Below are 115,343 nucleotides of genomic sequence, written 5' to 3'. Positions count from 1 at the left end.
TTCCTATGTGGAACTATTTTATTTATCGTGCTTGGAACAATGATCGGATTACTTGCATCTTCTGTACCACAAACATCATTAATTGGAATGCCTATTTTAATGACGATGTATTTAGCTGTACAATTTGAGTCACTAGTTGAAAATAAAACAATTAAGACGATGATTGAATATCTTCCAACATCTCATATTGTAAAAGCAATTAACAGCTTAGTAGGTGGGGCAGGGTTTAGTAGTATTGGTGGGCATGTATTAAATATTACAGTTTGGCTTATCATTTCGCTTATTGCATGTTTGATCGTATATAAAAAGAAACAAATGGACTAAAAACTGAGCTGAAACGCTCGGTTTTTTCCTTTTTCTATCATTTCCTCGGAAATTTTGCAATTCCTATACATATTTTTACAGATTTTGTCGAAAAGTAATTAGTTATAGGTTGTATAGGATGAGTGAATATTGTTCAAAATGATTGCTGAGGTGATGATGGAATGCGAGGAAGAAATAGTAAAAAGTCGCAAAAAGTAGTACATTTATTTCAAAAAAGATGGGTGTTTCCGGCACTATATATTGCTTGTGCAGCGGTAATCTTAATGGTTGCGCTATGGTTCCAGGGAGCTAATCCAAAGAAAGCTCCGAACCAAGATCAAGCAACACCGTATACACAAACGGAAGATCCGGCAGTACCAGTAACAAAATCTTCAGAAGTAGTGAAAATGCCAGCTGCAGTAAATGCAGAAGTAGTAGTACAGAAGAAATTCTATGAAGATGCAGCATCAGAGGCGGAACAAGAAAAAGCACTTGTCTTTTATAACAACACATATTCCCCGAATAAAGGAATTGACATTGCTGCGAAAAACGGAAAAGAATTTGATGTTACAGCTGCTTTAAGTGGTACAGTAACGAAAGCTGAAAAAGATTCACTTCTTGGTTATGTTGTAACAGTAGATAGTGGAAATGGTGTAGCAGCATCTTATCAAAGCTTAGGCAGTGTGAAAGTAGAAAAAGGTGCAAGAGTCGCGCAAGGTGAAGTGTTAGGAAAATCAGGTCTAAATGCAATGAATAAAGATGCAGGTTCTTACGTTCACTTTGAAGTACGTAAAGACAATGTGGCTGTGAACCCTGAGCGTTATTTAAATAAATCAGTAGCAGAAATTAAAGCTGATGCAGGTGCTGCAAAGGCGACAAATGCTTCTGGTAAAAAAGCTGATGACAAATCTCAAAAAGAAGAAAAGTCGACAAGCACGAAACCAGAAGATAAGTCTCAAAAAGAAGAGAAACCAACAAGCGGCTCGACTAGTGATAAAGAGACGAACGGCAAACAAGATGAGAAATCTCAAAAAGAAGAGAAATCGACAAGCGGTTCGACTAGTGATAAAGAGACGAACGGCAAACAAGATGAGAAATCTCAAAAAGAAGAAAAATCAACAAATGGTTCTACAGAATCATCTAACAGTTCTTCTTCACAAGAATAATAAAGTAAAAAAATCAGTTCTCATTAGGAGAGCTGATTTTTTTATCCCGCATTAACGGGCAGTAAGACGCCCACCTCAAAATTCAGTTGGAGCAAAGAAGTTAGGTGGGAGATCAACTGCCCGTAAACGCCCGATTGGTGAAGGCTAATAATCAGTGGGGGATGAACAAAACCCCCTCTGATTAAAGTTTCACTTTATTTTCATATAAAAATAATCAATTTCGAGAAAAAAATTGCAATAACAAGGAAAAATGACGATATTCTCGAATATATATTACAAAAGGGAGGGGATACTGTGTCATTTTTATCTGTTCTGTCGATTGCTATCATTTTATTGTTTGTTTTATTCGCTTTATATTATTATATTGCCGGTAAGAAAGAAGTCCCCCACCATCAGTTGTTAGAAGAAGAATATGAAAGAGAAGAGTGACACCTTTTATAAAGAGGTGTCACTTTTTTTCGCCATAATTGTCATCGTTAACGTATTTCTCACAAAAAAACGTAATTTTTCTTAACTTAGTCCGCAAAAATAGTGAACATGTAGCATATATCAGTAGTGCGGGCAATACAATGGTATAAACCAATGCAAAGAGAGTGTTTGAGGTGAGAAATCGTGAATCATTTCATTATAAATCCAAGAATGTTTAACGCTTACAAACAGCACTCACATTTACTTCATAGTCGTATGCAGCGAGTCTCATTTCACACTTCTCACATCCAATTTAGGGAGGCGAGTGGTGTGCACGATTACATCAAAGAGAGAACTATCAAGATTGGCAAGTATATCGTGGAGACAAGAAAGACAGTGCGTGTAATCGCAAAGGAATTTGGGGTATCAAAGAGTACAGTCCATAAAGATTTAACAGAACGTTTGCCAGAAATTAATCCAGAGCTCGCAAATGAAGTGAAAGAAATTCTTGATTATCATAAGTCTATTCGTCATTTAAGAGGTGGAGAAGCAACAAAGCAAAAGTACCGAAAAGAAGATACAGAAAACCCTGTGCGCCAATAAATCTAAAATAGCAAACATTCCTTGCGAATTCGGTAATATTTTTCAGAAGAATTCTTTTTGCGAATATTACGTTTCTGTTAAATTTATGATAAAATCAGAAATTAGGTGTAAAAGAATTCGGGTGTAACCTGATTTTGAATATCGAGGAGGAAATGACGGGAATGTTTGCGCGAGATATCGGAATTGACCTAGGTACGGCTAACGTATTAATTCATGTTAAAGGTAAGGGTATTGTATTAAATGAGCCATCTGTTGTGGCAATTGATCGTAATAGTGGAAAAGTATTAGCAGTAGGTGAAGAAGCAAGAAGTATGGTGGGACGTACACCTGGTAATATTGTAGCAATTCGTCCGCTTAAAGATGGTGTAATCGCAGATTTCGAAATTACAGAAGCAATGTTAAAGTATTTCATTAACAAATTGGACGTGAAGAGCTTCTTTTCAAAACCTCGCATTTTAATTTGCTGTCCAACAAATATCACATCTGTAGAACAAAAAGCAATTCGTGAGGCTGCTGAACGTTCAGGTGGTAAAACAGTATTTTTAGAAGAAGAACCAAAAGTAGCCGCAGTTGGTGCTGGTATGGAAATCTTCCAGCCAAGCGGAAACATGGTTGTTGATATTGGTGGAGGTACAACAGATATTGCCGTACTTTCTATGGGTGATATTGTTACCTCTTCCTCTATCAAAATGGCTGGCGATAAGTTTGATATGGAAATCTTAAACTACGTTAAACGTAAGTATAAGCTATTAATTGGAGAACGTACTTCAGAAAATATTAAAATTAAAGTTGGTACAGTATTCCCAGGTGCACGTAGTGAAGAGCTTGAAATTCGCGGACGTGACATGGTAACAGGTTTACCACGTACAATTACAGTATGCTCTGAAGAGATTACAGAAGCACTAAAAGAAGACGCAGCTATCATTGTACAAGCTGCAAAAGGCGTACTAGAGCGCACACCACCAGAACTATCTGCGGACATTATCGACCGCGGTGTTATTCTAACAGGCGGAGGAGCTTTATTACACGGTATCGACATGCTTCTAGCAGAAGAATTAAAGGTACCAGTATTAATCGCTGAAAACCCAATGCAATGTGTTGCTATTGGTACAGGTATTATGTTAGAGAATATCGATAAGTTACCACGTCGTGCATTGAAATAAAGTGAAAAAGAGCTAAGGGAAAACCTTAGTTCTTTTTTTTTATTTTTTTAATTCTAATTTTTTACGAAAACGGAAGAATAATAGAGGAAAATAAAGAAATGAGGTGATATATCCGTATATACAGTTAAATTTAATGTTTTCTTATTTGAAAACGTATGTAATATAATGATTCGGAATACGACATTAAGGCAAAAAATGTTCAAATACATATTGCCTTTCCCTAATTTGGGCATACACTCTTTTCTACCTCCGTGTCAGTTGCTGGGAAGTGCAACTATTTTAATGGAATAGAGTGTGTGCATTTTTTTATAATAGAGAGTAAAGTGTTACTTTATAATGACAAATAATAAACAAAATGGGATAATAACAATATGTCCAAGTGGTAAGACCAATATTACAAAAGGGGCGATTGTTACATGCTAAATATAGAACAAATTAAAGAAATCATTCCACACCGTTATCCATTTTTACTTGTTGATAAAATATTAGAAGTGGATGAGGGAAAAAGAGCGGTTGGAATTAAAAATGTATCTGCAAACGAGGAGTTCTTTAATGGACACTTCCCAGATTATGCAGTTATGCCTGGTGTACTTATTGTAGAAGCATTAGCACAAGTTGGGGCAGTTGCTGTATTAAAGAAAGAAGAAAACCGCGGGAGACTTGCTTTCTTCGCAGGCATCGACAACTGCCGCTTCAAAAAACAAGTACGCCCAGGTGATCAACTTCGTTTAGAAGTAGAAATGACACGCGTACGTGGACCAATCGGAAAAGGAAAAGCAATCGCAACAGTGGATGGTGAAGTTGCATGCGAAGCTGAAATTACATTTGCAATTGGTGATAAGAAAGAATAGATAGTAATTAAAAAAATCCTTCTGTAATATGCAGAAGGATTTTTTTAATTACTATATTTTTTGTTTGAAATATTAAAATGCAGAGTAATCAGAATTTTAATTGTAAATGAATGGGAGTTTGTATATAATGACGCTATAAATATCTTGGAATCAAGATGAATGATAGCGCGATAAAGATAGAGATGCCGTTGTCACATTATGGAGGTTATAAGATAGGACAAAGGTTATTATGATTCGTTATGATGAACTGTAGAGGAAAGTAATGGGGAAATTTAACGGTAGAAGTAAATGAAAAATAGGCGTAGCATATCGAGCATAAAAGAGAAAAAGGGAAAAGGTCGCATTTTGAAAAAGGAGACTAGAACATGTTCGGAAGAAAGAAAAGAAAACCATTACGACAATTAATTACACATAAAGAGCCTAAATCACGTATTACAGAACAATACCGTAACATTCGTACGAACATTGAATTTACATCTGTAGATAACCATATTCGTTCTATTATTGTCACTTCAGCAGATCCAGGAGACGGGAAAACAACGACTATTTCTAATCTAGCAGTTGTTTTCGGTCAACAAGGGAAAAAAGTATTGTTAATTGGGGCGGACTTACGTAAGCCGACATTACAAAACTTATTTGCGGTTCACAATCCAAATGGTTTAACAAATTTATTATCAGGACAGGCTTCGTTTATGCAATGTATTCAAAAAACAGATATAGATAATGTATATGTCATGCCAGCAGGCCCAATTCCGCCAAACCCTGCAGAACTACTAGGATACCGTAAAATGGACGAAATGCTTTTAGAGGCATATAAGATGTTCGACGTCATTCTAATCGATACGCCTCCTGTGCTGGCGGTTACAGACGCGCAAATACTTGCAAACAAATGCGATGGAGTTGTATTAGTAGCTCGTAGTGAAAAAACAGAAAAAGATAAACTGATAAAGGCGAAACAAATATTAGATAAAGCATCTGGAAAACTACTTGGCGTCGTTTTAAATGATAAAAAAGAAGAACAAGAACGATATGGATATTATTAGAAAATAATGTGTAAAATAGTAATTCTTAAAGCTGGTAAGTGTTGTTACCAGCTTTTTTGAATTATTTTAAAATTATATATTGAATTATATAAAAAAAATGATATAATGGGAATTTTGTAAAATTAATGGAATGTGTTGTCATATTTAAGATTATTTTGTAAGATTATATATGTTTTCAAATAACAAAAGAACATAGATATGACTAAAATAAAAAAATGTAAGATTATATGTTATAATTTTTCTTATGTGCAAATTTTAGAAAGTTGGAGGGACTTATGGAAGAAACAATTAGTTTAAAAGAGTTATTTTATATTTTAAAAAAACGTTTAGCAATGATCCTCGTAATCGCCTTTGGTGCAGCTATTGTAATTGCTGTCATTAGCTTCTTCTTCATGACACCAATCTACCAATCTTCAACGCAAATTCTTGTTAACCAGAAAAAGCAAGAGGGTGCAATGATTCAAGCTGGTGAAATTCAAACAAATATTCAATTAACGAACACATATAAGGTCATTATTAAAAGTCCAGTAGTCTTAGACCAAGTGAATGAAAAATTACATTTAAATATGACTGCACAAGCTTTAACAGAAAAGATTAATGTTGCAAACGAAAAAGACTCACAGGTCATTTCTGTTACAGCGGAGGATAAAGATCCGAAGTTAGCTCGTGATATTGCAAATGCAACAGCGGATGTATTTAAAGGTGAAGTTGCAAAAATTATGAATGTTGATAACGTAACTGTATTGTCAAAAGCAGAAGTTGCGGAAAATCAATCTCCAATTAAACCACGCCCGATGTTAAATGTCGCAATTGCTTTCGTTGTTGGATTAATGGCTGCAGTTGGTCTTGCATTCTTACTAGAATACTTAGATAACACAGTGAAAAAAGAAGAAGATGTAGAAAACTTACTTGGCTTACCGGTGTTAGGTATTGTAGCACGTATGGATGAAGAAACAGCAAACGTGAAATCACATGCTTCATCATCAAGAAAAGTGAGGGGACAGACAATTGGCTCTTAATAGTTTATTTAAAAAGAAACAAAATCATCGTCAACGTCGTCAATTAATTGCTCATCAACAACCGAAATCACCAATTTCAGAACAATATCGTAATATTCGAACGAATATCGAATTTGCATCTGTTGATACGAATTTACATTCGTTAATGGTAACGTCTGCTAACCCGAGTGAAGGGAAAACGACAACGACAGCGAATATGGCAGTTGTTTTCGCTCAACAAGGGAAGAAAGTATTATTAATTGATGCAGATATGCGTAAACCAGCGATGCATCAAATGTTCCAAGTTGATAATATTTTCGGATTAACGAATGTATTAACACATAGTGAACGGTTAGAGAAGTGTGTACAAACGACATTAGTTGATAATTTACAATTTTTAGCGTGTGGTCCAATCCCACCAAATCCGGCGGAATTGTTAGGTTCAAAATCGATGAAAGAACTTCTTGGGCAAGCATACAGCATGTACGACTTAGTTATTTTTGATATGCCGCCTATTTTAGCTGTTACCGACGCACAGATTATGGCGAATGTATGTGATGCTTCTATTCTTGTTGTTCGTAGTGAATCGACAGAGAAGGAAACTGCGGTAAAAGCAAAAGGATTGTTAGAATCGGCTAAAGGTAAACTGTTAGGCGTTGTCCTGAACGACCGTGAACGTGAACAAGGCTTATATTATTACTACGGTGCAAACTAATTAAAAAGTGAGATATGGCAAGGACATATCTCCTTTTTTCCTTTGAATATGAGATAACTCATATTCAAAGGAAAAAAGATTTTTATATGAGAGAGGGAGGATGAAACAAATGATTGATTTACATTGTCACATTTTACCTGGCATCGATGATGGTGCACAAACAGTAACAGATAGTCTGGCCATGGCACAAAAGGCTGTCCAAGAAGGAATACATACAATCGTCGCAACACCACACCATCAAAACGGGAAATATAAAAATGAACGTACTTCAATTATTCATCAAGTAAAACAACTAAATGATGAACTACAACAAAATGAAATTCCACTCAAAATTTTACCAGGACAAGAGGTCAGGTTATATGGTGATTTATTAGAAGACTATGAGGCTGGTAAAATCGTTACTTTAAATGAAACAAATAAATACATATTTATTGAATTTCCGTCTAATCACGTACCTCGTTATGCAGAACAACTATTATATGAAATACGTGTTAAAGGAATGATTCCAATTATTGTTCATCCGGAACGCAATGCCGAGTTAATCGAGCGGCCAGATAAGTTATACAATCTTGTAAGTAAAGGTGCATTAACACAAGTAACGGCAGGAAGTTTACTAGGAAAGTTCGGCAAAAAGATAAAAAAATTCTCACTACAACTCGTTGAACATAATTTAACGCATATGATCGCATCAGATGCACATAACACAACATCAAGAGGGTTTCATTTAGCAGAAAGCTATGAATTAATCGGAAAAGAATTCGGAATGAACGTTATGAGTGATTTAAAAGAAAATCCATATTTATTAATTAGCGGAAAAGCAATTTATAAAGAAGATCCAGAACTAATTCGTCGTAAAAAATTGTTCGGTATTTTCTAAATAAGGAATTGGTGATGTCTCCTAACCGTTATCAACGGGGGCACTCGGTCGTGCTGTGGGTAGAAATTTTTATTTCTTGCCTACCTTAGACGCTTGTCGTCGGGAGTATGATGTGAGGATTGGTTAGATGCCTATAATTTTATTTATGCCAGAAACTCTACCTATGGAGTTATAAAAATGACTCTATAGGTAGGGTTTTTGTTATTGTTACATATAGATAAAACGATATTTTTTGGGGGGACAAGATTTGAAAAAAGTAAGAAAAGCAATTATCCCAGCCGCTGGTCTTGGGACGAGGTTTTTACCAGCAACGAAGGCAATGCCGAAAGAAATGTTACCAATTGTCGATAAACCGACAATTCAATACATAGTTGAAGAAGCGATAGAATCAGGAATTGAAGACATTATTATTGTTACTGGAAAAGGAAAGCGTGCGATTGAAGATCATTTTGATCATTCTTTTGAGTTAGAACAAAACTTACTTGAAAAAGGAAAGCATGAAGTTCTTGAAAAAGTACAAGCTTCTTCAAAAATTAACATTCATTACATAAGACAAAAAGAACCAAAAGGTTTAGGGCATGCAGTATGGTGCGCACGTAAATTTGTTGGAAATGAGCCATTCGCGGTATTACTTGGCGATGATATTGTACAGGCTGAAATACCATGTTTACGACAGCTAATGAACGAGTGCGAGGCAACACATTCATCTGTCATTGGTGTACAAACGGTACCAGAAAATGAAACACATCGTTACGGAATTATTGATCCAATCACGCAAAATGGTCGTCAATATCAAGTACGTCAGTTTGTAGAAAAACCAGTACAAGGAACAGCACCATCCAACTTAGCAATTATGGGTCGTTACGTATTAACGCCAGAAATCTTTATGTTTCTTGAAAATCAACAAACAGGTGCTGGTGGGGAAATTCAGTTAACGGATGCAATACAACGATTAAATGAAATCCAACGAGTGTTTGCTTATGACTTTGAAGGAACTCGTTATGATGTTGGGGAGAAGTTTGGGTTTATTAAGACTACAATTGAGATGGCACTTCAACATGAAGAGCTGAAAGGTGAATTAATGAAGTATATGCATGAACTTGTAAAGAAAGAAAATGTATATGTATAAGGATGAAGCTAAAATTCATAGATACTAAAAAATTAGATACTATGTTGAGGATGGAAAAAATATGTAATTTAAGTGTGGAAATCAAATGTATAGGGAGAGAAAAAATTGAATAAAAATTCTTTAAGTGAGGAATCTTTAGTAGAGGATTTAGAACAGCCAAGTAGCTATTATCTTTTATGTAAAAGAGTGGTGGATGTTTTTGGAGCAATTATGGGCTTAATTGTATTTTCACCAATTTTTCTTATTATACCTTTTGCTTATATGCGAGGTGAGGCAAGAGGACCGGTCTTTTTTAAACAAATGCGAATTGGAAAGAATGGTAATAAGTTTTACATTAGAAAATTTCGCTCAATGGTAGTTGATGCAGAAAGTAAATTAAAAGCTAATGAAGTCTTATATAAAAAATATACTGAAAATAACTATAAGTTGGAGCCACATGAAGACCCAAGAATTACAAAAATAGGAAGGTTTTTAAGGGAAACTAGTTTAGACGAGCTACCTCAGTTAATAAATGTTTTAAAAGGGGAGATGAGTCTAGTAGGACCTAGGCCGGTTGTTGAGGAAGAACTTCGTGAATATGGAAATAAAGCACCGCATCTATTAGCGGTAAAACCAGGGGTTACTGGGTATTGGCAGGTTAGTGGCCGGAGCGGTGTAGGTTATCCAGAGAGAGTGGATTTGGAATTACACTATGTATATAATCAATCAATAGTTTTTGATTTTAGTATTATTTTGAAAACAATATATTTAGTCCTTTCTCGTAAAGGGGCATATTAAATATACAATCAAAAAGTATATGACTATTCATATATAGAAAATGAGGGCATAATATTGATTTCTAATTTGATTAATATAATTTTGATTGTCCTATTTATTTGCATAGGAATGTTGTTGTTTAAAAAAGATAAAAAACACTTTATTTTTTATCTTTTTATCTTTTTTATGCAATTATGGACGTTGGTATCTAATGCTTATATAGAAACTGGCATATATATAACAGAACAAGACAGATATAGTTATAGTAATAACTCTACTAAAATGTTGTTTTTATATAACGTAATATTCTTTTTGGGGATATATTTTGTTAATAAAGTAAGGTGGAATAATACAAGTTTTGTACATGGTAAAGAACTTGAACGTAATGGTGAAGTAGGTAATCTGAGCAAGCGTATATTATTATTACTGCTAACATGCATGATTGTGATTTCGTGTTCATTAGCGATAAATTCTTTGTTGACTAAATTTACATACGGAGACGCAATTAATAAGTTTAATTTTTGGGAGCATTCTATATTTCCGTTTCTATTAGTATTTCATAAACAGATGTATTTAATTGCTATAATTAGTGGAATAATTTTTACGGTATTTAAAAATAAAAAAAATTAGGCTTTTATCTGTAGTAAATGTTGTGGCACTAGTGATTAATTTAATAGTTCAGGGGCACAAGTTCACGACTATTGCTATTTTGATGATTAGTTTTTATATTCCTATTTATGTTAGAGGAGATACAATAAATAGGGTAAAAGTTTCTAAAAAATTAATAATGCAGCTTTTTATTCCTTTAATGGGACTAGCTTTATTTATCTTGCTTTCTATTAATGAGTATTCAAAAGATTTGGGATCAGCAAGAGCAGCGTGGGATCAGATTGTTTATAGGAGCTTGGGATTGCAAGGACATGTTTGGTGGGGGATTTATGACTTAACTACCTCATCATTATTTACAATAGATTATTATCAAAACTTTATCCAAGAGATTACCGAAATTGTTAATCCGACAGCTGAACATTTAACAGCTGGAATGAGGGAGCTAATGATAACTTTATCTCCTAGCCGCGCATATAGATTCATACAAGATAGTGTGAACTTTACTATGGGTTATCCAGCAATTATAATATACAGTTTTGGATTATATTTAGGAATGATTATTCAATTTGTTTTTGGTTGTGTTTACGGGAAATTAATAAAGAATTTCGAAAAAACCATACAGCAGAATTCAATACTGTTGAATATTATTCCTATTGCTATATATTCAAAGATATTCTTTAGTTCGTTTGATAGTTTTATCATGGGAAATATGTATGAATTTTTCAGTTTGAAAAATTTGATGCTAATAATAATTTTAATGATGTATAGAATTATTGTCAGAGTTATCAGGGTTTAAAGTTAGAAGAGTGAGGTAGAATTAATAGAAAGGATTCATATCTAATGAATAAAGAAGCTATTTTTATTTGTCAAACACCTTTGCACGTTTTATGTGCTTCAATAATAGCTAATAAAAAAAAGAAATGTATACAAGTAAAAAAATCATAATTACGGACCATAAAATCCATAACGGTGTGAAAGAAGCTATAGAATATTTTAAGTGGGATTCTGTAGAGTATTGTATAATTTCTAAAAATAAAACCAGTAAGCTAATACATGTTTTCTCTAGAGCAATAGCAAGCAAGTTTAAAAAGAAAAAGAAGAATTTGGATGTATATTGCGGGAATTTTTGGTCTGTTTATACTAAGTGTATGATGCTAAATTATAAAACTGAAAATTTATTTACATTTGATGATGGTATTTATAATTTGTTTCTGGAGTCCTCTTTGGATGAGCATATTACTAAGGAAAATTCTGTGATTAAAATAGTCGATAAACTTATGAATCTAGAGATTAGTTCATCTAAATTATTTTCTAAAATACAAAAACATTACAGTATATTTAATAAGGATTATTCTAAAGTTTATAAAGAGACTGATATTGTAGAAACTGATTTCCGGGAATTAGGTTTAAATTGTAATGCGGAGTTCAGGGATGAAATTTGGCTTTTGACTCAACCGTTTAACGAAGAAAACTTGATGACATATAAGCAAGAGTTGGATATATATAAATATATTATTGATGCAAATAAGTATTTGGGAAAGGAAATTAAGGTGAAATTACATCCAAGGAGTAATCCTGAAATTGTTAAAGATTTAAAATTAGATATTGTTGATTCAGCGGAACCTTTAGAGTTGTTATTATTAAAAAAACGTCCTAAGGTATTAATTGGGGTGAATTCAACAGCCTTAATTACTAGCAAATTGCTAGATGAAGAGATCTTATCCAAATCCTATTTTGTGGGGAGAAATGATAACCATAAGGTTCAATATTTTGAGAGTTATGATGTGGAGTGTTTTAATATAGATTTAAATTTGGAAGAAGGTTCATCTATATTTAACAAATAGTTGAGAAAAGGTATGTTTTATGAATAAGATATTAAGAGATTCGATGACAATGTTACTATCAACTTTGTTTACAGCAGGAGTTACTTTTGTAACAGATATTATTTCAAGAAATATATTAGGACCACAACAATATGGCCTTTGGTTAACGATTTCCATGGTTCTAGTTTATGGAACTATAATCCAATTTGGGGTTCTTAATGGTATGAACAGGGAAATTCCTAGACTATTAGGGAAGAATCAAATAGAAGAAGCCGAGCATATACGACAAGTGGTAAAAGGATGGATGTGTATTCCTTTTATTGTTAGTCTTTTATTAGTAATTTTTATTTTATGCCTTGATATTTCAGCCAATATGAAGGCTATACTGGGAACAATTTTTCTTTTGATACCTGTGCAGCAATTACTGGGTTATTATAGAATGATATTTCTGACAATAGATGATTTTAAAAAGATATCTCGAGTACAGATTATTACTACACCAGTACAAGCGATTTTTGGATGTATAATGGCATATTTTTTCGGGATATATGGACTGATAGCAGGTATATATATAGCTACTATTTTAGGGATGTATCTATTTAAGAGCAGCATAAAGAGGAAAATTTCGACTAAATGGGATTGGAATTTAATAAAATCGTTACTTAAATTTGGTGTGCCAATTATGTTAATTGGATTTTCATGGACCCTATTTACTACAGTAGATAGGATAATGATCTCAATGTTCTATGATAGTAAGGCTTTAGGTTATTATGGAATAGCATTGATGATGTTTCAAGTTCTTATGATGGCACCTCAGGTATTTTCGCAAGTTATGTATCCTAAAATAAGTTTTCTATATGGAAAAGAAGGACCTAGTGAAAAACTTGTAAATATGATAAATTTATTGCCATTAGTAATAGCAATATTTATCCCGTATATATTATGTATCATATATTATGGACTACCTTATTTTGTTGATATTGTCATGCCTCAATATATTCAGGGTGTTGAAGCTGCCCAAGCCCTTATATTTGGAGTGTATTTTATTAGTTTAGTAGGTACCTATGCGAACTTTTTAAATAGTTCTAATAACCATTGGAAATATCTTAAAATAATTATCACATCTATTTTTATAAATATAATAATGAATTATATTTTCATAAAATATGGTGGGGATATAACTTCAATTTCTATTGCTACTTCCATATCGAATTTTTGTTATTTGTTATTTCTTTCTTACAGCACTAATTCTATATTAGGGGTACCATTTAAGCTGTTCATAAGGAAATTTAGTGTATTAATATTACCATTTATCTTTTTACTTTTATGGATTAACATCTCTAAAACAATAGATGGTTATATAGTTACTAAAGTTTTTCTATTCATTATAGTATATAGTTTACCTATTAGTTACGTTGTTTTTAAGAGTAATATTTTAAAAAAATTAAATTTCAAATTTAAGAAAAGAATTAAGGATGGTAAAACAGAAAAATGAGCGGAGGCCTAATGCGGATGAATAAGCAGAAAGTTGTAGCTATTATACCAGCTCGAGGAGGATCAAAGGGAATTCCAAGGAAAAATATAAGATTATTAAACGGAAAACCTTTAATTTCATATGCTATTGAGGTGGCGAAAAAATCCAGTTTAATTGATAAAGTAGTTGTATCTACTGATGATGCTGAAATCAGTAATATTGCAAGGCAATATGGAGCGGAAGTACTGATGAGACCGGATAATATTTCTAATGATGAGGTTCCGCTTGATCCGGTAATTCATTATACCGTAGAAAAGTTGGAAGAGGATTTAGAGGAAAATTATGATATCGTGGTTACTATTCAACCAACTTCGCCACTATTAAGTTTAGTTACTCTTGAGAATGTAATACAAAAGATTATAAAGGAAAATTATGATACGGTGTTAACAGGTTTAGATGATAGACATTTATCCTGGAGATTAGAGGAAGATAAATTTATACCTAATTTTAAAGAACGTAAAAATAGGCAATATTTACCCGGTGAGTTTAGGGAGAGTGGAGCGGTATTTGCAACTAAAAGAAAGTATATAACGCCCACTAATAGAATGGGAGAAACTATCACCATTTATGTTGTAGGATCAGAAGAAAGTATAGATATAGACTCATATACTGACTGGTGGGTAGCTGAAAAGTTATTAAAACGAAAAAAAGTGGTAATTAGGGTAGATGGATATCGTGACATTGGGCTAGGGCATATTTATAGGACTCTTACTTTAGCTCATAATATATTTGATCATGAAGTAATCTTTTTAATGGATAAACAGTATAGTTTAGGAATCAATTTGATCGAGAAGCAAAACTTTAAGGTAGAACTTTTTGAACAAGAACCTCTAACTAAGATTAGAGAAATTTCACCAGATATTATAATTAATGATATCCTAGATACAAGCGCAGATTATATGTTAGAATTAAAAAATATGGGAATAAGGATTTATAATTTTGAGGATTTAGGGCTTGGCGCAGAGTATGCGGATGGGGTCTTTAATGCCTTATATCCTGGTAATGTCCCAGTTAAGTATTTTTATACAGGGGAAAATTATTATTGTGCGAGACCAGATTTTATTAACTCACCAACTAAAGCTATTAAAGAAAATGTGAACAAAGTATTAATTACCTTTGGAGGAACAGATCCCAATAATTTAACAAAAAAAACTTTGGATGCCATAGTCAATATGTCATCTGAATTTGAAATAACTATTGTATTGGGCCCGGGATATAAATACAAGGATGCTATCCTTAAAGATATAGACAACTATTCCAGGGTGATTAATGTGCATACCGAAATTAATAATATGGCAGAATTTATGTTAGATGCCGATGTGATTTTTTCATCAGCAGGAAGAACAATGTATGAAATTGCAATGATTGGTACTCCCGCTATAATAATTTCACAGAATTATAGAGAGTTGACACATTTATTTGGTCATAATTATAACGGCTTTATAAATTTAGGTATTCATCATGAAGCTAAAGAAGATATTATTCAACAATCTTTAGAAAGATTAATCAAAGATCAACAACTGCGTCAAATGATGAATAATAGAATGTTACAGCATGATTTAAAAAGAGGAATCGAGAGAGTACTATCTATAATTTTTAATTAAAAAGGAAAAGGGGACTAGAAGTTATGAAACTAGTTATTAACGACAAAGAAATTTTACGTGAGGGTCAGAACGTATACCTAATTGCAGAAGCTGGAGTAAACCACGGTGGTAACTTAGAGTTAGCCAAAAAAATGATCAAGGATGCTGCAGAGGCTGGATCAGATGCAATAAAATTCCAAACATATAAGGCTGAAAAATTAGCATCTAAGAATTCACCTGCATATTGGGATAGAAGTAAGGAAAAATCTTCATCACAATACGAATTATTCAAAAAATATGATGCTTTTTGGATAGAAGAATATAAGGAACTAGCACAGTATTGTAAAGAGTGTGGTATAGACTTTATGTCAACACCATTTGATAGTGAATCAGCAGAATTTTTAAATGAATTAATGCCAGCTTTTAAAATTGCGTCTGCAGATTTAACAAATCATCCGTTTTTGAAGCAGATTGCGGGATATGGAAAACCGGTTATTTTATCTACGGGTGCCTCTACATTGGCTGAAATATGCGAAGCGGTAGAGGTAATAGAAAATGAAGGAAATAATCAAATCGCGTTATTACATTGTGTCTTATCCTACCCAACGAAAGATGTAGATGCTCATCTAAACATGATTACTCATTTAAAAGAAGTATTCCCTAATTATGTAATTGGATATTCAGATCATACTGTACCAGATGCTGCAATGATGACATTGAATACATCAGTATTTTTAGGAGCAAAGATTGTCGAAAAACATTATACGTATGATAAAAGTTTAGAAGGTAATGATCATTACCATGCTATGAATGCTGAAGATATTAAAGTATTTAAAAATAATCTAAAAGTTTATAATGATGTTTTAGGTGAAAAAACGAAAAAACCAACAGAAGCTGAAAAGCAAGCTATTAAGTATGCAAGAAGAAGTTTGGTGGCTACATGTAATATTGAAGAGGGAACTGTAATTACTAGAGAGATGCTAACATGGAAGAGACCAGGAACGGGTATTTCTCCTAAATACTTAGAAACTATTATTGGATTGAAAGCCGCAAGAAATATTAAAGAAGATGATGTAATTACTTGGGAAATGCTATAGTTTAAGCGTTTAATAATGGAAGGAAGCAGGTACAAAGGTACCTGCTTTTTTATTTAAAAAAGTTGAAAGTAGGAGAATATATAATGCCTAGAGTTGCTGTTCTTATTCCTGTATATAATGACCAGGAAGGACTAAATCGGACTTTAAAATCATTAGAAAATGAGGTTGAGGAACGAGTAGACGTTGTTGTGGTTGATGATGGAAGCTCAATTCCGATGACAACCCATTCGAGAATATCTGTTCATAATATCAAGCTAATACGGGCAGAAAAGAATGTAGGGATTGAAGCGGCCCTAAATATGGGGGTAAAATATATTCAAGATGAAGGTTATGAATTTATAGCCAGAATTGATGCAGGAGATGAAATTCTGCAGAATAGGTTTTTTAAACAAACAAACTATTTTGAAGAAAATCCTGATGTAGTACTATTAGGGTCGCATGTAAAACATGTCAATAGAGAGGGAAAAGAGGTATTCACTGAATATGTTCCAACAACTGCTAAAGAGATAGAAAAAATGATGCATATGAATAGCTGTTTTCCTCATCCTTCTGTAATGTTTAAGACATGCATTTTAAAAGACATAGGTTTGTATAGTACGGAATATCCAGCTGCAGAGGACTACGAATTTTTCTTTAGAATCTCAAAAAAATTTAGTGTTAGTAACATAGATGAAGTTTTAATAAAGAAAGAAATAAATCCAAACAGTATATCCTTAAGTAAAAGGAAAGTTCAACTAAAAAGTAGGTTGAGAATTCAGTTAAACTATTTTAACCCTCTTTTGATAAAAAGTTATATTGGTGTTTTAAAGTCATTATTGTTGCTAATAGTACCTAATAAATTAGTTATGAAAATCAAAGCTGTTAAGAATTAGTGACAATGGCTAGGAGGTGAAAATACAAGGTGAAAACTAAGATAGTTTACATATGTGAATCAATAGGTGGAGGGGTACGCAAACACTTATTAGATATTCTTTTAAATATAGATTTGAAAAAGTATGAGATATCAGTGATTTATGGTGGAGAACGAATAGATGAGGTCTTTTTATCGACTAAATCTATGTTTGAAAAAAAAGGGGTTGTTTTTTTTCAGATTCAATCTATGAAAAGAGAGTTGTCCATCAAGAATGATATTTTATGCTTAAAGGAAATTAGGGGGATTTTGAAAAAAATTAGACCTGATATAGTACATTGTCATAGCTCAAAAGCAGGGGCGGTAGGGAGAATTGCAGCAAAAACATGTAATATAAAAAAAATATTTTATACACCGCATGCATATATTTCCCAAAATCCATTTATTTCGAAAAAAAAGGGAGTTTTATTTTTATGGATTGAGAAAATTTTGGGGATTATAAGCTCTAAAAATATACATGTATCAAAAGGAGAAGAACTATTCGCACTAGAAAAAAATATTATTAATAAAGAAAAATCTACTGTTATTTACAATGGAATTGAAGTACCGGTAGAGAATTTAAAGGCGAAGAATTTAAATGATCATATAACTATAGGGACCATAGCGAGAATGGATTATCAAAAGAATCCATGGATGTTCATAAAAGTTGCAGAAAAGTTGGTTGAAAATCCAAAGTATGATATAAGATTTATTTATATTGGTGATGGTGAATATTATGAGGAAGTTTTAGCTTATGTAAAAGAGAAAGGTCTTCAGGAGAAAATTATTTTAAAAGGGTTTCACCCAAACCCCATTGAAGAATTAGTACATTTTGATATTTTCTTTTCTACATCTTTATATGAGGGTCTACCATATTCGTTAATTGAAGCACTTGCATATGGTAAGCCAATAGTAGCAAGTGATGTTATAGGAAATAATGAGTTGGTATTTAATAATTATAATGGACATTTATTTGATATTAATAATATAGAACAAGCTATTCAGGGATTTATAAAAATGTTAGAAAATCCTAGTATTAGAGAGAGTTATTCGATTAATAGTTATCAGTTATTTGAGGAATATTTCCAAATTGATTTAATGGTAAAATCACTAGAAAATTTATATAACTCTGAAAAATGATGGTATAGCTATTAAAAAATTACACAGTAAAGTTTATTTACTGTATAATAATAGATTGAATCGCTTGAAAAATTAGGCGTTAATTTAATTTAAGAGAAGGTATAAAATATGAAAAAGAAAATTATGCTTTGTATTCTTGGAATAGTTGTTGTTTTGGTTATTGGTGGGGGGATATATGCTTATAATATTTATTCGTCAGTTACAGATACTTTAAGCTCAGTACACAAACCATTGGATCGAGATAAATCAGATAAGCGTAATGAAAAAGTTGATATTTCGGATCAAAAACCTATTTCAATTTTAATGATGGGTATTGATGAAAGAGAGGCAGACCAAGGGCGTTCTGACTCATTGATGCTTTTTACATTAAATCCTCAAAAAAAATCTATGAAAATAATAAGCATTCCTCGGGATTCGTATACTGAAATTATTGGTAAAGGGAAAAAGGATAAAATTAACCACGCTTATGCGTTTGGTGGTATTAATATGGCTGTGAAAACAGTAGAAAATTTCTTGGATATTCCAATTGATCATTATATTGAAGTCAATATGGAAGGATTTAAGGATATTGTAGATGCTGTAGGTGGAATAGAAGTTAATAATGATATGGAATTTAAATATGGAGAGCATTTCAATAAAGGAGAAATCCATTTAAATGGAGATCAAGCCTTATTATATTCTAGAATGAGATATAATGATCCACGTGGTGACTTCGGCCGTCAAATGCGCCAACGTCAAGTTATCCAAGCTGTAATTAAAAAAGGTGCAAGCGTATCTTCTCTAGCAAGCTACGGTGACGTATTAAAAGCAATTGAGAAAAACGTAAAAACAAGTTTAACCCAAGATCAAATGTTTGATATGCAAAAGAACTATAAAGATTGCATACAGAACAGTGAGGAAATCCAAATCCAAGGTGATGGCCACAAAGCCGCTGATGGTATTTGGTACTACTATGTTCCAGATGCAGCAAAACAAGATTTAACGAATAAGTTAAGAGCACATCTTGAAGTAACTAAGTAATATGTAATGACCCAACTCCTTTGGAAGGAGTTGGGTTTATTTATGCGTAGATTTATATTAGTATTATATATTGTGAGATTAATAGATGAGGTGAATCGATGAATAAGAAAGCAGTACTTGTCCTATTTATTTTTGTATTGTTTATTGCTTCGGTTGTGAGCGGTAAATTATACTGGAATAAAAAAATTGCGAATGCAACAGGACAAACGAGTGAAGTAACGAAAACAAAGGATGAAGTGAAAGATAGCGGAGCGAAGAAGGAAGAGAAAAAAGAAGAGAAAAAACAAGATGCAAAGGCATCTTTTAATGAAGCATACGCGAAGAACTTACCTGATGCAGTGAAAGAGAAGTTGAAGAAAGCTGCTGCGGATAAAAAGGCAGTAAATCTTGTTATTGTTGGTGATGAAGCTTCTTCATCTGAAAAAGATGCTTGGGTAGCTAAGTTCACTACTAATTTAGAGGCTTCTTATGGTAAAGGTTTATGGAATGTGACGGTAAAGGAATATAAGGGTGAAAGTACAGAAGAGTTAATAGCGAATAAACGCGATAAAGAGATTGCGAAAGACAATCCGGATGTAATTTTATTTGAACCACCATTTATTACCGACAACGGAAAAACTGGTAATGGAAATTCTGTAGCGAGTACACAGAAGTTTGTGCAAGCACTTTCTACTAGTGCAAAAGGCGCTACAATTATGATTCAACCATCAAACCCAGTGTATGGTGCGAAGAATTATCCGAAAGCGATTGAAGCATTAAAACAATTTGCGACGCAAAATGGTTATACATATGTTGATCATTGGGGAGCATGGCCTGATGCAACAACGAAAGAAATTTTACCGTACTTACAAACAGAGTTCGGTTTCCCAAGTGCTAAAGGGCATGAAGTTTGGGCGCAATATGTAACGGATTATTTTGTAGCTAAGTAATGAAGGGTATATAAAAGGTATACGAGTAATCGTATACCTTTTATATTAGTAAAATAATTAAGAAATCGTAGTAAATATGTGGGAGGAAAACAATGAACTCAATCTTAATCTGCGGCGGAGCTGGCTATATCGGTTCTCATGCTGTTAAAAAACTAGTGGATGAAGGTTTATCGGTAGTAGTAGTAGATAACTTACAAACTGGTCATGAAGATGCAATTACGGAAGGTGCGAAGTTTTATAATGGTGACCTTCGTGATAAAGGATTTTTAAGAGATGTTTTTAAACAAGAAAATATCGAGGCGGTTATGCATTTTGCGGCTGATTCTTTAGTTGGAGTTAGTATGGAGAAGCCTCTTCAGTATTATAATAATAATGTGTATGGTGCACTTTGCTTGCTAGAATTAATGGGCGAGTTTAAAGTAGATAAGTTTATTTTCTCCTCTACTGCGGCGACTTATGGTGAGGTAGATGTAAATCTTATTACTGAGGAAACGAAGACAAATCCGACGAATACATACGGAGAGACGAAGTTAGCAATCGAAAAGATGCTTCATTGGTATAGCCAAGCTTCAAATTTACGCTATAAGATTTTCAGATACTTTAATGTGGCTGGTGCAACTCCAAGTGGTATTATTGGGGAAGATCACCGTCCAGAGACACATTTAATTCCGCTTGTTTTACAAGTGGCGTTAGGTCAACGTGAGAAGATTATGATGTTCGGTGATGATTATAATACACCAGATGGTACTTGTATCCGTGATTATATTCATGTTGAAGATTTAGTGGCAGCTCATTTCTTAGGACTTAAAGACCTACAAAATGGTGGGGAAAGTGATTTCTACAACTTAGGAAATGGTAATGGCTTTAGTGTAAAAGAAATCGTTGATGCAGTTCGTGAAGTTACGAATCATGAGATTCCCGCTGAGATAGCGCCACGTCGTGCAGGAGATCCAGCACGCTTAGTAGCTTCTTCTCAAAAGGCGAAAGAGAAGTTAGGATGGAATCCTGAGTATGTAAATGTGCAGACAATTATCGAGCATGCGTGGGATTGGCATCAGAAGAAACCTAATGGGTATGAGAAATAAGTTTAATAAATGAGAGAGGGTATCGTCGACAAAATATGTTCGACAATACCCTCTCTTTTTTTGTCTTATTTTTGCTATACTAAACTGTACTATAATACAGGATGGAAGGAGGAAAATGATGAAAATACTTGTAGTAGATGATGAATCGAGTATTCGTAATTTGATTCGGATGCAGTTAGAGATGGAAGGGTATGAAATATTGACGGCGGCTGATGGGAAAGAAGCTTTAGAGAGATGGAATGAGCAGCCGGATGTACTTATTTTAGATGTGATGCTTCCTGATACGGATGGGTATGAGTTGTTACGTTTATTCAGAGAGAAGGAGCGTGATATTCCGGTTCTTATGCTGACAGCGAAGAGTCAGATGAATGATAAGTTACTTGGTCTTCAGCTTGGAGCTGATGATTATGTGACGAAGCCTTTTAATTATGCGGAGCTTATTCTTCGGGTGAAGAATATGGCGCGGCGCGTGAAGAAGAAGGAGGTTCTTTTAAATCATGAAGTAATTCGCGCAGGTGACTTACTGATTTGTCCTAAAGAAAGAAAGCTTCATGTGAGTGGGCAGGAGATTCAGTTAACGTACCGAGAGTTTAATTTATGTCAGTTGTTTGTTTCGAATCCGCAGCGTGTATTCATGAGAGATGAGCTATTAGAGAAGGTATGGGGTTTTGAGTATATCGGAAATACGAGAGCGGTTGATATTATGGTACAAAGGCTTCGGAAGAAACTAGGGAATAGTGGGGAGTATATTAAGACAATTTATGGTGTGGGATATAAGCTTGATTGCTAAAAGGTGATGATATGTCTTTAAAACGAAATATGGTGTTTGGGATAGTTGGATTGTTGATTCCAATTCTTGTTCTTTTGTATGCGGTGGTTTATATTGCACTGGAGAAGAATGTGTATCATAATGCGGCAGATTCCTTAGAAAAGTTAAGTGTGGAAGCGCAAATTTATACGATGAATTATTTAGAGAAAGAAGCAGAAGTGGAGACGTTAGGTCCTAATTCACTTTTAATTGCTTCGTATTTAGCGAAGCGAATGGATGTCCGGGTGCAGATGATTGGGAAGAATGGAGATGTTGTTGCAGATACACAAAAAGGAGCGTTACTTCATCGGAATATGGACATTGAGAGTTCTTTGAAGGGAAAGAAATCTTATGTTTTCGAGGAGGGAGATCCAGCTCCAATTCTTTTGTTTTCAAGTCCGGTTTATTATGGAAACGATGTCATTGGAAGTATCCGTTTTATAAATGAGTTAACGGATGAGAAGGAAGTTTTAACAAATGTGAGTTGGACGTTTTTAATGACGTCGCTTTGTTTAGTAGCTGCTGGTATTTTCTTTGCGATTCGTTTGGCGAAGTCTCTTCATAAACCAATTGATCAGTTAAGGCAAATGGCATATCGGCTTGCGAATGGAGATTATGAAAGTAAGATTGAGCTGAATGAGTATGTGGAAATTGCGCAGCTTTCAGCGTCCTTTAATGCGATGGCTGATGGGATTGAGCTGCATATTAAGCAGCTGAAGGAAGAGAAAGAGAAACAGAAAGATTTCTTGGACCGCATTACGCATGAGCTGAAAACACCGCTAACAGCGATTATCGGTTATGTAGATTTAATTCCGAAGTTACAATCGAAGGAAGATGTGCAGGAGAGCCTCCGTTATGTGTCTGTAGAAAGTGAGCGTCTATTATCACTTGTAGAGGAATTACTTAAGTCTTCAAAGTACGGGAAGAGTACGTTTGAAGTGTCACCTACAGTCGTGAATATTAAAGAATTGGCAGAAGAAGCGGTTTCGATTGTGAAACTCAGGTTGCAGCAGTTTGAAATTGAAGTAATGAATGAGTTAACAGAAGTACACGTCGTTGCGGATTTTGATAAGACGAAGCAAATTTTCTTGAATGTGCTTGATAATACGATTAAATATAGTGATGCTACGCAAGTTCGTATGAATGTAATTATAAATGAGCAGGAAGCGAAAGTTTTTGTTCATGATGATGGTATTGGTATGGATGAAGGTGTGCTTGCAGAATGGAATGAGTCTCCGGAAGGTAAGGTGCTTCCTTCAAGTTACGGGAATGGCTATGGCTTATACATTTGTCAGGAGATTATGAAGAAGCAAGGCGGAAGTATGCGAATTGAGAGTAGTGAAGAAATGGGAACTACAATATGCATTACATTTTTACTTCCGAGACGGATGGAAGACATAAAAAACTTGAAAGCGGTTAAATGATACATTTATGAAACAATTATGCGGTATTTTCGAAACAACGTTTTTTTATCTTGGAGGTAGGCAGAAATGAAAAGGCTATCATTTCAAATTCTTATGTTTGTCTTTTGTATGATCGTTTCTCTTATTTTGTTTTATGTTATTGAGAAGCAAATATATAATCGAATTACAATTGTGGATGACAAACAAGCCGTTTTACAAAGAGTGAATGAATCTCTTCCTACTGAAGTGAAAGTAAGGCATGAGAAGTGGGGAGAAATTGTTGTAACGGATGAAGTTCGTTTGCATACGATTGTTTCATTCTTTGACCGAATTCGAATAGAACCGAGAGAAGCGAGGAATCAAGAACAAGTATTTACTGGAGAAGTAACGTACTTGAATGGACATAAACGTACTTTTGCAGTAGGTGACTTGTTCCAGTACGAGGCTAATGTATACGGAAAGAATGGCACGGATCCGATGATCTCAGCATTTCAAACGTATTTGTTAAGCCTGTATTATACACCAGAGCGCATTAGTAATTTCTTTGCGGAGGCAAAGGAAGTTGTAGTGAGGCAAGGGGATGTAATACGTACTATAGATCTTACGCAAATATTTGATTCTATTCGATACGCAAAGCAAATTACAGATTACGGAGAAATTCAGAAATTATTACAATCACAGAATGAGCCGATTTCTTATATTACTGCCTATAAAACAGGCAAGCGTGTAAAGAATGAGCGGGAGGATATTCTAACTATTTCTGTGTATCCATCGTACTTTGTTGTGCAATATCTCGGTGATAATAACGGGAATGTCATGTATATGAAGGGCTCCCTAGCAGAATTCCTTGTAAAGGAGAGTGTGTCATGAGAAAGATAGCCTTTTTCTTCTTTTTGCTAGTAATCGGAGGAGCGATGTCTAGTTGCTCTCGAGATACAACCTCTATTAAATATAATAAAAGTGGTCTCCCTATTTTGGATGATCGTCATCTCGTTGCGTATGTAGCAGCCCGCGAGGAAGTTGGTGAAGCTTTGCTTTCGTCATTTTGTAAACAACGCAGGTGTACATATGAATTTATTCGTCTATCGACAGAAGAACTTCTTCGGAGAGTAGAAGAGGAAGCTGGAAATCCGAAGGCGGATATTATTATTGGCGGTACAGTAGATGCGCATCAAATGATGAAGCAAAAGAACCTTTCTATTCCTGTTACGAACCAACATGCGAATCGTATTTCAAAGTCCGTTAAAGATAAAGATGGTTATTGGTACGGTTATGAAGTGGAGAAACTGGCAATTGCGATTAATAAAGAGCGGTGGAATGAAGAAATAGCGCCGCTCGGTCTTCCATATCCATCAAGGTGGCAAGATTTATTAGATCCGGTATATACGGGTAAGATTGCAATGCCTGATCCAAATGTTTCCGGCACAGCATATACTTTGTTTCAATCACTTATTGATACTTTAGGTGAAAGAGAAGCGAAAGAGTATGTTAAGAATCTTGCAAGGCAAGTTGGTGAAGTAACGGTGAATGGTTATATGCCCGCAGAACTGGTTGCGAGCGGTGAATATATGATAGGCATCAATTTTGCGGGAGATCAGAGAATGCTTCAGAAACAAGGCTTTCCTATTTTAAGTAACGAACCTGAGCAAACAGGGTTGTCCGTTAATGCGATTTCGAAACTAAAGCGTGCGCCGAGTGGTATTATTGTGGATTTATTTATTGATTATTGCTTATCAGAAGAAGCGGGTCACATTTTAGAAAAAGTTTCGTTTGGCGTACCAACGATGTTTGCGAAGAATGAGAAAGAAATAGAAGGTCAGCCGGTTAGAAGGACGAACAAAAATATATCAAATAGTGGAATAATCGAGATATGGAATAGACAGCGTCTCTCTCAAAAGTGAGAAAAGGAGACGAGAGTATATGTTTAAATGGCTTAAGCCAGCACCTGCAATTGAGAGATTACCAGCGGATATGATCGACCGTGTATATAAATTACTACGTATTCGTGTGTTAATCGGGATTTCAGTTGGATATGCTGCTTATTATTTAGTTCGTAGTAACTTTAATTTATCTACTACGTATTTAGTAGACGAGTTCGGATTTAGCACGACACAAATCGGTTTATTAGGGGCAGTAATGGCTGTTGTTTATGGACTTAGTAAATTCTTCATGGGGAATTTATCGGATAAGGCATTTGCTCAGCGATTTATTGCAGTAGGTTTATTTTTATCTGGGCTTGTTAATATTTGTTTCGGCTATGCATCTTCCTTTGGGATGATTTTAACTTTACTTGTTCTAAACGGTATTGTACAAGGTATGGGAGCACCACCTTGTAGTATTGTTATGACGAAATGGTTTTCAAAGAAAGAACGTGGTACGAAAACAGGTCTTTGGAATATTTCACATAACGTTGGTGGATTACTTGTTCCACCATTCATTGGAATTGGTGTAGGCATTTTTGGTGAAAGTCATTGGCAAGGTGGCGTATTTATTTTCCCAGCGATGATCGCTATGGTAATTTCAGTTCTAGTATGGATTAATGCGAAGGATACACCAGAATCTGAAGGTCTTCCTCCAATTGATGAGTATCGTAATGACTATGAAAATCTTGAAAAAGCAGATAATGCTAATAAGATGTCGTCAAAAGAAATTTTAATGAAATATGTAGTGAAAAATAAATTTGTTTGGTTCTTATGTATTGCCAATGCATTTGTTTACTTAATTCGCTTCGGTGTTATTAACTGGGTACCAATTTACTTAACAACAGTTAAAGGTTTTACAAAAACAGAAGCGCATGCGGCGTATTCAATATTTGAGGCAGCAGCGATTCCAAGTTCTTTAATTGTTGGATTTTTAAGCGATAAATTATTTAAAGGGAAACGTATGCCATTATGTGTTATGAGTATGGCCGGGGTTGTTGTTGGTACGGTTGTATATTGGCAAGCGACTAGCATACTTGTTGTGAGTATTGCAGTTTCTGTTATCGGTTGTTTAATTTATGTACCACAGTTTTTAATTGGTTTAAGTGCAATGGAATTAGTACCGAAATTTGCAGTAGGTACAACAGTTGGTATGTGTGGTCTGTTCGGTTATGTTGGAGGAAGCTTCGTAGCAAACGCAGCAATTGGTATTATTGTTGATCGTTCTGGCTGGGATGGTTGCTTCATATTACTGTTAGCAGGCGGTATTTTATCAACAGTATTCTTGCTAATCGTTCAAATGGGACATGAGAGAAAAGCTCCTAAAGCGGCGTAATATTTTGTTCGAAAAGCTATCCGATTTTTATATTGGATAGCTTTTATATTTTTATATGGGAAAAACAAACAGTATGTAAAATTGCAGTCTAATGTGTAAATGACTTATTTAATGAACAATGGTTTTTGCTACTTAATATAATTTTTTTAGATTCAATAAACCGAATAGATACATGGTTAGACCGAAAAATCCACCAGCGCAACTCCAAAGCACAACATCAAATAAAGAAATAGAGATTTTCTCTGAACCTAAATATGGAAGAACATAATTCATAAACACAAACATTTGAAAACCCCAAAGTACACCTGCTTTTAAGCCAGCTTTTCTTATTTTTTTCTTATGTTGCAAATACTCTTCTTTGGTTGCACATTCAGTCTCATTTAAACCTTTTTTCTTAAATTTAAAGGTTAAATAATTAGCATAAATCATATTAGATAGAAAAACAAATATAGTTCCTATAGATATTGTGTGGTTCATAGTATCAACAAGTAACATAATAAGCATTACCAACATATTTAACCACCATAAACCAATTCCAGCTACAGCTAATTCTTTATTGATTTCTTGCTTTTGATATTCGTCCCTCTCACTAATTGTTCCAACAAAACTATTATAAACTCTTTCTTTCCATTCAATTTTCATCATTTAATCTCCCTCCCAAAATAGACTGTTTAAATCTGTTTTTAGTGCTTTTGCTAATTCGATACATAAGGCTAAAGAGGGATTATATTTATTGTTTTCAATTAAGTTTATTGTCTGTCTCGCCACGTTAACGTTTTTAGCTAATTCTAGCTGTGATAGACCTTCAGATTTTCGATATTGTTTAACGTTATTCAAATATAAACCTCCCATTAATAGTTGTAGACCTCGTGCACCGAAATGTCATTTATATGTGACATTTTATAATTGAATAAATGAAATGTCAAATATATATGACAAAAATGACAATGGTACAATTAGGAAAATGATTTTAATAGTTTATTTTGGTTAGAAGTTTATTAATAAAGGATGGCTTACATTCAATATAAAGTACTTGAAAATTCAATTTAAAATTAGCTTTTTTCTTTCCTTAAATCTATCTTAAAAGACAATATGTCATATTTCTAATCATTGGAATTTTTGTTACAATATAAATGGATGTGTAAAACTTTGTAAAAAGATTGTAATAATATACAGTTGTTTTTCAGAAAGTTTTATACAATTGTGGTGTTTATTAAACTATTAATTTATAAAAGGAGCGAGAATATGTTACCAAATACGGTTCGTACTCCAAACAAGAAGAAGAAATGGATTATTATCGGAGTTATTGCACTAATTGTTATTGTTGCAGCAGTTAATATTTTTGTTATGCAAGGTAAGAAGAAAGGTACGGCTAATACAGATGCTGTAAGTTTTGAGAAAGTGACAGAGCGTAAGCTTAATAATACGAAGTTAATTTCGGGTCAGGTGAAGCCAGGGAATATTGAAAGTTTCTATGCGGATCCGACTAAAGGAAAAGTGAAAGATATTGCGGTGAAAGAAGGACAAGAGGTAGAAAAGGGAACGAAATTATTCTCTTATGATAATGAAGAAATTAATCTTCAAATGAAGCAAGCTGATCTTGATCAGAAGATGGCTGATATGCGTTACGATCAAGGGAAAAAGAAGATTGATTCATTGAAGAAAGAAATTAAGAAGGTAAAAGATAGTGGGGCTGGGAAAGAAGTGACAGACCCAATGGAAGAGCAAGTAAGTGAGTTAGAAATGGCACAAAAGACAACTGACCTTGAGAAAGAAAAAGGGAAGTTACAAAAAGAAGAGTTAAGTAAAAAACAGAAAGAACTTACGATTTATAGTAATTTTACTGGTGTTGTACAGAAGTTAGATAAGGATGCAGCGCAAAGTTCATCACAAGCGCTAGGTGGTCAAGGGAAAGCATTTTTACAAGTTGCTTCTAAAGACCCGTTCCAAGTTCAAGGGACTTTAACAGAGCTTCAAAAGTCACAAATTCAAAAAGATCAAACGTTCACTGTAACTGCGAAAGCAAATAATAAGAAGAAGTGGACAGGTAAAATTACGGAAGTAAGTGAATTCCCAACGAGTGCAGAGATGGCTCAAGCTGCTGGTGAGGGAACTCAAAATATGTCTCAATATACATATAAAGCAAGTCTTGATAGCCAAGATGGTTTATCTCCAGGTTATCACGTTTCTCTACAAGTAAATTTAGAGAATAAGACGATGATTGCTGTTCCAAGTAAGAGCATTGTAGAAAAAGGCGAAGATGCATTTGTTTTTATCGAAGACAAAGGAAAGCTTCGTAAACAAAATGTGAAAAAAGGTTCTACTGATGGAGATTGGACAGAAATTACTGAAGGCGCAACAGTGGGGCAAAAGGTGGTTAAAAATCCTTCCGACAACGTGTATGACGGAATGGAAGTGAAAGAGAAATGATTACGTTAAATAATATTGCTAAAACATATTATCAAGGAAAATTGGCAGTGCCGATTTTACATGGTATTAGTTTAACAATTCAAAGCGGTGAGTTCGTTTCTATTATGGGACCGTCTGGTTCTGGTAAATCAACGCTTATGAATATTATCGGTTGTTTAGATCGTCCAACAGAAGGTGAATATATGTTGAATGATGTGAATATCTTAACAGCAGACGAGTCAAAACTAGCTTTAATTCGTAATGAATATATCGGCTTTGTGTTCCAGCACTTTAATTTACTGCCGCGTCTTTCCGCAGTGGAAAACGTTGAACTTCCGCTCATCTACGGTGGAGTGAAGAAAGCAGAGCGTCGTCAAAGAGCTCTTGAAGCGCTTGGAAAAGTTGGATTATCAGATAGAGTAGACCATTTACCTAGTGAATTATCAGGTGGACAGAAGCAACGTGTAGCTATCGCAAGATCGATTGCAAATAATCCAACGTTCATTATGGCCGATGAGCCGACAGGTGCGCTTGATACGAAGTCTGGTGCACAAGTTATGGATATTTTCACGAAGCTAAATGCAGAAGGTACGACGATTGTTATGGTTACGCATGAAGAAGAGGTAGCAGCGTATTCTTCCCGCCGCATTGTACTGCGAGATGGGAAAATTACAGAAGATAGAAGGTGTGCAGTATGAGTTTACTAGATAGTATAAAAATTGCCCTATCTTCTATTTTAGCTCATAAACTGCGTTCAGCTCTTACGATGCTCGGTATTATTATCGGCGTTGGCTCAATTATTACTGTCGTTGCAATTGGGCAAGGCGGGGAAGCGATGCTGAAGTCGAAATTCGCAGGTTCTGGTGGTAATAACCTTATGCCAATTCAATTTAAACCAGATATTAATGATGAGTTTGCTATAGGTGGATTTCAAATACCGAAGTTAACTGAAGAGGATATTTTGGAAGTAAAACAAGTGAAAGATGTTTCACACGTTATTACGACAAATTCAACGACAGAGGTGCTTGATGTAAATGATAAAAAAGCAAATCTAAATGTTATTGGTCTTGATAATGAATATTTTGCGGTTAATAAAGTAAAGGTCGTAAAGGGACGTACTTTAAATGAATCCGATATTTCTCATGCAAATAACGTTGTGATGATTAGTACAAAAACAGAAGAGACGTTATTTAAGGACGTAAACCCAGTTGGACAAATTATTGAGATGAAGGGGCAGCCAATGCAAATTATTGGTGTGTATACATCTGATAATGAGTTTATGGGATTTGAAATGGAAGAAGCGTTAATTCCCCTTACTTTATGGCCTGTTTTATACGGAACAGATGAGATTCAAAGTATAGCAATTCAATCTAAAAATGTAGACAATTTAGAATCAGCAGGGAAACAAGCTGTTGATGTATTAAATAGTCGTAAGCCAAGTGAAATTCCAGGTAAATATGAACTGGTGAATTTAAAAGAGTTCCAAGAAAATGTTTCTAAAGTTACTGGTATTATGACGATGATCATCGGTGGTATCGCTGGTATTTCATTAGTCGTTGGTGGTATTGGTGTTATGAATATTATGCTCGTATCTGTAACGGAGCGTACGCGTGAAATTGGAGTACGTAAAGCACTTGGAGCGACGCGTAGTAAAATTTTATTACAGTTTTTAATTGAAGCAGTTATGTTAACGCTTCTAGGTGGTTTAATCGGAATTGGTCTTGGGTATGGCGGGGCATATATCGTTTCCACATTTGCGAAGTGGCCACCGCTCGTTTCATGGGAAGTTGTCGTTGGGGGCGTATTGTTCTCTATGACACTAGGTATTATCTTCGGATTAATTCCAGCGAACAAAGCTGCGAAATTAGATCCAATTGAAGCACTTCGTTATGAATAAGTTGTAGTAGAGGGAGTCTCTACTACACATTACCGTTCTAGTGGGCGGTTCGTAGCCTCTAAATGAGGATGTGAACCGCCCGTTAGAACGGGTTATATAAATAGAAGGAGGCGTTATGATGGAAGCGAATTTGAATACGCAAAAAGTTGGTGGAGAGAAGCCGTCATTATTTGGAATGATTACATCTCCAGGTTTGCAGTTTGAGAGAATGAAAACGAGTAATGCTGTATGGGGTGCGTTTTGGATACTTGTTTTATTAGGAGCAGTTATTGGTGGACTTGCTGCTTATGTAGGCTCCTTAACCCCAGAAGCTATTAAGCTTAATAAGGAGTTAGGTTTTGACGTTCCACCTGCAGTGACGTTTGGTATGGGATTTGGAATTGGTGCTTTAGGTATGGGGATAAGTTTCTTCATTAGTGCAGCGGTGTATAAAGTATTAATGATGTTTATGAGCAATGATACTTCTTATAAGAAATTATTAACAATTAGCGTATATTCAAGCATTATTTCATTACTTGGCGTATTGTTGAATACGGTTTTAGCGTTTGTTTTAGGTGGATCAGGACAAGAAATGTATACTGGATTAGGTCCTATCTTTGCTTCGAGTAGCGGAGTTGTAAAAGGTATTGCAAGCAAATTTGAAGTATTTACAATTTGGGGATTTGTTATAACGTGGTTAGGTCTTCAAATTACAGCAGGTTTAAGTAAAAAGCAGGCAACAACTATTACTATTGTCTTCTTTGTCTTAACTCTTGGGCTGGGTGCCTTACAAGGTATGTTCCAATAATAGCGGCACTTCAAGCTGCTAGAAAGAAATGCTGCGATTATAAAAAATCGCAGCATTATTTTTGTAAGGAGAGATAAATATGCTTAAGAAGTTTTTAGCGAATGTTTTGTTTATGTTAGTCGTAACGTTGTTAGCTGTAGAATATGTGCCGAATAAGAATCCATATGTATTTGTTGGGGTTACAAGCTGTATTTTAGTTACTGGTTTATATGCGATCGATAGATTTTTCAAAAACATAGCTAAAGAGTAATATAGTTTGCCAATATATAAACAAAAGGTTCCTTCTAATGTATAGGAGGAACCTTTTTTATTTTTACCCCTATTTCAAATACCCCTATTAGAATTTCAAATACTGCCTAGTGTAATTTCAAATTACGGCAGCAGTATTTGAAATTACCCACAATGAAATTTCCTTTCTCATTTTATATTGTAGAGGTACCGCGGAATACTGAAGAGGTATACCTTTTAGAAACGGGCACTGTGTGAAGCCAGCGACTTTTGCAGATACGGTTGTTTTGTATGAAGGTATGATTGTAAATCAAATAAAGAGGTTAAATATTTACCAAGATTATGAAGAGTATTATCAATGTGGTTTAATTGGTCTTTGGCATGCTTATGAAAGGTATGAGGAGGAGAAAGGTAGTTTCCCTGCTTATGCTGTCGTAACAGTACGTGGTTATATATTGGAGAGGTTGAAGAAAGAATGCGTAGTGCAAGAGCGCTATGTATGCACGGACGAGTATGAGGAACGATTTGAGTGTGAAGATGCGGGAACGAGGGCGAAGGCGAAGGAATTTATGAGTGTGTTAGATGAGAGGGAGAAGCATATCATTTCAGAGCGATTTTTTACAGGGAAAAATATGGGAGAGATAGCTTCTGAAATGGGGATGACGTACTATCAAGTGAGATGGGTATATCGACAAGCACTTGAGAAAATGAGAGATAGTGTAAGGGGATAAGAATAATAAGTAGAATGGAAGGCAAAGGAAATATTGCGTTCCATTCTATTTACATTAAGGCAGAAAATGTGGCAAGAGGTTTTTTGAGTGTAGTGAATCTTTCATGTTCATTCGGGATAATACATGTCCAGATTTGAAAAATTGTTGCTGTAACTTATGAGAACCTATTTGTATTGTTATGGTAGTTCCGTTAAAAAAATGAATGTTAGCTTTGTTAGTTTTTTTTGGAAACTCTATCTCATCTATATGGTTATAGAACAACCAAATGCAGCTTGGAGAAGAAGGAGATTCTGTTGGGAAAACGCAAATATATTCTTTGTGATTAATCGGAATTGGAACATTTTGTTTGAGCTTAAAGTTTATTTGGACTGCATGACGTCTACCTTGATAAGTAGAATGGACATGTGTTAGACAAGATTTCTTTATGAGTTGGATAGCTGTTTGGCAAGAGTACAGAGGGTTTCCGCTACTGTCGATAATTTTTGTCTGGTAATAAGGGTGTTTGCAAGGTTCGAGCATCATTGTAGAACTAGAAATAAAAATATCATTCTCATTATCCATGATTCTAAAATCCTCCCTTATAAAAATTGTTATTCTGAATATAATTATATACGAATTATATAAAGTTATTATTAATCTTTTGTTTCGTATTGTAAATTTTTACGGTTCGTTTACAATCAATAGATGATAGTCTTTCTAATTTGCATCGCTTGTACATATATATGAAAATAGAAAAGAGTAGGCGGTGATATAGCATGAAGAAAAAGTATATTATTATGGCTCTAGCTGTTGTTCTCTTAGTTTATTTAGCAAACAGTAATCCGGGTAAGGGAGAATATACGGATTGGGCAGCAAAACAATTTATGAAGCGTAATGATGTGAGTAAGAAGCTAGAAGAGGTTGAGAAAGAAAACAAAGAGGGTATACTTGGCGATCTAGCATCGGCGGGAAAGAAATTAGCAAATAAGTATGTTGAACCACAAGTTGGATTATTAATTGAGCATTATACAAAGCGAAATGATTATATTTTCTTCTCAACATATACGACAGAGTTTGATTTAGGCGGAGAGAATTATAAGTATGTTTGTGTTGGCTTTTCAAACATTTTTATTCCAATTGAAATGCCGAAGAAAAAAGACGAATCTGCAAAATAATGCAGATTCGTCTTTTTGATTTACGGAGTGATCTGAACTTCAGATACGTTTTTTTCTATGAGGCGAGCCCCTTTTTTACGAGTATTTTCACTAATTGATGAAAATACAGATGAAGCAAGAATGGTATCCATTACTTGATTTACGACTAGTTCATTTACTGGTGTGATGGGATTTTCGATAGAAAAGGCAACTATTTTTCCATCTTCTTTCACGAAAACTAACTCTAGTACCTGCATGCTTTATTCCCTCCTTTTTAATTATAGATTAGAAAGATCTGACGTGCTTACAAGTTGTACAGCGTGAAGTGATGATTGTTGTAGTGAAGCAAGAGCACGTGCTACTTCATGTACTTTTCCTAAATCTGCATTTGTTTTCACACGTTTGAATTGTTTGTTCTTAAAAACTGTTTTACCGTTTTTGTCTAATCCTCCGTTTAATACAAGGCGTAAAGTTAAATCCATTATGATTGTTTCAACTGCCATGTTTATCACCCCCTTTCACTTTATAAATAGGGTGTAAATGTCATGTTTTGGCGTGAAATTTTTTCTTTTTTTTGTTACTCTTAAAAGACTAAGAGAGGAGTTTTCGGGAGAATGAATCGTAAATGGTTATTTTGGATTCCTGTATTACTATGGATGGGGATTATTTTCTATTCTTCAGCACAGCCATATAAAAAACAGGATATGCGCTCGGATATTGAGCAATATATAAATGTTGAGTTTGTGAAAGAGCATTTTTCATGGGTATCTATCGATTATGGGGGAGGTACACCTGTTAGTATCGCAAATAAAGGTGTAGGTGGATTTGTTGAGTTTTTCCTTCGTAAAGGTGCTCATTTTATGGTGTTCTTTATGCTCGGTTCATTGACGTATTATGCTTTTCATCGATCGGGTTCTTCGAGAAAAAGGTGCTTTGCATACGCCCTCCTTTTCGTTGCGGGGTATGCAACATTTGATGAAATTCATCAATGGTTTACAGGAGACCGTACACCGATGTGGCAAGATTCATTGCTTGATACGTGCGGCGGGTTAACAGGAATTATAATAAGCAATTGGTTTTGGCATAGAAAAAGGAGCTAATCTCAGTTAGAGATTTGCTCCTTTTTCATTTATCCCGCTATTTGTGGGAATAGAAATATCCACCTTATCCCGCATTAACTGCCCGTAAAAGCCCGATTGGTGAAGGCTAATAATCAGTGGGGGATGAACAAAACCCCACTGATTAAAGTTTCACTTTATACGCCAAGTAATTCTTTTAGTTCGTCGGTTGATAGTTCGGTCATCCAACTATCGCTTGTAATGACGGCGTTGTTTAATGATTGTTTTCGTTCTAACATTTCATCAATCTTCTCTTCAAGTGTTCCCGTTGTAATAAGCTTATGAACGTGAACGAAGCGCTTTTGACCGATGCGATAAGCACGGTCTGTTGCTTGGTTTTCTACAGCTGGATTCCACCAACGGTCATAGTGAATGACATGGTTGGCGGCAGTTAAGTTTAATCCTGTTCCGCCGGCCTTTAACGATAAGATGAAGATGTCATACGTTCCGTTTTGGAACTGCTCAATCATCTTGTCACGCTCTTTCTTCGGTACGCTCCCGTTTAAGAAGAGGACGCGCTGACCGAATGTTTCTTCTAACATACTTTTTAGCATGTTCCCCATGCCAATGTACTGAGTGAAGATTAAGCAACTTTCATTTTGGTCTTTTATATTTTCGATGAGCTCCATTACCGTTTTTGTTTTCATAGAGCGCTCGACGATATTTTGTGGTTCTTCTTCTTTCAAATAAAGGGCTGGGTGATTACAAATTTGTTTTAGCTTGTTCAGCATAAGTAATATAAATCCGCGTCTTTCAATTCCGCTTAACCCTTCTACATTTTGTAATGTATCTTGAACAAGTTGTTCATATAAGGAAGCTTGTTCGCCAGTTAGTGGACAATAAGCTTTCTGTTCTTGTTTATCTGGTAAGTTTAATGCGACCGTTTGATCTTTCTTCGTACGACGCAGTAAAAACGGCGAGATAAATCGCTGAACTTGCTGGATTTTTCCTTCATCGCGGTCCTTTTCAATCGGTGTGACGAAGCGGCGCTGAAATTGTCCTAAGCTTCCGAGATACCCATGATTGATAAAGTCGAAAATAGACCAAAGCTCAGCAAGTCGGTTTTCCATCGGTGTACCGGTTAAAGCAATTTTGTGATTTGCTTGTAGGTTTCTTACTGCTTTCGACTGTTTCGTATGTGGGTTTTTTATATTTTGTGCTTCGTCTAAAATAACAGCGTCCCAGCATAACGTACTAAGTTCTTCTTCATCAAGCTGAGCTAATGCATAAGAAGTTAATATAACATCTGCTGATTGAAGAAAATCTTTAAATGACTCATCCTTAGATCGGTTACTTCCATAGTGTAACTGAACACGTAAGCTTGGTGCGAAACGCTCAAATTCTTTTTGCCAATTTCCAAGGACTGATGTTGGTGCCACAATTAATGCAGGACCTGTTTGGAGATTGTTTTCTTTAGCGTATAGTAAGTAAGTTATCGTTTGAATACTTTTTCCGAGCCCCATATCATCGGCTAATAATGCTCCAAATCCAAGCTTTCGTAAGTATAGCAACCACTCAACACCGTGTTGTTGATACGGGCGGAGTGTTGCTTGTAGCGAAGATGGTACATCTACTTTTGGAATATCTCCAATGTGCAGAAGTTTTTGGAAAAGCTCTTCGTAATATCCATCTAGCTCGATTTCAATATCGGTAAACGGACTATCGTCTTCTACAATTTCTGTTTCTGCTGTATTAGATAAATGTTGCTGCAACACATCTTTCATTTCAAGTCCATATTTATCGGCACGGTGCATTAGTTTTTTTACTTCTTCAATAAAGGCAGGATCAAGTCTCATCCATTGACCATTTAAATTGAAAAGACGTTTGTTTTGTTCAACGAGTTCGAAAAATTCGCTTTCTGATAAATCAATTCCGTCCGTTGAAATGCGCCAGTCGAAATTAACGAGCGTATTCATGCCGAAGAAAGACTGTGTTTGTGCTGTACTTTGCTTCAGCTGTACACGCAACCTCGGTTTTGTTGCTTTTAAATTTTGCCACCATGATGGTAGTAAAATTGTAATACCTGCTGCCAGTAATTCATTACTTGCTTCGGTTAAGAAGTTCCAAGCTTCCGTTTCAAAGAGTTCTTCTCGGAACTTGTCGTCCTCTTTTAGCCACGGTACGAGCTTACTGAATCCTTCTTGTGTTTCAAGGATACGTTCTTCGTAATCGTGCCATCGTTTTGGCAAGGAATCGATACTTTCATATACATATATGCGATGCGCACCACGTTTTGGTGTAACGATTGTTTCAAGCTTCCACATTTCAAGTTCTTCTTGCGGTTCTTGTAGTCTTAAGCCGACTGTAAATGGAAGATCATCTTCAATGTAACCAATTTTTCGAAGCCAATCTTCTTCATGTAGTGCTGCTTCCAATTGCCTTTTCGTAAAGTCGTAATGTTCATATAGTCTCTTTGCATCTTCCCATCCGTCATTTGAGCGAGCATCTTGCAAAATACTTTCGTTCACAGCGGCAGAGAAAAGAGATGCTAACATGTCATCTTCAATTGAGGTATTCTGAACTTTCCAAGATGGCTGCTGAGACCAATGCTTCATGTCAGGTGCGAAGCTGCCGCTGACGAAAGCGTCCCATAATTCACTTGCGTCCTTTGTAAGTGCCGTAATAGGACCGTTCATTTGCATATTTGCAAATGAATTCATCGGTTTATTTGCGATGTATTCAAATGCCTGGGCATTCGTTAACATAACGCCTTGTTTTCCCTCATACGTTGCTTCTTTTAAAAACGTTCCGTAGAAAGAAGTAGAGTGCCATGCGAATGCATTTTTTTTCCAAGTTGCTACGGATAAGAGAGTACCGCTATCATCTTCTCCCCAAAGGAACCAACCTTGACTAACGTGCTGGAGCCTAATTGTTACTTCAGTTTGTATGATCATCGATTAATTTTCCTCTCCGTAATTCCTCTTGTAGTGCACGCAGACGTGAATGTAAGTTAGCGATATGAATAATGAAAGCATCCCATTCATCGGTTCGCTTCAGTCGTTTATAAAGCATACGTAATTTCTTTAAGTAACGAACGGCACGTTTATATGATTTGCGATTTCGCTCTTCAATTGCTTCCATTGCGGCATGGTGATAAAGAGGAAGTGCTGCTTCGGGCGCTTCTTTTTCAATATCTTTCAATGGTTCTTTCAAAAGTTCGATTACTTCGAATCCATATAAGAGCTGAAGTTCCGTCCATGCATGGTATTGTTTCTTCGCAAGTACATATTGTTCATAATTTGTGAAACTATACGGTAATAGTTCTTGTAAAATCATTTCTAATCCCGCTTGTTCATTCGTATGTGTTGCATATGTCTCATACATCATCACAAATAATCGAACGATATCTTGTATGAAGACGGTATTTTCTTGTTCCGTTATCGTTTCTTTTACTTGTTTATAAGTAAAGGAAAGCCAATCTTTCCCGCGGTCCCACTCCATCGCACTTAATAACTCTTCTAACCAATAGAAGTAAAGGCTCACAACAGAAGAAGGCTGTTTTTCCAGTAATTCCATTGCCGATACATCTTCACCGTTTAAAAAGAGCAGGTGAGAAGATGCTAATGCTTTGGAAAGTGGATTGATTTTAGTATCGATTCGTTTTTTTTCTTCTTGTAGCTGCTCTTCTGTTCTTAACAGTTCACCCCATACGTGACGATAAATGAAGAATCGCTCTTGTGTATAGGCATCGGTAGAGAAGAATGCTTCATGTATGAGCCGCGCTGTTTCTTCTAAAATCGGTTTGGATTCTTCTGGAATCGCCTCTGTTTTTAGGTCCCTAACGGTAGATTCAACTTTATCAACGAATAGGCGAACGACGTTAACTGGTTGGTGATAAGAATATAGTTTGTTTGCTTCAAATTCTTGAATTTCTTCTAATAATTTTTGAAAGCAATAAAGTGCCGCGTGCAACTTAAATAATTCATGAATAGCAACGATGCGCGGAGCTTTCCGTTCTAATTTTGTATAGAAGTCTGTAAAAAGACTCATAAGAAAATACATTTGTTTATAAGTGAGCCGCGCTTGTTCTTTTTTAAATGATTCATATTCATTTTCAAAGTATGTTTGCCAACTTTTATAATCCATTTCTTCAAAAGCTGATGATTGCAATACTTGTCGTGCAGTTCGAATAGGAGGAAGAGAAGGTTTTGTATTATTTTTGAATAAAGTTAATACATCTCCTACTTGCCCAAAACTAGAAGCTGCAGATAGTAACACAGCAAGCATATGCTGACATTGCGTTGGCGCGAAGCAATCGCAATAGCTTTCAGTGACATTACGAATCGGGATGTGAACGCTATATACACTACCTTCAGCATTTACAGTTCCGGATAGCGTATAGCCATCAAAGTCAACGTTATAGACAACACCACTACGATATAGTTGCCGAGCTGTAGCGACATGCTCTTGATCAGCAACTTGCTGTGGATCAAGCCCTTGAACGAACTCATTCGCAATCATCATAATTTCATCTTTCGTAATTGAGTCTTGCAGCATAATATTCCTCCGTACACAGATTTCTTTCCTTTACCATTATAAACAAAAAATGCTCAAAACAGAAAAAATGAAATTTGGATTACAAAAAAGGATGTTGCCTAGTTGAACTTTCCTACTAGGTAGCATCCTTTTTGGGAATTAAGAGCGTGATTCTTGTAATATCGCTTTTACATATGGATCATGTAATATTTGTTTTATAATTGGTAACATGTTTTGCTCGAATGGAATATCAATAGGGAATGGCTTTTGAGAGCCTGGTTTTATTCCGTATTGTACGAGTTTGTAATGTGTATTTTCTTCAGACTTGAGCACAATTAATTTATAGCGATTGTCATCGTTTGTTAGTGAGAAGTCAATTGCGATTGCATCATATGTTACATCATCTTTATATATGTACGGTTTTGGTGTACCGACCCAGTCTACTTTCGCTTGTACATTCATGGACATAGCCTCCTTATAGCTATTATAAAAAAATAAAAGCCAGCTCTCAATAAAGAGAACCGGCTGTAATTTAGCAGTCATTGGTTATTTTAAAATTTTCACTTTAACAGTTTTGCGTCCCCATTTGTTAGCAGCGCTATCTGATCCAAGTAGAATGTCGATACGGTTACCTTTAATTGCACCGCCAGTATCACCAGCGATAGCTTCTCCATAACCTTCTACCCATACTTTAGATCCTAATGGGATTACTTTCGGGTCAACAGCGATCATTTTCATGTTTGGGTTCGCTGTTAGGTCATGACCCATTGCAGTTAATACACGGCCGCCGTATGTGCCACCGTTTTCGCTCGGATGAGCTGTATATGCTGTAGCTACAACTGTTAACTCACGACCATTAGAAGGTTCGCTAGTTTCAGCAGCTTTCACAGCAGGCTTAGCAGCTGTTTTTACTGGTGCAGGTGCTTGAGCCTTAGCTGGTGCTACAGTTTTAGCAGGAGCAGGTGTTTCTTGTTTCTCGATAACAGGTGCTGTACCTGTTAAGAAAGGAACATGAACATAAGCTGTTTTCCCGTTATATTCAAATTGTAACCACTCATTTTGTACTTGGTTCGTTGTTTCGATCATATCGTCTTTTTTAAGCGTTCCAAGAATTTCTGAGTTTGTGTTCGCTTCAGCACGTACATTTAATACGTTAGCTGTTACATAGTAAGAGTTCTTTGTAAACTCTGCACTTACGAATGCGTCTTTACCATCTAATTTGATTTGTGACCATCCGTTTTCTGTATTTAGAACATCTAATTTATGACCATTCTGTAATTTACCGACAACTTTTGATTCAGTAGTAGGGTTTTCTCGTACGTTTAGTACGTCTGTTGTTACAACAGTTTCTGCATTAGCAGATGCGGTGAAAATCCCAAGACCAAAAACTGCTGCTGTTGCTATTCCAATTAATTTTTTCATGATAGCCTCCATTGCGTTTGTTTTCGTGTCCTCATTATAGCAACAGATTTTTTCGGATTTTGGGAAAACACACAATTACAAACCATTCGTAATAAGTCGTTAACACTTTGTAATATAGCTAGAATGAGAGGAAAGCGTTTTTCATTCCATATAATTAGTAGGTTTCTAGTTATATTCAAAATATTTAATACAACATATTTTTTTCGGTGCAAATAAAAATATTACAGAGGTGTTACATAATGATTACTATACAGTTACATTCCTTGAGTATTTTACCGTTTTATGGGTAATATAGTTATATAAACATAAACATCTCGTTTGTGAAGTTATAAACACGCGCTATATACTAGCAAAAAACCGCATAATTGTTACAAGAAGAAAGGGTTGTAAAGAATAAATCTGCCCTTTTTTAAAACTGTAACACATCCTTTTTTGGGAAAATCTCTTCCCATCCGCATTTTTCTCACACAATTTGACAGTAGTATTCCAATCTTGTAGCTCTTGCAGAGTGGGAAGGTTGTACGGAAGGTAAGGCTGTCCATAAGAACTCTAATTGGTGAAGGCAAACTTGAGAGAGCCGAAAGAAAATCACCACAAAAAACTATGGTTTTCTATCCGATTTAACATATCGGAATTTATGATTTTTACAAGAAATGAAACATACGAAGGGGGATTTGATGAGGAAACTGACGAAAACATTTATTGTCTCATTAACATTATGTATTGCATTTACACTTTGGGGGATTATTCCCGAATCTATTATTGGAAAAGGTAGCTTAGGAAATGTAACGACTGTAATTCAAGCTGCGTTAGTTAGTAAGTTTGGATGGTTCTATATTATTTCCGTTTCTATTTTCTTAGGAATTGCTATTTTCTTAATTGTTTCTAAGTACGGTTCGATTCGTTTAGGTAAAGATGATGATGAACCTGATTATAGTTATATGACATGGTTTGCTATGTTATTTAGTGCCGGTATGGGAATCGGTTTGGTTTTCTGGGGCGTCGCAGAACCGTTGAACCATTTATACACACCTCCGTTTGGAGAGAGTGCGACTGAAGAGAGTGCACGCCTTGCACTTCGTTTCTCATTTTTCCATTGGGGATTACATCCGTGGGGATTATATGCACTTGTAGCATTATGTATTGCGTATTTTACATTTAGAAAAGGAAGAGCAAGTACAATTAGTGCGGCGGTCGGTCCGCTATTTAAAGGCGGTGAACATGGCCGTATTGCCCATATGTTTGATGTTCTAGCTGTATTTGCGACAGTATTTGGTGTGGCGACATCATTAGGACTTGGGGCAAAGCAAATTGCGGGTGGTGTTAGTTATTTAACATCTATTCCAAACTCATTACCAACGCAGCTAGTAATCATCGGAATTGTAACTGTTCTTTATATGCTATCTGCGCAAACGGGACTCGATAAAGGAATTAAATATTTAAGTAATGCGAATATTATTTTAGCGTTTGCACTTATGATAATTGTATTATTTGCAGGTCCAACAAACTTTATTATGAATTATTTCACTTCAACAATCGGTTCATACATTCAAGAATTGCCAAGTATGAGTTTCCGTTTAAGTCCATTAAATGAAGGCGGAAATCAATGGATTCAGTCATGGACAATTTTCTACTGGGCATGGTGGATTGCATGGTCACCATTCGTAGGTACGTTTATTGCTCGTGTGTCACGCGGGCGTACAATTCGTGAATTTGTTGTTGGTGTGTTACTCGTACCAACAGTAATTGGTGCGCTTTGGTTCTCTGTTTTCGGAGGAACAGGTATTCACATGGAGCTATTTGATGGTGCAAATATATATGGACAAATTAAAGAAATGGGCACAGAAGTAGGATTGTTTGCTATGTTAGACCAAATGGGTAGTATAGGACCGGCTTTATGTGTGTTAGCTATTTTACTTATTTCAACATTCTTTATTACATCGGCAGACTCTGCTACGTTTGTTCTAGCGATGTTAACGACACATGGTAGCTTAAACCCACCAAATCGTATTAAAATGGTTTGGGGTATTGTTCTAGCGGCGTTAGCTTCGATCTTATTGTATGTCGGAGGATTAGAGGCGCTGCAAACTGCGTCGATTATTGCGGCCTTCCCGTTCGTATTTGTTATTTTCTTTATGATTGCAGCACTATTTAAAGAGTTGCAAAAAGAAGGACGTATGAAACAACATTAATAATAGAAGAAAAAAATTCTGTATATATAAATAGTATTAGGACTGCCGACATTCGGCAGTCCTTTTTCACTGTTCTATACTATTGTAGGAAAAGCATTACTTTGTTACGGAATACTATAGATATCGGTAATTTAAAAAGAAAAATCGATATAGTTCGACAATATCTGATATTTTACACGTTATATTCATATTTTTGACAAAAATATGTCGGAAATGTGTTGTCACTTTTATGTATATGTGCTATATTATTTCCTGTAAGCGATTTCAAATAGTTTTAAAGCGCATTCAAGGGGGACAACTAGAATAATGAAACGTTACGAAAGAAAGTGGAAGCATATTTGTTTGAAACGTGTGGCACATCGAAATGCCCAAGAAAGCACGGAACCAAAGACGGAAACTCGTAAAGAGCATCAAGAGAAGCAATTGGTTCTACAAAAATAGCAATCACTTTTTCGTATATAAATGAAGGTCGATCGTTCGTTGGGGGATGGACGTGAAATAACTTTCAGCTAAGGGGTATTGTCTGATATATATAGTATTGCGGTAAAAAATAAGCACAGAGCATACGGCGCTCTGTGCTTATTTTTTAATGAAATCTATTTTTCTTTTTTAAATCGTACTGTTTTATCCCAACCAATTACTTGTTTCTTGCTCTTTGCACGTAAGTAAAGAATGAGACTGCGAATAAACAAATACGTAAAGAGCTGTGCGTACGTAAAGTACATAATGACGCTTATGAAAATATTGGTCGGTGTAAAGGTTCGTTCGACGCTCTGGGCACTAAATAATTGAGAAACATATGTAATATATGCGACATACCACATAAATAGTAATGGAATGCTATATTGAATTTGGAATATCCCGAGCAGTCCAATTATAAACCAAACGTTTGAAATGATTAGGAATAGCCAAAATACGACATACACTAAAACTTGTTGTAAGGAATGGACGAGAAGTTTTCCTTTAAAAAAGCTTAATGAAGAAAACATTTTTTCTAAGATGTATAAGTTTCCTTGAAGCCAACGTGTCCGCTGTTTAATAAGAATTTTTAAATGCTCAGGTTCTTGTTCCCATGTAATCGATTCAGGGACGATTGGTAAGAGATAGCCCTTTTGGGTAATCCTTAATGTTAATTCGGCATCCTCTGCAATTGCATAAGGATCATAGCCGCCAAGTTCTTCTAATGCGGAACGACGAAGAAGCATGTTTGTTCCGGTTAGTGAACCTGTTTGGAATAATAGCCAGCGTCCAGATTGCATAAGGAGCTGGAAAATCTGAAATTCTAATGAAATCATTCGTGTAAGCCAGTTTCTTTTCTCATTTACTGTACGAACGTGTCCAACTGCTCCAACGGCATCCTTTGTTGTTTCAGCATGTTCTACGAGCATTCGCAGTGCATGTGGTTCAGGTTGATTATCTGCATCGTAAACACAGAAATATTCACCATCCGAAATGCTAAGGCCGTAGTTTAATACACGCGATTTTCCTTTCGGTTCGCCAGGTGGTACACGAATGTGATGAATATGAGCATAAGCTTTGTCGAAATCATCGCCAATTTCAGGTGTTTCATCTTGAGAGTTATCGTTTAATAAATAAACGTTTAGTTTGCCTGGGTATTCAATCTTTGCCATTGCTTCTAATGTATCTTTAATAACAACCCCTTCATTATGGGCAGGTATTAAAATATCTACACTTGGATAATGTTCTAGCGTACGATCTTTTCGTTTACTATTTCGATGAATTAAGCCTGCGAGTGTTAAGAGAGAGTAGTAAACGAGTAGGCCTGAGAATAGAAAGGCCGTAAAAATAAGTACATATTTAATTGAAAATGTGATGCTAATCCAAAATACGAGTACGCAGAACAGAAGGAATAAAAGGAGTATAACGAGTGTCATCATAATAATGTCTGTCCTTTTGTCGTGATTTGTTCTCGTTTTATTTTAATGTCTTGAATTGCTTCAGCAGCAAGCCATTGCTCCATTTTTGGATGTAGACGGTTCATTACAATGTCAGCACCGGCTTCATTTGTATTTTGTAATAAAATGACTAATGTGTTGCTGTCATATTCAGCAGCAAGGTCAAAGTCAGCTCTGACTGTATCAACTAACAATGAAGCTACACGATCCATGACACTTTCCTTCGTATATTTACTAAAGGAAGTGAAATCAAAGAAAATGATAATGCCTGTTTCATTACGACGATTCATCGCAGTTGTTAATAAAGCTTGTCGTCTTTCGAATTCTTGTCTTGTTAATAATTTTGATTCTCCAATGTATTGCTCAAGCACTCTCACTCGTTCAGTTAACTCTTTATTTTTAAGGATAACCTTTTTTAATAGATGGGTTGAAATATAAACAATGAAGAAGTTAGCTGCCATCAGGAAGTGGGTAATAATATATTCCCATTGATCTGATGTACTCCATAAGTGAAGCCACGCTTGATAAAATAAATAGAATACTGAAATGATTGTCCCTAGTATGAAGAAAATAAATGCTGTTTTATCAGCTGAAAATAGGAATAGTACATTTATGATGACATATATAATTGTAAAAATGAGCGCGTGCTCATTTTTCGTCACATGTACAGTAGTAAAATAAAATAAAATTTGTAAAATCCACATAGAGAAGACTTTATAGGACTTATCTTTCACGAAACTTTCCTCCTTAAAAATAATTCGTGCTGGATATTTGTAGTATGCACAATTATTAAGAAATGACCATGTAGTTGGAAGTTTTTTGGGGCGAGATACATCAAGTAGTATCCCTCTTTTATAAGAAAAAATAAACAGACATACTAATTATTCTAACATATCATCTATACATCTAGACATAAAGGATTTAATATATACGAAAATTATATTTAAGGTATATAAAAAAAGCCTCCTCTTTAAAAGAGGAGACTTTACATGAGTTTATAGGAACATCATACCTGCGACTGCTGCGTTTAAGAAGTTCGCTAGTGTACCAGCGATAACTGCTTTAATCCCTAATTGTGCAATTTGTTTACGGCGAGTAGGAGCTAACGTTCCTGTTACACCTAATTGAATTGCGATAGAAGAGAAGTTTGCAAAACCACAGATTGCAAATGTTAAAATCATATTTGTTTTTGCAGAGAACTCTGCCATGTGTGGTCCTAAGTTTGCATATGCAACGAATTCGTTGATTGCAAGTTTTTGACCGATAAAGCTTGCTGCTTGGATAGCTTCACCTGGAGAAACCCCGATTAAGATTGCAAATGGTGATAATAAGTAACCGAAGATTAAATCAAGGCTAAGTTTAATATCGAACCAAGAACCAACCCATCCTAATAAGCCATTTAATAAAGCGATTAATGCAATGAAGGCCATTAGCATTGCAGCTACGTTAATAACAAGTTGTATACCTTCAGATGCACCGCGTGCAGCTGCATCGATAACGTTTGCGTCTTCACGCTCTGTTGAAAGTTGAACATTATTATCTACTTGTTCTGTTTCTGGCATAATTAGTTTTGCAATTAATAAACTTGATGGAGCTGCCATAATTGCTGCTGCTAATAAATGTTCTAACGGAATTCCCATTGCTGCATATCCGACAAGAACTGATCCGGCAACAGCTGTCATACCACTTACCATAATAGTGAAGAATTCACTGTTAGTTAAACGTGCTAAGTATGGTTTAATTAAAATTGGTGCTTCTGTTTGTCCTAAAAATACAGTTGTTACTGCATTTAAGCTTTCTGCCTTAGAAGTTCCAAGAAGTTTACTTAATGCACCACCAACGATACTAACAAATTTCTGCATAATACCTAAGTAATATAAGATTGCAACTAATGAACTAATAAATACAATTGGAAGTAGTGCTTGAATAACGAAAACAAATCCCCAAGGGCCTTTTGCGTTGACTAAATCCCCAGCAACGAACCTAATTCCCTCGTAAGAAAAATTAATTAATCCTTGAACGCCGTCAGCAGCAACTTTTAAGCCTGCTTTTCCAGCATCCCATCGCAATACGATAAATGAAAATGTCATTTGTAATGCTAGCGCGATTAAAATTGTACGCCAATTAATAGCTTTGCGGTTGGAAGATAATAAGAAAGCGATTGCTAATACTCCAATCACGCCGCCAATTCCCCATAAAATATTCATGCAGTGCATGCTCCTTCCTCATAGTAAAAAAGTGTATAAACCAGTTGTCTATACTTTTGCGAATATAACATCTTAAGTAATTTATCATAACGGACATCGGAGGTCAAACGTCTAATGAAAAGTTTAAATAAAAAGAAAATTCTTTGAAAAAACACATATAAAATGAATAGACATGAAATAGGTTATGTTTTTTGTGGAAATATATTCATTATGATAACGTTTTGGACAATTTTTATAGAATATAGTGTACGAAATAGGAGAATGAACGCATAATTTTTCCGTAGAGAGAATGAAAGGGGATTACTATGTTGAGTCTTTTAAAAAGAGCCTTCTAGTAAACTAGAAGGCTCTGAAACTATAACTTAAGGTGCTTTCGTATACCCTAAGAAATGGCTTTTCCAATAAGAGTTGTTTAATGAAGCGATTGCTACACCTTTATCTCCGGATTGGATGAATGATCCCCCGCCAAGGTAGATACCCATGTGAGAAGGACCTGCTTTATAAGTATCTTTGAAATAAATTAAGTCTCCAGGTTGTGGACTTGAAGTTTGTGGTAAGCTGCTCCAATATCCAGCAACACTTTGGCGGCTAATGTTATGACCAAATTTCTTAAATACGTGGTAGATGTAACCACTGCAGTCAACACCATTAGCAGAAGTACCGCCCCAAACGTATGGTACGCCTTGCATAGATTTCGCGTATGCAAGTAGAGAAGAACTGTCACCGCTATTATTAGTATTATTATTGTTGTTGTTATTATTTTGATTGTTATTTTGGTTGTCGTTAGGCTTATTATCTACTGCGCCACCGACTGGTGTTTTAGATAGGAAACGTGTTCCGATGTAACCAGTTTGACCGTTGTAGTTAATTTTGCTCCATCCAGAGTTTTCAGAGATTACTTGAACCTTCTGTCCTTGTGGAAGTGCGCCTATGATTCTATAATTTGTACCTTCGCCGCTACGTACATTTAGTGCAGAAGCATTAATGTAGTAGTCGCCAATTGCACCTTGATCAGGTTGTTTTGGCTGTTCAGGCTGTTTCGGTTGTTCAGGAGTAGCCGTGCCACCTTTAACGAATTTTACGAATTCGCTACTAACATAGCCTGTTTTACCTTGGTAGTTTACTTTAAACCAGCCGTTTTCAGATCCAACTACGTTTAATGTTGTACCATTTAACACGCCGCCAATTACACTATGGTAAGCAGCAGGGCCTGTACGAACACGTAGAGATGTTGCGTTAACAACGTAAGTACCACCAGTTTGAACAGTTCCATTATTATTTTGCTCTTGGTTGTTACCTTGAGTAACGTTTTCGTTAGAACCGCCTTTTGTTACGTAGTCCTTGCTTAAGTAAGCTGTTTGTCCTGCGTAATTGATTTTGAACCAATCTTGAACTTCGCCTACAACTTGTACTACTTGTCCTTGTTTAACAGAACCTACAGTTGGATGAGAAGTGCTAGGACCTGTACGAACGCGAAGGGAAGATACATTTACTGTATAGTTTCCACTTGCTGGTTGAACAGTTGCTTCATTGTTACTATTGTTGTTATTGCTTGTAGAGCCAGTATTTGAAGAAGCGCCTGATACAAATTGGCTACTAACATAACCAGTTTGTCCGTTATGATTGATTTTCACCCAACCATTTTCTTCTCCAATTACGTTTAAAGTTTGTCCTTCATATACACGTCCTGAAACAGAACTAGAAGTGTTAGGAGCTGTACGTACACGTAATACATCAGCAGTAACTTTATTGTTTCCACCTGTGCTTACATTGTTATTCGTTGCTCCGTTTTTTGATACAAACTCGCCACTAACATAGCCAGTTTGTCCATTAACGTTAATTTTGAACCAACCATTTTCTTCTCCAATTACGTTTAATGATTGACCATTATAAACGCGAGAGATGACGTCGTGAGAAGTACTTGATCCTGCACGAACGTGTAGTACGCTAGCATTCACCGTATATGATGAATTGTTTGATGCGGAAGCTTGGACAGTTTGTGTAGCAGCTTTTTGTGTATTTTGTTCAGGGGCAGCTTGAACGCTATCAAGTGTAGGGGCTGCTCCTCCTGCTACAGACACTGCCGCAAGACCGGCAAGGTATTTTTTCATAATTTGTCGATTCCTTTCTGTCTGTAATGTAGTGAAGAAATATTTACCAACTGTTAAAAATTCTAAAGAGCATGTCGATTACTGTCAAGACTTATGTGGTAATCTGAATATGACAAAAAGGTTACAAAAAAAAAATCAAGGTATAAATCTGCACCTTGATTTCCATTTAAATACATATATTTGATGTGGAAAATGAGAAGATTATTCGTATTTAGGAAGATGTGCTGTTGGATTTTAAAAGGCTTTGAGAAAATGACCTTTGTAGTAATTTGGTGATAGGGCCAACTTGACCATCTTGAATCGCAGTTCCATCGAGATGGGTCATCGGTAAAATTTCAATAGTCGTTCCCGTAAAGAAGCATTCATCTGCTTGATAAACATCGCGAACGCTGAAAAGCTCTTCCTTTACAGGAAGTTGAAGAGTGTTAGCTAAAGAAAGGACGTACTGACGAATAATGCCGTTTAAAATAAGGTGATTGGCTGGATGCGTATACAGTGTTCCGTTTTTTATAAGAAAGAAGTTAGAGTGGCTACCTTCAGTTACAATACCATTTCGTACGAGAAGTGCTTCTTTACAACCTTTGCGTTCAGCTTTCGTATAAGCTAATACATTTGGTAATAAATTTAACGATTTAATATCACAGCGGAGCCAGCGTGTATCAGGTTCTGATATAGCACGTACACCGTATTCAATCCATAAAGATGGTCTTTCTTTTTTTGAAATATAAGCATAGATTGTCGGAGATATGTCATATGAAAATGCATGTGCTCGAGCTTGTACACCACGAGATACTTGTAAGTAAATTGTTCCGTCTTCGTGGAAATTATTGTTTTCAATTAATTTGTAGAGTAAGATGATGAGTTCGGCTTTTGAGAAAGGAAGTGATAATTCTATTTCTTCAAGGGATCGATATAATCTTGTTAAATGTGGGTCTAATAAGTGAAAGTTTCCGTTATAAAGGCGAATAACTTCATAGACGCCATCACCAAATTGTAAGCCTCTTTCTTCAAGTTCTATGTACGCGCGATGTTTTGTTGTATCAATAACTGCATCATTCCATAGTACAAATCTTTCGTATGCCAATTTTCGTCTCATCCTTTCTTTAGTACATGAATAAAAAGCACTATAGTAATTTTTATGTAAGCAATTCTCTACATATGACGTATATGTATTTGTAAATCATAGAGAAGTAGTGGTGATTTATAGCATTTTGTATATACAAATTCGAAAATGAGAAATAAGAATCCTGCTTTTTGAAAAAAAAAAGCAACATTCGTATGGAATGTTGCAAAAGGAGGGTAGCTATCTTTCATAGGGACATCGTCTTTAAAGGTTTAGTTTATGTAAACAAAACGCTTTAAAAGACAATTATAAGAAAGTAGAAAGCAAACGATTTGCATATTTCTTTAAGGAATCTTATTGAAGGTGAGGGGTAAGAAATATGTAGAACCTCGTTTACATATTTTATTATAAAGATGTTTCGTTAATGTGGTGTAAATATTAGGTGAAGGTTATGTAATTTTAAAGTTAATGAATAGGAGAGGAAGGATAGCAGAAAATAAAAAAAGAGGCTGAGATTACTCAGCGCTCTTCTTTTCTTCTTTAATAGCTGTCTTTACTTCACCAGTTTTGATCTTGTTACTTTCAGAGAAGCGAAGTAAGTCACCTTCAATGATTTTGTCAGACATGTTCAATTCATTTTGGGCACGATCAATTAGTGGTTGAGATTCTTCTTTCGGTAATTGCACAACTTCGCCAGTAGTACGGTCGTAGAATGTACTGTTCGTGTACATGTACTTATCTGTAACGAAGCTACCGTCACGAAGAACAACGAATCCTTTATTTTCTGGTGAGAATACATCATGACCGAATTGAATTTGATTCGTAGAATCTACACCAAGTAAGTTTAGAATTGTTGGCTTAATGTCAATTTCACCAGTTGGTTTTGAAATTGTTTTACCTTCTTTTTGACCTGGAACGTGAATAAACATCGGTGTTTTTTGTAAGTTCATATGGTCAAATGTAGTGATTTCTTCTTTTCCTAAGAACTGTGCCATTGCACGGTTATGGTTTTCAGAAATACCATAGTGATCACCGTAGAATACGATAACTGAGTTGTCGTAAATACCTTCTGCTTTTAGACGCTCAATAAAGTGTTTCATTGCTTCGTCTAAATAGCGAGCAGTTACCATGTAACGGTCAAATACGCCATCACCAGAATTGTATTCATCGATTAATTTCGTACTGTCATCATAAGTGAATGGGTAATGGTTTGTTAAAGTAAGGAAGCGAGTATAGAACGGTTGCTTCACTTGTTTTAACATATCGATAGATTGATCGAAGTATTCGATATCTTTTAATCCCCAATTTAATTTTGTTTCTGGCGTAATTTTGTAGTCAAGCTCGTTGTAGTAACGATCATAACCAAGTGCCGGATACATAATGTTACGGTTCCAGAACGTTGCGTTATTCGCGTGGAATACTGATGTGTGATATCCTTGCTGACGCAAAATTTCTGGAGTTGCTGTATATTCGTTATTACCGTGTGTGAAGAATACGGCACCACGGTCTAGTGGATACATTGAAGTATCTACTAAGAATTCAGCATCAGACGTTTTACCTTGCCCAGTTTGATGGAAGAAGTTATCGAAGTAATAACTTTCTTTCGCAAATTGGTTTAGGAATGGTGTAACTTCTTGTCCGTTAACTTGTGCACCAATTAAGAATGTTTGTAATGATTCAAGAGAGACAACAATTACGTTTTTCCCTTTTGCAGTACCAAACATATTTGGATCTGGTTTACTTTGTGTTGTTTTCACGTAGTTTTCTGTTTCTTGTAATTTACTACCATCAGCAAACGCTTTTTGTGAACTTGATTTTGCTTGTAAGCCAAGATCGTATGCTTGGTGTACATATAATCCTAAGTTTTTAACAAGCATAACGCGGTCGAATGAACGTGTTAATAGTTCTGGACGCTCAGCTTCTGCAAATCCTAGGTTTACGCAGAAAATAGCAACCGTTGACACGAAGTATAGGGAACGCATCGGACGCGCTACACGTTCTGTCGGTGCAAAATCTTTCTTCTTCTTCAATAGAACGAAGAATACGATAATATCCGCAAATGCAAGGATGATTTTGTAGTTAAATAATTCTTTCACACTAGAACCTAAACTTCCGAAATTAGACGTTTGTCCTAGTACTGGTAAAGTAACGAAGTCATTGTAGAATCCGTAGAACATTACGTTACCAACAAGAATGAACGTTAAGATAAAGTTAATTCCTAGTGCTATATAGTTACGTTTTTTCCCTTTTGCAAATAATGCAAGACCCACAAACAGTAATGATGCTGCTAATGGACTAATGAATAAAATGAATTCTTGCATGAAAGATTCAAGTTTTAAATCGAAGCTAGTGCGTGTAATGATGTAGGATTTTAGCCATACGGCCAAAGCTACGAATAAAGTAAAACGCACATTTTGAAATTGTGATTTCATGGTTTCTTTCATTCATTTCCACCCTTTCTCTATCAGGCTTGGTCGATTTTGGAGCGAAAAATGTTAAAATAAAAAATACATAGTTTTATTGGCCATAATTAGAGTTTCTATATTCACCCATATACGACTTTAACTATGCATACCCTTTTTGGTTTCTTGTGCTGCTCATAAGCATAACGTCATTTCTGTATTATACAACAAAATTCATTTCTGAGAAACACTATAACATTTTACATTTTTTGTATGTGACTTGTCACTACCAGAGAAAACTTTAACATTCGTTTATATGCCCGTCAACTAGAAAATATAACAAAAATAGAAAAGAATGTTAAGCGGAATTGAAAGTTTTTTGGTTGAGAAATATGGAATAGAAATCTTTAAGTGGTTGTCTAGAAAACTATTATATGAAGGAAAATATGAAAAAATTAACGAACACTTGTTCTTTTTGGTTTTGTTTGTTACAATGAAATTTCATTGATAGATTATGTGTAATTTTGATGAACTTTTACTGATAACATAACATATTGTAGCTTATTTCTTTTGAAAATAGGGAGGCTTTTGAATGAAACAAAAATTTTCAGTTGAAGCGTTTTGGAAGAAAATAAAACATGTTGCGAAGCAGGCAGGGCAGTCGGTAATCTATGCGAGTTTATTGTTGTTTTACGTGTTGCAAAGACCGGATGTTCCAAAACGAGTGAAAATTATTGTAATCGGAGCACTTGCTTATTTCATTGCACCGATTGATGCCATTCCAGATTTCATTGCTGGAGTCGGTTATACGGATGATTTAGGTGCGTTAATGGCCGCACTATTACAAGCATCGATATACGTAAATGAAGATGTGAAAGATAAGGCACGAGTGAAGTTGGCAGAATGGTTTGGTTCGGATATAGACACATCATTTATCGATCAAAAATTAGATCAATAGGTGAGAACTGTCATAGGATGACAGGGCGAACGTAAGCGAGGAAGTGCATTATGCCATCAGGAAGAACGCATACGAAAATAAACTTAATATCCCTTCCGGTTGTTTTGTTTATGCTCTTTTCGTATGGATTAACAAGTTTTGATTTTTTATTAACTTTTGCAATTGGCTTTTTAGTAGGTACTTCATTTCTAACACCGGATTTAGATACGTACAGTAATGCGTATAATAAATGGGGATTCCTCCGTATTTTTTGGTATCCATATAGGAGCGTAATGCCCCATCGTTCCTTCTTCACACATACGATTATAATTGGTGATATTATTCGTATTGCATACATGTTAATCGTGTTTTCTCCGTTTTTATTCCTATTAAATATAATCGCATTCGGTGGAAATTTAATAGAAATTGCGAAGGAACACGAGGTTGAAATTGTAACGTTTGTAATGGGGATTGTTGTGGCGAGTACGCTCCACATTATAGCGGATAAAGCGAATACGCGCCGCAAGAAAATGATGAGGAAAAAGAAGAAACGCAGAAGATAAAAAGACCGTCCCAAAAGGTATTTGGGACGGTTTTTTTGTTATTAATAGGTAGGTTATTCTTGTCGTATTTTGTAGTTAAGTCGATATTCCTTGTCGAATCGCCGATAAAATTTCATTTACGATCATGCGACATCAATTTTTGGACAGTTCCTTTTTAATCAAACGTTTGTTTAAAACTAAGCTTTCAGTACCTTAATACCTTTCACGATATTCCAAATAAAGTAGTATAAGCTAATGATCCCGCAAATACATAAGACGATGATTGCTCCAATTCCAAGTGTTACGTCTGGTTGATCAGATCCGATGCCCATAATTCCTAAAATAACTAATCCAATAAATGTTGCGATACTTGGAATAATGTGTGTCCATAGAGCACGTTTTGCATGTGGTTTTGTTTCAGAATCGCCCACAATCCACACGATAATAGGGAATAAGATAGGCGCAAATAATACACTAAAGTATGATAAAGCTGCTAATATTTTGTTTCCGTTCATATATATCACCTCATAAGTAATGTTCGTTGTTATACCTTTAGTATGCAGTAGATTTGGCGAGCTTCCTATCGATTAACATTACAAGAACGTGACGTTTTTGTAAGATTTTCTGTTTTAAATGATGAAATTTTCAAAAAAATCTTTTTAAATGAAAATTGTTGTGATAAAATTATTGAAAACGTTTTCTTAAACGTTTTGTATTTTTTAGGCTTAAAGGTCTGATGACCCGGTAGTCTATTGATAAGGTTATATCTTATTTAAAAGGGGATTCTTTAGGGGGAGAGAACAATGAACACATGGACACAAGTTTACGATCCGTTCGGTAACATTTGGATTTCGGCAGCAGTCGCACTTATTCCAATCATATTTTTTTTCTTAGCTTTAGCGGTTTTCCGCATGAAGGGGTATGTGGCAGGATTTATTACAGTTGTATTAACGATTTTGGTGGCGTTATTTGCGTATAAAATGCCATTCACAATGGCAATGGCAGCGACCGGATACGGTTTCTTATACGGATTATGGCCAATTGCGTGGATTATCATTATGTCAGTATTTTTATATGAAATTTCTGTGAAAACAGGTCAATTTGATGTCATTCGTGCATCTGTATTATCCATTACGAATGACCATCGTTTACTCGTTATTTTAATTGGATTTTCATTTGGAGCATTTTTGGAAGGGGCAGCAGGATTTGGTGCACCAGTAGCGATTACGGCAGCGCTTCTGGCAGGCCTTGGGCTAAATCCTTTATATGCAGCAGGTCTTTGTTTAATCGCAAATACTGCACCAGTAGCTTTCGGAGCGATGGGGATTCCGATTACAGTTGCTGGACAAGTGACAGGCATTGATCCGCATAAAATTGGACAAATGGCTGGGCATCAATTACCGTTCTTATCTTTATTTGTTCCGTTCTTTATCGTATTTTTAATGGATGGCTTTAAAGGAGTAAAACAAACGTGGCCTGCTTTATTTGTAGCGGGTAGTTCATTTGCAATTACACAGTTTATTACAGCGACGTTTTTAGGGCCAGAACTTCCTGATATTACGTCAGCACTTGTAAGTTTAGTAAGTTTATCGCTATTCTTAAAAGTTTGGCAGCCGAAAGAAATTTATCAAACTAAGCAAGCGAATAGTGAAGTAGCCGCGGCGACGACAACGACATCTATGCCGAAACTAACGGTAGGAAAAGTAGTAAAAGCATGGTCTCCGTTCATTATTTTGACTGTGATGGTAGTCATCTGGAGCCAGAGTTTCTTTAAAGCGTTATTCGCTCCGGGCGGCGCTTTAGAAAGTCTCGTATTTAAATTTGAAGTTCCAAGCTTGCACAATTTAGTAATGAAAGCAGAGCCTATTGTAAATAAACCAACACCTTATGAAGCAATCTTGAAATTAGATATTTTATCAGCGACTGGAACAGCAATTTTAATTGCTTGTATCATTTCTATCTTTATTTTGAAAATGAGTGCAAAAGATGCAGTAGCAACATTTAAAGAAACGTTAAATGAACTAAAAATGCCAATTCTATCTATTGGATTCGTATTAGGATTCGCATTTATCGCAAACTATTCTGGTCTATCTTCTACATTAGCATTAGCACTTGCAGGAACTGGCGGATTATTCCCGTTCTTCTCACCATTCTTAGGATGGATTGGCGTATTCTTAACAGGATCAGATACGTCAGCGAACGCACTGTTCTCGAATTTACAAGCAATTACAGCGCAGCAAGTTGGTGTATCTGAAGTGCTTCTTGTTGCAGCAAATACAACGGGCGGTGTAACAGGTAAAATGATTTCTCCGCAATCAATTGCGATTGCTTGTGCGGCAGTTGGACTTGCTGGGAAAGAGTCAGATTTGTTCCGCTTTACATTGAAGCATAGTTTATTCTTCGTTACTATTGTTGGGATTATGACGTATGTGCAGGCTTATTATTTAACTTGGATGATTCCGTAAGCAACAAAAGAAATAAACTTTGCATTTTTCAGATTATAGTGTATGATGGGAAAGTATTGAAAATTAAATCAGTGATAAACTAGGGGTGCCTAACGTATGCGTAGGCTGAGAGAGAAGCGTGTGAACTTCTTAACCCTTTGGACCTGATCTGGCTCGTACCAGCGTAGGGAAGTTAACGGCTTTACATAATTATGTCTTTATGAGCCAGGTCCTTATTCTTTTATGGACCTGGCTCTTTTTATTTTGGCATGCGCTGGCCATATCTCGTCCTTGTCACGAACAGGGGGGCAACAAAGGTTATGAAACAGTCTGTTTCAGCTGAGCAAATTGAATTGAAATCGAGTTTACCAGGAAGTAAGAAAGTGTATGTGGATGGAACACGTGAAGGTATGAAAGTACCAATGCGCGAGATTGAACAAAGCGATACGAACGGTGTTCAAAATCCGCCAATCCGTGTGTATGATACGAGTGGACCTTATACAGATCCAGAGTATAAAGTGGAGCTGGAAAAAGGGTTGCAGGCGCCGCGCCACTCTTGGACCTTGGGGCGTGGTGATGTGGAAGCTTATGAAGGACGCGAAATTAAACCTGAGGATGACGGTGTGAAAGTGGCTTCAAAACATACACCTGTTTTCCCGCAAATGGATCGTAAGCCGCTTAGAGCGAAGCAAGGTGCAAATGTTTCGCAAATGCATTATGCGCGTAATGGCATTATTACGTCTGAGATGGAATATGTTGCGATTCGTGAAGGGGTAGAGCCTGAATTTGTTCGTAAGGAGATTGCAGAAGGTCGTGCGATTTTGCCGGCGAACATTAACCATCCTGAAGCGGAACCGATGATAATTGGACGTAATTTTCACGTGAAGGTAAATGCAAATATCGGAAACTCTGCTGTATCGTCTTCTATTGCAGAAGAAGTAGAGAAGATGACGTGGGCAACTCGCTGGGGTGCAGATACGATTATGGATTTATCTACAGGTAAAAACATTCATACAACACGTGAGTGGATTATTCGTAATGCTCCGGTACCAGTTGGAACTGTGCCAATTTATCAAGCGCTTGAAAAAGTAAACGGAATTGCAGAAGATTTAACGTGGGAAGTATATCGTGATACGTTAATTGAGCAGGCGGAGCAAGGCGTTGATTACTTCACGATTCACGCTGGTGTATTACTTCGTTACATTCCAATTACTGCAAAGCGTATGACAGGTATTGTTTCGCGCGGTGGTTCGATTATGGCGCAGTGGTGTTTATTCCATCATAAAGAAAACTTCCTATATACTCACTTTGAAGAGATTTGTGAAATTATGAAGCAGTACGATGTTTCGTTTTCTCTTGGAGATGGATTACGTCCAGGTTCTATTGCAGATGCAAATGACGAAGCGCAGTTTTCTGAGCTTGAGACACTTGGTGAATTAACAAAAATCGCTTGGAAACATGATGTGCAAGTTATGATTGAAGGACCTGGGCATGTACCGATGCATTTAATTAAAGAAAATATGGAGAAAGAACTTGATATTTGTCAGGGTGCGCCGTTCTATACACTTGGACCGTTAACGACAGATATTGCACCAGGTTATGATCATATTACTTCAGCGATTGGTGCTGCGATGATCGGCTGGTTTGGAACGGCGATGCTTTGTTATGTAACCCCGAAAGAACATTTAGGTTTACCGAACAAAGATGATGTTCGCGAAGGGGTTATTACGTACAAAATCGCTGCGCATGCAGCCGATCTTGCGAAAGGGCATAAAACGGCTCATCAGCGTGATGATGCACTTTCAAAAGCACGATTTGAATTTCGTTGGCGCGACCAATTTAATTTATCTTTAGATCCTGAACGCGCGATGGAGTACCATGATGAAACGTTGCCAGCAGAAGGGGCGAAAACAGCGCATTTCTGTTCAATGTGTGGCCCAAAGTTTTGTAGTATGAGAATTTCACATGATATTCGTGAATATGCGAAAGAAAATGACTTAGAAACGACAGAAGCAATTGAAAAAGGAATGAAAGAGAAAGCGGTAGAATTCAAAGAAACTGGTAGTCACTTATATCAATAACACGTTACACCTCTTTACTTGATTGATCACACTGTACCTAACTTAAATATAGAAGAAGCCCCCTTTGCTAAGACGGTAGCAAAGGGGGCTTCTGTCGTCTATCCCGCTATTTGTGGGCAGTAAAACTCCTACCTCAAAATTCGGCTGGAGCAAAGAAGTTAGGTGGGAGATAAACTGCCCGTAAACGCCCGATTGGTGCGGGCTAATAATCAGTGGGGGATGAACACCTACCCACCTTATAAAGTTTCACTTTATAAGGTGAAGAATAATTGTACCCAGTAGTATAAGAGGAATAATGTGACGACTGTTGTGAGTGGGATTACGATGAGAGATACGCTTAAATAATCTTTCCATTTCACTTTAATTTTGTTTTGTCTTAAGATATACATCCAAATGAGGGAAGCTAGTGTACCGATTGGTAATAATAGTGAACCGATGTCACTACCGATGATATTTGCGAGATAGATAGTTTTTAATGTGACTGGATCTAGTCCCATTTCTGTTAATGTGATTGTACCAATCATAAGTGCAGGGTGGTTATTGAAGACGTTAGAGAGGAGGGAAACGAGTCCGCCCATTGCAAAGCTGGCATAGAGTAGATGCTGACTTACAACTGGTTCAAGCCAACTTACAAGTGCCGCTGTTAACCCTGCGTTATGAAGCCCGTAAATAATTACATACATAGAGAAAGCGAAAATTAAAATGTGCCACGGTGTCTTTTTCAAAATATCGACTGGGTTTGTTCGTAAGTAGTACCATCTCCAGATGAGAAGAACGAGTGAACCGAGTACGGCAACGATTTCGATTGGAATCGATAAGAAGGATGCAACGAATAGAAGACAGCGCATAAGGAAAACGAAGCCTAATACTTTTAACATGAATTTCGTACGTTTTTGTTTCGTATTAACAGAATTTTGTCCTTTTAACGGATGGAAGTTTTTCGTGAAGAAAATTTCTTCAATATCATATGAAGAAACAGGCAATCTTTCTGGAATTTTTTTCTTTAAAACTGTATACATGAGCCATGACATAAACAGTAGCCCTAATGTTGCAGGTACAAACATCATAGCTGTATGCATATAAAGAGTCATATTAACAATATTTAATGCGATTAAGTTTACGATATTACTTACACCGATTGGTGCACTAGATGCAGTGGCAATTAAAGCACCGCTTAATAAATAAGGGATTTGTTGATGAGGTTTTAATTGAAGGTTTTTCAGAAGTAAAATCAAAATCGGTGTTGTAATTAAAATACTACCGTCATTATTAAATAAAAGAGTCATAAGAAAACATAGTAATTGAATGTACCAGTATAGGCGTCGTCCGGAACCTTTCGCTAAATTTGCGAGCTTCGCTGCAGACCAGTGGAAGAAGCCGAAGCTTTCTAATATAACCGCCATAACGATGGTCGCTAATATCGTTATAGAGGCACCGCCGATTTTACTTATAATGTCCATGACGTCTGGTTTTGATACAAGTCCAGTAATGAGGATAATGCTAGCGCCGACTGCTGCCGGCCACGCCTCATTTAAACCGCGAGGTCGCCAAAAGATAACAATCATCGTTAAGAAAAATACAATAATAGTAATCCATATTTCAATGCTCATATTTAACCTACCTTTCTACTTTCCCTTGAACAAATGTAGCTTGTCTCAAGTTTATATAGCATTATATTCAAAAGAAAATAAGAAGAACTAGGCATCTACCTTAATCTAGTGAATATGTGTATTTTGAGCAATAAGGCAAGTATAAGGAGTAGTGTAATAACTATTAGGAGAGGAGTCTAATAAATTAGGGGCATTCTATGTGTGAATGCCCCTAATTTACTATTTTTCCTTTAAAAATGTTCGATCTTTTAAGAATAAATTCCAGAAGAAAATAAATCCTGGTAGTAAAATTGCAATCCCGATTGCGTAAAGAATAAGAAGTGCATAGAATGTTTCGACCGTCGTAAAGCTTGTAAATACAGTTACGTCCGGGTAAATGATATAAGGTAAATGGGCGACGCCGTAAGCGTAGCTTGCAAATGCATATTGAGCGACGACAGCTAAAACTGCAATGCGAGGAAAGCCTAGTGTGCCATATTTCTTATTTGTCCACCAAAGGGAAGAGTATCCGATAACAAATAAAATGATAGAGACTGTAAACCATGGGAATTGCTTTATTAGTCCTTGCATAAGCCAGTGTGTTTCAGGGTCCATTACAACGAGAGCGATAATAGCAGTCACGAGCGTTGCAGGACCAAGTATGATGGCATTTCTTCTATAAATTCGGTACGTATCTTCAGAACCTTGTTCCCTAGCAAAATCAGCAAGAAAGAGAGATGATAGAAATAGTTCCGAAGTTAGTCCGAAGAGCATATAACAATAAATAACGGGACTAGAAAGAAGTTTTCCGTAAAGGAGCACTTCTTTTCCTTCAGACATCGTAATATAGGCACCTTCTGTAACTGGCAGAACGGTAATTAATAGAGCTGGGATTAAGAGCCCGGTAATACCTGAAATAATCCGAAGAAGGTGTTGGTATTTTGGCAGGGAGTAAGCAAATACCATAAATGTACTACGAATCGCAACGAGTACTAAAATTAACATAACTGGTACAAACATAACGGTTGCAAGGGTAAAGGCCGCTTTTGGGAAGAAACCGAGAAAAGCAACGACGACAAAGACAAGAAACGTATTTGTTACTTCCCAAGTAGGTGATAAGTACCGATTAGCAAGCTTGGCAGCAAGCGTCGGGTGTTTAGCGTATACCATGCCCCAAAAACCAGCTCCAAAATCAATAGACCCTAGTATGCTATATACGAAAATAAGAGCCCATAAGATGATGATTGCAATGCTTTCCTCATGCACGAGAATCGCCTCCTTCGTGATGTAAATCATTCTTTAACGGATGTTTCTTAAAGAATGTCCGTAGTACAAAGACTGTTAAAATACCGAGTCCGATATATAAAATGATGAATAAAACAAATAAAGGACCGACGAAATCAGCGCGCGTAGAAGCATCTACCGTGCGTTGCATGCCATAAATTGTCCATGGCTGACGACCACTACAACTAAAAATCCATCCGAATTCAATACCGAGCAACATAACGGGTCCACAGGCGGCAGCTCCCCAAAGAAGCCACTTCGGTAACTCTACTCCTTTTTTTCGGTAAACAAAGTACCAATATAAGAGGGAAATAGCTGCAACTGCAAAGGTAAAGGCAGCGGTGCCGACCATTAAATTGAACAGTGTATGTGTGTAAAATGGTGGCCATGTTTCTTGCGGGAATTCCTTTAGACCTTTTACAACGGTGTTAGGGTCTAGTCCCACTAATAAGCTAAGCATGTTCGGAATTTCAAGGGCATAGTTTAGTTCAAGTGTGTTAGGGTCCACAACCCCGCCAATCGATAAAGGCGCGTGTGATGTCGTTTCAAACAAAGCTTCAGCAGATGCTAGTTTCTCAGGTGAATGTTTATGTAAGGCAATAGCAGATTCGTGTCCTGAAAGCCACATCGTAGCACCTGTGATAAATGTAACGACAAGCCCGAGCAATAATCCTTTTTTATGGTAAGCAATTTCACGAGCACTTAAATTTTTCTTTAATAATTTAAATCCAGCGATAGAAGCAATAACAGCTGCTCCAGTTGTATAGGCCGTAATAACGACGTGGAATGCACTTGTGCCAAAGCTCGGATTAAAGAAAGCTTTCCACGGATCAACGTTAAAAACTGAGCCATCTGGATTCATTGAAAAGCCCGCGGGTGTATTCATCCATGTGTTTGCCGATGTAATAAGCACGGCAGATGCAGTGGCGCCAATCATAACGAAAAATAGCGAGATTAATCTCATAACTGGAGGTAGTTTATCAGCCGCATATACGTAAATAGACATGAATAAAGCCTCTAAAAAGAAGGCGAAAATCTCAATTTGAAACGGAACGGAAATAACTTGTCCAACAATTTTGGCGAAACCAGGCCAAAGAAGTGAAATTTGTACACCAACAATTGTTCCAGTTGGAATTGCTACACCGAGAAGGATAGCAAAAGCCTTTGTCCATCTTTTTGCCATAATGGCATAGTCGGAATCTTTCTTCCAGTGATAGAGTATTTCACTTATAAAAATCATTAAAGAAAGCCCGACTCCAAGCGTTGCAAAGATAATGTGGAATGCTAATGAAGAACCAAAAAATGCCCTTGCTAATGTTACGGTATCCATATGTATACTCCCCTTCTTTTTGCCATTATTTTCTGATTGAATTGGAAAATTTATTCAAAAAACTACCAAAAATATATATGTATTTAAAAAATGAGTACGGTAATATAGTGTTTAAATATTCTAAAAAGAAAGAAATTTATATTTGGTAATATTTTATTTGTTTTTTAGGGCTGAATCTTTTATAATCTTTTATGCGAACGTAAGTTCTATTTCCGGGATGAAGAAGTTTATGTGAAATGGAGAGGGTGTTTTATGTATCCTGAAGTCATTAAAAAGATGGCATTTTCAAGAGAGCATAGAGATTTATTATTAAAGTTGTATAATAAAGAAATTACGCGTCGTGAATATGATCGACTTGTGGAATCGCTATATAGACCTTCTAAAGAGGCCTGCGAAGGATAAGGTGAGAGAGACAATCTAAAGGATTGTCTTTTTTATATTTGCGTATGTTCTGGTAAAATTAAGGTTAGCCTTAAAAGGAGGTGAAAAGCTTGCGAAAACGTTTATATATAGGGATTGGGGTTATTCTCTTAATCGCTTTAGGTGGAGTTGTATTTTGGTCAGCTTTACAAGGAAATCGTACCGAGCATTTTATTTTACGACATATGGTGAATGAAAATGGAACACTTGCAACGTATCGCTTAGAGGATACAAAGGCAGGTAAGGGTGAAGCGAAGGGCCGTGAAGCTTTATCAGAATCTGCAGGGTTATGGCTACAATATACACTTGATAAAGATGATCAAGCTTTATTTGATGAACAAGTGAAGGTTATTCAAAATAACTTTGTACACAAGGATCGCATCGTTATATGGAAAATCTCTGAAAAGGGAGAAATGCAGTCAGCTACTAATGCACTTATCGATGATCTTCGTATTATAGAACAATTATATCGTGCTTATGAAATGTACAAGGAAGATCGCTATAAAAACCTTGCAGATCAATTGAGTGATTCTGTACTTCGTTATAATAAAAAAGGTAATTATTACGTTGATTATTACGATGCAGATACAGGGAAACAAAATAACTTTGCAACAACATCTTACATAAATCCGCATGCATTCTCTTATATGAAAAAGTACGGAAAAATTTCTGCACAGCAGTATCAGGAAGTTGTTCAGTTTTTAGCGGATTATCCAAGGCAGGGCTGGGCATTCCCGAAAGAGTATAAAGATGATGGGACATTTACGTACGATAAAGAAGTGAATCTTATTGATCAATCATACGTTGCTTATCATCGTAGTTTAGGCGGTCTTTCATCAGATGCTTATTTGGAATTTATAAAGAAGAAATTTCGCGAAGACGAAAAGTTATATGGTCGTTATAACTTAGAAACGGGAAAACAAGCTGTGAACTATGAATCACCAGCATCTTACGGATTAACAATTTTGTACGTACTACAAACAGGTGATACAAAGTTTGCGAAGGAATTGTATGAGCGGATGAATACATTCCGAAATGATAATGTATTTAGTAGATATTATGGTGGATATGTAACAGGTGAGAATAATAATACACATATTTTCGATAACGTATTGCCGCTTTTAGCGGAAATGGAATTGGATAAGAGTAAAAAATAAAAGGTGCCACCCTATTGGGATGGTACCTTTTATTTGTGTCGTTATTTGTTTGTAAAGCGATATAATTTTACGCCCTAATATTGGAGAAGTAATCAATCACGAATTCACGAAATTGCTGGGCGGTGTTTGATAAATAGCGCTTCTTCGACCAACTTAAGCCGATAGTTCGTTCGCAATTCGGTTCAATAATACGTAACTTATTTGATGCTAAAGTAGAGTTTTTTAATAAAGTTAAACTTGGGACAAAGGCGATGCCAAGACCTTGCTTAATGAGATCGCTAATCACGGTTGGTTCATCTACTTCAAAAGCGATATGTGGAGTGAAACCAGCTTTTTTACAAAATTCATCTGTTAAGTGCCGAAATCCGTAACCAGTGTTCATACTAATAAACGATTCGTCTTTTACTTCATGCAAATAGATACTTTCGCGGTTTGATAACCGATGTCCTGAAGGAACAGCTAAGAAAATTTCTTCTGTGATAAGTGGTTCCCAAACCATTTCCTCGCCTTCAATTGGTACAGAGGAGATACAAAAATCAATTTCCATATTATCTAGTTGCCGTTTCATAGAAGGAGTAGATGCGAGAAATTGTTGGAATCGAACGTTAGGGTGTTCTAGTAAAAAAGAACCGAGTAGCTCGGGTAATATTCTTGGAATAGAAACTGCAAGTGTAATAGAGCCTCGTTGTAATTCAGCTAAATCTTTAATTTCGCGTTCCCCTTCACTTAATTCATGAAAAATGCGTTCTACTCGTTTTAAAAATACTTTGCCGAAAGAGTTTAATGTAATCTGTCGACCTTGGCGATCAAATAAGGGGACGCCTAAGTCCTTTTCTAGTCTAGCGATTGTTTTACTGAGTGAAGGCTGCGCGATATGCAATTCTTCAGCTGCTTTTGTCATATGTTCTAGTCGTGCGACTGTCTGAAAGTATTTTAATTGAAGAAGTTCCACTTCGAATCCCCTTTCTATAGACCAAAAGGAATGAATTGATAATTAAAGATGTATTATACAGTATGGAAAGTGACGTGTATAGTAAATCTGTTAAACCATTCGAAGGGTGTTAAATTAGGAGAAGGAGTATGTTTCATGAAGGGAATTCAACTTATATTTAAAGATTGGAAGGCGATGTGGAACCATAAACATGGACGTATCGCTTTAATTTTTTTATTAATCGTTCCTTTAATTTATTCAGGATTCTTCTTAGCTGGATATTGGGATCCGTACGGAAAATTAGATAAATTACCTGTTGCAGTTGTTAATTTAGATAAGGGTGCTGTGATGGATGAAAAAACAATCCAGGCTGGAGACGATTTTGTTAAAAATTTAAAAGAGAATAAGGAATTGGCGTTTCATTTCGTATCAGAAAAAGATGCTGATGAAGGGCTAAAAGAAGATAAGTATTATATGGTGGTTACGATTCCGGAGGAGTTCTCTAAAAAGGTAAGTACACTAATGGATGAGAAACCAGAGCCGGCGAGGCTGCAGTACAAAGTAAATCCAGGGAAAAACTTTGTAGCAGCTCAAATTGGAACGACAGCTGTTGAAAATATGAAAACAAAAATTTCAAATAGCATTACGAAATCTTATACAGAAGGTGTCTTTTCAAAGTTTCAAGATTTGGCACAAGGGTTGAGTGATGCAAGTAATGGCGCTGAGAAGTTGCACGAAGGAACGACGGATGCAAAAAATGGGGCGAATCAGCTTGCAGATGGTATTCATCGTTTAAATGATGGAACAGTGAAGTTAAAAGAAGGAAGTGATAAGCTTGCCTCTAGTCAATCGGCCTTAACTGGGGGAGCAAATGAGCTTAGTCAGGGAGCGACATCACTTCATAATGGTATGGAGCTGCTAGCACAGGGTGAGAAGTCTTTACAATCAGGAGTTAGTGAATTAAGTGCTGGTACAAATGAATGGGTGAACGGAAGTGAGAAACTTGCTGAAGGGCAAGTGAAAGCGGACAATGCAGCAAATAGTGTAAAACAACAATTAGAAGAGTACGTGAAAAGTCATCCAGAAGTGCAGCAAGATCCTGCTTTTCAAAAGATCATTGCTACTTCTAACGGATTAGCTAAAGCAACAAACACTTTAAATAATAGCCAACAGCAATTGACACAAGGTGCGCGGAAGCTTACTGATGGTCAGCATAAGATTGAGGAAGGCATGAATACATTCGGAGTTAAGTTAAACGAAGCTACCGCTGGAACGAAAAAGATAGCAGATGGTACTTCGAATTTAGCTGATGGATTTACGAAGTGGGGAAATGGATTTACATCATTACAAGAAGGTGTAAATCACCTTGCGAGTGGCGGAACAGAGCTGAATCATGGTGCTGATAAGTTAACGAACGGACTTGTTAAACTTGACGATGGTGCGAAAGAACTTTCTACGAAATTGGGAGAGGGCGCAGAGAAGATAGCGGATGTTCGCAATGATGATGCACGCAATACGATGTTCTCAGAGCCGGTTCAATTAGTGAAGTCGACAGTTTCTGATGTGCCTAACTACGGTTCAGGTATTGCACCATACTTTTTATCACTGGCATTTTATGTTGGCGGAATTATGGCATCGAATATTTTACCTCTTGGCCGTAGACAAAATATGAAGGTAAGCGGAACAGTACATTTTATTAATAAACTAGGATTAGTATATTTAATTGGACTCATTCAAGCACTACTTGTAGATGTGGTAGTGTTAGGAGTTATGAAATTAGAAGTTGCAAGTGTATCACTCTTTGTTTTATCAAGTATTGTTATTTCCTTTACGTTCATGACATTTATTCTTATGTTAGTAACGGTATTCGGCATTGTTGGGAAGTTCGCAGCGGTAACGCTTCTCGTTCTTCAATTAGCGACGAGCGGAGGTACTTTCCCAGGAGAGTTAAATATAGCTGTGCTTAGCAAAATTGGACAGTTTCTCCCAATGTCTCATTCTCTTAGAGGGTTACAAGATGTGATTTCTTTAGGCGATTGGTCGCAATTACAAATGCAAATTTTAATATTGTTATGCTATCTCGTTGTTGCTGGCGGAATCACATGGGTTACGAGTCATATACAGCATAAGGAAACGAATGCAGAGCAAGTTTCTTAATAAAAGAAGCTATCCGAAAAGGTTTTATTATGACCTTTTCGGATAGCTTTTTCTTATTTCTTTTCCATAACCGCAAAGTAGTTATTTTCATTATCAGCAAAGTTGAATGCTCTACCAGTAGGTAAATCTACAACTTGTCCAACGGTAACACTTTTCTCAGAAAGATCTTTATACAGTTGATCTAAGTTAGTAGAGAAGAACATAAGTGAAGGGGTATTTAAGTTTAATTCAGGTTGCATCTTCGCAATTAACGCCTTATCGTGAAGGACGATGCTTGTTCCAGCTTCTTTTGCCGGCGCAATTTCAATCCAGCGAAATCCTTGACCGTTATTTTCTTCCGCAACGATTTGGAATCCTACTGTTTCTGTCCAAAATTGTACTGATTCATCTTGATTATTTACATATAACATAATTTGTCCAATTTGATTAATCATAGGTGTGTCCTACTTTCTTTTCTTGTATGGAATTCTATTATATCAAAGATATGGTTTGAATACCTTTTCGTGATTTTTCCGAAGTACAATCTTCGCCCATCTCATATTTGTCGTAGGGGAAGGTCCTGTAATCCATGTATGAAATGGTAGTGTACTGCAAATGACCATTGCTGAAATGGAGATTGTGGCCGTTATTGTAAATAATAATAGGCTATATAATATTGTGTTTTCTTGCAGTGCGAATAAGGAAAGAAATTTTGTACATAGTTGCAAGAAGAAAAAATGAGCTAAATAAGCGCCATACGTGTAATTCCCGATAAAACGTAAAGCTTTATATAAGAAACCACGTCGCTGTACAATTGTAATAGATAACACGTACAGTATCATAATTTCACAAACAATATATAAAAACATGGACGGTTTTAAATAAGTAGAAACCGTTAAATGAATAGAATTGGCGCCGTAAAAACTAAATAACTCATAATTGATGAATAAAAATAAGATGAAAAATAAGATTGTTATAAGCGGAATATGTTTCATGACAAATATACGCCAAGTTTTTAATGATACAGCAGCTATTCCTCCCATGACGAAATAGAATGAGTAGAAGAAGAAGGAACGATCTGTATAATGTAAAATGGTTGAGCTAGTCAATTTCTCTCCATTAAAAATGTAGTGAGAAGAATACCACATTAAGAGGAAATATAGAGAAGCAAAGATGGTCATATATTTATATATGTCTTTTTTATTTTCTGTTCGTTTTTGAAACCAATAAAATAGTGTGCACAGCAAAGGGAACAATAAATGAATTTGGAACATCATAATCACGTACCAAAGATGGGGCGCGGCTGTTCCGAGTAATAAACTTTTTATTCCGCTTTGTAGTGTAATCATATCGTTTGTTGTTAATAAGTAAAGAATAGACCAGAAGAAATAAGGAATGAGTAAATGTGCGGCTTTTTCATAAATATATTCTGTGTAGGCTAGTTGCTTTGTATATTGCCGAATTAAGTGAAAGCCAACGATAAATATGAATGCAGGTGCTGAAAATTTTGCAAGGTTGAATAGCATGCCCATAATGAGGGATTGCTCAAGTAAGACATTTCCTTGATGCATTGTGTATAATAAGGAACTTTGCAAAACGACAGCAAGGAATGCAATGCTTTGCAAAATTTTAAATTCTGGTGCGCTTTGAGTCATTATGTCCATCTCCTTTTCCATACATGATTATAGTACGGAGAATGGATAATAGGTGTGGAATATTTGTGAAGATTATAACAAATTTGTGGCGGAATGGATTAACAATAAAAAAGAGGATGCTCCAAACGAGCATCCTCTTTCTATTTATTAAGCAAATTTGTTTTTGATCCAGTCCTTACCTTCTACAAGGCGAGCTGTCATTACGGCACAAGCGTTATCTGCTGTTACGTTTAACACTGTTGCAGGAGGATCAATGATTGTACTAATTGCTGCGATAATTGGCAATGCTTCTGGTGGGAATCCGTATAGAGAAACGATTAACATTTCACCAATCATACCCCCGCCCGGAATAGCACCCATTACTGTTCCTACTAATAGAGAAACAACAAGTGCAATTGCTAATGTTTTCGGTCCTTCGAATTCCATGTTGAAAATACCGAATAAGAAAGCAATTTTTAATACCCCGCCTAAAACAGATCCGTCTTTATGAAGTGTAGATCCAAGAAGGACAACTGTTTCACGAACGTCAGAAGAAATACCCATTTTCTTCGTTGCTTCTAAGTTCGCTGGAATACTTGCGGCACTACTACAAGTTGCTAGTGATGTAACTGTAGGAGATACCATGTTCTTCCAAAAAATTTGTACACCTTGTTTGCGACCCGCAAGGTATGCATAGAACGTGAAGAATACAAAGAAGTAAATGAGAGACGCTGGATAGTATACCATTGCTGCTCGGAAGTAAGTTCCAAGAAGTTGTGGTCCGAATTCACCAACTAATGCTGCGAAGTAAGCAGCAAGTCCGATTGGAGCGTAGTACATAATGAAAGATACAACTTTCATTGAAATTTCTGCACCAGCTTGTAAGAATGTAGCGAATGGTTTTCCTTTTTCACCAACTGCTGAAGTTGCAACCCCCATTAAGATAGAGAAGAAAATAAGAGCTAACATATTTTCACGAGATAGTAACTTCGAGAAGTCAGATACTGTTACAATACCGACGATTTGATCTGCAACACTAACAGCTTTTTCAGCTTTATCGGGCTGCGTTAGTTCTAATACAACACCTTGTGCTGGCGGGAATACTTTCACGACAATAATCATAAAAATAGCAGCTAAAATACTTGTAAATAAGAAAGTTCCAGCCATACTAGACATAATTTTACCAAAACGTTTTAATCCATCCATATTAGCAATAGATGACGCGATGCTAAAGAACACTAAAGGTACAACAATCGTAAACATTAAGTTTAAGAAAATGTCACCAAGCGGCTTTAAAGCAACGGCATCGGCACCCATGAAATAACCAATGAAACCACCAATTAGGATAGAAGATAATAAAATAAGCGGAAAGCGATATGCCTTCATAAATATATCCTCCTATCAATTAAAAAAATCATACTGAATTATTATAGCGAGTTAGAGACTTCTTTACTAGGAAAATACGGATAGATGGAATAGCGTGAAAACCGAGAAATTTTTGTTTTTAAGCTCGGCATACAGTTAGAAATCTAGACATATATATTTGTAACCTAGTGTTGGCAAGGGCTACACCATAACTTAGGTTTGGAAAAAGGGGGAGGGGAGCGAGATGAATATTTTACTTTGCTGTGCAGCGGGAATGTCTTCCAGTTTGATTGTTACAAAAATGGAGAAAGCAGCAGAGGCAAGAGGGATACAGGTAAAGGTTTGGGCAGTATCAGGTTCAGAAGTGCGAAATCATATTGATACTGCAGATGTACTTTTACTTGGACCGCAAGTACGTTATTTATTACCGAAAATGAAAGAATTATGTAAGGACAAGGGAATACCTGTTGATGTCATTCAATCTGTCCATTACGGGCTTTGTAATGGAGAAGCTATCTTGCAAGCAGCTTTGTTAATGAAACCATGAGGAGTGTGGGATAGATGATAGGGTTTTTAGAGAAATATGTGATGCCAGTGGCAGGGAAGGTTGCAGAACAGAGACATTTGCAAGCGATTCGTGATGGAATTGTTTTGACGATGCCTTTCTTGATTATTGGATCATTTTTCCTTATTATTAGTGCATTACCAATACCAGGATATAATGATTTTATGGCAGGTTTATTTGGTGAGAATTGGCAGAGGGCTTTAGGGTATCCAGTTAGTGCAACTTTTAATATAATGGCTTTAATAGCCGTTTTTGGAATCGCTTACAGACTTGGAGAATATTATAAAGTGGACGCTTTAGCATCCGGAGCATTGTCGCTTGTGACGTTTTTACTTGCAACACCATTCCAAGTTATGTATATGATACCAAATACGAAAGAAAGTATACTTGTAGATGGAGTTATACCAGCTGCGTTAATGGGAAGCCAAGGGTTGTTTGTAGCGATGATTATTGCAATTATATCTACTGAACTTTATCGGTTTATTGTACAAAAAAAGATGATTATAAAGATGCCGGAGACAGTTCCACCAGCTGTGACACGTTCATTTGCGGCACTTGTTCCAGGTTTTATTGTTGTAACGGTTATTTGGATTTTGCGCTTAATTATAGAAAATACTTCTTTTGGCAGTATCCATAATATTGTGGGGCAAATTTTACAGGAACCACTTAGTGTACTTGGTGCTAGTCTTTGGGGCGCAATAATAGCAGTTATTCTCGTTCATGTTCTTTGGTCGTGTGGAATTCATGGTGCTACTATTGTTGGTGGTGTAATGAGCCCCGTTTGGTTGTCGTTAATGGATCAAAACCGAGTTGCTTTCCAAGCAGGGCAAGATGTACCGAATACGATTACCGCACAGTTTTTTGATTTATGGATTTATATGGGTGGTTCTGGTGCAACACTCGCTTTAGTTGTAGGAATGTTACTATTTGCGCGAAGTCAGCAATTAAAAAGTTTAGGGCGATTGTCAATTGCGCCTGGTATATTTAATATTAATGAGATGGTAACTTTTGGTATGCCGATTGTAATGAATCCAATTTTACTTATTCCATTTATATTGGTTCCAGTTGTGTTAACGATTGTTTCTTACTTTGCAATGGAGTGGGGATGGGTAGCACGTCCGAGCGGAGCGGCTGTGCCTTGGACGACACCTATTCTTTTTAGTGGATATTTAGGATCAGGCGGGAAAATTTCAGGTGTTGTTTTACAACTTGTTAACTTTGCACTTGCATTCTTTATTTACTTACCGTTCTTAAAAATATGGGATAAACAAAAAGTGGCGGAAGAAAAGGGGGAGTAAAGAACTAAAATGGATACGATAGAGACGAAAGCTTTTCATTTAATCTTGCATGGAGGAAATGCGAGAAGTTGTTCAATGGAAGCAATTGATTGCGCGAAGCGCGGTGAATTTCAGGAAGCGGAAGCTAAACTACAAGAAGCGTTAAATGAATTGCAAGAGGCGCACCGTTTACAAACAGAGCTCATACAGAAAGAGGCTGGCGGGGAAAAGACAGAAGTTACCCTGCTGATGGTACATGCACAAGATCATTTAATGAATGCTATTACAGTGAAGGAATTGGCGAGTGAATTTGTAGAATTATATAGGGAGATGTCGGTGGCTGAATGAACCTTGCTTATGCGAGGTTTTTTTATGTATGTGTCCGTACCATCAGTGGAGTGTTTGTTCCACTGATGGTATTTACAATCCTCCTTTTTACGGATGGGTAAGAGTGATAATTAATCGGCAGTAATAATCTCTCCTGTACCACGAATTAGTTTTTTTATATGCATCTCATTTGGTCTTAATATATTTACGATATAATCAATCGCTTTTTGCGGTTCAACGGTCGTACCGCATGTATAACAATCAATTGCTGCAAAGTTTTTTTCTGGATAAGTGTGAATAGAAAGGTGGCTTTCTGATAGTAAAACTAATACAGTAACGCCATACGGTTGGAATTCTTTTTTACTCACGTTTAAAACATGTGCACCAGAGTGATCTGCAGCGGTAACTAAATGGTGTTCTAAAAAGTGAATATCATCTAATAGGGAAAAATCCACTCCCCATAAATCTACTATTATATGCTTACCGAAAGTAGAATATTCCATAGGGTAGCACTCCTCACTATAATATCGTTAAAACTTCATTTCCTGTTTGTAACATTGATGTAGGATAAGATTCGATTCTGAATTTAAAAGAGCAAGATTACGTTGTTCTAGATGCTCTTCTTTAAATTGAAATAAAGGAGAAAGAAGAGAAGGCAATGTTCGAGGAGATGGCACTACATATAATTGTTCAATTTGATTTAGTACATAGGCAGAGTTAGCGGCAATATGAAATCCCCAGTCAGTTCCGAAAGAAGGAACGATTGTATGATAGCTTTTCACAGTTAATCCAGCATGTTCAATTGTATTACCGATGCTCCAATATACTAGAGGTGCATCAGCAGGTGAATTAGATTGGCAGACGAACGCACCATCTTCTGTTAAAAACGTAGCTATACGAGCAAAAAGTTCGCTTGTATATAAAGTACTTAATAACTCTGTCGCTGGATCAGGAAAATCAATGATGATTACATCGTATAAAGAGGAAGGAGAATTCAAAAACTCTTTTGCATCGCATACGTGTGCATTCACACGATTATCAAAAAATGCGCTTTTGTTCAAAGAAACTAATTCAGGAACGTTACGCGCCATATTAATCATCGCTCCATCTAGATCAACAAGGTCTACATGTAGAACCGTTTCATATTTCAACACCTCTCGTAAGGCAAGACCATCGCCACCGCCTAATATGAGAACACGTTTTGGATCAATTACCTTTGACATAATCGGATGCACAAGTGCTTCATGATAAATTTGCTCATCAACGGAGCTGAATTGTAGTTGCTTGTCCAAGTATAAGCGAACATCGTTTACTTGGACTAAATTAATATTTTGATAATTACTCTTTTCTTCAAATAAATTCGTATGTTCACCAGCTTGTATTTCCTTTAGAGAAATTTCATCCCACACATCTAAGCTGTGTGAATCTGTGGGTACTATAATTACATTTTCCGATTGTACTTGCTTATCGTCTTCATCCTCGTCGTGTTTATCTGGTTCGTCGTGTTTGTCAGGTCTGTCTTGTTTATCTTCAGTGTCCTGTTGATCTAGTGTATCCGTGTTGGAATTTAATTCAGAATCCTCTTCTTGTTTATACCATTTATTTTGAACCTGTATTCTATAAATCTTCATTCTCTTCTTTTTTCTATGCTTTGGCATTGGAATCCCCTTTCAAAATACTTTATTTTATTCTATTCTATGTAATTTAATAGAGTTTGACTGGACAATAACTAGACGAGTGTTTTGAATAGGTATTTGTTTTGATTTGAGTTGAAATATTATATTTTTTGGTACTATATTTTCGCACTTTTAAAAAAATTAGTGTTTTTTTGTTTTAAACACAACTAGACAACTAAACACTAATCTATTTTCATACAGTTATGTGTTAAAAGTGAGGTGTTTTATAACACACTGTGTGTTTTTTGGGGGACACACTAATTGAAAGCGGTAACACACAAAGAAATCACTCGAAAAAACGCTGATTTTAGGCGTTTTGAAAAGTTGGCACGGTAATTGCATTAATAAATAGCGTAAAGAAAAATAAATAAAACATAAAATTTTTATACTACACAAGGGGGATTTATAAATGAATATTTTATTATGTTGTTCAGCAGGGATGTCTACAAGTTTACTAGTTACAAAAATGGAAGCGGCTGCAAAAGCTCGTGGTCTAGAAGGTAAGATTTGGGCTGTATCTGGGGATGCAGTAAAAAACAATATCGATCAAGCAGATGTATTATTACTAGGACCACAAGTTCGTTACATGCTTTCTACAATGAAAGCGCTTGCCGATGAGAAAAATGTTGGAGTCGATGTTATTAACTCAATGCACTACGGCATGATGAATGGAGAAGCAGTTTTAGATCACGCATTAACACTAAAAAAATAATTAGGGGGGAAGCGAAATGCAAAAGTTTATTGCATTTATGGAGAAGTATATTGTTCCTGTCGCTGGTAAAATCGGATCGCAACGTCACTTAGCTGCGATCCGTGATGGATTTATTGCAGTTATGCCACTTATTTTAGTTGGTGCATTGGCATCACTAATTAATGGTTTTCCGTCTGAAGCTTTCCAAGAGTTCATGAAAGGTTTGTTTGGTGAAACGTGGAAACAAGTTGGCGGTGGAATGTGGACGGGTTCTTTCGCAATTCTAGCACTAATCATAGCATTTACAACAAGTTATAACTTAGCAAAATCTTACGGCGTTGATGGTTTGTCAGCAGGTATTATTTCATTTGGTGCGTTAATTATTCTTACGCCAACAACACCGAAAGAAGGCGGATTGAACTTAGCTTGGACAGGTGCACAAGGGTTATTCGTAGCAATTATCGTGGCACTCCTTGTTACTGAGGTATTCCGTTTCTTTGTACAAAGAAACATTACTTTTAAAATGCCTGATGGAGTACCACCAGCAGTTTTAAGATCTTTCGCAGCTATAGTTCCAGCATTTGTTATCTTAACAGTAGTTGCAGGTATTCAATTAGCAGTGAAATTAGCTGGTACAAGTGTTCATGAATTTATCTTTAATACGATTCAATCACCACTGCAAAGTTTAGCAGGGACATTACCAAGTGCAATTGTCATTGTACTCCTTGTTCATCTTCTTTGGTTCTTCGGTTTACATGGGCCAAATATCGTTGGTGGTATTATTGAGCCATTATACTTACCGGCATTAGAGAAAAATATGAAGTTATTCCAAGGTGGTACATCTGCATTTGATGTTCCAAACATTATTACAAAACCATTCTTTGATACTTTTGTATATCTTGGTGGTTCTGGTGCAACATTAGCGTTCTTAGTGGTCGTATTACTTGTAGCAAAAAGTGCACAATTACGCGGTGTATCTCGCTTATCAATTGGACCAGGTGCATTCAATATTAACGAACCAGTAATCTTTGGTACACCAATTATTTTAAATCCAATTTTATTTTTACCGTTTATCATAACACCAATCGTATTAGTAATTACTTCTTATACAGCGATATCTATTGGCTGGGTACCAAAAACAGTTGTGATGATTCCATGGGCAACACCACCAATTATTAGTGGTTATCTTGTAACAGGTGGACATCTTTCAGGTGCACTCCTACAGTTATTCAACTTTGTAATTGCGATGGTAATCTACTATCCATTCGTTGTATTATCTGACCGTTCTGTTGTTCGTACTGAAAAAGCAGCAGCACAAGGAAATAACAACTCTGTACCTATGTAACATAGTAATTGTTCTCACAGGTAACATTATCTGTGAGAACAATCACCTTTATATCATGTTCAGAAAGATGAGACCCATCTACAAGAACACCAAACTATCATTAATAAAATAATAATTTAATAGAAATGTTCAAACTGAAGGGGTATTTAAATCGGTTGAACCATAATAGAGAGGGCGGTAATTATGATGACTACAGCAGAACAAATTCCATTCCAATTGATTTTAAATAGTGGTAATGCACGAAGCTTTGCAATGGAGGCACTTCAATTTGCCAAACAGGGGAAAATGGCAGAAGCTGATGAAGCGATGGTAAAGGCGAAAGAAGCGATTAATGAAGCGCATCATTTCCAAACAGAGCTCATACAATCAGAAGCAAGAGGGGAAAAAACAGAGATTAGTGTTCTTTTAATTCATGCGCAAGATCATTTAATGAATTCTATTACGGTAAAAGAATTAGCGGCAGAATTTATTGACCTTTATAAAAAGCTAGAAGCGAAAGGGGAATAAAGCATGACTGGAATTAAAATTGCTACAATCGGCGGTGGCTCTAGTTATACACCAGAGTTAATTGAAGGGTTTATTAAACGTTATGACGAGCTTCCTGTTCGTGAAATTTGGTTAGTAGATATTGAGGCAGGAAAAGAGAAGTTAGAAATCGTTGGTGACTTAGCGAAACGTATGGTGAAAAAATCAGGTTTACCAATTGATATTCATTTAACACTTGATCGCCGTGAGGCATTAAAAGGTGCTGACTTCGTAACAACGCAGCTTCGCGTTGGTTTGTTAGAAGCACGTGCAAAAGATGAAGCAATTCCATTAAAATATGATGTAATTGGTCAGGAAACGAATGGTCCTGGTGGTTTGTTCAAAGCGCTGAGAACGATTCCTGTTATTTTAGATATTTGTAAGGACATGGAGGAACTTTGTCCGAATGCATGGCTAATTAACTTTGCGAATCCGGCTGGTATGGTAACAGAAGCTGTCCTTCGTTATACAAACATTCAAAGAGTAGTTGGTCTGTGTAACGTTCCAATTGGAATTCGTATGGGTCTTGCAAGATTACTTGAAGTAGATGCAAGCCGGGTACACGTTGATTTCGCTGGTTTAAATCATATGGTATACGGATTAGATGTATACTTGGATGGCGTAAGCGTAATGGATCGTGTGTTAGAGCTTGTAACAGATCCAGAAAAGCAAATTACGATGGAAAACATTGCTGCGCTTAACTGGGAGCCAGACTTTATTCGCGGTCTTCGTGCAATTCCGTGTCCATATCATCGTTACTACTATAAAACACGTGAAATGTTGGAAGAAGAGAAAGCAGCTTCGATTGAAAAAGGTACACGTGCAGAAGTAGTAAAACAATTAGAAGATGATTTATTCGAGCTGTATAAAGACCCGAATTTAGATATTAAGCCACCACAATTAGAAAAGCGCGGCGGAGCTTATTATAGTGACGCAGCATGTAGCTTAATTACGTCTATTTACAATAATAAAGGTGATATCCAGCCTGTTAATACACGAAACAACGGAACAATTGCAAGCTTGCCACATGATTCGGCTGTTGAAGTGAACTGTATTATTACGAAAGAAGGTCCAAAACCAATTGCGGTCGGAGATCTTCCAGTACCAGTTCGTGGTTTAGTACAGCAAATTAAATCATTTGAGCGCACAACAATTGAAGCTGCTGTTACAGGGGATTATCATAAAGCGCTGCTTGCTATGACAATTAACCCACTTGTACCATCAGATAAAGTTGCAAAACAAATTTTAGATGAAATGTTGGAGGCACATAAAGAACATCTTCCACAATTCTTTAAGAAGATAGAGAAATAAGAAGCGGCGCTGTTTAGCCCGCTTTTTTTAATTCTAGTAGGAGGTATTGCGATGATTAAACTAATTGTAAATGCAGATGATTTCGGTCTTACGGAAGGTACAAATTACGGAATTATTGATGGACATAAAAACGGGATTGTAAATTCAGCGACGATGATGATGAATATGCCAGGGACAGAGCATGCCGTACGCTTAGCGAAAGAGTATAAAACTTTAGGGATAGGAGTTCATCTCGTATTAACGGCAGGAGAACCGCTTCTTAAAGATGTTCCATCACTTGTAAGTAGCGGTGGATTGTTTCATAAACAAAGTGTTGTATGGGAAGGAAATATAAATCCAGAAGAGGTAGAAAAAGAATGGACTGCTCAAATTGAGAAGTTTTTATCTTACGGATTAACACCAACTCATTTAGATAGTCATCATCACGTGCATGGATTACCGCTTTTACACGACGTTCTTGAGAGATTAGCAAGTAAATATAATGTTCCAATTCGTCGTTGTGAAGAAGAGCGAGCGGTGCGCCCATTTTCAGATGTGTTTTACAGTGACTTTTACGCTGACGGTGTGACGGAAGATTACTTTGTGAAGTTAAAGGAAAGAGTGCAGGACGAGCAAACGGTAGAAATTATGGTGCATCCAGCTTATATTGACCCAGAGCTTGTGAAACGTTCTTCTTACGTAATGGATCGCGTGAAAGAGTTGCGTATTTTAAAGGAGAGTGAGCTTCCTGAGGGAATGGAGCTTGTGAAGTTTTAATAGAAAAAACGACGGCTAAATGGGGCCGTCGTTTTTTGTGCTTACAAAATGGATAGAACATATCCACCGAAGGCCCCGATTATAACGATAACCCAAGGTGGTGTTTTCCAAAAAGCGAGTAAGCAAAATAGAAGAGAAGCAAAAACGAAATCTACAGAATTCATAATTGTACTCGTCCAAATTGGATCATAAAAAGCTGCAAGTAAAATGCCGACAACGGCTGCGTTTACTCCAAGTAGTGCACCTTGTATGTAAGATACTCTCCTTACACTGTCCCAAAATGGTAAAACGCCAACAACGAGCAGGAAGGCAGGAAGAAAGATAGCGATCGTTGCAACAACTGCTCCGGCGGTTCCATTTAGCACTGCTCCTATATAAGAAGCGAATGTAAATAGTGGCCCTGGCACTGCTTGTGTTAATCCGTATCCAGCAAGAAATTGTTCTTTTGTCATCATCCCGTTTTGTACAAACTCACTTTCAAGAAGAGGAAGTACGACATGCCCTCCGCCAAATACAAGTGCACCAGAGCGATAGAAGCTGTCAAATAAAGAGATGAAATAAGAGTATGGTCGTAACATCGGTAACAGTATTAATAGTCCGAAGAATAAGACGAGACAAGATATGGCTACCATTTTTGAAATAGGTACGTTTATTTTATGAGCTTGGCTAACTGGCTGGCCCCAATATAAAAACCAACCGATGAAACCAGATACTATAATGAGAATTACTTGTGTCCAGCTACTTGGCCATAATAGGGCGATTGCGGCAGTTGCAATTGCGATTGTTGCACGGTTTCGGTCTGGTGTTAACTTTTGAGCCATTCCCCATATTGCATGAGCGACAATTGCGACCGCTACAAGTTTCAGTCCGTGAATCCAGCCAGTACTTCCAAGCTCGAAGTAGTTAAGAAATGAAGCGAAGAAAACTAAAACGAGCACAGATGGGAGAGTGAATCCTATCCATGAAATAATGGCTCCTAATAATCCACCGCGTAATAAGCCAACTCCCATACCGACTTGGCTGCTAGCAGGGCCAGGAAGGAATTGACATAGCGCTACTAAGTCCCCGTAACTTCGTTCATCCATCCATTTTCTTTTTTGCACGTATTCATGATGAAAATAACCAAGATGGGCGACGGGACCACCAAATGAAGTAAGTCCTAATTTAAATGATACGAGAAAAATCTCTATTAATGATTGGAAAGAGTAGTTATTATTTTTCAAAATTTCCTCCTAGACTGTTTTTCTAAGTGCATTATACAAGAGGGAGTAAAGCAAAAGAAACGATTTTAATGTAAAGATTGTGTGAATCTTTTCTTCGTAATTAAAATTTGAAAAAGTCATAAATGATTATGTCTAAACCATAAAGTAGTAGAAGTAGTGCTGGGAAATTTATATGAGGAGAATGCCCGTATGACAACACATTTCTTTGCTAGGTTAACAGGGAAGAGGGAAGTACCTCCTGTAAATACAGAAGCTTACGGTGTAACAGAGCTCATTTTTAGTGAAGATTTAAAGAAGTTGCAATATCGGGTCATATTAAAAAATATAAAAAAAATCACGTCATGCCAAATTCATTTAGGAAAAGCGAATCAAATTGGTCCAGTTATTTTAAGTTTGTTTGGTCCGTTAGAGCAAGGAATTAGTGTGAATGAAGGAGTCGTTACTGGTGTAGCTAGAGTAGAGGATTTTGAAGGGCCTTTACAGGGGAGAGCATTTGACAGCTTGTTTCAAGAGATAATGCAAGCAAATGTATATGTAAATGTTAATACGAAATCTAATAAAAAGGGAGAAATAAGGGGGAGAATAAGGGAAGTAAAGAAGTAAGCGAAAAGGCTGTCCAAAAAACATTTTGGAACAGCCTTTTCTAATTATATAGAGTGCTACAATATCGCCTAGTTTAATTTTTTACAGGCTGATTTTTAATGAAGAAGTCCATTATATAAAATACTTCGTCATCTGGGATTTGTATTTCAAATGTATTTTCAATAGGTTGCAATGCTTTTTTCACTTTCATATACATCCAGTACTCATCTTGTCTTCGTTTCTCTTTATCAGGATGAGGGAGGAGACTTTCACCTTTTTGAAGACGGTCAACCATGCAGCTCATATGCAAAATCACACCCATTAAACTGTCGGGAGTTAGCTGTAAAGAAATCAATTCTTGAATTGTATTTAATGCATAACGAATTGTTTTAATAAGTAATGCTCCATCGTTACGCTGCATTTGTTGTTCAAGAATATCAGCCATTTTTGCATATGTTTCTTCATACGTAATCAATTCTTGAATTGGTTGAATAGCTGTGTAGTTCACAATGTCTTGGAAATGATATGTTAAGCAAGGTATTTGCATATCGAAATTCGTGACGATACAAATGATATTACGCTCTTTTTTTATGTTCTCGATCATTTTCGTTAAATCTTTTTCATGAACGATGCTAATTGGAATAATTTCAATTAAGTCTTTATCAAAGCGTAAATAGTTCTCTAACATTTTTTGAATTGCTAAAGCACTTCCTTCGCCGGTTAAACAAGCTGTTAAAATCACGGATTTCATTGGCGATAGTGGCTTTTTCTTTTCTTCCTGTACGTTTAAATAGAACGGCGTTAAGTTCTTCACTGTTTCGTATAGTGCATCTAATGAATAGCCAAGCTGAGCTTTTCGAGCTGCTTCTAGTGCGTGTGGTGTACTCGTCATGGAAAGAACACGTACAGGGATTTTGAATTCAGTTTCTAATATATCACCAATATAAGCGAGAGATCCCATATCAACAAGTAAAAGAAGCCCGTTTACATTTTGAAGTGTTTTCATATACACTTTAACACGCTCTAAGAAGTCTTTTGGTGATTCATGCAAGGGCATATCGATACCAGTTACTTCATCAATACCGAGAAGTTCGTTTGCAACGTTTGCCATTTCTGTTGCGATACCATTACCGTGTGCTAATATTAATACTTTTACTTCTGTTTGTGAGGCAGGAATTGGATCAACAACGAAGAACATTGTTAAAAAGCCAGCTTCATCAATAGGTATTGTTATTTGTAATTCTTCTTCTAATAGCTGAATACATTGCATTGCTACGGAAAAAGCTTCTTTATATTTCGTACGAATTTGATTTAATTGTGGATGGTGAATTTGTTTCCCGCCCTGTAAACGTTGTAGAGTTGTCTGTACATGTAAACTTAAAGCGAGAAATACTTTTTCATCGAAAGTTTTAGATAAATATTTTTCAGCTAGTTCCGCAATTTTTTCACATACGGAAACGATATTACGATCCACAATTTTAAAAACATTTTCATGACTTGTTTTTTTAGATATTTGGTTAAAGTATTGGACGAAAAAGCTTTGAATATCATTTTCTATTAGTAATTCTAATTCTTCCTCTTCAATGCCGCGTGCTTGAAGTTCTTCATATTTATAATCAATATAATCGTAAATAGAAGAGCGACTTCCTTCGGGTTTTATTGTATGTTTACTCCAACCTTCATCACCTGTAAATACAAATGTTTCATTTGGTATTTGATATAGATGACGGCTCTTTCTTTCAATAAATAATCCTTCTTTCATATACCAAGGTAAATCTGTACTTGAAACACAGACAGAATCACGTTTTTTTGTTACAAAATCAGAATAAGCCTTCGCACAGGCAATTTGTACGTCCGTTTTCAATTGACCGATGTTATTTGGACAATTGTAAAAGACGAAAGCACGCATTGTATTTGGACTAACATGAATCTCTTTCCTTAGACGAATTGCTTCATTTGTGAAAAATAGTTGTAGTAAAGCAAACCGTTCTTTATGTGTTCGCTCACGAAGTGGTGGAAGCGTAACGGTCATCGGAATACGTCTTGTAAATGTTTTTAATAAAAATGAATTTGGTTCTTCGGTTGTTGCAGTAATAATCAACACTCGTGCCTTACGTTCATTTTCCGTTTCTCCAAGGCGGCGGTATACTCCGCGATCAATAAATGTGAAGAGCATCTCTTGTCCTTCTGGAGGAAGGCGATGTACTTCATCTAAGAAGAGGATTCCTTCATGTGCTTTTTCAATTAACCCTTTTTGATCACTGGCACCTGTGTAAGCTCCTTTTTTTATCCCAAATAACTGTCCAAGTAGTAGTTGTGGATTGTTTGCATAATCAGCACAGTTAAAGACGATAAAAGGTGCATCTTTTGGAAGTTGTTCCACTTCAATTGCGTATTCGTGCATTAAAGAAGCGAACATCGATTTTCCGACACCTGTTTCTCCAAGTAGTAAAGTATGCATACCGTTTGGAGGATAGAGAATAGAAGCTTTTGCTTTTTCAATTGCAATTTTTAGGCTTGTATTTTCAATAGCAAATGTATCTAATGAAGTGCCCTTTGTTGAATGCGTTTCCAATGAAGTGTTCGTTTCTATATAAAAACGGACAGGGCGTGTACTCGTTTTTAATAAACGATTATCTTTCACAAGCTTGTTTAAATCGCTACTAACATTTGCACGGTCTAACTGTAGAAGTGTAGCGAGTTCTGATGCTGTTATACCTTCTGTATAATTCCCTTCTTGTATTGCGTTAAAAATGAGATCTATTCGTTTCATTTCTATTCACCTCGAAACTTCATCACTATTTAAAATTCTACACAAAAATGAGAAGTGTGGGAAGAGAAAAATAAAGTGAAACTTTAATCAGTGGGGTTTTTGTTCATTCCCACTGATTATTAGCCTTCACCAATCGGGCGTTAACGCGGGGTAAAACAGCTTTAGTACATAGGCACTAAAGCTGTTACAATCTTGTGTCTTTCCAAAAATTCACTTCGAGATGGGAAGATGGATTGTAGGGAAGTAGTTTATATCCTTGTGAGTGTAAATAATCAATTACTTTTGGGAGTATTTGCACTGTGACACTAGAATCATGCATTAAAATAACCTCTACTTGTTCATCGCTTTGATTTCGTACTCTTTCTAGTATTGCGGAAGGATTATCATAGCTTTTCCAGTCATATGTATCAATTGTCCAATCCCACATTTTATACTGGGCAGATACGAGTGCATCACGGTAATTCTTTTTTAAGTAAGGCATGCTACCGTATGGGACCCGAACGAGATGTGTATTTAAATGTGTAACTTGCTGGACAATGTTTTGGGTTTGCTCCATTTCTGCAATTAAAACAGATGGATCGCCAGTATAAAGACGTTTTACATCATGTGACATACTATGGAGACCGATATAATGTCCATCTTTAATCAATCGCTCCATCGTTTTTTTATAATGTGGCACCTTTCCGCCAATAACGAAGAAAGTTGCTTTTCCGTTCTTCTCTTTTAAAATATTTAAAATTTGTGGTGTGTATTTATTTGGTCCGTCATCAAATGTTAAGTACGCAATTTTTGTTGTAGGAGAGGTAGTTTGAGTACTTTGGTAATCTTTTACTTGAATGTCTGTAGTTGCTTTTGTATTCGATGATGCGTACATAGTAATAGTTAAAAATAAAATTATACATTGAAGTAATCGCTTGATCATAACATTCACCCTCAGTTTGACAATCAAGATGTAAAAATGAAAATTTGATACTTTTTTCGTTATACGTATATCTTTCTCCAAGAGAGGCACTCTCAAACAATCTATATTTTGGAAATAGGAAATAAGGAATAAAAAACAAAAAAATAGCATCCTCTTCCTTGGAAGAGGATGCTATTTGAATATTTCATAATAGTAAAGGCTATACTACAATTAGTCTTCGCGTTTTTTCACTTTTTTATAGAAGGAAATAATTGGTTTGTAACGTTCGTGTACAAGACCGATTACTTCAGCAATGATTTCTGTAAAGAAGATTAAAATGAAAAGAAGAATAATGGATAACCATAATGTTGCACTACTGAAAATAATTGCATTTACACTAAAGAAAATACCCAATGCGTAAATAATTAGTACCGTTTTACGATGAGAGAATCCCATTGCAAGCAAACGGTGATGTAAATGCGATTTATCAGGTGCTGAAATAGGCTTTTTATTTACGATACGGCGGATAATTGCAAATGTCGTATCAAATATAGGTACACCTAAAATAATGATTGGAACGATAAAACTGAATAACGTTACGCTTTTGTATAATCCAAGTAACGATATAACAGAAATACAGTATCCTAAAAATAGTGCTCCTGTATCTCCCATGAAAATTTTTGCTGGATGGAAGTTGTAGAATAAAAATCCAATTGTACTTGCTAATGTAATCAGTGCTAGAGGTAATATAATAGCTGCTCCAGTACCCCATGGGCTAGTGAAGGCCATATATGCTAGCGTTGCAAGTACGATAGATGAAATCCCTGCGGATAATCCATCTAATCCATCAATTAAGTTGATGGCATTTGTAATACCTACAATCCAAAATACAGTAATTGGATAAGCAAGCCATCCGAGTTCAGTATCTCCGAAAATTGGAATATATAATACTTGCACTAATAATCCACTTTTGACAATCATGATGGCAACTAATAGTTGTCCACCGAATTTTACCCTCGCAGATAGTTCGTACATATCATCTAAAATCCCGATGATAACAATGATGATAGCACCTAAAGTTATCGATAACATTCTTTGTTCGTACAATCCACCGACAACAAATCCTACGGCTACACCGATGAAAATTGCTAACCCGCCAAGACGAGGCATAATTTTTTGGTGTACTTTACGCGCATTTGGCTTGTCTGTTGCTCCTATTTTGAAAGCTAATTTAATAACTAAAGGAGTAACGACGAGTACAGTGATGAAAGATGCCAAAATGGCATAAATCACTTGTGAGTCCATTAATACCCCACCCTTTATAGTTTAACGTAATTTTTCTAATTGTATTTATCTGAAAATTATGATGTTTATTTACAGGCTCATAACATATGGTATCACAAAAAGATTAGAATTCAATCTTTTTTTCTTTTGGCTGTAAAGGGGAGTGAATAGAATATATGACAATTGGATATGGAATGTTGTGTCCTTAGAGAAGGTTGCTCTCATATTGTGGCTTGTAATGTGACATTGTACTTCCCTCTCATATAGCGATGACTTTTGTTTCAGTATTATAAGTGTTGCACGTAAAATTGAGTAAGTTCCGTGTTAAAATGTGGGAATTTACATTTTGTATATATTGCATCATTTAACTTTACAAAATCTTAAAAAATAATAAAAAAACAATTCATATAATAAAGAAGTAAAAGAGTTTTCTCATTTTTAGTGTGAGAGGGGGAAGCACAGGGAGAATTCTGTGTATTCGTATATTTTCTTATGTATATTCCTGTGCGAAAGGAAAATGAAAATTACGATAGTAGGTACCGGATATGTTGGATTGATTACAGGAGTAGGATTGGCGAGATTGGGACATTCAGTCAAATGTTTCGATATAAACAGTGGAAAAATTGAACGGATTAAACAAGGCGAGTTACCTATTTATGAATGTGGATTAAATGAATTAATAAATGAAGCATACGAGAATAATCATTTAACTTTTACAGCAAGTAAATCAGCGGCATTTAATGATGTAGAGTTTATATTTATTGCAGTTGGAACGCCATCTTTATTAGATGGAACAGCAGATTTAACGTATATTCGTAGCGCTTGTGATGATATTGGAACATATGTGAATAACGATATTATTGTTGTTACGAAAAGTACGGTTCCTGTAGGGACAAATGATGTAATGAGAGAATGGATTGAGGATAAACTACAAGGTAGACATGAATTATATATTGTATCGAATCCAGAGTTTTTAAGAGAAGGTTCTGGTATTTATGATTTTTTTCAGGGTGATCGTATCGTAATTGGAGCATGTAGTGAAGAAGCTGCAAGGAAAGTAGAGAATTTGTACAGTAAATTAAGCTTACAAACGTATATTACAGATATTCGAAGTGCTGAGATGATTAAATATGCATCTAATGCTTTTTTAGCTACGAAGATTAGTTTTATTAATGAAATTTCTAATATATGTGAGCAAGTGGGTGCAGATATAGTAGATGTAGCTACAGGGATGGGGATGGATAAGAGAATTGGTGCATCTTTTTTAAATGCAGGCATCGGATATGGAGGATCTTGTTTTCCAAAAGATACGAAAGCGCTTGTGCAAATTGCAGGGAATGTTTCTCATGATTTTCGCTTGTTGAAAGCAGTCATTGAAGTGAATAATAAACAACAGTTGTTGTTAGTTGAAAAAGCGAAGAAAATTATAGATATGAAGAAAAAGCAAATTGCGGTTCTTGGTGCAGCATTCAAACCGAATACTGACGATATTAGGGAAGCACCATCTCTTATTGTAATAGAAGAATTAATTAATATGGGTGCGGATGTGGTTTTATATGACCCACAAGCTATTCAAAATGTAAGAAGTTTATTTGGAAATACGATACGATACGCTGAGTGTATAGATGAATCGATTAGAGAGGCGCATGCAGTTTTTATCGTAACAGAATGGGAATCAATTCGAAATTATCCGCTAGAAAAGTATGCACAGCTTATGAGGGAACCTATTCTATTTGATGGGAGAAATTGTTATACTAATGAGGATGCCGAGAAGCATGGATTAAATTATTACTCAGTTGGGCGAAAAGACGTCTGTAATAGTAATGTTTCTCAGGCGCGTTAAAAAGTGTATTTTCACATGCATATTTTTATATGCGATAATAGAAGTTTTAACTAGTGAAAGAAAAGAGGCAATGAAATGACTGAACGTTTAAAAGTAATGACAATTTTCGGGACACGACCAGAAGCAATTAAAATGGCACCTCTTGTATTAGAGTTGCAAAAGCACCCAGAAAAGATTGAATCAATTGTGACTGTAACAGCACAACACCGTCAAATGTTAGATCAAGTATTAAATATCTTTGGAATTACGCCGGATTTCGATTTGAATATCATGAAAGATCGTCAAACGTTAATCGATATTACAACACGTGGTTTAGAAGGTTTAGATAAAGTAATGAAAGAAGCGAAGCCTGATATCGTACTTGTGCATGGTGATACAACGACGACATTTATTGCAAGCTTAGCTGCTTTTTATAATCAAATTCCAGTAGGACATGTTGAAGCAGGACTTCGTACATGGGATAAGTATTCTCCATATCCAGAAGAGATGAATCGCCAACTAACAGGTGTAATGGCGGATCTTCATTTCTCACCTACAACAAAATCAGCAACGAACTTACAAAAAGAAAATAAAGATGAGTCACGCATTTTCGTAACAGGAAATACAGCGATCGATGCACTGAAGACAACTGTAAAAGAAACTTATAGCCATTCGGTGTTAGAGAAACTTGGAAATGATCGTCTTGTACTTATGACAGCACACCGTCGTGAAAATTTAGGAGAACCAATGCGCAATATGTTCCGTGCAATTAAGCGTCTTGTTGATAAGCACGAAGATGTACAAGTTGTATACCCTGTTCATATGAATCCTGTTGTTCGCGAAATAGCGAATGATATTTTAGGCGAGCATAGCCGTATTCATTTAATTGAGCCGTTAGATGTAATTGATTTCCATAACGTTGCAGCTCGTTCATACTTAATGTTAACTGATTCTGGTGGTGTACAAGAGGAAGCACCATCACTAGGTGTGCCAGTCCTTGTCCTTCGTGATACGACGGAACGCCCAGAAGGTATCGAAGCAGGTACGCTGAAATTAGCAGGAACAGATGAAGAGACAATCTTTGGTCTTGCTGATGAGTTGTTATCTGATAAAGAAGCTCATGATAAGATGACGAAAGCATCTAACCCTTACGGCGATGGTCGTGCATCAGAGCGTATTGTAGAAGCGATTTTACAACACTTTAAGAAGTAACAACAATTGCGTGAAATAAAAAGAGCCAAATCTTATACGATTTGGCTCTTTTTTTATTCATGATTCCTCATAATCCACTCTGCATGAGCATTTGTAGAAGGGGGAGGAGGTGGTGTTTTGTTCTCACTCGGCTCCTTCTTTGCTTTTGCGCTGGAGTTAGAATTTGAATCGGAATTTGTATTCTCATTTTTCGTAGTCTCTGTTGGAACTTTTGCTTTTTCTCCTATTTCCTTTTCAATTTCGTTACGTGCAGTCTCTACACTGATTGGATCTGGAAGGAAGTAATAAATACCGCCAATTTTTCTGTCTTCTCCTTCAAGTTTTAACGTTTGTATTGTAGAAGGATCGAATCCAGAGATTTTATTGTAAAGAGCAAGTCCGTCTGAAATAGGAATATCGGTTTTTATATATTTTCCAACTACCTTTGTTAAATCTTTAATTTTAAATACGGTAGAAGCAGAGTTTAGCTTTTGGGCAACAGCAGCCAGTACTTGTCTTTGTCTAGCAGCTCGACCATAATCACCGTTAGGATCTTGCTTTCGCATACGGACGTATGCGAGTGCTTCTTCACCATTTAAGTTCTGTTGACCTTGTTTAAATTGGATTTTTTTATAGTAATCCACGTCAGAGCGTTCCCAGAAATCGAAGGGGACATCAACGGTAATACCGTCAACAGCATCAACGATACCTTTAAATCCTTGGAAATCAATTTTAATATAATGATCAACAGGAACTTTTAAAAACTCTTCGACGGTGTCGATTGCCATTTTTTCTCCACCGTAAGCATGGGCAGCGTTAATTTTGTCTTCTTTATTTTTGCCAACAATCTTAACACGAGAATCGCGTGGGATACTCATAAGTGAAACCTTTTTTGAGTTTGGATTAACTGTCGCGAACATGAGTGAATCTGTTCGGCCGTTTTGACCATCTGTTGCGTAATCCTCAATACCCATAATTAGTATTGTGAAAGGTTTTTTTGTGATTTCCACATCTTCTGCTCGTAATTTAGATTTTTCACGGCTAAATCCACTGTACATCCCCATGAGAGAAGTGTAGGAATTTAACATATAAAGTCCTACGCTACCAAATAAAAATGCGAAAATAAGAAAGAAGAAAAGTTTTCTTCTACGTTTCTTTTTTATTCTGCTATTTTGGAGATGATTATAACGTTCTTCCATATATAATCTCCTTAGTTCATTTGTAGGGAATTAATTCACTACATTAATCTTTAAAGGCGAGACGTTAGCTATTCTTAGACAACGCCTTGTTCTAAGTACAACATATCTCCTTCTTTAATTGTACACTTCCCGTTTGTTAATTCAATCATCCAATCTGTGAATGGTTGTCTTTTGTCCTCTTCTACATACGCATCAAATGTGACATTTTCTAGATAATGTATATCTTTAATAGCATATTCTGAATTGCGTAATTCATTTTCAACTTTGCCAAGTAAAGTGTAATCAATTTCTGTTTGCATAACGCGCATTAGTTTTCGTTCAACAACGCCTACATGGTTAAGACCTTCACTTGTACATTTTCCATATGCGCGAATTAATCCGCCAGCACCAAGTTTAATGCCGCCAAAATAGCGCGTAACGACGACGACAGTATCTTTTAGACCTCGTTTTTTTAATACCTCTAACATAGGCACACCAGCTGTGCCGCTCGGTTCACCGTCATCGTTCGCTTTTTGAATTTGATCTTGTTCGCCGATTAAATATGCGGAACAATTATGTGTTGCATTCCAATGCTGTTTTTTTATTTTTTGTATAAATGTTTGAGCTTCCTCTTCCGTTGTGGCGCGATTCACATAGCAAATGAATCTTGATTTTTGAATCACAATTTCGTGCTCTCCATAGCCTTTTATTGTTAAATATTGTAATAACAATGGTATACGCCCCTATCTTTCAAAATAACTAGTACTTTACATTTTAAAAGCGAGCGTTTTTATATTCAAACATTTTTTACAAATATGTTGAAATTTTTGGTGAGTATTTTATCCCGCATTAACGGGCAACCTCAAAATTCAGCTGGAGCAAAGAAGTTAGGTGGGAGCCCTGCTGCCCGTAAAAGCCCGATTGGTGAAGGCTAATAATCAGTGGGGGATGAACAAAACCCCCACTGATTAAAGTTTCACTTTATCTTTTTGTTGTAATTTGTCGAGCGAGTGATTGTAGTTTCTAGCCGGCATTTTTATGTATGGATGCACCTTTTCTAGTTTTCGTGTAAAATTAGGGGATAAAAATTTTTTATAAGGCAGGTACGAAAATGAAAACAGCTATTGTTACCGATAGTACAGCATATATACCGAAGCATATTCGTGACGAACTCAATATATATATGATTCCATTAAACGTTGTGTTTGGAACGGAATCTTATCAAGAAGAGGCTGAAGTTTCAGCAAATGATTTTTATATAAAGGTACGTGAACAAGAAGAACTTCCGAAAACTTCGCAACCAGCAATTGGAAAGTTTTTAGAGTTATATGAAGAGTTATCTAAAGAATATGATGCAGTTATTAGCATTCACCTTTCCAGTGGAATTAGTGGTACATATCAAACAGCAACGGCAGCTGGACAGATGGTAGATGGTATTGATGTATATACGTACGACTCTGAAATTAGTTGTGAAGTACAAGGGTTTTACGTGCGTGAAGGGGCGAAATTAGTAAGTGAAGGGAAAGCCCCAGAAGAGATTATTGCTCGCTTTGATGAAATGAAGCAAACGATGGATGCTTATTTTGTAGTGGATGATTTACATCATTTACAACGTGGGGGAAGATTAAATAGTGCACAAGCTTTCATTGGTAGTTTGTTACAAGTAAAACCAGTATTATACTTTAGAGATAAAGTAATTATTCCATTCGAAAAAATTCGTACGCGTAAAAAAGCGTTAAAGCGTATCGTTGAAATCTTTGATGAGCAGGCAAATAAAGGTGTGCCTATGGAAGCTGTTATTATTCATGCGAATCGTGAAGAGGAAGCTAATGAATGGAAACAAGAATTAGAAGAGATATACCCTCATGTTACAATTCGTACGAGTTATTTCGGAGCTGTAATTGGGACGCATTTAGGTGAAGGTGCGCTTGGTTTAGGTTGGTATACGAAGTGATAAAGATATAAAAGCTCTCTTACTTGAAGAGGGTTTTTTTACGGGTATTTTACGGGTATTTGACAAGTTAATATTTGGAAATGGTAAAATGTATGTAAAATTAAATAATGAGGAAAGTTTTATTACTTACTTTTTACAAGAAACTATATTATAATAGAAGAGAGGTGAAACATATGGAGCATAATTCTTGTTTATGTCCAAAGTTTGAGTCAGCTTTTACAATGCTTAGTAAGAAATGGACTGGCTTAATTATTAAATCTTTGCTCGAAGAGCCGAAACGTTTCAGAGAAATCGCAGATATTATACCGAATATGAGCGATCGTATGTTGTCAGAACGTTTAAAGGAATTAGAAGGCGAAGGTATTGTAGTTCGTAATGTTTATCCAGAAGTACCAGTTAGAATCGAGTACGGTGTAACTGATAAAGGGAAAGCGTTGGAAAGTGTTATGGATGAGGTCCAAAATTGGGCTGAAAAATGGATGAAGTAACGTTTCTATTTCATTCATATTGGAGTATTTTCAAAACGTAAGGGGTTCCCTTACGTTTTTTTTCAATCCTATAAAAAACGGTGTAAGGCTCCTGAAATTCTACATATATATACAAATTTAGATATACTTTGCTATAGAGATAAATGTAATATTACATTTATTTTACAAAACCGTAACATTAGCAAAAAAACTCCCGAATTATGGTATAAATTTTAATAGGTTATATACGGAAAATGAAAAAAAGAAAGCGGTGTAAAAAATAAAATGAAAAAGCTAAAAATGGCATCTTGCGCATTAGTTGCAGGGTTAATGTTTTCAGGGCTAACACCAAATGTATTTGCAGAAGATAAAATTTCTGACGTGAAATCACAAATTAACACACAAAATGATACTTTACATAAACAACAACAAGAACGTGATGAATTACAAAAACAAATGAATGACTTAAACAAAACAATCCAAGGTTTGGATAAGTCTGTTCAAGAGAACGCTTCAAAACTTGATGAAACAACAAAAAAAGTTTCTGATACTGAGCAATTAATCGAAAATAAAAATAAAGATATTGCAGAACTACAAACAAAGATTGCAAAACGTGAAGAGTTATTAAGAAAACGTTTAGTTGCACTACAAGAACAGCCAAATACGAACATTGTAACAGAAGTTCTTGTAAACTCTAAAAACGTTGCAGATTTAGTTGATCGTTTAGCTTCTGTGTCTAAAATTATGGAATCTGACGAAGATATCATGAAAACACAACAAGAAGATCAAACGAACGTGAAAAAAGATGTTGAGACAGTAAAAGAAAAACAAAAAGAATTAAAAGAAGCACAAGCTCAAATTGAAACTGCTAAGAAAGAACTTGACGTTGAAAAAGAGAAAAAAGCAACAGCAGTAAACGATTTAAGCGGTAAAATGGATACAGTTGTAACTACAATGACAAGTACGGAAGGTCAATTGAAAGAGCTTGAACAACAGGCATTAAAATTACAACAAATCGCTGAAAAAGAAGCGCAAGAAAAAGCTGCACAAGAAGCTGCTGCTCAAAAACAAGCAGAGCAAGCTGCTAAAGAAGCACAAGCTCAACAAGCTCAACAAGCTGCACCAGCGCAAGCGCCTGCAGAACAAGCTGCTCCAGCAAACAATGCTGGACAAGCTCAAAAAGAAGAGCCTAAAAAAGAGACACCTAAACAAGAAGAGAAAAAGCCAGCACCACCAACTCCACCAACTCCACCAACTCCACCAACTCATGGTGTGATTGGTAAAGCACAACAATACTTAGGTTTACCATATGTTTGGGGGAGTGCATCTCCATCAAACGGTGGTTTTGACTGTAGTGGATTCATTTCTTACGTATTTGGTGTAGGTCGTCAAGACGTTGCAGGTTACTGGAACTCAGTTTCTAAAGTAAGTAGCCCACAACCTGGAGATTTAGTATTCTTCCAAGGTACTTATAAAGCAGGTCCATCTCACATCGGTATTTACGTTGGTAACGACCAAATGATTCATGCTGGTGATAAAGGGATTGCTTACTCTAGCTTAAGCAGTAGCTACAACCAAAAACATTTCTTAGGATACGGTAGATTCTAGGATTTATAATTGAATAAAAAACGTGTATAAAGTCGATAGCTTACTATTTTATAAGTAGGTTATCGGCTTTTTTGAGTTTTTACGAGATAAAGAGCAGGATTTATAGTAGTGCTGGAGGTGGCTATTGATGATGTTAGCTGGTAGACAGTTACTGTTAGAAGAACTCTCTTCAGATTTGCAGAATAAATTGGATCATCTGAAAAGGAATCGAGACGTCGTTTGTGTACAAGGGGTAATTAAGAAGTCTTCAAAATATATGTGTCAGCGCTGCGGAAATATAGAGCAGCGACTATTTGCATCATTGCTATGTAAAAGGTGCAGTGAAGTATGTGCGTATTGCCGTAAGTGTATAACGATGGGAAGGGTCAGTGAATGTGCTGTACTTGTGCGCGGGATTGCTGAAATACAAGGAGAAAATTATTTGAATCCGTTACAGTGGGAAGGTGTTTTGTCTGCTGGTCAGGAGTTAGCTGCGCAAAGTGTCGTTGACGCTGTTAAGCAGAAAGAATCATTTTTTATTTGGGCGGTGTGCGGGGCTGGAAAAACAGAAATGTTGTTTCGCGGAATTGCAGAGGCGCTACAAAAGGGAGAAAGAGTTTGTATTGCAACGCCGAGAACGGACGTTGTACTTGAATTAGCACCAAGATTACAAGAAGTGTTTCCAAATATAAATGTAGCTGCTTTATACGGAGGGAGTTTAGACCGAGAAAAAGATGCGGCGTTAATCGTTGCAACTACACATCAATTATTACGTTATTATAGGGCGTTCCATGTCATGATTGTAGATGAGATAGATGCTTTTCCGTATCATGCAGATAAGATGTTGCAGCATGCAGTAAGCGAAGCGATGAAAGAGAAGGCAGCACGTATTTATTTAACTGCAACTCCAGATGAAAAGTGGAAGCGTAAGTTGCGAAGTGGTAAGCAAAAAGGGGTTATTATTTCAGGGCGATACCATCGTCATCCATTGCCAGTTCCGATATTTCGGTGGTGCGGAAATTGGAAAAAGGGTCTTATACGTAAAAAAATTCCTCGTACTTTATTACAATGGTTAAATTTGTACTTATCGAAACGATACCCCATTTTTCTATTTGTTCCTCATGTGCGATATGTAGAAGAAATTAGCCAGTTATTAAAATCATTAAACAATCAAGTTGACGGTGTGCATGCAGAAGATCCGGCGAGAAAAGAGAAGGTAGCAGCTTTCAGAAAAGGAGAAATCCCTTTATTAGTTACAACGACGATTTTGGAACGAGGAGTAACTGTTAAAAATTTGCAAGTTGCAGTTTTAGGAGCTGAGGAAGAAATATTTTCAGAAAGTGCTCTCGTTCAAATTGCAGGGCGTGCTGGCAGAAGCTCTGATGAACCGCATGGAGATGTTATCTATTTTCATTATGGAAAGACAGAGGCGATGGTGCGTGCGAAAAAACATATTCAAAGTATGAATAAGAATGCTAAAGAACAAGGACTGATAGATTGATGCATTGTCTACTTTGTGATGAGTATATTTCATATGCGATTAGTTGGTACACTTTTTTTGTTAAGCTTCATAAAAAGTATATATGTGATAGATGTGAACAAAAACTTTCCTATATTATAGGAGATATTTGCAAGGCGTGTGGTCGGCCTTTAGAACTTGTACCAGCTGAATATAAAAACGGGGATATTTGTATGGACTGCATAAGGTGGACGAACGAGCAGGGGTTTCCGTCTCTCATAAATCGTTCGTTGTATGTGTATGATGAAGGGATGAAAGAAATATTAGCACAGTTTAAATTTCGAGGAGATGCTGAATTAGTGCATATTTTTCATCAGCCTTTTCGAAGTCTTTTTCAAAAATATTTTGCGAATGTTTCAGTTGCCATTCCGGTTCCTCTTAGTGAAGAGCGAGAATACGAGCGTGGTTTTAATCAAGCGGAGTTACTAGCTTCTTGTTTGCCTATCAAAATGTTTTGTACATCATTAAGAAGAATAGAAACAGAAAAACAAAGTAAGAAGAAGCGTAAAGAAAGGATATCGGGAGTTAATCCTTTTTATTTTCAGGGAGAAGAGATGTTTCATGAGCAACATGTTTTAATCGTGGATGATGTGTATACGACAGGAATTACTGTTAGGCAAATTGGAAGCCTTTTGTATGATCGAGGAGCGAGAGAGGTTTCTTGTTTGACGCTTTGTAGAGGTTAATATGTGGATGTCGAAAGGAGTAATAAAAAGACGACAGGTCTTCTTTGACTTACAGTCTTGTCATTCGTTATAGTCAGAATATGGGGCGAATGCCCTGATTTTAAGAGTGAAGGGAATGGAATGAACATGCAAGGACGAGTAAAATGGTTCAATGCAGAAAAGGGATTTGGGTTTATTGAGCGTGAAGATGGTGACGATGTGTTTGTTCATTTTTCTGCTATTCAACAAGATGGGTATAAGTCGTTAGAAGAAGGTCAACAAGTGGAGTTTGATATTGTTGATGGAGCACGTGGGCCACAAGCGGCTAATGTTGTGAAACTGTAAAAGTTAAGTTTTTGGAAAAGATAGAGCTGTATTTTTAGCAGCATTATATAGATGGCGAAAGCTCTTGCTCGTAACAAGGGCTTTTTTGTTTTGGAGGAGTTGTCAAAAAGTTGTTTCTTTTCTGTAACTAATTGTCCACAGTTACATTCGTTATTCACGATGTTAATAGGATAAAATAAAGATAGAAACGATGCATCTTTTCATTTCAACAAAAAACGATAAAAAAATCGCAATTCCACTAATTTTTTAAAAAAATTAGAAGGAGTTTTTAAGCCAATGTCGAAATTATAGTACATAGGCTTGAAAGGAGGAATTCATCTATGAAATTCAACATTCGTGGTGAAAATATTGAAGTAACTCCAGCATTAAAGGAATATGTAGAGAAAAAACTAAGTAAATTAGAGCGTTATTTTGATACATTCCCAGAGATTAAGGTTAATTTAAAAGTATACTCTGACAAGCAACGTATCGAGGTAACAATTCCATTTACAGATTTATTACTTCGTGCAGAAGAAACAAATAGCGATATGTACGCTGCGATTGATTTAGTAGTTGATAAAATTGAGCGACAAATTCGTAAACATAAAACAAAAGTAAACCGTAAATTACGTGAGAAAGGTTCTGTGAAAACTAACTTTATCCTTCCGGAAGCAGTAGCTGTTCTGGATGCGGTAGAAGAGGATGAATTAGAACTTGTACGTACAAAACGATTCGATTTAAAACCGATGGACGTTGAAGAAGCGATCTTACAAATGGATATGCTAGGACATAGTTTCTTCGTCTTCACAAATGCTGATACAAATGAAACTAATGTTGTATATGGCCGTAAAGATGGGAAATATGGTTTAATCGAAACTAAATAATCATTCAAAAGCGCAGCCGAAATGGCTGCGCTTTTTTTATATGTTTTAGTGGTTGTATTGAGATTTTGAGTGTGATTATCTCTACAAGTATTTCCTTGCCATGAGCATACTAATTTTGTTTAATTTAACAAAATTTTATAATTGTAAAAAAATGTTAAGTCTTCTGAAATTAATTGATAGTGCATTTTGGTTTTGATATCCTAATATTGCATTATAAGGATTGATTTTATTCCTTCAGTGAAAAAATAAAATCAATATAATGCTACAAATTATCGGAGGTGTTTATATTGAGTATTAAGAAAAAAAGTCGTTTTATGTTTGGATCTATTTTATCTTTAGGTATTTTAGCTAGTACTTTTGCTTTAACCGAACCGGCTAAGGCTGATACTAAGGCTAATACAAAGGATGATCATGTGGAATTTACCTTTAGACTTTGGAGTGCATATGATTATACTACTGCACGTGCTAAAGAGAACTCTACTTCTATGTATATGCGTGTGAAGGATAGTGACAATGGCGGTGGTTCTTTCAACGTTTGGGCAGAGGCGGATAAAAATAGAAATGCAGAAGATAGAAAATGGGTAAATGTTTCAGATAAGCATGAAGGAGAAGTGAAACCATATAAAACGTATCTTTTCAAAAATTATGCATATGAAAACTATGGGAAAAATGTTCCTGTTAGATTTGGTGGTTATTCTAGAGAAAATAATGCTTATCCTACTGCTTGGAGTCCTGATAGTGTAAGACCTAGTGGACCTTACACTGAATATTGATTTAGAAATTATAAATTAAAATTATTTATTTTGTAGTGCTAGAAAAAGTCGTATAGTTTCTAATCTAGATTATACGACTTTTTCTGCTATTTAATTTTTAAAAATAGGAGGAGCTGTAATGAAACTTATTTCAAAATATATTTTAGTTTGTTTTTTTATATTGAGTATTAGTTTCTTAGTTTCTTGTCAAAAGAAAGTAGATGAACCTATTGTAAATATTGAAGATACTTTAACAGAAAAAGGAAATTTAAAAAGTATTCAGTTGCAAGAAATTAAGAAAAATACTATTTATGAACAAGTATTTTTCGGGAATGAAAATGGTAATGATTTCTTTCAAGGTCAAATAGATAGAAATGATATTGCAATAGAAGATAAGCTTTTAGATAAAAATTTAAAGTCAGGAGTTATACCAGAAAATTATTATGTTTTTTTAACGGGTGTTACGAATAAGAAAAAACCAACGTATCTTTTGGGACGGATTGAACAAATTGATGGAAAAGTAATTCAGTGGAAACAAGAAGTTAAGAGTGTGCAAAGAAAAGATGCAAATGGTGTTTATCAGTATGAAGTTGAGTTTCCTAAATTTGAAGGAGAGAGAGCCAATGTTTCTTTTCGTTACATTTGGTTAAATAAAGAAAATAAATGTTATGGTGTTGCGGATCAATTATTCATATTAAAAAAGATTTAAATTTAATTAATGGTTTATGGAGGAGCTATAGATGAGTTACTTTTTAGGAAGGATTTTAAAAGGTAGAATGTTCTGGTTGTCTTTATTTATTATGTTAATAATTGTTATTGCTCAATATATTGCTATGTGTGTAACAACTAAAGGATTTAACGATGATGGGATTATAAAGGTATCTCCATATTTATCCAATGTTTTACATTTTAATAGATTGTCGTTTTATGGTGAGTTTTATCTACTTATATTTCCTATGCTTTCCGCGATGGCTGTAGCCGGAATTTATAGAACTGATAAAAATTATGGGTTTATTTATCCTGTTATTTCTAAAATGGGAACAGGTTATTATTTTAAGCTACTTTATTTTATTAATTTTATTGTATCTTTTTTTATTATAAGTTTTCCTTTACTATTTAATTTTTATTTATATGCAATGACTTATCCAACAGTTGCTCCGCACCCAATATTAAATTATATGGCTGCTACTGTTTCGCCAACAGCTCAATTTAATACGGTTTATTATGAGTACCCTACTTTATATTTTCTAATGTATGTATTTTTAAATGGTTTATACGGTGCAGTTTTTTCAAGTTTGGCTTTATCAATTTCGTTTTTTATAAAACGAGTTTATTTTATTTATTTAGTTCCGTTTGTTTTACATATTTTTTGGCTTGGTATTGGAAAAGGGATTCTCAATCCTAAAGATTATTTAATTAAAGACTTCGGCTTTTTCGAATTACAAATTTTTCTTAGTGTACTGTTATGTATTTGGCTTTGTTCTGTAGTTCTTTATTTACGGGGGAGTAGGAAGCATGTTCTTTTCTAATGTAATGAAAGAAACTATAAGGATGAAATATGTTTGGTTAAGTACTCTCTTTTTACTTAATGTCAGTATCATTGGTTGTTTGTTCAATTATTTTGAACCTGGAATTGTAAAAGAGAAAATGAACGAATTGGAAACTTTGTATAAGGTTATGTCGTTTTATAATTTATCGACTATATTTATTCCTTTAACCATCGTTTTTTCTGTATATTCTATGTCGAATTTTTTTAGTATTTATGTTGTTTATAGAGTGAATAATGCATTGAAATTAGTTTCTATATATTATTTAAAATTATTAGTTTTCGTTTGTTTTTTTGCGGGGAGTATGATTTTACAGTTATTTTGGATGTCAAATATGATGGCTGTAAATAGTATTTCTGTGAATTATCCATTATTATTTTGCATTCAATTATTTGCGAATATTTTTATATGTATGATAAGTGCTTTGTTACAATTATTTTTACCTAGTTTACTTGCAATAATATGTATGATCACTGCTGTTTTACTAGATAGATTTATATTACATGGATTTTTATTTACAAATGCTTTTTATATAAATGTGTTTGAAGATGCTACGGGTTTATTTATACGTTTATTTGGATGTTTTTCTATCTTTTTTATAAGTGTATGGATTTTATCTAAAAAAGTTATATTTCTATGAATGATGAAACAGAGGTGATCTAGTTTACATTATGATTTTATATCATTTGTTAAAAAGAGATTTACATGTAAGGTTTAGAGATTCCATCAAGATAATGGCTTTTTTATTCTTAATTTACGCTATGATTGTATTTACTTTTTTATACAATCAGTCTCTTATTAATGGTAGAGAACCTGTATTAGTAGATGTTACCTTTTATCGATTTTTTCATGGAGTAGACTTTGTTGATTTATCTCACTTTTATAAGGAGGGGCGATTTTCTATCCCTTTTTATTGGATTTTTTTTCAAATCACTCCTTTGTTGCTTGTAGGGAATTTTGCTTTTTCAGATATTCAACAGAATGGTGTTTATTTATTTCCTCGTGTTAAGAAGAAGCATTTTCTTTGGTTAACGAAAATATTATCTTTGTTCTTTTATATAATTAGTATTTGGATTGTTATGTATTTTCTTTGGTTTACTGTTTACTATTTGCTTTCTTTTGGCGAGTATTCTTTTTTAAATTTATATAGTCAATTTTCTTATAACATATTAGGTACTATGTTAATTCAAATAATCATAAGCTTTTTATTAGCTTTAATTTTTGAGTTTTTAACGTTTTATATACCAATAACTATTGTTTTTGTACTGATGTTGATGTACCTATTTATGTCTATTTTCTTTCATAGTATTTATTTTTTAGGCTCTTTTGTTATGCCAAATCGCTGGTATTTTGTTGATCACAGTTCAATTCAATTGACTTTAGGTAATAATCAATCTATTCAATGTAATGATTTACTTTTAATAGGAGTAGTAATTGTTGTTGTAATGATTTTATTAGGTAGTTTTTGTTTTAAAAAACTAGATGTGATAGGTGAATAATTTATGGACAATTATATTAAATGTGAATGTATGATGAAAAAATTAAAAGGAAATATTGTGTTAGATAATATTAGTTTATCGGTAAAAAAAGGCGAGTTTTTAGTTTTGAAGGGGCATAATGGCTCTGGCAAAACGATGATTTTACGAGCTATATCAGGGTTAATGCGTTTGAATTCTGGATTTGTTTATGTAGATAATGAAATAATCGGAAAACAAAAGCAATTTCCAGATTCTATGGGAATATTGATTGAATATCCAAGTTTTATTCCAGGGTATACTGGTTTTCAAAACTTGAAATTTTTATCATCAATTAACAATAAAATTTCTGATGAGGAAATTTATAATATTATTCAAAGGGTTGGACTTGATAAAACAGATAAGAGAAAGTATAAAAGATACTCTTTAGGTATGAAACAACGTTTAGGGATAGCACAAGCTTTAATGGAACGACCAAAATTATTGTTATTAGACGAGCCTACTAATGCTTTAGATAGTGATGGGATAAAAGATATTTTGGATATTTTGAAAGTAGAAAAATCTAAGGGGACGACTATTATTGTAGCTAGTCATGATGTGCATGTTCTAGATAATGAAATAGTAGATCGTATTGTACATGTTAATAATGGAAAGTTGGTAGATTAATAGTGACAAGAAAACATGTCTTAATAATCATTGGATTGTGTCTGTTGCTATGTACATTTGCTAGTTTGTTTAGATTTAAAACATTAAATCAAAATAATGAATCTTATAAAGTGGTAAAAGATGAGTTTTTATCTAATAGAGCTTTTGAAGATGGACAAGGAGTGAAGTTTCATGCGCTTGATCCTCTTGATCCTACAAAAGTTTATGATCCTTATGAAGACCGTGAAGTAGTGACGTATGTGTTACCTTTAAATATTACAAATACAACAAATCGGGATATTAACTTGCTTAGTAATAAGTCTATTTCTAATACAATGTTTTATTCTAAAATAGGAGAGTTTTATAATTTAATTCCTTATTCAATAGAATTACCTGAAAAATATCAGTTTGATCCTTTCATACCTGCGGGTAAAACAGTACGGGGATATATAGGGACAAATTATTTTATAGGAGATGACCCTGGTAAAAATTATGAAAATTTTTCTAACGAATCAACTAAGGTGAAATTCATTTCTTTTATGAAGGATAAGGAAGGGAAATATCATGAATTAGAAATACCAATAAATTAATAAAACGCATTGGTATTATTAACTTGAAGTGTAGTTTTAAAAAAGGAAAAAATCTATACAAAATGTGTTAAGTACTTTGGTGATATCGATATATTTTAAGGTTGTTTTTTGATTGCTATGGTTGAGTATATTTTGCAACATGATGATAGATATTGTTTATAGAAATCAAAAGCTGAAGGTTTTGTGCATTGTGTGAGTATCTATGGATGCTGCACCGGCAAAATCTTTGGCTTTTGTAATTGTCGACTTAAATCTTACTAATATGTTCATTCCAGCTACTCTCTTTAAAGGGAACGGGAAAGAATATTATTTAGAATTAATATGAAATTTGGAATATGAATTTGAAATAGAGAGATAGAGAAAAGAATTATTAATTTGTTGAAACGAATGAAATAAAAACTTTTTCTGAATATAAGGACCGACATTCCGCCGATTGTTGTCATAGTTATAAGACAAGTGTTACAATTATCATTAGGTTTATACATTTTAGTTTTTTTAATTAGGAGAAAAATTGGCATAACATAAAGTGAAACTTTAATCAGTGGTGGGTTCTTCCCACCCACTGATTATTAGCCTTCACCAATCGGGCTTTTACGGGCAGTTGATCCCATACCTAATTTTTTGCTTTTGCTGAATTTTGAGATAGGGATTTTACAGCCCGTTAATGCGGGATAAATTTGATTTTTATAACGACTGATTGTAAAGAGAAAAAGAAAGCAATCGGAAGTTTTATTTTAATAAAAGAGGAGCGTATTTCCTATGATCGGTATTTTAAAAAAGGTATTTGATGTCAACCAACGCCAAATTAAACGTATGCAGAAGACAGTGGAGCAAATTGATGCATTAGAATCATCTATTAAGCCGCTAACTGATGAACAATTAAAAGGAAAGACGATTGAATTTAAAGAACGTCTAACAAAAGGTGAGACAGTAGATGATCTACTTCCTGAAGCTTTTGCGGTTGTTCGTGAAGCAGCGAATCGTGTTCTTGGAATGCGTCCATATGGCGTACAGCTAATGGGTGGTATCGCCTTACATGAAGGAAATATCTCTGAGATGAAAACAGGTGAAGGTAAAACGTTAACATCTACTTTACCTGTATATTTAAACGCATTAACAGGAAAAGGTGTTCACGTTGTTACAGTCAATGAATACTTAGCGCAACGTGATGCGAGCGAAATGGGACAACTTCATGAGTTCCTTGGTCTAACTGTAGGGATTAACTTAAATAGTATGTCACGTGAAGAGAAACAAGCTGCTTATGCTGCTGATATTACGTATAGCACAAATAACGAGCTTGGGTTCGATTACTTACGTGACAACATGGTGTTATATAGAGAGCAGTGCGTTCAGCGTCCACTTAATTTTGCTATCATCGATGAAGTCGATTCTATTTTAGTTGATGAAGCACGTACGCCGCTTATTATTTCGGGACAAGCTCAAAAATCAGCAGAGCTATACATGTTTGCAAATGCATTCGTTCGTACATTAGAAAATGAAAAAGAATATTCATTTGATGTGAAAACGAAAAATGTAATGTTAACAGAAGATGGTATTACGAAAGCTGAGAAAGCTTTCCATATCGATAACTTATTCGATTTAAAACATGTAGCACTTCTTCACCATATTAATCAGGCGCTTCGTGCACACGTTGTTATGCACCTTGATACAGATTATGTTGTACAAGAAGGCGAAATCGTAATCGTAGACCAATTCACTGGTCGTCTTATGAAAGGTCGTCGTTATAGCGAAGGTTTACATCAAGCTATTGAAGCAAAAGAAGGCGTAGAAATTCAAAATGAAAGTATGACGCTTGCGACAATTACGTTCCAAAACTACTTCCGTATGTACGAAAAATTATCTGGTATGACTGGTACAGCGAAAACGGAAGAAGAAGAATTCCGTAGTATTTACAATATGAATGTTATCGTAATTCCAACGAATAAAGATATTATTCGTGATGATCGTGCTGATTTAATCTTCAAATCAATGGAAGGTAAATTCAATGCAGTTGTTGAGGATATTGTAAATCGTCATAAGCAAGGGCAACCTATTCTTGTTGGTACAGTTGCAATTGAAACGTCAGAGCTTATCTCAAAAATGTTAACACGTAAAGGTGTACGTCATAATATCTTAAATGCAAAAAACCATGCGCGTGAAGCAGATATCATTGCAGAAGCTGGTATGAAAGGCGCTGTAACAATTGCGACGAATATGGCTGGTCGTGGTACGGATATTAAGTTAGGCGACGATATTAGAAACGTTGGCCTAGCAGTTATCGGTACAGAGCGTCACGAAAGTCGTCGTATTGATAATCAGTTACGTGGTCGTTCTGGTCGTCAAGGGGACCCTGGTGTAACACAGTTCTACTTATCAATGGAAGATGAACTAATGCGCCGCTTCGGTTCTGACAATATGAAAGCGATGATGGATCGCCTTGGTATGGATGATTCACAGCCAATCGAAAGTAAAATGGTTTCTCGTGCGGTAGAATCTGCGCAAAAACGTGTGGAAGGAAATAACTATGATGCACGTAAGCAGCTATTGCAATACGACGATGTACTTCGTCAACAACGTGAAGTAATTTATAAACAGCGTCAAGAAGTAATGGATTCAGAGAACTTACGCAGCATTATTGAAGGTATGATGAAATCTACGATAGAACGTGCTGTTGCACTTCATACGCAAGAAGAAATCGAAGAAGATTGGAGCATTAAAGGTCTTGTCGATTACTTAAATACAAACCTTCTTGAAGAAGGAGATGTAAAAGAAGAAGAGTTACGTCGCCTTGCTCCAGAAGAAATGAGCGAATCAATTATCGCGAAATTGTTAGAGCGTTATAACGAAAGAGAGAAGCTTCTACCTGAAGAGCAGACACGTGAATTCGAAAAGGTTGTTGTATTCCGTGTTGTAGATACGAAATGGACAGATCATATCGATGCAATGGATCACCTTCGTGAAGGTATTCATTTACGTGCTTACGGACAAATCGATCCACTTCGTGAATACCAAATGGAAGGGTTCGCAATGTTCGAGTCGATGATCGCTTCTATTGAAGAGGAAATCTCTCGTTACATTATGAAAGCTGAAATTGAGCAAAACTTAGAGCGTCAAGAAGTTGTTCAAGGTGAAGCTGTTCATCCATCAAGCGATGACGAAGACGCGAAGAAAAAACCGGTTGTAAAAGGTGACCAAATGGGACGCAACGATTTATGTAAATGTGGTAGTGGCAAGAAATATAAAAACTGTTGTGGCATTGGGCAGTAATAAGAAACTGTAGTTTAGACTGCTTTGCAAATTTTTACATCAAAAATGTATAATGAAAAGGATTAAACTCTCTCCGTAATAAGCGGGGAGAGTTTCCCTTGTTTTCATATGAAAGTAACAGCAATTACATAGAGGTGAAGGAAATGGAATTAGTAGAAATTAGGCAAGAATTAGAAAAAATGGCTAAGAGATTAGCGGCTTTTAGGGGGTCTCTTTGACCTTCCTACTAAGGAAAAACAAATTGCAGAATTAGAAGAAACGATGATGGGCGCAGGATTTTGGGATGACCAACAAGGCGCACAAGCTGTGATTAATGAAGCGAATGCGCTGAAAGATATGGTTGGAAGGTTCCGTCAGTTAGATGAGACGTTCGAAAACTTAGAAATGACGCATGACTTACTTAAAGAAGAGTATGATGAAGATTTACATGAGGAACTAGAATCAGAAGTGAAAACTTTAATTCAAGAAATGAATGAGTACGAGCTGCAGTTACTATTAAGCGATCCTTATGATAAAAATAACGCTATTTTAGAATTACACCCAGGTGCAGGTGGAACAGAGTCACAAGACTGGGGTTCTATGTTATTACGTATGTACACGCGCTGGGCTGAAAAACGTAGGTTTAAAGTAGAAACGGTTGATTACTTACCGGGCGATGAAGCTGGTATTAAGAGTGTTACATTATTAATTAAAGGTCATAACGCTTACGGTTACTTGAAAGCGGAGAAAGGTGTACATCGTCTTGTACGTATTTCACCATTCGATTCTTCAGGTCGTCGTCATACATCGTTCGTATCTTGTGAAGTTGTACCTGAATTCAATGATGAAGTTGAAATTGAAGTGCGTACAGAAGATTTGAAAATAGATACGTATCGTGCAAGTGGTGCAGGTGGACAGCACGTTAATACGACAGATTCAGCAGTTCGTATAACTCATCTACCAACAAACACGGTTGTAACATGTCAGTCAGAGCGTTCTCAAATTAAAAACCGTGAGCATGCGATGAAAATGCTGAAAGCGAAATTATATCAAAAGAAATTAGAAGAACAACAAGCACAATTAGATGAGATTCGCGGAGAGCAAAAAGAAATTGGATGGGGCAGCCAAATCCGTTCTTACGTATTCCACCCGTATTCTCTTGTGAAAGACCATCGCACAAATACAGAAGTTGGTAATGTACAAGCAGTTATGGATGGAGAAATTAATCCGTTTATTGATGCGTATTTACGTTCTCGTATTTAATAAGAGAAAAAGCCAACAGAATTGTTGGCACATGCTGAGGTCCAAGAGGATATAAAGAGGCTTATCTTATTTATATTGATGAAATAAAGAGGAAGAGAAGTTGGAAACGACAACTTCTCTTTTTGATGAGATTATATGTAGAATACAATGCCGTATATTGTTTTGTAAAAGGTAGAGAATAGTAAAACAAAGTGGTAATAGAGTAGGACTTTATATAGAATTTCTCAGTTTTGATTGGAGAAAAAGGCTCTTTATAGAATTTTTTAAGGTGTTCACAGAATTGAAACAATTTATGAAAGCTTATTTTATTAGGCTTCTCACTATATTTGTGAAAAATATGAAATACACCTTAGTTTTTCTATATAAAGATAATGCTTATAATGAATATTGAATGTGTTATGAAAACTATTGCCTAGTTATGAATGAAAAGAATATCAACAATGGGGAGCGATAGAAGTGAAAAAGAAATTGTTGGCTATTACGCTGGGGACATCAGTCGTTTTTGCTTTAGGAGCATGTGGAAATAAAGAAGAGAGTAAACCATCAAAACAATCTGCAAGCACAGATAGCGCAGAGCAAATTTACCAAAAAAGTTGTATAGGTTGTCACGCTAAAGATTTATCAGGAGCAACTGGACCAGATTTACGAAAAGTAGGACAGAAATATGACGCAGCAGAGATTGAAAAGATTATTGAAAAAGGCCGGGGTTCAATGTCACCAGGAATTATTCAAGGTGAAGATGCGAAAAAAGTAGCTGAATGGTTAGCGGAGCATAAATAAGAAACGTAATTAATAAACGAGCTGATTGTATAACTTGACCGAAAAGTGCTTCGAGTTAAGTAATTACATGAGCTCGTTTACCTTTTATTAGGATGTAACATAACTGTAACAAAATTGTATCCGAATTGGAAACCGATTGATGTTACAATGGGGTTTGTAGAATTTTGATGAAATATATTACATAGAGTAGCGTTGCTAATAAAAAGCATGTATGGAAGCTACCTTCAACAAGAATGGTCGAATGAAAATAAAGGCTTTTCTTTTATTTTTAAATGTACAGAAAAGTATTTCTAAAAAAATCATTAAGTATTGGGTGATAAATAATGATAAAAATGACGAATGTTTATAAGGAGTACCCAAATGGTATGAAAGCCATTGCTGGTCTCACAGTTAACATTAAACAAGGTGAATTCGTATACGTAGTTGGACCGAGTGGAGCCGGAAAATCTACATTTATTAAAATGATGTATCGTGAAGAGAAGCCATCTACAGGATCAATTAATGTAAATGGACTTGTAATTGAAACGTTAGCAGAAAGAGATGTTCCATATTTCCGTCGTCAATTAGGCGTGATTTTCCAAGATTTTAAATTGCTACCTAAATTAACGGTATATGAGAATGTTGCGTTTGCTTTAGAAGTAATTGAAGAAGAGAAGGAAGCGATTCGTGAGCGCGTTACAGAAGTGTTAGGTCTTGTTGGTCTTGAAGAGCGTGCCGATGCACTTCCAAATGAGCTTTCGGGCGGAGAGCAACAACGTGTGGCGATTGCAAGAGCGATTGTAAATAAGCCAAAGGTTGTAATTGCCGATGAGCCAACAGGTAACTTAGATATTGAAACAGCTCTTGATATTATGAAGATTTTTAAACGTATTAATGAGCGTGGTACAACGATTGTTATGGCGACACATAACGCAGATATCGTAAATACAATTCGTCATCGTGTAATTGCAATTGAAGGCGGAAGAATTGTTCGAGACGAGATTGAGGGAGGATACGGATATGAAGGCTAAAACCCTTAGTCGACATTTGCGAGAAGGTGTGAAAAATCTATCCCGTAACGGATGGATGACATTTGCTTCTGTAAGTGCAGTAACAGTTACATTATTACTTGTAGGTGTCTTTTTGACAGCGATTATGAATATGAACCATTTTGCGACGAAAGTAGAGCAAGATGTAGAAATTCGTGTGCATGTTGATCCAGCAGCAAAAGAAGCTGATCAAAAGAAATTAGAAGAAGATATGAGTAAAATTGCGAAAGTAGATTCTATTAAATATTCTTCTAAAGAAGAAGAGTTGAAACGTTTAATTAAAAGCTTAGGCGATAGTGGAAAAACGTTCGAGTTATTTGAGCAAGATAACCCGCTGAAAAACGTATTTGTTGTAAAGGCGAAAGAACCAACAGATACGGCAACAATTGCGAAAAAGATTGAGAAAATGCAGTTTGTAAGTAATGTTCAATACGGTAAAGGTCAAGTTGAAAAATTATTTGATACTGTAAAAACTGGTCGTAACATCGGGATTGCGTTAATTGCGGGTCTTCTATTCACAGCGATGTTCTTAATCTCTAACACAATTAAAATTACAATTTATGCTCGTAGTACTGAGATTGAAATTATGAAACTTGTTGGTGCAACAAACTGGTTTATTCGTTGGCCGTTCTTGTTAGAGGGATTATTCCTAGGAGTATTAGGATCAATTATTCCAATTGGCCTAATTTTAGTTATGTATAATTCGTTGCAAGGTGTGTTTAATGAAAAACTTGGCGGAACAATTTTCGAGCTTCTACCATACAACCCATTCGTATTCCAATTAGCTGGTTTATTAATGTTAATCGGTGCATTAATCGGTATGTGGGGAAGTGTAATGTCAATTCGTCGCTTCTTAAAAGTATAAAAAGTTGCAAACATAATTCGTACAAGCTTATCATATAGTAGAAATAGGTAAAGGCATCACACATCGTGTGATGCCTTTTGCTACACCACCTGTGTGTTCTGGAAAGGGGAATTCCGCATTGAAACGTAGAGTTGCAATTATTGGAATGGTTGTTGCATTTTTAATTGGTGCTGGCGGGATGTTTGGTGGTATGTACTGGTTTGGGATAAACCCAGCGTATGTAACGCAAACAGTATCGAATGGTAATGCTGGCACAGCGCAAGGGAATTTGGTAAAGATTAATGAGGCGTATGCACTAATTGATTCACGTTATGTGGAAGACGTGAAAGACGACAAATTAGTCGAAGGTGCGATACAGGGAATGTTGTCTACGCTGAAGGACCCTTATTCCACGTATATGGATAAAGAAACGGCAAAACAGTTTAGTCAGTCACTGGATCCTGAACTTGAAGGGATTGGAGCTGAAGTGAACAAGACGGACGGTAAGCTTATTATCGTATCGCCAATTAAAGGTTCACCAGCAGAAAAGATAGGAATTAAACCGAATGACCAAATTTTATCTGTAGATGGAAATAGTGTGAAAGATTTATCACGTGAAGAAGCAGTATTAAAAATTCGTGGTAAAAAAGGAACGACTGTTGCAATTGAAATTAAGCGCGCAGGAGTGGCTGATCCGATAGAATTTAAAATTAAGCGTGAAAAGATTCCGATTTTCACTGTATTTAGTTCTGTAAAGCAAGATAGCGGAAAAGATATCGGTTATATGCAAATTACTTCTTTCGCTGAAAATACTGCGAAAGAATTTAAGGATCAGTTAAAAGAGCTAGAGAAGAAAAACATAAAGGGCTTAGTTATTGACGTGCGTGGTAATCCTGGCGGTTATTTAAATAGTGTAGAAGATATACTAGGAGACATCATGACAGATAAAAAGCCAATGCTACAAGTAGAACAGCGAAATGGTGAGAAGAAGAAATTCTCTACGGAACTGAAAGAGAGAAAGTCATATCCAATTTCAGTATTAATTGATAACGGAAGTGCTTCTGCTTCAGAGATTTTAGCTGGTGCGCTAAAAGAAGGAGAAGGATACGATTTAATTGGTGAAAAAACGTTTGGTAAAGGTACTGTTCAACAGGCTGTTCCATTTAAAGATGGCAGCAACATTAAATTAACAATGTTTAAATGGTTAACACCAGATGGCAATTGGATTCATAAAAAAGGAATCGCGCCAACTGTAGAAGTGAAGCAACCAGATTATTATCATGCGACACCAATTCAAATTGAAAAGACACTTTCATACAATTCAAATGATGTACAAGTAAAACACGCGCAAGAAATGCTTAAGAGCTTAGGATATGTACCAGGACGTGAAGATGGATACTTTAGCAAAGAGACAGAATCAGCACTAAAAGCATTCCAAAATGCGAATGAGATGGAAGCAACAGGACAACTTGATAAAAAGACAGCTGAAGCGATTCAAACTAAAATCATTGAAAAAATCCGTTCTGGAGAAAATGATTTACAATTACAGACGGCATTGAAATTAATAGCGAAATAAGAAAGAATACAGGCACTTTGATGCCTGTATTTTTTTATGTGTTAAATATGATAAGATAAAAAGAAAAAATGATATAAATGGTGGTGAATGAATTCGTGGAGGCATGGCTTTTTGAAATACTACGAGCAGTTGGACGTTTTTTCTTACACCCTGCTGTCTATGTATTTTTAATTAGTAGTATCTTCGTTGGATACTTACGTATATTACGAGAACGAAAAGATTTTTCTTTTAAAGTATATGATATTTGGTTTGAACTACGAACAACTCTATTTGCAGGTATTGGGTACGGATTAATCGTATCTATTATTACGATTGGACTCGGGCTAGTTGTTTCAAAAGCGAGTTTATGGGCAATTTTACTTTGGACGTTATTATTTGGATTAACTGCTATGTATCGATATTTATCTGTAGCTTATACTTTCGGAATCGCTATTGCACTCGTATTGTTATCGTCTAAGATGCGAGTTTCCTTCTTACAGCTTGGAGAAGGTGAAGAGGGTACGATTGTATCCCTCGCTATTTTACTAGGCGTTATGCTCGTTGTAGAGGGGTTATTAATCTCTAAAAATGCAGTTCGCTATTCTACGCCGAAAATTAACAAAGGTAAGCGTGGGCTACGAATTGGACTACATGAATCAAATCGTTTATGGCTTGTACCAGTATTTATTCTTATACCAGGAGATGCGGTGACAGCATTTATCCCTTGGTGGCCTGTCGTTTCAATCGGTTCAACTACATACTCTTTATTCCTCGTTCCATTTTTAATTGGATTTATGAGAAAGGTTAGAAGTTATGAGCCGACAGAAGCTTTATTATTTACAGGAAGACGTGTCTATGGATTAGCGGGGCTCGTACTCGTTTTAGGTATCGCAAGTTACTGGTGGCACGTACTCGCAATTATCGCGATGGGAGTCGCAATGCTTGGACGCTTTACAATCTCGATGCAAGAGAAAATTGCAGACGAGAAAAGACCAGCATACTTTGCCGCACGTAATGATGGACTTGTTGTGTTAGATACAATTCCTAATACAATTGGGGCAGAGATGCATTTAAAGCCTGGAGAAGTTATTACGAAAGTAAATGGAGTCATTCCAAGAAGTACCGAAGAGTTTTATGACGCGCTTCAAACGAAGACGACAGGGGCGTTTTGTAAATTAGAAGTAGTAGATACAAATGGTGAGCTTCGTCTTGCTCAAACGGCGTTATATGCTGGGGGACATCATGAATTAGGTGTTGTGTTTGTCCAGCAAGAGCATGAGTGGGATTCGGAAGCGATGTAAAATAAAATGGGAACCTTCATCAAACACAGATGAAGGTTTTTTTAGTTTCATAGACGGATAACTTGAATAATTATTTGATAATGGTTATCATTTAGGGAGTCTTTTAATTTGGAAAAGGGAGGAAAAATATGCTACGTAAATTTTTTTCTTACTATAAACCGTACAAAGGTTTATTTATACTTGATTTTTCCTGTGCAGTTATCGCAGGCTTACTCGAACTTGGTTTCCCGCTTATCGTAAATCAATTTATTGATAAGTTATTACCAGGACAAAACTGGACGCTTATTTTATGGGCTTGTTTCGGTTTGTTCATAGTTTATGTGCTAAATGCAGGTTTGCAATATGTCGTTACATATTGGGGACATATGCTTGGGGTTAACATTGAAACAGATATGAGGCAGAAATTATTTGATCACATTCAAAAGCTATCATTCAGATTTTTTGATAATAATAAAACAGGTCATTTAATTTCACGTCTTACAAACGATTTAATGGAAATTGGGGAAATTGCTCACCATGGACCAGAAGATTTATTCATTGCCATTATGACTTTAGTTGGAGCGTTTTCATTTATGATGATGATTAACTGGAAGTTAGCACTTCTAACATTCTTCGTAATCCCGTTCTTATTATGGTTGGCACTTTACTTCAATAAAAAAATGACAGGTACGTTTAGACGTTTATTCTCAGACGTTGCTGATTTCAATGCATGTATCGAGAACAATGTAGGTGGTATCCGCGTTGTACAAGCATTCGGAAATGAAAAGTTTGAGCAAGAGCAATTTGCTGTAAATAATGCTCGTTTCCGTACAACAAAATTAATGGCGTATAAAATTATGGCGTTAAATTCATCGATTAGTTATATGCTGATGCGTCTTGTAACACTCTTTGTATTAATATGTGGTACATGGTTTGTTCTGCAAGGTGAATTAACGTACGGTGGATTTATTGGATTCGTTTTATTAACGAATATTTTCTTCCGCCCAATTGAAAAAATTAATGCGGTTATTGAAAGTTATCCGAAAGGAATCGCTGGTTTTAAAAGATATGTAGAACTTCTGGAAACAGAGCCGGATATTGTAGATTCTAAAGATGCAATAGAAGTTAAACATGTACACGGCGATATTCAATACAATAACATCACGTTCGGATATGAAAATAAAGAGCCGATTTTAAACGATATTAGTTTGAAAATACATGCAGGTGAAACAGTTGCTTTCGTTGGACCATCAGGGGCAGGGAAAACAACACTATGTAGTTTATTACCTCGTTTTTATGAACACTCATCTGGATCAATTCAAATTGATGGCATTGACACTAAAGAGATGACGTTATCGTCACTTCGTAAGCAAATCGGAATTGTACAGCAAGATGTTTTCTTATTCTCAGGAACAATTCGTGAAAATATCGCTTACGGAAACTTAAAAGCTTCAGAAACTGAAATTTGGCAGGCGGTAAAACGTGCTCAGCTAGAGGACTTAATTTACTCGCAACCAGACGGTTTAGATACAGTTATCGGTGAGCGTGGTGTGAAACTTTCAGGAGGACAAAAGCAGCGCTTAGCGATTGCACGTATGTTCTTGAAGAACCCGCCAATTTTAATTTTAGATGAAGCAACTTCTGCGCTAGATACAGAGACAGAACTTGCTATCCAAAAATCACTTGCAGAACTATCTGTTGGCCGTACAACATTAGTTATCGCTCACAGGCTTGCAACTATTAAAAATGCAGATCGCATCGTCGTTGTAAATAAAGACGGTATTGCAGAACAAGGTTCACATGAGGAACTAATCAAACGAGGCGAGGGTTACAGCCGATTGTATGAGGCGCAGTTTAGTTCGTAAATATAATTTCTGCTGAATTAGTGCACCATAAGTAAGTGGAAATCTTATTTGGGAGGCTACAAAGCATGATTGTAACAACAACTTCTACAATTCAAGGGAAAGAAATTATTGATTATATCGATATCGTTAATGGCGAAGCAATCATGGGTGCGAATATCGTGCGTGACCTTTTCGCTTCTGTCCGTGACGTTGTCGGTGGTCGCGCAGGCGCCTACGAAAGTAAATTAAAAGAAGCGCGCGACATTGCAATGGAAGAGATGAAAACTCTCGCAAGACAAAAAAATGCGAACGCCATTGTTGGTATCGATGTGGACTACGAAGTAGTTCGCGAAGGAATGCTAATGGTTGCGGTGAGCGGGACTGCTGTCCGTATATAAAGTGAAACTTTAATCAGTGGGGGGTTCATCCCCCACTGATTATTAGCCCTCACCAATCGGGCGTTTACGGGCAGCCCGACGCCCACCTAATTTCTTTGCTCAAGCCGAATTTTGAGGTGGGAGTCTTACTGCCCACAAAT

The 115,343-nt window shown here is 35.9% G+C and carries 109 protein-coding genes, 1 pseudogene and 1 riboswitch (1 of these 111 running past the window's edge); of the genes and pseudogenes, 79 read left to right on the top strand and 31 right to left on the bottom strand.

From position 1 onward, the window contains the following. From JFU23_RS14475 to pgtP, 27 genes are all read left to right on the top strand, one after another. Positions 1-324, top strand: partial view of an ABC transporter permease gene (locus JFU23_RS14475; RefSeq protein WP_201032162.1) — the 3' end only. Its footprint begins 381 nt before the window's first position; only the last 324 of its 705 coding nucleotides appear in the window; its start codon lies beyond the left edge, outside the window; the stop codon is at positions 322-324. 161 nt (positions 325-485) lie between these two features. Continuing rightward, the gene (gene spoIIQ / locus JFU23_RS14470) at positions 486-1,469 is read left to right on the top strand and encodes a stage II sporulation protein SpoIIQ (protein ID WP_201032161.1); all 984 of its coding nucleotides are present in this window, start codon (positions 486-488) and stop codon (positions 1,467-1,469) included. A gap of 294 nt (positions 1,470-1,763) precedes the next feature. Next, the gene (locus JFU23_RS14465; RefSeq protein WP_002016211.1) at positions 1,764-1,898 is read left to right on the top strand and encodes a hypothetical protein; all 135 of its coding nucleotides are present in this window, start codon (positions 1,764-1,766) and stop codon (positions 1,896-1,898) included. A 309-nt stretch (positions 1,899-2,207) separates the two neighbouring features. After that, entirely contained in the window at positions 2,208-2,480 is a 273-nt protein-coding gene (spoIIID, locus tag JFU23_RS14460; protein ID WP_002089714.1) for a sporulation transcriptional regulator SpoIIID, read from the top strand. 161 nt (positions 2,481-2,641) lie between these two features. Continuing rightward, complete coding sequence (gene mreB / locus JFU23_RS14455; protein WP_002130035.1) at positions 2,642-3,643, top strand: rod shape-determining protein; 1,002 nt, start codon at positions 2,642-2,644, stop codon at positions 3,641-3,643. Positions 3,644-4,059: 416 nt separating this feature from the next. Beyond that, the gene (gene fabZ, locus JFU23_RS14450; protein ID WP_000931959.1) at positions 4,060-4,494 is read left to right on the top strand and encodes a 3-hydroxyacyl-ACP dehydratase FabZ; all 435 of its coding nucleotides are present in this window, start codon (positions 4,060-4,062) and stop codon (positions 4,492-4,494) included. A gap of 365 nt (positions 4,495-4,859) precedes the next feature. Next, positions 4,860-5,537, top strand: a complete 678-nt coding sequence (locus tag JFU23_RS14445) for a CpsD/CapB family tyrosine-protein kinase (RefSeq protein WP_201032160.1) — start codon at positions 4,860-4,862, stop codon at positions 5,535-5,537. Between the two features lie 275 nt (positions 5,538-5,812). After that, on the top strand, positions 5,813-6,556 hold the full coding sequence (locus JFU23_RS14440; RefSeq protein ID WP_137057545.1) for a YveK family protein: 744 nt from the start codon (positions 5,813-5,815) through the stop codon (positions 6,554-6,556). After that, positions 6,546-7,250 (top strand): CpsD/CapB family tyrosine-protein kinase, encoded by a 705-nt coding sequence (locus JFU23_RS14435; RefSeq protein WP_201032159.1) that lies wholly within the window; start codon positions 6,546-6,548, stop codon positions 7,248-7,250. Before JFU23_RS14440 ends, JFU23_RS14435 begins: the two co-directional genes overlap by 11 nt. A gap of 109 nt (positions 7,251-7,359) precedes the next feature. Next, entirely contained in the window at positions 7,360-8,127 is a 768-nt protein-coding gene (locus JFU23_RS14430; RefSeq protein ID WP_201032158.1) for a tyrosine-protein phosphatase, read from the top strand. Between the two features lie 247 nt (positions 8,128-8,374). Then, entirely contained in the window at positions 8,375-9,256 is an 882-nt protein-coding gene (gene galU / locus JFU23_RS14425; protein WP_201032157.1) for a UTP--glucose-1-phosphate uridylyltransferase GalU, read from the top strand. Between the two features lie 105 nt (positions 9,257-9,361). Further along, positions 9,362-10,033 (top strand): sugar transferase, encoded by a 672-nt coding sequence (locus JFU23_RS14420; protein ID WP_098777498.1) that lies wholly within the window; start codon positions 9,362-9,364, stop codon positions 10,031-10,033. Between the two features lie 631 nt (positions 10,034-10,664). Continuing rightward, positions 10,665-11,417 carry a DUF6418 domain-containing protein gene (locus JFU23_RS31065; protein WP_307838464.1) on the top strand — a complete coding sequence of 251 codons (753 nt, stop codon included), beginning with the start codon at positions 10,665-10,667 and terminating at the stop codon, positions 11,415-11,417. 175 nt (positions 11,418-11,592) lie between these two features. After that, positions 11,593-12,465 (top strand): glycosyltransferase family 52, encoded by an 873-nt coding sequence (locus JFU23_RS14410; protein ID WP_307838465.1) that lies wholly within the window; start codon positions 11,593-11,595, stop codon positions 12,463-12,465. Positions 12,466-12,484: 19 nt separating this feature from the next. Further along, complete coding sequence (locus tag JFU23_RS14405) at positions 12,485-13,939, top strand: oligosaccharide flippase family protein (RefSeq protein ID WP_201032156.1); 1,455 nt, start codon at positions 12,485-12,487, stop codon at positions 13,937-13,939. Between the two features lie 17 nt (positions 13,940-13,956). Beyond that, on the top strand, positions 13,957-15,582 hold the full coding sequence (locus JFU23_RS14400; protein ID WP_201032155.1) for a cytidylyltransferase domain-containing protein: 1,626 nt from the start codon (positions 13,957-13,959) through the stop codon (positions 15,580-15,582). 23 nt (positions 15,583-15,605) lie between these two features. Continuing rightward, the gene (locus JFU23_RS14395) at positions 15,606-16,658 is read left to right on the top strand and encodes an N-acetylneuraminate synthase family protein (RefSeq protein WP_098777501.1); all 1,053 of its coding nucleotides are present in this window, start codon (positions 15,606-15,608) and stop codon (positions 16,656-16,658) included. An 83-nt stretch (positions 16,659-16,741) separates the two neighbouring features. After that, positions 16,742-17,530 (top strand): glycosyltransferase, encoded by a 789-nt coding sequence (locus tag JFU23_RS14390; protein ID WP_201032154.1) that lies wholly within the window; start codon positions 16,742-16,744, stop codon positions 17,528-17,530. A 29-nt stretch (positions 17,531-17,559) separates the two neighbouring features. Next, entirely contained in the window at positions 17,560-18,687 is a 1,128-nt protein-coding gene (locus tag JFU23_RS14385) for a glycosyltransferase (protein WP_098777503.1), read from the top strand. Positions 18,688-18,795: 108 nt separating this feature from the next. Next, positions 18,796-19,707: a polyisoprenyl-teichoic acid--peptidoglycan teichoic acid transferase TagU gene (gene tagU, locus JFU23_RS14380; RefSeq protein ID WP_201032153.1), complete on the top strand. Its 912-nt coding sequence runs from the start codon at positions 18,796-18,798 to the stop codon at positions 19,705-19,707. A 98-nt stretch (positions 19,708-19,805) separates the two neighbouring features. Then, on the top strand, positions 19,806-20,636 hold the full coding sequence (locus JFU23_RS14375; protein ID WP_201032152.1) for an SGNH/GDSL hydrolase family protein: 831 nt from the start codon (positions 19,806-19,808) through the stop codon (positions 20,634-20,636). A gap of 92 nt (positions 20,637-20,728) precedes the next feature. Beyond that, entirely contained in the window at positions 20,729-21,721 is a 993-nt protein-coding gene (gene galE / locus JFU23_RS14370) for a UDP-glucose 4-epimerase GalE (protein ID WP_201032151.1), read from the top strand. Between the two features lie 118 nt (positions 21,722-21,839). Then, positions 21,840-22,511, top strand: a complete 672-nt coding sequence (locus JFU23_RS14365) for a response regulator transcription factor (protein ID WP_201032150.1) — start codon at positions 21,840-21,842, stop codon at positions 22,509-22,511. Between the two features lie 11 nt (positions 22,512-22,522). Beyond that, positions 22,523-23,953: a HAMP domain-containing sensor histidine kinase gene (locus tag JFU23_RS14360; protein ID WP_201032149.1), complete on the top strand. Its 1,431-nt coding sequence runs from the start codon at positions 22,523-22,525 to the stop codon at positions 23,951-23,953. Positions 23,954-24,019: 66 nt separating this feature from the next. Further along, positions 24,020-24,802, top strand: coding sequence for a DUF3919 family protein (locus tag JFU23_RS14355; RefSeq protein ID WP_201032148.1), 783 nt, complete (start codon positions 24,020-24,022; stop codon positions 24,800-24,802). Next, positions 24,799-25,833 carry an ABC transporter substrate-binding protein gene (locus JFU23_RS14350; RefSeq protein WP_201032147.1) on the top strand — a complete coding sequence of 345 codons (1,035 nt, stop codon included), beginning with the start codon at positions 24,799-24,801 and terminating at the stop codon, positions 25,831-25,833. Before JFU23_RS14355 ends, JFU23_RS14350 begins: the two co-directional genes overlap by 4 nt. Positions 25,834-25,852: 19 nt before the next feature. Beyond that, on the top strand, positions 25,853-27,187 hold the full coding sequence (gene pgtP, locus JFU23_RS14345; protein ID WP_098776030.1) for an MFS transporter: 1,335 nt from the start codon (positions 25,853-25,855) through the stop codon (positions 27,185-27,187). Between the two features lie 132 nt (positions 27,188-27,319). On the opposite strand, the gene JFU23_RS14340 is transcribed toward pgtP, so the two are convergent. Together JFU23_RS14340 and JFU23_RS14335 are read right to left on the bottom strand one after the other, a co-directional pair. Then, on the bottom strand, positions 27,320-27,832 hold the full coding sequence (locus JFU23_RS14340) for a DUF3278 domain-containing protein (protein WP_098776031.1): 513 nt from the start codon (positions 27,830-27,832) through the stop codon (positions 27,320-27,322). Continuing rightward, a complete protein-coding gene (locus JFU23_RS14335) occupies positions 27,833-28,024 on the bottom strand; it encodes a helix-turn-helix transcriptional regulator (protein ID WP_098762733.1) in 192 nt (63 codons plus the stop codon). It abuts the gene before it with no gap. 408 nt (positions 28,025-28,432) lie between these two features. Between JFU23_RS14335 and JFU23_RS14330 the strand changes: the two genes are divergently transcribed. The 6 genes from JFU23_RS14330 to JFU23_RS14305 all read left to right on the top strand — a co-directional run bounded on the left by JFU23_RS14330 (position 28,433) and on the right by JFU23_RS14305 (position 33,239). Continuing rightward, a complete protein-coding gene (locus JFU23_RS14330) occupies positions 28,433-29,617 on the top strand; it encodes an efflux RND transporter periplasmic adaptor subunit (RefSeq protein WP_201032146.1) in 1,185 nt (394 codons plus the stop codon). After that, positions 29,614-30,294 (top strand): ABC transporter ATP-binding protein, encoded by a 681-nt coding sequence (locus JFU23_RS14325; protein WP_002089682.1) that lies wholly within the window; start codon positions 29,614-29,616, stop codon positions 30,292-30,294. The genes JFU23_RS14330 and JFU23_RS14325 overlap by 4 nt, the downstream gene beginning before the upstream one ends. Further along, positions 30,291-31,493, top strand: coding sequence for an ABC transporter permease (locus JFU23_RS14320; RefSeq protein ID WP_098776033.1), 1,203 nt, complete (start codon positions 30,291-30,293; stop codon positions 31,491-31,493). Before JFU23_RS14325 ends, JFU23_RS14320 begins: the two co-directional genes overlap by 4 nt. A 118-nt stretch (positions 31,494-31,611) precedes the next feature. Then, positions 31,612-32,280, top strand: a complete 669-nt coding sequence (gene yknW, locus JFU23_RS14315) for a YknW family membrane protein (RefSeq protein ID WP_016102275.1) — start codon at positions 31,612-31,614, stop codon at positions 32,278-32,280. A gap of 79 nt (positions 32,281-32,359) precedes the next feature. Continuing rightward, positions 32,360-32,530 carry a hypothetical protein gene (locus JFU23_RS14310; protein ID WP_201032145.1) on the top strand — a complete coding sequence of 57 codons (171 nt, stop codon included), beginning with the start codon at positions 32,360-32,362 and terminating at the stop codon, positions 32,528-32,530. A 232-nt stretch (positions 32,531-32,762) separates the two neighbouring features. Then, positions 32,763-33,239, top strand: coding sequence for a sigma-70 family RNA polymerase sigma factor (locus JFU23_RS14305; RefSeq protein WP_137058233.1), 477 nt, complete (start codon positions 32,763-32,765; stop codon positions 33,237-33,239). 54 nt (positions 33,240-33,293) lie between these two features. Here the strand turns inward: JFU23_RS14305 and JFU23_RS14300 are convergent, their stop codons facing one another. Then, complete coding sequence (locus tag JFU23_RS14300) at positions 33,294-33,800, bottom strand: competence protein ComK (protein ID WP_201032144.1); 507 nt, start codon at positions 33,798-33,800, stop codon at positions 33,294-33,296. 194 nt (positions 33,801-33,994) lie between these two features. Here JFU23_RS14300 and JFU23_RS14295 point away from each other — a divergent pair, with 194 nt between their 5' ends. Beyond that, positions 33,995-34,393: a DUF4359 domain-containing protein gene (locus JFU23_RS14295; protein WP_002034805.1), complete on the top strand. Its 399-nt coding sequence runs from the start codon at positions 33,995-33,997 to the stop codon at positions 34,391-34,393. Positions 34,394-34,413: 20 nt separating this feature from the next. Here JFU23_RS14295 and JFU23_RS14290 read toward each other — a convergent pair whose 3' ends face one another. After that, positions 34,414-34,629, bottom strand: a complete 216-nt coding sequence (locus JFU23_RS14290; RefSeq protein ID WP_201032143.1) for a DUF2922 domain-containing protein — start codon at positions 34,627-34,629, stop codon at positions 34,414-34,416. A gap of 21 nt (positions 34,630-34,650) precedes the next feature. Then, positions 34,651-34,875 (bottom strand): DUF1659 domain-containing protein, encoded by a 225-nt coding sequence (locus JFU23_RS14285; protein WP_002089672.1) that lies wholly within the window; start codon positions 34,873-34,875, stop codon positions 34,651-34,653. Positions 34,876-34,986: 111 nt separating this feature from the next. Here JFU23_RS14285 and JFU23_RS14280 point away from each other — a divergent pair, with 111 nt between their 5' ends. Beyond that, entirely contained in the window at positions 34,987-35,472 is a 486-nt protein-coding gene (locus tag JFU23_RS14280) for a VanZ family protein (RefSeq protein ID WP_201032142.1), read from the top strand. A 155-nt stretch (positions 35,473-35,627) separates the two neighbouring features. Here the strand turns inward: JFU23_RS14280 and JFU23_RS14275 are convergent, their stop codons facing one another. The 4 genes from JFU23_RS14275 to JFU23_RS14260 all read right to left on the bottom strand — a co-directional run bounded on the left by JFU23_RS14275 (position 35,628) and on the right by JFU23_RS14260 (position 41,388). Beyond that, positions 35,628-38,384 (bottom strand): DEAD/DEAH box helicase, encoded by a 2,757-nt coding sequence (locus JFU23_RS14275; RefSeq protein WP_002129993.1) that lies wholly within the window; start codon positions 38,382-38,384, stop codon positions 35,628-35,630. Next, positions 38,368-39,987: an SWIM zinc finger family protein gene (locus JFU23_RS14270; protein ID WP_002016258.1), complete on the bottom strand. Its 1,620-nt coding sequence runs from the start codon at positions 39,985-39,987 to the stop codon at positions 38,368-38,370. The genes JFU23_RS14275 and JFU23_RS14270 overlap by 17 nt, the downstream gene beginning before the upstream one ends. Before the next feature lie 138 nt (positions 39,988-40,125). Then, positions 40,126-40,428 carry a DUF3910 family protein gene (locus tag JFU23_RS14265; protein ID WP_201032141.1) on the bottom strand — a complete coding sequence of 101 codons (303 nt, stop codon included), beginning with the start codon at positions 40,426-40,428 and terminating at the stop codon, positions 40,126-40,128. A gap of 84 nt (positions 40,429-40,512) precedes the next feature. Beyond that, positions 40,513-41,388 carry a cell wall-binding protein EntA gene (locus JFU23_RS14260; protein WP_201032140.1) on the bottom strand — a complete coding sequence of 292 codons (876 nt, stop codon included), beginning with the start codon at positions 41,386-41,388 and terminating at the stop codon, positions 40,513-40,515. 677 nt (positions 41,389-42,065) lie between these two features. Here JFU23_RS14260 and opuD point away from each other — a divergent pair. Both opuD and JFU23_RS30945 read left to right on the top strand, forming a co-directional pair. Next, positions 42,066-43,580: a glycine betaine transporter OpuD gene (gene opuD, locus JFU23_RS14255; protein WP_201032139.1), complete on the top strand. Its 1,515-nt coding sequence runs from the start codon at positions 42,066-42,068 to the stop codon at positions 43,578-43,580. A gap of 306 nt (positions 43,581-43,886) precedes the next feature. Further along, positions 43,887-44,021 (top strand): hypothetical protein, encoded by a 135-nt coding sequence (locus JFU23_RS30945; protein ID WP_002068447.1) that lies wholly within the window; start codon positions 43,887-43,889, stop codon positions 44,019-44,021. 155 nt (positions 44,022-44,176) lie between these two features. Here the strand turns inward: JFU23_RS30945 and JFU23_RS14250 are convergent, their stop codons facing one another. The 6 genes from JFU23_RS14250 to JFU23_RS14225 form a co-directional block, all read right to left on the bottom strand. After that, positions 44,177-45,478 (bottom strand): glycosyltransferase family 2 protein, encoded by a 1,302-nt coding sequence (locus JFU23_RS14250; protein ID WP_002129979.1) that lies wholly within the window; start codon positions 45,476-45,478, stop codon positions 44,177-44,179. Beyond that, positions 45,475-46,230 (bottom strand): diguanylate cyclase domain-containing protein, encoded by a 756-nt coding sequence (locus JFU23_RS14245; protein ID WP_201032138.1) that lies wholly within the window; start codon positions 46,228-46,230, stop codon positions 45,475-45,477. The genes JFU23_RS14250 and JFU23_RS14245 overlap by 4 nt, the downstream gene beginning before the upstream one ends. Before the next feature lie 261 nt (positions 46,231-46,491). Beyond that, complete coding sequence (locus JFU23_RS14240) at positions 46,492-47,703, bottom strand: NupC/NupG family nucleoside CNT transporter (protein ID WP_085312813.1); 1,212 nt, start codon at positions 47,701-47,703, stop codon at positions 46,492-46,494. Between the two features lie 362 nt (positions 47,704-48,065). Beyond that, on the bottom strand, positions 48,066-49,814 hold the full coding sequence (locus JFU23_RS14235) for a C40 family peptidase (protein WP_137059364.1): 1,749 nt from the start codon (positions 49,812-49,814) through the stop codon (positions 48,066-48,068). 211 nt (positions 49,815-50,025) lie between these two features. After that, positions 50,026-50,910 carry a D-amino-acid transaminase gene (locus tag JFU23_RS14230; protein ID WP_201032137.1) on the bottom strand — a complete coding sequence of 295 codons (885 nt, stop codon included), beginning with the start codon at positions 50,908-50,910 and terminating at the stop codon, positions 50,026-50,028. A 482-nt stretch (positions 50,911-51,392) separates the two neighbouring features. Further along, entirely contained in the window at positions 51,393-53,321 is a 1,929-nt protein-coding gene (locus tag JFU23_RS14225; RefSeq protein ID WP_061688708.1) for an LTA synthase family protein, read from the bottom strand. Between the two features lie 550 nt (positions 53,322-53,871). On the opposite strand from JFU23_RS14225, the gene JFU23_RS14220 reads away from it, so the two are divergent. Then, the gene (locus JFU23_RS14220; RefSeq protein WP_002016186.1) at positions 53,872-54,237 is read left to right on the top strand and encodes a YkvA family protein; all 366 of its coding nucleotides are present in this window, start codon (positions 53,872-53,874) and stop codon (positions 54,235-54,237) included. 50 nt (positions 54,238-54,287) lie between these two features. Continuing rightward, positions 54,288-54,779 (top strand): metal-binding protein, encoded by a 492-nt coding sequence (locus JFU23_RS14215; RefSeq protein ID WP_002089644.1) that lies wholly within the window; start codon positions 54,288-54,290, stop codon positions 54,777-54,779. 176 nt (positions 54,780-54,955) lie between these two features. Here JFU23_RS14215 and JFU23_RS14210 read toward each other — a convergent pair whose 3' ends face one another. Further along, positions 54,956-55,273, bottom strand: coding sequence for a magnetosome magnetite crystal formation protein family (locus JFU23_RS14210; protein ID WP_002016181.1), 318 nt, complete (start codon positions 55,271-55,273; stop codon positions 54,956-54,958). A gap of 288 nt (positions 55,274-55,561) precedes the next feature. Here JFU23_RS14210 and lldP point away from each other — a divergent pair, with 288 nt between their 5' ends. Then, a complete protein-coding gene (gene lldP / locus JFU23_RS14205) occupies positions 55,562-57,223 on the top strand; it encodes an L-lactate permease (RefSeq protein WP_201032136.1) in 1,662 nt (553 codons plus the stop codon). Between the two features lie 71 nt (positions 57,224-57,294). Next, a riboswitch (TPP riboswitch) is annotated at positions 57,295-57,410 on the top strand. Between the two features lie 112 nt (positions 57,411-57,522). Continuing rightward, positions 57,523-59,283, top strand: a complete 1,761-nt coding sequence (thiC, locus tag JFU23_RS14200; RefSeq protein ID WP_002068339.1) for a phosphomethylpyrimidine synthase ThiC — start codon at positions 57,523-57,525, stop codon at positions 59,281-59,283. 251 nt (positions 59,284-59,534) lie between these two features. On the opposite strand, the gene JFU23_RS14195 is transcribed toward thiC, so the two are convergent. From JFU23_RS14195 to cydA, 3 genes are all read right to left on the bottom strand, one after another. Then, complete coding sequence (locus JFU23_RS14195; RefSeq protein WP_002129967.1) at positions 59,535-60,893, bottom strand: arsenic transporter; 1,359 nt, start codon at positions 60,891-60,893, stop codon at positions 59,535-59,537. A 219-nt stretch (positions 60,894-61,112) separates the two neighbouring features. Next, complete coding sequence (locus JFU23_RS14190; protein ID WP_002089640.1) at positions 61,113-62,138, bottom strand: cytochrome d ubiquinol oxidase subunit II; 1,026 nt, start codon at positions 62,136-62,138, stop codon at positions 61,113-61,115. After that, positions 62,131-63,486, bottom strand: coding sequence for a cytochrome ubiquinol oxidase subunit I (gene cydA, locus JFU23_RS14185; RefSeq protein ID WP_201032135.1), 1,356 nt, complete (start codon positions 63,484-63,486; stop codon positions 62,131-62,133). The genes JFU23_RS14190 and cydA overlap by 8 nt, the downstream gene beginning before the upstream one ends. A 252-nt stretch (positions 63,487-63,738) precedes the next feature. Between cydA and JFU23_RS14180 the strand changes: the two genes are divergently transcribed. Further along, positions 63,739-63,888 carry a hypothetical protein gene (locus tag JFU23_RS14180; RefSeq protein ID WP_002016173.1) on the top strand — a complete coding sequence of 50 codons (150 nt, stop codon included), beginning with the start codon at positions 63,739-63,741 and terminating at the stop codon, positions 63,886-63,888. A gap of 89 nt (positions 63,889-63,977) precedes the next feature. Further along, positions 63,978-65,063, top strand: a complete 1,086-nt coding sequence (locus tag JFU23_RS14175) for a hypothetical protein (protein ID WP_044439412.1) — start codon at positions 63,978-63,980, stop codon at positions 65,061-65,063. A 67-nt stretch (positions 65,064-65,130) separates the two neighbouring features. Here JFU23_RS14175 and JFU23_RS14170 read toward each other — a convergent pair whose 3' ends face one another. Further along, a complete protein-coding gene (locus JFU23_RS14170) occupies positions 65,131-66,015 on the bottom strand; it encodes a LysR family transcriptional regulator (protein WP_201032134.1) in 885 nt (294 codons plus the stop codon). Positions 66,016-66,150: 135 nt separating this feature from the next. Between JFU23_RS14170 and JFU23_RS14165 the strand changes: the two genes are divergently transcribed. Continuing rightward, positions 66,151-68,151 carry a YhgE/Pip family protein gene (locus JFU23_RS14165; protein ID WP_201032133.1) on the top strand — a complete coding sequence of 667 codons (2,001 nt, stop codon included), beginning with the start codon at positions 66,151-66,153 and terminating at the stop codon, positions 68,149-68,151. A gap of 53 nt (positions 68,152-68,204) precedes the next feature. Here JFU23_RS14165 and JFU23_RS14160 read toward each other — a convergent pair whose 3' ends face one another. From JFU23_RS14160 to JFU23_RS14150, 3 genes are all read right to left on the bottom strand, one after another. Continuing rightward, positions 68,205-68,585, bottom strand: a complete 381-nt coding sequence (locus tag JFU23_RS14160) for a VOC family protein (RefSeq protein WP_085312807.1) — start codon at positions 68,583-68,585, stop codon at positions 68,205-68,207. A gap of 42 nt (positions 68,586-68,627) precedes the next feature. Next, the gene (locus JFU23_RS14155; protein ID WP_201032132.1) at positions 68,628-69,785 is read right to left on the bottom strand and encodes an acyltransferase; all 1,158 of its coding nucleotides are present in this window, start codon (positions 69,783-69,785) and stop codon (positions 68,628-68,630) included. A gap of 147 nt (positions 69,786-69,932) precedes the next feature. Beyond that, entirely contained in the window at positions 69,933-71,150 is a 1,218-nt protein-coding gene (locus tag JFU23_RS14150) for a dicarboxylate/amino acid:cation symporter (protein WP_201032131.1), read from the bottom strand. A gap of 223 nt (positions 71,151-71,373) precedes the next feature. Between JFU23_RS14150 and JFU23_RS14145 the strand changes: the two genes are divergently transcribed. The 3 genes from JFU23_RS14145 to JFU23_RS14135 are packed head-to-tail and all read left to right on the top strand — an operon-like array spanning position 71,374 to position 73,319. Beyond that, a complete protein-coding gene (locus JFU23_RS14145) occupies positions 71,374-71,676 on the top strand; it encodes a PTS sugar transporter subunit IIB (protein ID WP_201032130.1) in 303 nt (100 codons plus the stop codon). Between the two features lie 14 nt (positions 71,677-71,690). Further along, positions 71,691-72,992, top strand: coding sequence for a PTS cellobiose transporter subunit IIC (celB, locus tag JFU23_RS14140; protein WP_137059745.1), 1,302 nt, complete (start codon positions 71,691-71,693; stop codon positions 72,990-72,992). Positions 72,993-73,001: 9 nt separating this feature from the next. Continuing rightward, complete coding sequence (locus JFU23_RS14135) at positions 73,002-73,319, top strand: PTS sugar transporter subunit IIA (protein ID WP_201032129.1); 318 nt, start codon at positions 73,002-73,004, stop codon at positions 73,317-73,319. Between the two features lie 110 nt (positions 73,320-73,429). On the opposite strand, the gene speD is transcribed toward JFU23_RS14135, so the two are convergent. Together speD and JFU23_RS14125 are read right to left on the bottom strand one after the other, a co-directional pair. Further along, the gene (speD, locus tag JFU23_RS14130; RefSeq protein WP_201032128.1) at positions 73,430-73,801 is read right to left on the bottom strand and encodes an adenosylmethionine decarboxylase; all 372 of its coding nucleotides are present in this window, start codon (positions 73,799-73,801) and stop codon (positions 73,430-73,432) included. Positions 73,802-73,828: 27 nt separating this feature from the next. Beyond that, complete coding sequence (locus tag JFU23_RS14125) at positions 73,829-74,956, bottom strand: polyamine aminopropyltransferase (protein ID WP_201032127.1); 1,128 nt, start codon at positions 74,954-74,956, stop codon at positions 73,829-73,831. A gap of 427 nt (positions 74,957-75,383) precedes the next feature. Between JFU23_RS14125 and JFU23_RS14120 the strand changes: the two genes are divergently transcribed. The 5 genes from JFU23_RS14120 to chbG all read left to right on the top strand — a co-directional run bounded on the left by JFU23_RS14120 (position 75,384) and on the right by chbG (position 79,602). Then, positions 75,384-75,686 carry a PTS sugar transporter subunit IIB gene (locus JFU23_RS14120; protein WP_201032126.1) on the top strand — a complete coding sequence of 101 codons (303 nt, stop codon included), beginning with the start codon at positions 75,384-75,386 and terminating at the stop codon, positions 75,684-75,686. A 16-nt stretch (positions 75,687-75,702) separates the two neighbouring features. After that, positions 75,703-77,010 (top strand): PTS cellobiose transporter subunit IIC, encoded by a 1,308-nt coding sequence (celB, locus tag JFU23_RS14115; protein ID WP_201032125.1) that lies wholly within the window; start codon positions 75,703-75,705, stop codon positions 77,008-77,010. 183 nt (positions 77,011-77,193) lie between these two features. Continuing rightward, a complete protein-coding gene (locus JFU23_RS14110) occupies positions 77,194-77,517 on the top strand; it encodes a PTS lactose/cellobiose transporter subunit IIA (protein ID WP_000989054.1) in 324 nt (107 codons plus the stop codon). 3 nt (positions 77,518-77,520) lie between these two features. Beyond that, complete coding sequence (gene celF / locus JFU23_RS14105; RefSeq protein WP_002129947.1) at positions 77,521-78,846, top strand: 6-phospho-beta-glucosidase; 1,326 nt, start codon at positions 77,521-77,523, stop codon at positions 78,844-78,846. Between the two features lie 51 nt (positions 78,847-78,897). Further along, positions 78,898-79,602: a chitin disaccharide deacetylase gene (gene chbG / locus JFU23_RS14100; protein ID WP_201032124.1), complete on the top strand. Its 705-nt coding sequence runs from the start codon at positions 78,898-78,900 to the stop codon at positions 79,600-79,602. A 41-nt stretch (positions 79,603-79,643) separates the two neighbouring features. Here the strand turns inward: chbG and JFU23_RS14095 are convergent, their stop codons facing one another. After that, positions 79,644-80,825 carry a chromate transporter gene (locus JFU23_RS14095; RefSeq protein WP_201032123.1) on the bottom strand — a complete coding sequence of 394 codons (1,182 nt, stop codon included), beginning with the start codon at positions 80,823-80,825 and terminating at the stop codon, positions 79,644-79,646. Positions 80,826-81,014: 189 nt separating this feature from the next. On the opposite strand from JFU23_RS14095, the gene exsM reads away from it, so the two are divergent. Continuing rightward, on the top strand, positions 81,015-81,428 hold the full coding sequence (exsM, locus tag JFU23_RS14090) for an exosporium regulatory protein ExsM (RefSeq protein WP_002166452.1): 414 nt from the start codon (positions 81,015-81,017) through the stop codon (positions 81,426-81,428). 73 nt (positions 81,429-81,501) lie between these two features. On the opposite strand, the gene JFU23_RS14085 is transcribed toward exsM, so the two are convergent. The 3 genes from JFU23_RS14085 to JFU23_RS14075 all read right to left on the bottom strand — a co-directional run bounded on the left by JFU23_RS14085 (position 81,502) and on the right by JFU23_RS14075 (position 86,386). Next, positions 81,502-84,180 carry a sigma-54-dependent transcriptional regulator gene (locus JFU23_RS14085; RefSeq protein ID WP_085312794.1) on the bottom strand — a complete coding sequence of 893 codons (2,679 nt, stop codon included), beginning with the start codon at positions 84,178-84,180 and terminating at the stop codon, positions 81,502-81,504. A gap of 184 nt (positions 84,181-84,364) precedes the next feature. Beyond that, entirely contained in the window at positions 84,365-85,102 is a 738-nt protein-coding gene (locus JFU23_RS14080; RefSeq protein WP_012261992.1) for a polysaccharide deacetylase family protein, read from the bottom strand. Between the two features lie 210 nt (positions 85,103-85,312). Then, positions 85,313-86,386, bottom strand: coding sequence for a glycosyltransferase family 4 protein (locus JFU23_RS14075; RefSeq protein WP_012261991.1), 1,074 nt, complete (start codon positions 86,384-86,386; stop codon positions 85,313-85,315). A 451-nt stretch (positions 86,387-86,837) separates the two neighbouring features. Here JFU23_RS14075 and JFU23_RS14070 point away from each other — a divergent pair, with 451 nt between their 5' ends. Both JFU23_RS14070 and wecB read left to right on the top strand, forming a co-directional pair. Continuing rightward, complete coding sequence (locus JFU23_RS14070) at positions 86,838-88,208, top strand: UDP-glucose dehydrogenase family protein (RefSeq protein WP_201032122.1); 1,371 nt, start codon at positions 86,838-86,840, stop codon at positions 88,206-88,208. 75 nt (positions 88,209-88,283) lie between these two features. Next, on the top strand, positions 88,284-89,399 hold the full coding sequence (wecB, locus tag JFU23_RS14065) for a non-hydrolyzing UDP-N-acetylglucosamine 2-epimerase (RefSeq protein WP_002034751.1): 1,116 nt from the start codon (positions 88,284-88,286) through the stop codon (positions 89,397-89,399). 53 nt (positions 89,400-89,452) lie between these two features. Here wecB and JFU23_RS14060 read toward each other — a convergent pair whose 3' ends face one another. Further along, positions 89,453-90,577 carry an LCP family protein gene (locus JFU23_RS14060; protein WP_098635154.1) on the bottom strand — a complete coding sequence of 375 codons (1,125 nt, stop codon included), beginning with the start codon at positions 90,575-90,577 and terminating at the stop codon, positions 89,453-89,455. A 74-nt stretch (positions 90,578-90,651) separates the two neighbouring features. Further along, positions 90,652-91,287, bottom strand: coding sequence for a YigZ family protein (locus JFU23_RS14055; RefSeq protein ID WP_002143754.1), 636 nt, complete (start codon positions 91,285-91,287; stop codon positions 90,652-90,654). Between the two features lie 380 nt (positions 91,288-91,667). Here JFU23_RS14055 and JFU23_RS14050 point away from each other — a divergent pair, with 380 nt between their 5' ends. From JFU23_RS14050 to JFU23_RS13940, 24 genes and pseudogenes are all read left to right on the top strand, one after another. Continuing rightward, on the top strand, positions 91,668-92,510 hold the full coding sequence (locus tag JFU23_RS14050) for a DegV family protein (protein ID WP_002016143.1): 843 nt from the start codon (positions 91,668-91,670) through the stop codon (positions 92,508-92,510). A gap of 173 nt (positions 92,511-92,683) precedes the next feature. Further along, complete coding sequence (locus JFU23_RS14045) at positions 92,684-92,998, top strand: winged helix-turn-helix transcriptional regulator (protein ID WP_002089608.1); 315 nt, start codon at positions 92,684-92,686, stop codon at positions 92,996-92,998. A 264-nt stretch (positions 92,999-93,262) separates the two neighbouring features. Continuing rightward, entirely contained in the window at positions 93,263-94,585 is a 1,323-nt protein-coding gene (locus tag JFU23_RS14040) for a C40 family peptidase (protein WP_201032121.1), read from the top strand. Between the two features lie 130 nt (positions 94,586-94,715). Beyond that, complete coding sequence (comFA, locus tag JFU23_RS14035) at positions 94,716-96,065, top strand: ATP-dependent helicase ComFA (RefSeq protein WP_201032291.1); 1,350 nt, start codon at positions 94,716-94,718, stop codon at positions 96,063-96,065. Beyond that, positions 96,065-96,769 (top strand): ComFC family protein, encoded by a 705-nt coding sequence (locus JFU23_RS14030; protein WP_201032120.1) that lies wholly within the window; start codon positions 96,065-96,067, stop codon positions 96,767-96,769. The genes comFA and JFU23_RS14030 overlap by 1 nt, the downstream gene beginning before the upstream one ends. Positions 96,770-96,895: 126 nt before the next feature. Beyond that, on the top strand, positions 96,896-97,093 hold the full coding sequence (gene cspC / locus JFU23_RS14025) for a cold shock protein CspC (RefSeq protein WP_001990088.1): 198 nt from the start codon (positions 96,896-96,898) through the stop codon (positions 97,091-97,093). A 320-nt stretch (positions 97,094-97,413) separates the two neighbouring features. Continuing rightward, positions 97,414-97,956: a ribosome hibernation-promoting factor, HPF/YfiA family gene (gene hpf / locus JFU23_RS14020; RefSeq protein ID WP_002034758.1), complete on the top strand. Its 543-nt coding sequence runs from the start codon at positions 97,414-97,416 to the stop codon at positions 97,954-97,956. A 287-nt stretch (positions 97,957-98,243) separates the two neighbouring features. Continuing rightward, positions 98,244-98,729: a hypothetical protein gene (locus JFU23_RS14015; protein ID WP_201032119.1), complete on the top strand. Its 486-nt coding sequence runs from the start codon at positions 98,244-98,246 to the stop codon at positions 98,727-98,729. 118 nt (positions 98,730-98,847) lie between these two features. Further along, the gene (locus JFU23_RS14010; protein ID WP_098632001.1) at positions 98,848-99,417 is read left to right on the top strand and encodes a hypothetical protein; all 570 of its coding nucleotides are present in this window, start codon (positions 98,848-98,850) and stop codon (positions 99,415-99,417) included. 31 nt (positions 99,418-99,448) lie between these two features. Next, entirely contained in the window at positions 99,449-100,237 is a 789-nt protein-coding gene (locus JFU23_RS14005) for a hypothetical protein (protein WP_201032118.1), read from the top strand. Beyond that, positions 100,224-100,918 (top strand): annotated as a pseudogene (locus JFU23_RS14000) (hypothetical protein). Before JFU23_RS14005 ends, JFU23_RS14000 begins: the two are co-directional and overlap by 14 nt. Before the next feature lie 71 nt (positions 100,919-100,989). After that, positions 100,990-101,754: a hypothetical protein gene (locus JFU23_RS13995; protein WP_201032289.1), complete on the top strand. Its 765-nt coding sequence runs from the start codon at positions 100,990-100,992 to the stop codon at positions 101,752-101,754. A 3-nt stretch (positions 101,755-101,757) separates the two neighbouring features. Continuing rightward, on the top strand, positions 101,758-102,396 hold the full coding sequence (locus JFU23_RS13990; protein ID WP_201032116.1) for an ATP-binding cassette domain-containing protein: 639 nt from the start codon (positions 101,758-101,760) through the stop codon (positions 102,394-102,396). Positions 102,397-102,437: 41 nt separating this feature from the next. Continuing rightward, positions 102,438-102,965, top strand: coding sequence for a hypothetical protein (locus tag JFU23_RS13985; RefSeq protein ID WP_201032287.1), 528 nt, complete (start codon positions 102,438-102,440; stop codon positions 102,963-102,965). Positions 102,966-103,167: 202 nt separating this feature from the next. Further along, the gene (locus JFU23_RS30940; RefSeq protein WP_002167387.1) at positions 103,168-103,290 is read left to right on the top strand and encodes a hypothetical protein; all 123 of its coding nucleotides are present in this window, start codon (positions 103,168-103,170) and stop codon (positions 103,288-103,290) included. A 434-nt stretch (positions 103,291-103,724) separates the two neighbouring features. Continuing rightward, complete coding sequence (gene secA, locus JFU23_RS13980) at positions 103,725-106,232, top strand: preprotein translocase subunit SecA (protein ID WP_201032115.1); 2,508 nt, start codon at positions 103,725-103,727, stop codon at positions 106,230-106,232. A gap of 143 nt (positions 106,233-106,375) precedes the next feature. Continuing rightward, positions 106,376-107,474, top strand: a protein-coding gene (prfB, locus tag JFU23_RS13975; protein ID WP_100248371.1) for a peptide chain release factor 2 whose coding sequence is annotated in 2 segments (ribosomal slippage) — positions 106,376-106,447 and positions 106,449-107,474 — 1,098 coding nt in all. Because the reading frame shifts where the segments join, the coding sequence is not laid out codon by codon here. 456 nt (positions 107,475-107,930) lie between these two features. After that, positions 107,931-108,254, top strand: a complete 324-nt coding sequence (gene cccB, locus JFU23_RS13970) for a cytochrome c551 (protein ID WP_002016129.1) — start codon at positions 107,931-107,933, stop codon at positions 108,252-108,254. A 323-nt stretch (positions 108,255-108,577) separates the two neighbouring features. Next, positions 108,578-109,264, top strand: coding sequence for a cell division ATP-binding protein FtsE (gene ftsE / locus JFU23_RS13965; RefSeq protein ID WP_002016128.1), 687 nt, complete (start codon positions 108,578-108,580; stop codon positions 109,262-109,264). Further along, on the top strand, positions 109,254-110,147 hold the full coding sequence (ftsX, locus tag JFU23_RS13960) for a permease-like cell division protein FtsX (protein WP_002089596.1): 894 nt from the start codon (positions 109,254-109,256) through the stop codon (positions 110,145-110,147). Before ftsE ends, ftsX begins: the two co-directional genes overlap by 11 nt. Positions 110,148-110,265: 118 nt before the next feature. Then, positions 110,266-111,702 (top strand): S41 family peptidase, encoded by a 1,437-nt coding sequence (locus tag JFU23_RS13955; RefSeq protein ID WP_012261984.1) that lies wholly within the window; start codon positions 110,266-110,268, stop codon positions 111,700-111,702. A gap of 95 nt (positions 111,703-111,797) precedes the next feature. Next, the gene (locus JFU23_RS13950; RefSeq protein WP_201032114.1) at positions 111,798-112,982 is read left to right on the top strand and encodes a PDZ domain-containing protein; all 1,185 of its coding nucleotides are present in this window, start codon (positions 111,798-111,800) and stop codon (positions 112,980-112,982) included. Positions 112,983-113,110: 128 nt separating this feature from the next. After that, positions 113,111-114,826 (top strand): ABC transporter ATP-binding protein, encoded by a 1,716-nt coding sequence (locus JFU23_RS13945; protein ID WP_201032113.1) that lies wholly within the window; start codon positions 113,111-113,113, stop codon positions 114,824-114,826. A gap of 65 nt (positions 114,827-114,891) precedes the next feature. After that, entirely contained in the window at positions 114,892-115,203 is a 312-nt protein-coding gene (locus JFU23_RS13940; protein WP_002112849.1) for a YbjQ family protein, read from the top strand. Positions 115,204-115,343: the final 140 nt, after the last annotated feature.

The organism is Bacillus sp. TH50, from assembly GCF_016650565.1.
GTDB lineage: Bacteria > Bacillota > Bacilli > Bacillales > Bacillaceae_G > Bacillus_A > Bacillus_A mycoides.
Note: the sequence above shows the minus strand (reverse complement) of the source record. Positions and strands in the feature narration are given on the sequence as shown.

What these genes read in the sequence shown, in the direction of transcription:
- spoIIQ (WP_201032161.1), top strand. Translation starts at nt 486, where the DNA reads ATGCGAGGAAGAAATAGTAAAAAGTCGCAAAAAGTAGTACATTTATTT.
- mreB (WP_002130035.1), top strand. Translation starts at nt 2,642, where the DNA reads ATGTTTGCGCGAGATATCGGAATTGACCTAGGTACGGCTAACGTATTA.
- fabZ (WP_000931959.1), top strand. Translation starts at nt 4,060, where the DNA reads ATGCTAAATATAGAACAAATTAAAGAAATCATTCCACACCGTTATCCA.
- JFU23_RS14445 (WP_201032160.1), top strand. Translation starts at nt 4,860, where the DNA reads ATGTTCGGAAGAAAGAAAAGAAAACCATTACGACAATTAATTACACAT.
- JFU23_RS14440 (WP_137057545.1), top strand. Translation starts at nt 5,813, where the DNA reads ATGGAAGAAACAATTAGTTTAAAAGAGTTATTTTATATTTTAAAAAAA.
- JFU23_RS14430 (WP_201032158.1), top strand. Translation starts at nt 7,360, where the DNA reads ATGATTGATTTACATTGTCACATTTTACCTGGCATCGATGATGGTGCA.
- JFU23_RS14405 (WP_201032156.1), top strand. Translation starts at nt 12,485, where the DNA reads ATGAATAAGATATTAAGAGATTCGATGACAATGTTACTATCAACTTTG.
- JFU23_RS14400 (WP_201032155.1), top strand. Translation starts at nt 13,957, where the DNA reads ATGAATAAGCAGAAAGTTGTAGCTATTATACCAGCTCGAGGAGGATCA.
- JFU23_RS14395 (WP_098777501.1), top strand. Translation starts at nt 15,606, where the DNA reads ATGAAACTAGTTATTAACGACAAAGAAATTTTACGTGAGGGTCAGAAC.
- JFU23_RS14390 (WP_201032154.1), top strand. Translation starts at nt 16,742, where the DNA reads ATGCCTAGAGTTGCTGTTCTTATTCCTGTATATAATGACCAGGAAGGA.
- tagU (WP_201032153.1), top strand. Translation starts at nt 18,796, where the DNA reads ATGAAAAAGAAAATTATGCTTTGTATTCTTGGAATAGTTGTTGTTTTG.
- JFU23_RS14375 (WP_201032152.1), top strand. Translation starts at nt 19,806, where the DNA reads ATGAATAAGAAAGCAGTACTTGTCCTATTTATTTTTGTATTGTTTATT.
- galE (WP_201032151.1), top strand. Translation starts at nt 20,729, where the DNA reads ATGAACTCAATCTTAATCTGCGGCGGAGCTGGCTATATCGGTTCTCAT.
- JFU23_RS14365 (WP_201032150.1), top strand. Translation starts at nt 21,840, where the DNA reads ATGAAAATACTTGTAGTAGATGATGAATCGAGTATTCGTAATTTGATT.
- JFU23_RS14360 (WP_201032149.1), top strand. Translation starts at nt 22,523, where the DNA reads ATGTCTTTAAAACGAAATATGGTGTTTGGGATAGTTGGATTGTTGATT.
- JFU23_RS14355 (WP_201032148.1), top strand. Translation starts at nt 24,020, where the DNA reads ATGAAAAGGCTATCATTTCAAATTCTTATGTTTGTCTTTTGTATGATC.
- JFU23_RS14350 (WP_201032147.1), top strand. Translation starts at nt 24,799, where the DNA reads ATGAGAAAGATAGCCTTTTTCTTCTTTTTGCTAGTAATCGGAGGAGCG.
- pgtP (WP_098776030.1), top strand. Translation starts at nt 25,853, where the DNA reads ATGTTTAAATGGCTTAAGCCAGCACCTGCAATTGAGAGATTACCAGCG.
- JFU23_RS14340 (WP_098776031.1), bottom strand. Translation starts at nt 27,832, where the DNA reads ATGATGAAAATTGAATGGAAAGAAAGAGTTTATAATAGTTTTGTTGGA.
- JFU23_RS14330 (WP_201032146.1), top strand. Translation starts at nt 28,433, where the DNA reads ATGTTACCAAATACGGTTCGTACTCCAAACAAGAAGAAGAAATGGATT.
- JFU23_RS14325 (WP_002089682.1), top strand. Translation starts at nt 29,614, where the DNA reads ATGATTACGTTAAATAATATTGCTAAAACATATTATCAAGGAAAATTG.
- JFU23_RS14320 (WP_098776033.1), top strand. Translation starts at nt 30,291, where the DNA reads ATGAGTTTACTAGATAGTATAAAAATTGCCCTATCTTCTATTTTAGCT.
- yknW (WP_016102275.1), top strand. Translation starts at nt 31,612, where the DNA reads ATGGAAGCGAATTTGAATACGCAAAAAGTTGGTGGAGAGAAGCCGTCA.
- JFU23_RS14310 (WP_201032145.1), top strand. Translation starts at nt 32,360, where the DNA reads ATGCTTAAGAAGTTTTTAGCGAATGTTTTGTTTATGTTAGTCGTAACG.
- JFU23_RS14300 (WP_201032144.1), bottom strand. Translation starts at nt 33,800, where the DNA reads ATGGATAATGAGAATGATATTTTTATTTCTAGTTCTACAATGATGCTC.
- JFU23_RS14295 (WP_002034805.1), top strand. Translation starts at nt 33,995, where the DNA reads ATGAAGAAAAAGTATATTATTATGGCTCTAGCTGTTGTTCTCTTAGTT.
- JFU23_RS14290 (WP_201032143.1), bottom strand. Translation starts at nt 34,629, where the DNA reads ATGCAGGTACTAGAGTTAGTTTTCGTGAAAGAAGATGGAAAAATAGTT.
- JFU23_RS14285 (WP_002089672.1), bottom strand. Translation starts at nt 34,875, where the DNA reads ATGGCAGTTGAAACAATCATAATGGATTTAACTTTACGCCTTGTATTA.
- JFU23_RS14280 (WP_201032142.1), top strand. Translation starts at nt 34,987, where the DNA reads ATGAATCGTAAATGGTTATTTTGGATTCCTGTATTACTATGGATGGGG.
- JFU23_RS14275 (WP_002129993.1), bottom strand. Translation starts at nt 38,384, where the DNA reads ATGATCATACAAACTGAAGTAACAATTAGGCTCCAGCACGTTAGTCAA.
- JFU23_RS14270 (WP_002016258.1), bottom strand. Translation starts at nt 39,987, where the DNA reads ATGCTGCAAGACTCAATTACGAAAGATGAAATTATGATGATTGCGAAT.
- JFU23_RS14265 (WP_201032141.1), bottom strand. Translation starts at nt 40,428, where the DNA reads ATGAATGTACAAGCGAAAGTAGACTGGGTCGGTACACCAAAACCGTAC.
- JFU23_RS14260 (WP_201032140.1), bottom strand. Translation starts at nt 41,388, where the DNA reads ATGAAAAAATTAATTGGAATAGCAACAGCAGCAGTTTTTGGTCTTGGG.
- opuD (WP_201032139.1), top strand. Translation starts at nt 42,066, where the DNA reads ATGAGGAAACTGACGAAAACATTTATTGTCTCATTAACATTATGTATT.
- JFU23_RS30945 (WP_002068447.1), top strand. Translation starts at nt 43,887, where the DNA reads ATGAAACGTTACGAAAGAAAGTGGAAGCATATTTGTTTGAAACGTGTG.
- JFU23_RS14250 (WP_002129979.1), bottom strand. Translation starts at nt 45,478, where the DNA reads ATGATGACACTCGTTATACTCCTTTTATTCCTTCTGTTCTGCGTACTC.
- JFU23_RS14240 (WP_085312813.1), bottom strand. Translation starts at nt 47,703, where the DNA reads ATGAATATTTTATGGGGAATTGGCGGCGTGATTGGAGTATTAGCAATC.
- JFU23_RS14235 (WP_137059364.1), bottom strand. Translation starts at nt 49,814, where the DNA reads ATGAAAAAATACCTTGCCGGTCTTGCGGCAGTGTCTGTAGCAGGAGGA.
- JFU23_RS14230 (WP_201032137.1), bottom strand. Translation starts at nt 50,910, where the DNA reads ATGAGACGAAAATTGGCATACGAAAGATTTGTACTATGGAATGATGCA.
- JFU23_RS14225 (WP_061688708.1), bottom strand. Translation starts at nt 53,321, where the DNA reads ATGAAAGAAACCATGAAATCACAATTTCAAAATGTGCGTTTTACTTTA.
- JFU23_RS14220 (WP_002016186.1), top strand. Translation starts at nt 53,872, where the DNA reads ATGAAACAAAAATTTTCAGTTGAAGCGTTTTGGAAGAAAATAAAACAT.
- JFU23_RS14215 (WP_002089644.1), top strand. Translation starts at nt 54,288, where the DNA reads ATGCCATCAGGAAGAACGCATACGAAAATAAACTTAATATCCCTTCCG.
- JFU23_RS14210 (WP_002016181.1), bottom strand. Translation starts at nt 55,273, where the DNA reads ATGAACGGAAACAAAATATTAGCAGCTTTATCATACTTTAGTGTATTA.
- lldP (WP_201032136.1), top strand. Translation starts at nt 55,562, where the DNA reads ATGAACACATGGACACAAGTTTACGATCCGTTCGGTAACATTTGGATT.
- thiC (WP_002068339.1), top strand. Translation starts at nt 57,523, where the DNA reads ATGAAACAGTCTGTTTCAGCTGAGCAAATTGAATTGAAATCGAGTTTA.
- JFU23_RS14195 (WP_002129967.1), bottom strand. Translation starts at nt 60,893, where the DNA reads ATGAGCATTGAAATATGGATTACTATTATTGTATTTTTCTTAACGATG.
- cydA (WP_201032135.1), bottom strand. Translation starts at nt 63,486, where the DNA reads ATGGATACCGTAACATTAGCAAGGGCATTTTTTGGTTCTTCATTAGCA.
- JFU23_RS14180 (WP_002016173.1), top strand. Translation starts at nt 63,739, where the DNA reads ATGTATCCTGAAGTCATTAAAAAGATGGCATTTTCAAGAGAGCATAGA.
- JFU23_RS14165 (WP_201032133.1), top strand. Translation starts at nt 66,151, where the DNA reads ATGAAGGGAATTCAACTTATATTTAAAGATTGGAAGGCGATGTGGAAC.
- JFU23_RS14160 (WP_085312807.1), bottom strand. Translation starts at nt 68,585, where the DNA reads ATGATTAATCAAATTGGACAAATTATGTTATATGTAAATAATCAAGAT.
- JFU23_RS14155 (WP_201032132.1), bottom strand. Translation starts at nt 69,785, where the DNA reads ATGACTCAAAGCGCACCAGAATTTAAAATTTTGCAAAGCATTGCATTC.
- JFU23_RS14150 (WP_201032131.1), bottom strand. Translation starts at nt 71,150, where the DNA reads ATGAAGGCATATCGCTTTCCGCTTATTTTATTATCTTCTATCCTAATT.
- JFU23_RS14145 (WP_201032130.1), top strand. Translation starts at nt 71,374, where the DNA reads ATGAATATTTTACTTTGCTGTGCAGCGGGAATGTCTTCCAGTTTGATT.
- celB (WP_137059745.1), top strand. Translation starts at nt 71,691, where the DNA reads ATGATAGGGTTTTTAGAGAAATATGTGATGCCAGTGGCAGGGAAGGTT.
- JFU23_RS14135 (WP_201032129.1), top strand. Translation starts at nt 73,002, where the DNA reads ATGGATACGATAGAGACGAAAGCTTTTCATTTAATCTTGCATGGAGGA.
- speD (WP_201032128.1), bottom strand. Translation starts at nt 73,801, where the DNA reads ATGGAATATTCTACTTTCGGTAAGCATATAATAGTAGATTTATGGGGA.
- JFU23_RS14125 (WP_201032127.1), bottom strand. Translation starts at nt 74,956, where the DNA reads ATGCCAAAGCATAGAAAAAAGAAGAGAATGAAGATTTATAGAATACAG.
- JFU23_RS14120 (WP_201032126.1), top strand. Translation starts at nt 75,384, where the DNA reads ATGAATATTTTATTATGTTGTTCAGCAGGGATGTCTACAAGTTTACTA.
- celB (WP_201032125.1), top strand. Translation starts at nt 75,703, where the DNA reads ATGCAAAAGTTTATTGCATTTATGGAGAAGTATATTGTTCCTGTCGCT.
- JFU23_RS14110 (WP_000989054.1), top strand. Translation starts at nt 77,194, where the DNA reads ATGATGACTACAGCAGAACAAATTCCATTCCAATTGATTTTAAATAGT.
- celF (WP_002129947.1), top strand. Translation starts at nt 77,521, where the DNA reads ATGACTGGAATTAAAATTGCTACAATCGGCGGTGGCTCTAGTTATACA.
- chbG (WP_201032124.1), top strand. Translation starts at nt 78,898, where the DNA reads ATGATTAAACTAATTGTAAATGCAGATGATTTCGGTCTTACGGAAGGT.
- exsM (WP_002166452.1), top strand. Translation starts at nt 81,015, where the DNA reads ATGACAACACATTTCTTTGCTAGGTTAACAGGGAAGAGGGAAGTACCT.
- JFU23_RS14085 (WP_085312794.1), bottom strand. Translation starts at nt 84,180, where the DNA reads ATGAAACGAATAGATCTCATTTTTAACGCAATACAAGAAGGGAATTAT.
- JFU23_RS14080 (WP_012261992.1), bottom strand. Translation starts at nt 85,102, where the DNA reads ATGATCAAGCGATTACTTCAATGTATAATTTTATTTTTAACTATTACT.
- JFU23_RS14075 (WP_012261991.1), bottom strand. Translation starts at nt 86,386, where the DNA reads ATGGACTCACAAGTGATTTATGCCATTTTGGCATCTTTCATCACTGTA.
- wecB (WP_002034751.1), top strand. Translation starts at nt 88,284, where the DNA reads ATGACTGAACGTTTAAAAGTAATGACAATTTTCGGGACACGACCAGAA.
- JFU23_RS14060 (WP_098635154.1), bottom strand. Translation starts at nt 90,577, where the DNA reads ATGGAAGAACGTTATAATCATCTCCAAAATAGCAGAATAAAAAAGAAA.
- JFU23_RS14050 (WP_002016143.1), top strand. Translation starts at nt 91,668, where the DNA reads ATGAAAACAGCTATTGTTACCGATAGTACAGCATATATACCGAAGCAT.
- JFU23_RS14045 (WP_002089608.1), top strand. Translation starts at nt 92,684, where the DNA reads ATGGAGCATAATTCTTGTTTATGTCCAAAGTTTGAGTCAGCTTTTACA.
- JFU23_RS14040 (WP_201032121.1), top strand. Translation starts at nt 93,263, where the DNA reads ATGAAAAAGCTAAAAATGGCATCTTGCGCATTAGTTGCAGGGTTAATG.
- comFA (WP_201032291.1), top strand. Translation starts at nt 94,716, where the DNA reads ATGTTAGCTGGTAGACAGTTACTGTTAGAAGAACTCTCTTCAGATTTG.
- JFU23_RS14030 (WP_201032120.1), top strand. Translation starts at nt 96,065, where the DNA reads ATGCATTGTCTACTTTGTGATGAGTATATTTCATATGCGATTAGTTGG.
- cspC (WP_001990088.1), top strand. Translation starts at nt 96,896, where the DNA reads ATGCAAGGACGAGTAAAATGGTTCAATGCAGAAAAGGGATTTGGGTTT.
- hpf (WP_002034758.1), top strand. Translation starts at nt 97,414, where the DNA reads ATGAAATTCAACATTCGTGGTGAAAATATTGAAGTAACTCCAGCATTA.
- JFU23_RS14010 (WP_098632001.1), top strand. Translation starts at nt 98,848, where the DNA reads ATGAAACTTATTTCAAAATATATTTTAGTTTGTTTTTTTATATTGAGT.
- JFU23_RS14005 (WP_201032118.1), top strand. Translation starts at nt 99,449, where the DNA reads ATGAGTTACTTTTTAGGAAGGATTTTAAAAGGTAGAATGTTCTGGTTG.
- JFU23_RS13995 (WP_201032289.1), top strand. Translation starts at nt 100,990, where the DNA reads ATGGCTTTTTTATTCTTAATTTACGCTATGATTGTATTTACTTTTTTA.
- JFU23_RS13990 (WP_201032116.1), top strand. Translation starts at nt 101,758, where the DNA reads ATGGACAATTATATTAAATGTGAATGTATGATGAAAAAATTAAAAGGA.
- JFU23_RS30940 (WP_002167387.1), top strand. Translation starts at nt 103,168, where the DNA reads ATGGATGCTGCACCGGCAAAATCTTTGGCTTTTGTAATTGTCGACTTA.
- secA (WP_201032115.1), top strand. Translation starts at nt 103,725, where the DNA reads ATGATCGGTATTTTAAAAAAGGTATTTGATGTCAACCAACGCCAAATT.
- ftsE (WP_002016128.1), top strand. Translation starts at nt 108,578, where the DNA reads ATGATAAAAATGACGAATGTTTATAAGGAGTACCCAAATGGTATGAAA.
- ftsX (WP_002089596.1), top strand. Translation starts at nt 109,254, where the DNA reads ATGAAGGCTAAAACCCTTAGTCGACATTTGCGAGAAGGTGTGAAAAAT.
- JFU23_RS13945 (WP_201032113.1), top strand. Translation starts at nt 113,111, where the DNA reads ATGCTACGTAAATTTTTTTCTTACTATAAACCGTACAAAGGTTTATTT.
- JFU23_RS13940 (WP_002112849.1), top strand. Translation starts at nt 114,892, where the DNA reads ATGATTGTAACAACAACTTCTACAATTCAAGGGAAAGAAATTATTGAT.